At 66.8% G+C, this 112,594-nt stretch carries 101 protein-coding genes, 1 pseudogene and 1 riboswitch (1 of these 103 only partly in view); of the genes and pseudogenes, 59 read left to right on the top strand and 43 right to left on the bottom strand.

Annotated features, from left to right (window positions below; genetic code table 11):
* Positions 1-28: 28 nt before the first annotated feature.
* Entirely contained in the window at positions 29-202 is a 174-nt protein-coding gene (locus tag MARPU_RS17330) for a DUF2934 domain-containing protein (RefSeq protein ID WP_232229475.1), read from the top strand.
* Between the two features lie 75 nt (positions 203-277).
* Here MARPU_RS17330 and MARPU_RS17755 read toward each other — a convergent pair whose 3' ends face one another.
* Complete coding sequence (locus MARPU_RS17755; RefSeq protein ID WP_156929285.1) at positions 278-490, bottom strand: hypothetical protein; 213 nt, start codon at positions 488-490, stop codon at positions 278-280.
* A gap of 83 nt (positions 491-573) precedes the next feature.
* Between MARPU_RS17755 and msrA the strand changes: the two genes are divergently transcribed.
* From msrA to secF, 6 genes are all read left to right on the top strand, one after another.
* Positions 574-1,134 carry a peptide-methionine (S)-S-oxide reductase MsrA gene (gene msrA, locus MARPU_RS13525; RefSeq protein WP_005221288.1) on the top strand — a complete coding sequence of 187 codons (561 nt, stop codon included), beginning with the start codon at positions 574-576 and terminating at the stop codon, positions 1,132-1,134.
* 589 nt (positions 1,135-1,723) lie between these two features.
* Positions 1,724-2,416 carry an HAD family hydrolase gene (locus tag MARPU_RS13520; protein ID WP_005221289.1) on the top strand — a complete coding sequence of 231 codons (693 nt, stop codon included), beginning with the start codon at positions 1,724-1,726 and terminating at the stop codon, positions 2,414-2,416.
* Positions 2,417-2,435: 19 nt separating this feature from the next.
* Positions 2,436-3,539 (top strand): tRNA guanosine(34) transglycosylase Tgt, encoded by a 1,104-nt coding sequence (gene tgt, locus MARPU_RS13515; RefSeq protein ID WP_005221290.1) that lies wholly within the window; start codon positions 2,436-2,438, stop codon positions 3,537-3,539.
* Positions 3,540-3,721: 182 nt separating this feature from the next.
* Positions 3,722-4,057, top strand: coding sequence for a preprotein translocase subunit YajC (yajC, locus tag MARPU_RS13510; RefSeq protein WP_005221291.1), 336 nt, complete (start codon positions 3,722-3,724; stop codon positions 4,055-4,057).
* 159 nt (positions 4,058-4,216) lie between these two features.
* A complete protein-coding gene (gene secD / locus MARPU_RS13505; RefSeq protein WP_005221292.1) occupies positions 4,217-6,073 on the top strand; it encodes a protein translocase subunit SecD in 1,857 nt (618 codons plus the stop codon).
* 10 nt (positions 6,074-6,083) lie between these two features.
* On the top strand, positions 6,084-7,034 hold the full coding sequence (gene secF / locus MARPU_RS13500) for a protein translocase subunit SecF (protein ID WP_005221293.1): 951 nt from the start codon (positions 6,084-6,086) through the stop codon (positions 7,032-7,034).
* 82 nt (positions 7,035-7,116) lie between these two features.
* Here secF and MARPU_RS13495 read toward each other — a convergent pair whose 3' ends face one another.
* Positions 7,117-8,244 carry an NAD(P)/FAD-dependent oxidoreductase gene (locus MARPU_RS13495; protein WP_005221296.1) on the bottom strand — a complete coding sequence of 376 codons (1,128 nt, stop codon included), beginning with the start codon at positions 8,242-8,244 and terminating at the stop codon, positions 7,117-7,119.
* A gap of 50 nt (positions 8,245-8,294) precedes the next feature.
* Positions 8,295-8,915, bottom strand: coding sequence for an arylesterase (locus MARPU_RS13490; protein ID WP_005221298.1), 621 nt, complete (start codon positions 8,913-8,915; stop codon positions 8,295-8,297).
* Between MARPU_RS13490 and MARPU_RS13485 the strand changes: the two genes are divergently transcribed.
* Both MARPU_RS13485 and MARPU_RS13480 read left to right on the top strand, forming a co-directional pair.
* Entirely contained in the window at positions 8,914-9,603 is a 690-nt protein-coding gene (locus MARPU_RS13485; RefSeq protein WP_025275355.1) for an ABC transporter ATP-binding protein, read from the top strand. The genes MARPU_RS13490 and MARPU_RS13485 overlap by 2 nt on opposite strands.
* A complete protein-coding gene (locus MARPU_RS13480; RefSeq protein ID WP_005221302.1) occupies positions 9,600-12,089 on the top strand; it encodes an ABC transporter permease in 2,490 nt (829 codons plus the stop codon). The genes MARPU_RS13485 and MARPU_RS13480 overlap by 4 nt, the downstream gene beginning before the upstream one ends.
* A gap of 37 nt (positions 12,090-12,126) precedes the next feature.
* Here MARPU_RS13480 and MARPU_RS13475 read toward each other — a convergent pair whose 3' ends face one another.
* Positions 12,127-12,324 carry an Alvin_2107 family globule sulfur oxidation protein gene (locus MARPU_RS13475; RefSeq protein WP_005221303.1) on the bottom strand — a complete coding sequence of 66 codons (198 nt, stop codon included), beginning with the start codon at positions 12,322-12,324 and terminating at the stop codon, positions 12,127-12,129.
* Between the two features lie 417 nt (positions 12,325-12,741).
* On the opposite strand from MARPU_RS13475, the gene MARPU_RS13470 reads away from it, so the two are divergent.
* The 3 genes from MARPU_RS13470 (at position 12,742) to soxZ (ending at position 15,255) form a co-directional block, all read left to right on the top strand.
* Complete coding sequence (locus MARPU_RS13470; RefSeq protein WP_005221305.1) at positions 12,742-14,220, top strand: M48 family metalloprotease; 1,479 nt, start codon at positions 12,742-12,744, stop codon at positions 14,218-14,220.
* Positions 14,221-14,417: 197 nt separating this feature from the next.
* Positions 14,418-14,891: a thiosulfate oxidation carrier protein SoxY gene (gene soxY, locus MARPU_RS13465; protein ID WP_005221306.1), complete on the top strand. Its 474-nt coding sequence runs from the start codon at positions 14,418-14,420 to the stop codon at positions 14,889-14,891.
* Between the two features lie 49 nt (positions 14,892-14,940).
* Positions 14,941-15,255, top strand: a complete 315-nt coding sequence (gene soxZ / locus MARPU_RS13460) for a thiosulfate oxidation carrier complex protein SoxZ (RefSeq protein ID WP_005221316.1) — start codon at positions 14,941-14,943, stop codon at positions 15,253-15,255.
* Between the two features lie 40 nt (positions 15,256-15,295).
* On the opposite strand, the gene MARPU_RS13455 is transcribed toward soxZ, so the two are convergent.
* Entirely contained in the window at positions 15,296-16,297 is a 1,002-nt protein-coding gene (locus MARPU_RS13455) for a lysophospholipid acyltransferase family protein (RefSeq protein WP_043762662.1), read from the bottom strand.
* Positions 16,298-16,413: 116 nt separating this feature from the next.
* Between MARPU_RS13455 and MARPU_RS13450 the strand changes: the two genes are divergently transcribed.
* Positions 16,414-16,845 carry a rhodanese-like domain-containing protein gene (locus MARPU_RS13450; protein ID WP_005221320.1) on the top strand — a complete coding sequence of 144 codons (432 nt, stop codon included), beginning with the start codon at positions 16,414-16,416 and terminating at the stop codon, positions 16,843-16,845.
* A gap of 15 nt (positions 16,846-16,860) precedes the next feature.
* On the opposite strand, the gene hscB is transcribed toward MARPU_RS13450, so the two are convergent.
* From hscB to MARPU_RS13430, 4 genes are all read right to left on the bottom strand, one after another.
* Entirely contained in the window at positions 16,861-17,400 is a 540-nt protein-coding gene (gene hscB, locus MARPU_RS13445) for a Fe-S protein assembly co-chaperone HscB (protein ID WP_005221322.1), read from the bottom strand.
* Between the two features lie 81 nt (positions 17,401-17,481).
* The gene (iscR, locus tag MARPU_RS13440) at positions 17,482-17,964 is read right to left on the bottom strand and encodes a Fe-S cluster assembly transcriptional regulator IscR (RefSeq protein ID WP_025275353.1); all 483 of its coding nucleotides are present in this window, start codon (positions 17,962-17,964) and stop codon (positions 17,482-17,484) included.
* Between the two features lie 98 nt (positions 17,965-18,062).
* On the bottom strand, positions 18,063-18,872 hold the full coding sequence (gene cysE / locus MARPU_RS13435) for a serine O-acetyltransferase (RefSeq protein WP_005221324.1): 810 nt from the start codon (positions 18,870-18,872) through the stop codon (positions 18,063-18,065).
* On the bottom strand, positions 18,857-19,669 hold the full coding sequence (locus MARPU_RS13430; protein WP_005221325.1) for an RNA methyltransferase: 813 nt from the start codon (positions 19,667-19,669) through the stop codon (positions 18,857-18,859). Before MARPU_RS13430 ends, cysE begins: the two co-directional genes overlap by 16 nt.
* Before the next feature lie 78 nt (positions 19,670-19,747).
* Between MARPU_RS13430 and MARPU_RS13425 the strand changes: the two genes are divergently transcribed.
* From MARPU_RS13425 to MARPU_RS16815, 4 genes are all read left to right on the top strand, one after another.
* Positions 19,748-20,545 carry an inositol monophosphatase family protein gene (locus MARPU_RS13425; RefSeq protein WP_005221326.1) on the top strand — a complete coding sequence of 266 codons (798 nt, stop codon included), beginning with the start codon at positions 19,748-19,750 and terminating at the stop codon, positions 20,543-20,545.
* Positions 20,546-20,744: 199 nt separating this feature from the next.
* Entirely contained in the window at positions 20,745-22,478 is a 1,734-nt protein-coding gene (locus MARPU_RS13420) for a 2-oxoacid:acceptor oxidoreductase family protein (RefSeq protein ID WP_005221331.1), read from the top strand.
* Positions 22,471-23,313 (top strand): thiamine pyrophosphate-dependent enzyme, encoded by an 843-nt coding sequence (locus MARPU_RS13415; protein ID WP_005221333.1) that lies wholly within the window; start codon positions 22,471-22,473, stop codon positions 23,311-23,313. The genes MARPU_RS13420 and MARPU_RS13415 overlap by 8 nt, the downstream gene beginning before the upstream one ends.
* Positions 23,310-23,834 carry a ferritin family protein gene (locus tag MARPU_RS16815; RefSeq protein ID WP_005221335.1) on the top strand — a complete coding sequence of 175 codons (525 nt, stop codon included), beginning with the start codon at positions 23,310-23,312 and terminating at the stop codon, positions 23,832-23,834. Before MARPU_RS13415 ends, MARPU_RS16815 begins: the two co-directional genes overlap by 4 nt.
* Before the next feature lie 3 nt (positions 23,835-23,837).
* Here MARPU_RS16815 and MARPU_RS13405 read toward each other — a convergent pair whose 3' ends face one another.
* The 4 genes from MARPU_RS13405 to MARPU_RS13390 form a co-directional block, all read right to left on the bottom strand.
* Positions 23,838-25,007 (bottom strand): DUF5610 domain-containing protein, encoded by a 1,170-nt coding sequence (locus tag MARPU_RS13405; protein ID WP_005221337.1) that lies wholly within the window; start codon positions 25,005-25,007, stop codon positions 23,838-23,840.
* 282 nt (positions 25,008-25,289) lie between these two features.
* Positions 25,290-26,915, bottom strand: a complete 1,626-nt coding sequence (locus MARPU_RS13400; protein ID WP_005221339.1) for a methyl-accepting chemotaxis protein — start codon at positions 26,913-26,915, stop codon at positions 25,290-25,292.
* Between the two features lie 367 nt (positions 26,916-27,282).
* A complete protein-coding gene (locus MARPU_RS16810; RefSeq protein ID WP_005221341.1) occupies positions 27,283-27,675 on the bottom strand; it encodes a superinfection immunity protein in 393 nt (130 codons plus the stop codon).
* Between the two features lie 74 nt (positions 27,676-27,749).
* A complete protein-coding gene (locus MARPU_RS13390; protein ID WP_005221343.1) occupies positions 27,750-28,676 on the bottom strand; it encodes an AraC family transcriptional regulator in 927 nt (308 codons plus the stop codon).
* A 152-nt stretch (positions 28,677-28,828) separates the two neighbouring features.
* On the opposite strand from MARPU_RS13390, the gene exaC reads away from it, so the two are divergent.
* On the top strand, positions 28,829-30,349 hold the full coding sequence (gene exaC / locus MARPU_RS13385) for an acetaldehyde dehydrogenase ExaC (protein WP_005221344.1): 1,521 nt from the start codon (positions 28,829-28,831) through the stop codon (positions 30,347-30,349).
* Positions 30,350-30,401: 52 nt separating this feature from the next.
* Here the strand turns inward: exaC and MARPU_RS13380 are convergent, their stop codons facing one another.
* Complete coding sequence (locus MARPU_RS13380; protein ID WP_025275351.1) at positions 30,402-30,725, bottom strand: hypothetical protein; 324 nt, start codon at positions 30,723-30,725, stop codon at positions 30,402-30,404.
* Between the two features lie 167 nt (positions 30,726-30,892).
* Positions 30,893-31,951, bottom strand: a complete 1,059-nt coding sequence (gene rsgA / locus MARPU_RS13375; protein ID WP_005221348.1) for a ribosome small subunit-dependent GTPase A — start codon at positions 31,949-31,951, stop codon at positions 30,893-30,895.
* A gap of 374 nt (positions 31,952-32,325) precedes the next feature.
* Here rsgA and MARPU_RS13370 point away from each other — a divergent pair, with 374 nt between their 5' ends.
* Positions 32,326-36,711 (top strand): hypothetical protein, encoded by a 4,386-nt coding sequence (locus MARPU_RS13370; RefSeq protein ID WP_005221349.1) that lies wholly within the window; start codon positions 32,326-32,328, stop codon positions 36,709-36,711.
* A gap of 305 nt (positions 36,712-37,016) precedes the next feature.
* On the opposite strand, the gene MARPU_RS13365 is transcribed toward MARPU_RS13370, so the two are convergent.
* The 5 genes and pseudogenes from MARPU_RS13365 to MARPU_RS13355 form a co-directional block, all read right to left on the bottom strand.
* Positions 37,017-37,742 carry a class I SAM-dependent methyltransferase gene (locus tag MARPU_RS13365; RefSeq protein ID WP_005221351.1) on the bottom strand — a complete coding sequence of 242 codons (726 nt, stop codon included), beginning with the start codon at positions 37,740-37,742 and terminating at the stop codon, positions 37,017-37,019.
* Positions 37,743-37,870: 128 nt separating this feature from the next.
* Positions 37,871-39,037, bottom strand: a complete 1,167-nt coding sequence (locus tag MARPU_RS13360; protein WP_005221352.1) for a transposase — start codon at positions 39,035-39,037, stop codon at positions 37,871-37,873.
* A gap of 113 nt (positions 39,038-39,150) precedes the next feature.
* A pseudogene (locus tag MARPU_RS18035) lies at positions 39,151-39,324 on the bottom strand (Type I secretion system protein TolC); the annotation flags it as partial.
* A gap of 190 nt (positions 39,325-39,514) precedes the next feature.
* Entirely contained in the window at positions 39,515-40,237 is a 723-nt protein-coding gene (locus MARPU_RS17320; RefSeq protein WP_005221356.1) for an HNH endonuclease, read from the bottom strand.
* A 96-nt stretch (positions 40,238-40,333) separates the two neighbouring features.
* Entirely contained in the window at positions 40,334-41,152 is an 819-nt protein-coding gene (locus MARPU_RS13355; protein ID WP_005221358.1) for an alpha/beta fold hydrolase, read from the bottom strand.
* A gap of 195 nt (positions 41,153-41,347) precedes the next feature.
* On the opposite strand from MARPU_RS13355, the gene MARPU_RS18095 reads away from it, so the two are divergent.
* Complete coding sequence (locus tag MARPU_RS18095; protein WP_005221360.1) at positions 41,348-42,751, top strand: integron integrase; 1,404 nt, start codon at positions 41,348-41,350, stop codon at positions 42,749-42,751.
* 61 nt (positions 42,752-42,812) lie between these two features.
* On the opposite strand, the gene MARPU_RS13345 is transcribed toward MARPU_RS18095, so the two are convergent.
* The 5 genes from MARPU_RS13345 to MARPU_RS13325 form a co-directional block, all read right to left on the bottom strand.
* Entirely contained in the window at positions 42,813-45,176 is a 2,364-nt protein-coding gene (locus MARPU_RS13345; RefSeq protein WP_005221362.1) for a nitric oxide reductase activation protein NorD, read from the bottom strand.
* 51 nt (positions 45,177-45,227) lie between these two features.
* The gene (locus tag MARPU_RS13340; protein ID WP_005221363.1) at positions 45,228-45,635 is read right to left on the bottom strand and encodes a four helix bundle protein; all 408 of its coding nucleotides are present in this window, start codon (positions 45,633-45,635) and stop codon (positions 45,228-45,230) included.
* 165 nt (positions 45,636-45,800) lie between these two features.
* Positions 45,801-46,607 carry a CbbQ/NirQ/NorQ/GpvN family protein gene (locus MARPU_RS13335; protein ID WP_005221365.1) on the bottom strand — a complete coding sequence of 269 codons (807 nt, stop codon included), beginning with the start codon at positions 46,605-46,607 and terminating at the stop codon, positions 45,801-45,803.
* Positions 46,608-46,698: 91 nt separating this feature from the next.
* Entirely contained in the window at positions 46,699-47,055 is a 357-nt protein-coding gene (locus MARPU_RS13330) for a ribulose bisphosphate carboxylase small subunit (protein ID WP_005221368.1), read from the bottom strand.
* A 256-nt stretch (positions 47,056-47,311) separates the two neighbouring features.
* Positions 47,312-48,730 carry a form I ribulose bisphosphate carboxylase large subunit gene (locus tag MARPU_RS13325; RefSeq protein WP_005221369.1) on the bottom strand — a complete coding sequence of 473 codons (1,419 nt, stop codon included), beginning with the start codon at positions 48,728-48,730 and terminating at the stop codon, positions 47,312-47,314.
* A gap of 203 nt (positions 48,731-48,933) precedes the next feature.
* On the opposite strand from MARPU_RS13325, the gene MARPU_RS13320 reads away from it, so the two are divergent.
* From MARPU_RS13320 to gloB, 3 genes are all read left to right on the top strand, one after another.
* Positions 48,934-49,869, top strand: a complete 936-nt coding sequence (locus MARPU_RS13320) for a LysR family transcriptional regulator (RefSeq protein ID WP_005221370.1) — start codon at positions 48,934-48,936, stop codon at positions 49,867-49,869.
* A gap of 177 nt (positions 49,870-50,046) precedes the next feature.
* Positions 50,047-51,978, top strand: a complete 1,932-nt coding sequence (dxs, locus tag MARPU_RS13315) for a 1-deoxy-D-xylulose-5-phosphate synthase (RefSeq protein WP_005221371.1) — start codon at positions 50,047-50,049, stop codon at positions 51,976-51,978.
* Positions 51,979-52,061: 83 nt separating this feature from the next.
* Positions 52,062-52,841, top strand: a complete 780-nt coding sequence (gloB, locus tag MARPU_RS13310; protein WP_005221372.1) for a hydroxyacylglutathione hydrolase — start codon at positions 52,062-52,064, stop codon at positions 52,839-52,841.
* Between the two features lie 42 nt (positions 52,842-52,883).
* Here the strand turns inward: gloB and metF are convergent, their stop codons facing one another.
* The 3 genes from metF to metK all read right to left on the bottom strand — a co-directional run bounded on the left by metF (position 52,884) and on the right by metK (position 56,616).
* Positions 52,884-53,744, bottom strand: a complete 861-nt coding sequence (metF, locus tag MARPU_RS13305) for a methylenetetrahydrofolate reductase [NAD(P)H] (protein WP_005221373.1) — start codon at positions 53,742-53,744, stop codon at positions 52,884-52,886.
* Between the two features lie 145 nt (positions 53,745-53,889).
* Positions 53,890-55,296, bottom strand: a complete 1,407-nt coding sequence (gene ahcY / locus MARPU_RS13300; RefSeq protein WP_005221374.1) for an adenosylhomocysteinase — start codon at positions 55,294-55,296, stop codon at positions 53,890-53,892.
* Positions 55,297-55,321: 25 nt separating this feature from the next.
* Positions 55,322-55,409: riboswitch (S-adenosyl-L-homocysteine riboswitch) on the bottom strand.
* 16 nt (positions 55,410-55,425) lie between these two features.
* Entirely contained in the window at positions 55,426-56,616 is a 1,191-nt protein-coding gene (gene metK, locus MARPU_RS13295) for a methionine adenosyltransferase (protein WP_005221376.1), read from the bottom strand.
* 440 nt (positions 56,617-57,056) lie between these two features.
* Between metK and MARPU_RS13290 the strand changes: the two genes are divergently transcribed.
* From MARPU_RS13290 to MARPU_RS16805, 8 genes are all read left to right on the top strand, one after another.
* Positions 57,057-57,614, top strand: a complete 558-nt coding sequence (locus MARPU_RS13290) for a thioredoxin family protein (RefSeq protein WP_005221377.1) — start codon at positions 57,057-57,059, stop codon at positions 57,612-57,614.
* Positions 57,615-57,977: 363 nt separating this feature from the next.
* Positions 57,978-59,990 carry a transketolase gene (tkt, locus tag MARPU_RS13285; RefSeq protein ID WP_005221384.1) on the top strand — a complete coding sequence of 671 codons (2,013 nt, stop codon included), beginning with the start codon at positions 57,978-57,980 and terminating at the stop codon, positions 59,988-59,990.
* 140 nt (positions 59,991-60,130) lie between these two features.
* Entirely contained in the window at positions 60,131-61,132 is a 1,002-nt protein-coding gene (gene gap, locus MARPU_RS13280) for a type I glyceraldehyde-3-phosphate dehydrogenase (protein WP_005221386.1), read from the top strand.
* Between the two features lie 159 nt (positions 61,133-61,291).
* Positions 61,292-62,473: a phosphoglycerate kinase gene (locus tag MARPU_RS13275; RefSeq protein ID WP_005221387.1), complete on the top strand. Its 1,182-nt coding sequence runs from the start codon at positions 61,292-61,294 to the stop codon at positions 62,471-62,473.
* Positions 62,474-62,542: 69 nt separating this feature from the next.
* Positions 62,543-63,985, top strand: a complete 1,443-nt coding sequence (pyk, locus tag MARPU_RS13270; RefSeq protein WP_005221388.1) for a pyruvate kinase — start codon at positions 62,543-62,545, stop codon at positions 63,983-63,985.
* 58 nt (positions 63,986-64,043) lie between these two features.
* On the top strand, positions 64,044-65,108 hold the full coding sequence (gene fba / locus MARPU_RS13265; protein WP_005221389.1) for a class II fructose-bisphosphate aldolase: 1,065 nt from the start codon (positions 64,044-64,046) through the stop codon (positions 65,106-65,108).
* A gap of 137 nt (positions 65,109-65,245) precedes the next feature.
* A complete protein-coding gene (locus tag MARPU_RS13260) occupies positions 65,246-65,707 on the top strand; it encodes a hypothetical protein (RefSeq protein ID WP_005221390.1) in 462 nt (153 codons plus the stop codon).
* Positions 65,708-65,730: 23 nt separating this feature from the next.
* Positions 65,731-66,444, top strand: coding sequence for a DUF2726 domain-containing protein (locus tag MARPU_RS16805; RefSeq protein WP_005221391.1), 714 nt, complete (start codon positions 65,731-65,733; stop codon positions 66,442-66,444).
* A 306-nt stretch (positions 66,445-66,750) separates the two neighbouring features.
* Here the strand turns inward: MARPU_RS16805 and MARPU_RS13250 are convergent, their stop codons facing one another.
* The 3 genes from MARPU_RS13250 to MARPU_RS13240 all read right to left on the bottom strand — a co-directional run bounded on the left by MARPU_RS13250 (position 66,751) and on the right by MARPU_RS13240 (position 69,213).
* Positions 66,751-67,074: a non-heme iron oxygenase ferredoxin subunit gene (locus MARPU_RS13250; protein WP_005221392.1), complete on the bottom strand. Its 324-nt coding sequence runs from the start codon at positions 67,072-67,074 to the stop codon at positions 66,751-66,753.
* On the bottom strand, positions 67,074-68,195 hold the full coding sequence (locus MARPU_RS13245; RefSeq protein ID WP_005221393.1) for an anthranilate phosphoribosyltransferase: 1,122 nt from the start codon (positions 68,193-68,195) through the stop codon (positions 67,074-67,076). The genes MARPU_RS13250 and MARPU_RS13245 overlap by 1 nt, the downstream gene beginning before the upstream one ends.
* Before the next feature lie 127 nt (positions 68,196-68,322).
* Complete coding sequence (locus MARPU_RS13240; protein WP_005221394.1) at positions 68,323-69,213, bottom strand: carbon-nitrogen hydrolase; 891 nt, start codon at positions 69,211-69,213, stop codon at positions 68,323-68,325.
* Between the two features lie 276 nt (positions 69,214-69,489).
* Between MARPU_RS13240 and MARPU_RS13235 the strand changes: the two genes are divergently transcribed.
* The 3 genes from MARPU_RS13235 to tilS all read left to right on the top strand — a co-directional run bounded on the left by MARPU_RS13235 (position 69,490) and on the right by tilS (position 73,393).
* A complete protein-coding gene (locus tag MARPU_RS13235) occupies positions 69,490-70,224 on the top strand; it encodes a metal-dependent hydrolase (RefSeq protein WP_005221396.1) in 735 nt (244 codons plus the stop codon).
* A gap of 855 nt (positions 70,225-71,079) precedes the next feature.
* A complete protein-coding gene (locus MARPU_RS13230; protein ID WP_005221398.1) occupies positions 71,080-72,036 on the top strand; it encodes an acetyl-CoA carboxylase carboxyltransferase subunit alpha in 957 nt (318 codons plus the stop codon).
* Between the two features lies 1 nt (position 72,037).
* A complete protein-coding gene (gene tilS / locus MARPU_RS13225) occupies positions 72,038-73,393 on the top strand; it encodes a tRNA lysidine(34) synthetase TilS (RefSeq protein WP_005221400.1) in 1,356 nt (451 codons plus the stop codon).
* Here tilS and trxA read toward each other — a convergent pair.
* Positions 73,387-74,250, bottom strand: a complete 864-nt coding sequence (gene trxA / locus MARPU_RS13220) for a thioredoxin (RefSeq protein WP_005221403.1) — start codon at positions 74,248-74,250, stop codon at positions 73,387-73,389. The genes tilS and trxA overlap by 7 nt on opposite strands.
* 191 nt (positions 74,251-74,441) lie before the next feature.
* Between trxA and trxC the strand changes: the two genes are divergently transcribed.
* From trxC to greA, 4 genes are all read left to right on the top strand, one after another.
* Complete coding sequence (trxC, locus tag MARPU_RS13215) at positions 74,442-74,891, top strand: thioredoxin TrxC (protein WP_005221404.1); 450 nt, start codon at positions 74,442-74,444, stop codon at positions 74,889-74,891.
* 183 nt (positions 74,892-75,074) lie between these two features.
* On the top strand, positions 75,075-76,217 hold the full coding sequence (carA, locus tag MARPU_RS13210; protein ID WP_005221406.1) for a glutamine-hydrolyzing carbamoyl-phosphate synthase small subunit: 1,143 nt from the start codon (positions 75,075-75,077) through the stop codon (positions 76,215-76,217).
* Between the two features lie 199 nt (positions 76,218-76,416).
* Positions 76,417-79,626, top strand: a complete 3,210-nt coding sequence (carB, locus tag MARPU_RS13205) for a carbamoyl-phosphate synthase large subunit (RefSeq protein WP_005221408.1) — start codon at positions 76,417-76,419, stop codon at positions 79,624-79,626.
* A gap of 123 nt (positions 79,627-79,749) precedes the next feature.
* A complete protein-coding gene (gene greA / locus MARPU_RS13200; RefSeq protein WP_005221410.1) occupies positions 79,750-80,226 on the top strand; it encodes a transcription elongation factor GreA in 477 nt (158 codons plus the stop codon).
* 19 nt (positions 80,227-80,245) lie between these two features.
* Here the strand turns inward: greA and MARPU_RS13195 are convergent, their stop codons facing one another.
* Positions 80,246-81,100 carry an SDR family oxidoreductase gene (locus MARPU_RS13195; RefSeq protein ID WP_025275349.1) on the bottom strand — a complete coding sequence of 285 codons (855 nt, stop codon included), beginning with the start codon at positions 81,098-81,100 and terminating at the stop codon, positions 80,246-80,248.
* Between the two features lie 137 nt (positions 81,101-81,237).
* Between MARPU_RS13195 and MARPU_RS13190 the strand changes: the two genes are divergently transcribed.
* The 6 genes from MARPU_RS13190 (at position 81,238) to MARPU_RS13165 (ending at position 87,434) form a co-directional block, all read left to right on the top strand.
* A complete protein-coding gene (locus tag MARPU_RS13190) occupies positions 81,238-81,474 on the top strand; it encodes an FmdB family zinc ribbon protein (protein WP_005221413.1) in 237 nt (78 codons plus the stop codon).
* Between the two features lie 295 nt (positions 81,475-81,769).
* Positions 81,770-83,548, top strand: a complete 1,779-nt coding sequence (aspS, locus tag MARPU_RS13185; RefSeq protein WP_005221415.1) for an aspartate--tRNA ligase — start codon at positions 81,770-81,772, stop codon at positions 83,546-83,548.
* Between the two features lie 195 nt (positions 83,549-83,743).
* Positions 83,744-84,190 (top strand): dihydroneopterin triphosphate diphosphatase, encoded by a 447-nt coding sequence (gene nudB, locus MARPU_RS13180; RefSeq protein WP_025275348.1) that lies wholly within the window; start codon positions 83,744-83,746, stop codon positions 84,188-84,190.
* 139 nt (positions 84,191-84,329) lie between these two features.
* Positions 84,330-84,794, top strand: coding sequence for a YbjN domain-containing protein (locus MARPU_RS13175; RefSeq protein WP_005221420.1), 465 nt, complete (start codon positions 84,330-84,332; stop codon positions 84,792-84,794).
* A gap of 33 nt (positions 84,795-84,827) precedes the next feature.
* Positions 84,828-85,571: a hypothetical protein gene (locus MARPU_RS13170; RefSeq protein ID WP_005221422.1), complete on the top strand. Its 744-nt coding sequence runs from the start codon at positions 84,828-84,830 to the stop codon at positions 85,569-85,571.
* Between the two features lie 54 nt (positions 85,572-85,625).
* Positions 85,626-87,434, top strand: coding sequence for an ABC transporter transmembrane domain-containing protein (locus MARPU_RS13165; protein ID WP_005221427.1), 1,809 nt, complete (start codon positions 85,626-85,628; stop codon positions 87,432-87,434).
* Positions 87,435-87,441: 7 nt separating this feature from the next.
* Here the strand turns inward: MARPU_RS13165 and MARPU_RS13160 are convergent, their stop codons facing one another.
* A complete protein-coding gene (locus MARPU_RS13160) occupies positions 87,442-88,704 on the bottom strand; it encodes a Coenzyme F420 hydrogenase/dehydrogenase, beta subunit C-terminal domain (protein WP_005221429.1) in 1,263 nt (420 codons plus the stop codon).
* A gap of 452 nt (positions 88,705-89,156) precedes the next feature.
* Between MARPU_RS13160 and bchI the strand changes: the two genes are divergently transcribed.
* The 6 genes from bchI to MARPU_RS13130 all read left to right on the top strand — a co-directional run bounded on the left by bchI (position 89,157) and on the right by MARPU_RS13130 (position 97,026).
* Positions 89,157-90,185 (top strand): magnesium chelatase ATPase subunit I, encoded by a 1,029-nt coding sequence (gene bchI, locus MARPU_RS13155; protein ID WP_005221430.1) that lies wholly within the window; start codon positions 89,157-89,159, stop codon positions 90,183-90,185.
* Entirely contained in the window at positions 90,182-92,002 is a 1,821-nt protein-coding gene (locus MARPU_RS13150) for a magnesium chelatase subunit D (RefSeq protein ID WP_005221431.1), read from the top strand. The genes bchI and MARPU_RS13150 overlap by 4 nt, the downstream gene beginning before the upstream one ends.
* A 147-nt stretch (positions 92,003-92,149) precedes the next feature.
* A complete protein-coding gene (bchO, locus tag MARPU_RS13145) occupies positions 92,150-93,040 on the top strand; it encodes an alpha/beta fold hydrolase BchO (protein ID WP_005221433.1) in 891 nt (296 codons plus the stop codon).
* A gap of 193 nt (positions 93,041-93,233) precedes the next feature.
* Positions 93,234-94,757, top strand: coding sequence for a phytoene desaturase (locus MARPU_RS13140; RefSeq protein ID WP_005221435.1), 1,524 nt, complete (start codon positions 93,234-93,236; stop codon positions 94,755-94,757).
* A gap of 4 nt (positions 94,758-94,761) precedes the next feature.
* Positions 94,762-95,817, top strand: a complete 1,056-nt coding sequence (locus tag MARPU_RS13135; RefSeq protein WP_232229473.1) for a phytoene/squalene synthase family protein — start codon at positions 94,762-94,764, stop codon at positions 95,815-95,817.
* 339 nt (positions 95,818-96,156) lie between these two features.
* Entirely contained in the window at positions 96,157-97,026 is an 870-nt protein-coding gene (locus tag MARPU_RS13130) for a polyprenyl synthetase family protein (RefSeq protein ID WP_025275344.1), read from the top strand.
* A 429-nt stretch (positions 97,027-97,455) separates the two neighbouring features.
* On the opposite strand, the gene MARPU_RS17750 is transcribed toward MARPU_RS13130, so the two are convergent.
* The 8 genes from MARPU_RS17750 to MARPU_RS13100 form a co-directional block, all read right to left on the bottom strand.
* Complete coding sequence (locus MARPU_RS17750; protein WP_005221440.1) at positions 97,456-97,611, bottom strand: hypothetical protein; 156 nt, start codon at positions 97,609-97,611, stop codon at positions 97,456-97,458.
* Between the two features lie 148 nt (positions 97,612-97,759).
* A complete protein-coding gene (gene pufA, locus MARPU_RS17315; RefSeq protein WP_005221442.1) occupies positions 97,760-97,894 on the bottom strand; it encodes a light-harvesting antenna LH1, alpha subunit in 135 nt (44 codons plus the stop codon).
* A gap of 83 nt (positions 97,895-97,977) precedes the next feature.
* On the bottom strand, positions 97,978-98,121 hold the full coding sequence (pufB, locus tag MARPU_RS13125; protein WP_005221444.1) for a light-harvesting antenna LH1, beta subunit: 144 nt from the start codon (positions 98,119-98,121) through the stop codon (positions 97,978-97,980).
* Between the two features lie 165 nt (positions 98,122-98,286).
* Positions 98,287-98,466, bottom strand: a complete 180-nt coding sequence (gene pufB / locus MARPU_RS13120; protein WP_407636527.1) for a light-harvesting antenna LH1, beta subunit — start codon at positions 98,464-98,466, stop codon at positions 98,287-98,289.
* 515 nt (positions 98,467-98,981) lie between these two features.
* Positions 98,982-100,100, bottom strand: coding sequence for a methyltransferase (locus MARPU_RS13115; RefSeq protein WP_005221447.1), 1,119 nt, complete (start codon positions 100,098-100,100; stop codon positions 98,982-98,984).
* Between the two features lie 577 nt (positions 100,101-100,677).
* Positions 100,678-100,917: a light-harvesting antenna LH1, alpha subunit gene (pufA, locus tag MARPU_RS13110; RefSeq protein ID WP_005221452.1), complete on the bottom strand. Its 240-nt coding sequence runs from the start codon at positions 100,915-100,917 to the stop codon at positions 100,678-100,680.
* Between the two features lie 48 nt (positions 100,918-100,965).
* Positions 100,966-101,100 (bottom strand): light-harvesting antenna LH1, beta subunit, encoded by a 135-nt coding sequence (gene pufB, locus MARPU_RS13105; protein WP_005221454.1) that lies wholly within the window; start codon positions 101,098-101,100, stop codon positions 100,966-100,968.
* Positions 101,101-101,504: 404 nt separating this feature from the next.
* A complete protein-coding gene (locus MARPU_RS13100; protein WP_269634393.1) occupies positions 101,505-103,319 on the bottom strand; it encodes an FAD-dependent oxidoreductase in 1,815 nt (604 codons plus the stop codon).
* A gap of 615 nt (positions 103,320-103,934) precedes the next feature.
* Here MARPU_RS13100 and MARPU_RS13095 point away from each other — a divergent pair.
* The 8 genes from MARPU_RS13095 to pufA (MARPU_RS13060) all read left to right on the top strand — a co-directional run bounded on the left by MARPU_RS13095 (position 103,935) and on the right by pufA (MARPU_RS13060) (position 110,368).
* Positions 103,935-104,342, top strand: a complete 408-nt coding sequence (locus tag MARPU_RS13095; RefSeq protein ID WP_005221459.1) for a hypothetical protein — start codon at positions 103,935-103,937, stop codon at positions 104,340-104,342.
* Between the two features lie 1,571 nt (positions 104,343-105,913).
* Entirely contained in the window at positions 105,914-106,102 is a 189-nt protein-coding gene (locus MARPU_RS13090) for a YgaP family membrane protein (protein ID WP_005221461.1), read from the top strand.
* An 820-nt stretch (positions 106,103-106,922) separates the two neighbouring features.
* The gene (gene pufB / locus MARPU_RS13085) at positions 106,923-107,072 is read left to right on the top strand and encodes a light-harvesting antenna LH1, beta subunit (protein ID WP_005221464.1); all 150 of its coding nucleotides are present in this window, start codon (positions 106,923-106,925) and stop codon (positions 107,070-107,072) included.
* A 32-nt stretch (positions 107,073-107,104) separates the two neighbouring features.
* A complete protein-coding gene (gene pufA / locus MARPU_RS13080) occupies positions 107,105-107,344 on the top strand; it encodes a light-harvesting antenna LH1, alpha subunit (RefSeq protein WP_005221466.1) in 240 nt (79 codons plus the stop codon).
* Between the two features lie 694 nt (positions 107,345-108,038).
* The gene (locus tag MARPU_RS13070; protein ID WP_005221468.1) at positions 108,039-109,442 is read left to right on the top strand and encodes a BCD family MFS transporter; all 1,404 of its coding nucleotides are present in this window, start codon (positions 108,039-108,041) and stop codon (positions 109,440-109,442) included.
* A gap of 115 nt (positions 109,443-109,557) precedes the next feature.
* Positions 109,558-109,752 carry a hypothetical protein gene (locus tag MARPU_RS17745; RefSeq protein ID WP_156929283.1) on the top strand — a complete coding sequence of 65 codons (195 nt, stop codon included), beginning with the start codon at positions 109,558-109,560 and terminating at the stop codon, positions 109,750-109,752.
* Positions 109,753-109,936: 184 nt separating this feature from the next.
* Positions 109,937-110,080: a light-harvesting antenna LH1, beta subunit gene (gene pufB, locus MARPU_RS13065; protein ID WP_005221470.1), complete on the top strand. Its 144-nt coding sequence runs from the start codon at positions 109,937-109,939 to the stop codon at positions 110,078-110,080.
* Positions 110,081-110,125: 45 nt separating this feature from the next.
* On the top strand, positions 110,126-110,368 hold the full coding sequence (gene pufA, locus MARPU_RS13060) for a light-harvesting antenna LH1, alpha subunit (RefSeq protein ID WP_005221471.1): 243 nt from the start codon (positions 110,126-110,128) through the stop codon (positions 110,366-110,368).
* A 256-nt stretch (positions 110,369-110,624) separates the two neighbouring features.
* Here pufA (MARPU_RS13060) and crtY read toward each other — a convergent pair whose 3' ends face one another.
* Positions 110,625-111,815, bottom strand: coding sequence for a lycopene beta-cyclase CrtY (crtY, locus tag MARPU_RS13055; RefSeq protein WP_043763738.1), 1,191 nt, complete (start codon positions 111,813-111,815; stop codon positions 110,625-110,627).
* A gap of 384 nt (positions 111,816-112,199) precedes the next feature.
* Between crtY and crtD the strand changes: the two genes are divergently transcribed.
* Positions 112,200-112,594: the start of a 1-hydroxycarotenoid 3,4-desaturase CrtD gene (crtD, locus tag MARPU_RS13050; RefSeq protein WP_005221481.1), read on the top strand. 1,126 nt of this gene lie beyond the right edge of the window; the window shows 395 of its 1,521 coding nt (coding positions 1-395); the start codon lies at positions 112,200-112,202; its stop codon lies beyond the right edge, outside the window.

Below are 112,594 nucleotides of genomic sequence, written 5' to 3'. Positions count from 1 at the left end.
AGGGGAGAGCGTGGCGCGGAGACGGCGAATGATCGCCGAGGCGGCCTACTATCTGGCCGAGCGACGCGGGTTCGCGCCGGGTGGTGCCGAGCGCGACTGGCTTGCCGCCGAGCGCATGATCGATGCGTTGCCGGCCGGTGTCGGAGTCGAGCGGTATGAGCCGCCGCACGGACTGCGGTTGCTGATCGGGCGCAAGACATAAAAAAAGCGCGGCAGTGAGCCGCGCCTTAAATCATTACCACCAAAGGAGGTTGAAGGATGCACCAAAGCCCCAGCTTTAGTACATCATAAGTTTCTTAATTAATGTTTTTCTTGTCAAGGCTGCTTTGTCGCTGTTTTGTGTCGGCCAGGTCCCCCTGACCGATGCCGGGCTGTCGAGGGCAAGAATGCGGCCATGAGGTAGTGCTGGCGCATTGATATCCATCAGTCGAGAGTCGACCGGCAGTCGGGGTGCGACGGTTGCGCGCGTGGTGGCGACGGTCTTGTCCATGCCCACGGGTGCCGCAATCTCTGGGGACGAGCGCCCGGTCCTTGCCGGGGCTCGATCACTTGGCCAGCATCGGAGGAGGCGGCATGCAAGACGAGACGGCGATCCTCGGGGGAGGATGCTTCTGGTGTCTGGAGGCGGGTTTCGAGCGGCTGCGTGGCGTGAAGGCGGTGGTCTCAGGTTATGCCGGCGGTGTGCTGGAGCGACCGAGTTACCGCGACGTCTGTCGTGGCGATACCGGTCATGCGGAGGTGGTGCAGGTGCGATTCGATCCGACGGTGATCGACTACGCGACTCTGCTCGAGGTGTTCTTCACCCTCCATGATCCGACCACGCCCGATCGTCAGGGCGCCGATGTCGGCACCCAGTACCGCTCGGTGATCTTTCATCACGACGATGCGCAGCGCACGCAGGCTGCCAAGACGATCGCCCGGCTCGATGCCGCCGGGCTCTGGCCCAACCCCATCGTCACCGAACTCGCCCCGGCGCCGACCTTCTACCCAGCCGAACCCGAGCACCAGGGCTACTTCCGCCGCCACCCCCGGCAGCCTTACTGCCAGGCGGTGATCGACCCCAAGCTCGCCAAGCTGCGTCAACGCCATCGCGCGCTGCTCGCGTCGGGCGCTGCCAGTCGCCAGGAAGTCTGAGCCGCAAAGGCCCAAAGGGCGCGAAGAAGAGAAGGGCTTCCAGCGATCAGCCGCCAGCCGCCAGCCGCCAGCCGCCAGCCGCCAGCCGCCAGCCGCCAGCCGCCAGGAAGTTTGAACCGCAAAGGCCCAAAGGGCGCAAAGAATGAGAAGGGCTTCCAGCGATCAGCGATCAGCGATCAGCCGCCAGCCGCCAGCCGCCAGCTGACAGCCTCCAGTGATGCCCCGCGTCGGCGCTGCGGTCTTGCCTATCCAAACTCCTTTGCGTGCTTCGCGCCTTCGCAGTTCGAATGAGCTTCCAGCGATCAGCCTCCAGTGATGGTCCACGTCGGCGTTGGAGTCTTGCCTATCCAAACCCCTTTGCGTGCTTCGCGCCTTCGCAGTTCGAATGAGCTTCCAGCGATCAGCCTCCAGTGATGCCCCGCGTCGGCGCTGCGGTCTTGCCTATCCAAACTCCTTTGCGTGCTTCGCGCCTTTGCGGTTCAATCTTGGCCGCTGGCCGCTGGCCGCTGGCCGCTGGCCGCTGGCCGTCGCGTCTGGAGCGCGCTGCCGATTACGGGCACAATGGGGCTTTAGGATCGCCGGTCACCGCATGTCCGTCCCGCCGCTGCGTCTCATCACCCTGGATCTCGACGACACCCTCTGGCCCTGCAAGCCGGTGATCGAGGGGGCCGAGCGCGCGCTCCACGACTGGTTGCACGCGGTGGCGCCACGGCTGGCCGAGGCCCACGACATCGCCGCGCTGCGCCGTCATCGCCAGCGGCTCGCCGAGCGCCTGCCGCATCGTGCCCATGATCTCGGCGAGATCCGGGTACGTTCGTTGCGTCTGCTGCTCGCCCGTCACGGCTATCGGGTGGGGCTGGCCGAGGTCGGGCTGCGGCTGTTTCTCGATCATCGCAATCGGGTCACGCCCTATCCCGACGTGATCCCGGCGCTGCACCTACTCGGACGGCGCTATCGGTTGATCTCGCTGACCAACGGCAACGCCGAGGTGCAGGCCACCCCGCTGAACGGGCTGTTCGCGCACTCGCTCAATGCCGTCGACGTCGGCGCGGCCAAGCCCGCCCCGGCGCTCTTCGAGCGTGCCCTGGCGCTCGCCGGTTGTCGCCCCGAGGAGGCGCTGCACCTCGGCGACGACCCGGTGCGCGATGTCGCCGCAGCACGTGCCTGTGGGTTGCGCACGGCCTGGATCGACCGCGATGCGCGCCCCTGGCCCGAAGACCTGGCGCCGCCGGGCTGGCGCGCGATCGACCTGGCCGAGGTGGTGGGCCGGCTCGTCCCCTGACAATCCCGAGGAGAACCTGATGGAATTCGAACTGCTCGCCCGTGACGGGCTGGCGCGGCGTGCCCGGTTGCACTTTCCCCGTGGCACGGTCGAGACCCCGGCGTTCATGCCGGTGGGCACCTATGGCACGGTCAAGGCGATGAGCCCGGAGGAGCTGCGCGAACTCGGCGCCGAGATCGTACTCGGCAACACCTTCCACCTGATGCTGCGCCCGGGCACCGAGGTGATCCGCCGTCATGGCGATCTGCACGACTTCATGCACTGGGAGCGGCCCATCCTCACCGACTCGGGTGGCTTCCAGGTGTTCAGCCTCGGCGAGCTGCGCAAGATCACCGAGGAGGGGGTGCACTTCCGCTCCCCGGTCGACGGCAGCCGGGTGTTCATGAGTCCCGAGGTGTCGATGCAGGTGCAGCGTGAACTCGGCTCGGACATCGTGATGATCTTCGACGAGTGCACCCCGTATCCGGCCGACGAGGCCCAGGCGCGCGCCTCGATGGAGCTGTCGCTACGTTGGGCGGCGCGCTCGCGCGAGGCCCACGGCGACAACCCCGCGGCGCTGTTCGGTATCGTTCAGGGTGGCATGCACGAGGGGCCGCGCGCCGACTCGCTCGAGGGCCTGATGCGCATCGGCTTCGACGGCTACGCCATCGGCGGGCTGTCGGTCGGCGAGCCCGAGGCCGACCGGCTGCGGGTGCTCGATTTCCTCTCCGACAAGCTGCCGACTGACCATCCGCGCTATCTGATGGGGGTCGGGACCCCGGAGGACATCGTCGCCGCGGTCTGTCGCGGGGTCGACATGTTCGACTGCGTGATGCCGACACGCCATGCACGCAACGGCTATCTGTTCACCCGTCACGGCACCATCAAGATCCGCAATGCCGTACATCGCACCGACGAGCGCCCGCTCGACCCGGCGTGTGACTGCTACACCTGCCGCCACTACAGCCGCGCCTATCTGCACCATCTCGATCGCTGCAAGGAGATCCTCGGCTCGCGTCTGGCCACCATCCACAACCTGCATTACTACCAGGAGTTGATGGCGGGGCTGCGCGCGGCCATCGCCGACGGTCGGCTGGTCGAGTTCGTCGCCGAGTTCAAGGCGCTGCGCGCCCAGACGGATTGATGCTGTGCGTCGTCGCCGCGCGCACGCCTCGCCGGCGCGATCGGTGGCGACGCTGTATCTTGGCCGGCGCTGTGCGATAATCGCGCGCTGGAATTTCCGCGATCGCGCGGTCCAGGCCGCGTCGGTCCGTTTCCACATCCACTGGATCGGGTGAGATCGATCCAATCGCCGAAGGAACCGATATGAGCTTCTTTATCTCCGACGCCCTCGCCCAGGGTGAAGCAGCGGTCGCCACCGGCGGCGACTCCTTCATGGCCCTGCTGCCGCTGGTGCTGTTCGCCGTCGTCTTCTACTTCCTGCTGATCCGCCCTCAGGCGAAGCGGCAGAAGGAACACACCAAGATGGTCGAGGCCCTGGCCAAGGGCGATGAGGTGGTCACGCTCGGCGGTATCGCCGGGCGCATCGCCGATCTCGGCGACAACTTCATCCTGGTCGAGATCGCCGATGGCGTTCAGATCAAGGTGCGTCGCCAGGCCGTCGAATCGGTGATGCCCAAGGGCACGCTGAAGGATCTCTAAGATCGTGCGGACGCCCGAGGCCGGTATCGGCCTCGGGCGTCGTCGTGTGCGACCCATCTCGCGGATCTCGCCCCCAGCCCTGGATCGGCGTGCGATCCGCGTCCCCGTTTTTCCGTTGCGCGCAGTGGCATCCCCAATGCCTTTGCACTTGGACATGCAATGAACCGATACCCCCTGTGGAAGAATCTACTGATCCTGGGCGTGGTCCTGCTCGGCCTGCTGTTGGCGATGCCGAACCTGTTCTCTCAGGACCCTTCGATCGAGATCACCGCCGCGCGTGGCGCCGAGGTGACCGAGGCGAGCATCGACGAGGTGCGCGCCGTGCTCGACAACGCCGGGGTTCCCTACAAGGACGTCGAGCTGACCGAGGACGGTCGGCTGTTGGCGCGCTTTGCCCTCTCCGGTGAACAGCTGGCCGGTCAGGAGACGATCGAGCGTACCCTCGCCGAGCGCTATCGCACCGCGCTGACCCTCTCGGCCGATCTGCCGGGCTGGATGCGCGCGCTCGGGCTCAACCCGATGTCGCTCGGACTCGACCTGCGTGGCGGTATCCACGTGGTCATCGACGTCGACATGGAGAGCGCGCTCGATCAGGCGCTGGAGCGCTATGTCGGCGATATCCGCGCCCAGTTGCGCGAGCACAAGGTGCGTTACCTGACCGTGCTGCGCGACGGTGGCGAGATCCTCGTCAAGTTTAAGGACGAGGAGGCGCGCGCCGCGGCCGACAAGCTGCTCGGGCGTGAATTCCGCGCCCTCGCGCTCGCCAGCGCCGAGCAGGGCGGCACCTATCTGATCCGCGCCGAGCTGCAGCCGGCCGAGCAGGAGCAGATCAAGGACTTCGCCCTCAAGCAGAACATCACCACCCTGCGCAACCGCGTCAACGCCCTCGGCGTGGCCGAGCCGAGCATCGCCCGTCAGGGCGAGCGGCGCATCGTCGTGCAGCTGCCCGGCGCTCAAGATCCCGGCCGGCTCAAGGAGATCCTCGGCGCCACCGCGACCCTCGAGTACCGCTTGGTCGACACCGAGCACAGCGTCGCCGATGCCGTCTCCGGGCGGGTGCCGGTGGGCAGCCGGCTCTATCGCGATCGCGATGGCGTGCCGATCCTGCTCAAGCGCCGGGTGATCGTCACCGGTGACCAGATCACCGACGCCTCGGCAGGCTTCGACGGTCAGAGCGGCTCCCCGGCGGTGTTCGTCAACCTCGATGGCCAGGGCGCGCGGCGGATGCGCGATGTGACCACCGAGAACGTCGGCAAGCCGATGGCGGTGGTGTTCATCGAAAACCGCACCACCACCGAGATGGTCGACGGCGAGCCGGTCAAGCGCACCCACAAGGTCGAGGAGGTGATCAGCGTTGCCACCATCCGCGAGCCCTTCGGGCGCCGCTTCCAGACCACCGGGCTCGACAGCAGCGAGGAGGCGCACAACACCGCACTGCTGCTGCGCTCGGGCGCGCTGGCCGCGCCGATCCAGATCGTCGAGGAGCGCACCATCGGTCCCAGCCTGGGTCAGGACAACATCGATCAGGGCTTCCGCTCGGTGATGATCGGTCTCGGTCTGGTAGTGCTGTTCATGGCGCTCTACTACCGGGTGTTCGGTCTGGTCGCCGACCTGGTGCTGGTGGTCAACCTGGTGATGATCGTGGCGGTGCTCTCGCTGCTGCAGGCGACCCTGACCCTGCCGGGCATCGCCGGCATCGTGCTCACCGTGGGCATGGCGGTGGACGCCAACGTGCTGATCTTCGAGCGCATCCGCGAGGAGATCCGCAACGGCAGCACGCCGCAGGCGAGCATCCGCGCCGGCTACGACAAGGCGCTCTCGACCATCGTCGATGCCAATGTCACCACCCTGATCGCCGCCGTGGTGCTGTTCAGCTTCGGTACCGGCCCGGTCAAGGGCTTCGCCGTGACCCTGTTCATCGGTATCGTCACCTCGATGTTCACGGCCATCCTCGGCTCGCGCGCCATGATCAACCAGATCTATGGCCGTCGTAACGTCAAGAAACTGGCCATCTGAGGAGATCGGCATGCGCAACAAGGCTATGGCCAAGACCCTGAACATCGACTTCATGGGCATGCGGCGTGCAGCCGCGATCGTCTCCGGCGCGGTATTGGTGATCGCGCTGCTGTCGATGCTGCTGCGCGGCTTCGACTTCGGGCTGGACTTCACCGGCGGTACCGTGATCGAGGTCGGTTACGAGACCCCGACCGAACTCGCCGAGGTCACCGGCGCGCTCGAGGCCGGCGGTTTCGTCGGCGCCACGGTGCAGCACTTCGGCTCGCGTCAGGACGTGCTGATCCGACTCGCGCCGGGGAGCGATGACGAGGGGGCGAGCGCCCAACTCAGCGATCGCGTCTTCCAGGCGTTGAGTGCCGCCGCCGCAGGTGAGGTGGATCTGCGACGGGTGGAGTTCGTCGGACCTCAGGTCGGCGAGGAGCTGCGCGAGCAGGGTGGACTGGCGGTGCTGTTCTCGCTGATCGGCATCCTCATCTATGTCGCGCTGCGTTTCGAGTGGCGCTTCGCCGTCGGCTCGGTGGTGGCGCTGGTGCACGATGTGATCGTCGTCATCGGCATCTTCTCGCTGTTCCAGATCAGCTTCGACCTGACGGTGCTGGCGGCGGTGCTGGCGGTGATCGGCTACTCGCTCAACGACACCATCGTGGTCTTCGACCGAGTGCGCGAGAACTTCCGCAAGATGCGCAAGGGCACGGTGACTGAGATCATCAACGCCTCGATCGGTCAGACGCTCTCGCGCACCGTGGTCACCTCCTGCACTACGCTGCTGGTGCTGGTCGCGCTCTACATGCTCGGTGGCGAGGTAATCAGCGGCTTCTCGCTGGCGCTGATCATCGGCGTGGTGGTCGGCACCTACTCCTCGATCTATGTCGCCACCGCCGCGGTGGTGTGGATGGGGCTGAGCAAGACCGACCTGCTGCCGCCCGAGAAGGAGGGCGCCGGGGCCGAGGTGCGGCCCTGAACGCGCCGGGGCCGGCATGTGCCGGCCCCGTGTTTCCCTCGGTTGATCCCTTCCGGCGCCGTTCCCCCGGCGCCCGTCGCGCTCAACGGAAGCGGCGCAGATAGTTCCACTCGAAGAAGCGCTTGAGCCAGTGGAAGACCCGCAGGCTCGGCAGCACCAGGTTGAAGCGCTCGTTGCGTGCCACCAGCATGCCGTCGCGATTGGCATCGACGATGCAGAGCAGCTCGACGCGGAAGGTCTCCTCCGGTGTCTGGCCGGCGAACTCGGCGAGCAGGTTGCGCGCCGCGGTGCGCGCCTGCAGGTCAGCCATGTGCGCCTGCTTGGGCATCCACTCAGGTCCCGGGAAGCTGCCCGAGTCGCCGGCGACATAGACCCGGTCGTAACCCGGCACGCGGCAGGTGCGCTCGGCCTCGATCAGCCCGCCGGGCGAGCGCGGCAGTTCGGTGTTGTCGAACCAGGTGTTGCCGGTCATCCCCGGCATGAACAGGATCAGGTCGGCGGCGAAGTCGCCGCCCTCGGTGCTCACCCCCTGCTCGGAGAAGCCCTTGAGCTTGTGACCGAGATGGGTGCGGATGTCACGGCGGCGCATCTCCGCGACCAGTCCCTCGACCGCCTTGGGGCCGAGCCGGTTGCCGGGACGCGGTGCCGGGGTGAAGAACACCAGCTCGAAGCGTTCGCGCCGACCCTCCTGGCGCAGCTGGTTGTCGAGTCCGAAGAGGAACTCGAACATCGGCCCGCCGCGCATCGCGCTCGGCTCCTTGGGGTTGCCGGCGAAGCCCAGGGCGATGGTGCCGCCGTCCATGGCGCGGATGCGCTCGCGGATGCGCTCGGCCGCAGCGATGCCCTCGCAGGGCGTGATGGCATGCTCGATGCCGGGCAGCTTCTTGAGGAAGCGCCCGCCGCTGGCGATGATCAGCCCGTCGTTGTTGATCGGTGCCTGAGTGGTCTCCAGGGTGCGCCCGCAGTGGCTCAGGCCGGTGGCCTCAGCGGCGACGTGGCGTACCCGCATGCGCTGCAGGAAGCGGGTCAGGTCGATGCGCAGGTCCTCGCCTTGGCGCAGTCCCGGCGGCACCCAGATCAGGCCGGGCAGATACACGAACTCGGCCTCGGGGCTGACCAGGGTGATCTCGACATCGGGGTTCGACTTGCGCAACTGCTGGGTGGCGGTCAGGGCGGCGAAGCCCGACCCGACGATGGTGACGCGATGCATGGCGCTCTCCTGGTCTTGAAAGGGTGATGAATGGCGCTGGCCCTTCGGGATCAGTGTCGCGGCGGGACGAGCAGCGGGTGTAACGTCGGCCAGAGGTTGTCGAGGATGCGCGCCTGGGCGGCGGCCGTGGGGTGCAGTCCGTCGGCCTGCATCAGCGCGCGATTCTCGGCGATGCCGCGCAGCATCTCCGCCACCAGCGGGATCGCATGTGCGGCGGCGGCCTCGCGGAACACCGCTTGAAAGCGATCGGTGTAGACCGCACCGTAGTTCGGCGGCAGTCGCACACCGAGCAACAGTACGCGGCTGCCGCTCGCCTGCGTCTGGGTGATGAGCGCGTCGAGATTGGCGCGCAGTCGCTCCAGGCTCAACCCACGCAACCCGTCATTGGCGCCGAGTTCGATGATCACCACCGCCGGGCGGTGACGTTCGAGCAGCGCTGGCAACCGCGTCAGGCCGCCCGCCGTCGTCTCCCCGGACACGCTCGCGTTGACCGTACGATAGGCCAGCGCCTCCTGCTCGAGACGTTGTTCGAGCAGCCGCACCCAGCTCCGCTCGCGGTCGATGCCATAACCGGCGCTCAGGCTGTCGCCGAGCACCAGCAGGGTCGGCGTGGCGGCCAGGGTGAGGGGGGCACACAGCGACAGAGCAGCAATCAGGAGTAGACGGATCATGTCAGTGCAACGGAGTCAGACCGTATCCAAGGCGGTGGGACTGGATAAACATGTTACCGGCCCCGCTGGTGGCTTGACCATCCTCGAGGGGCTGGAGCTTGAGGTCGACGCCGGCGAGGCGCTGGCCATCCTCGGCGCCTCGGGGTCGGGCAAGTCGACCCTGCTCGGACTGCTCGCCGGGCTCGACCGCGCCAGCAGCGGCGAGGTCTGGCTGTGCGGCGAGCCGCTCGGCGCGCTCGACGAGGACGGACGCGCCGAGCTGCGCAGCGGCCGGGTCGGCTTCGTGTTCCAGAATTTCCAGCTGCTGCCGACGCTCACCGCGCGCGAGAACGTGCTGCTGCCGCTGGAGCTGACCGATACCCCGGATGCCGCCGCGCGCGCCGACGAGGCGTTGGCGCGGGTCGGGCTGGGCGCGCGCGCCGGTCACTATCCGCGCCAGCTCTCCGGCGGCGAGCAGCAGCGGGTGGCGATCGCCCGCGCCTATGCGCCGCGCCCGGCGGTGCTGTTCGCCGACGAGCCGACTGGCAATCTCGACCAGGCCACCGGCGAGCAGATCATCGAGCTGCTGTTCGAGCTGCGCGCCGAGGCCGGCGCCGCGCTGGTGCTGGTCACCCACGACCCGGGGCTGGCCGCGCGCTGCGATCGCCGCCTGGCGATGCGCGAGGGCCGCCTGGAGGCCCTGGCATGAAGGCCTGGCGGATCGGACTGCGGCTGCTGCGCCAGGACTGGCGCAGCGGCGAACTCTACCTGCTCACTGCCGCGCTGGTGCTGACGGTGGCGGCGGTGACCGCCGTCGGCTTCTTCGCCAGTCGCATCGAGGCGGGCATGGCGCGTCAGGGCGGCGAGCTGTTGGCCGCCGACCTGGTGCTCGAGGGCAGTGATGCGCCACCCGCCGCCTGGTGCGATCGCGCCGAGTCGCAGGGATTGGTCAGTGCCGCGACCGTCGAGTTCCGCTCGGTGGTGCTGGGGTCCGACGGGCCGCAGCTGGTGCAGGCCAAGGCGGTCGAGTCGGGTTATCCGTTGCGTGGCCAGTTGCGGGTGCGTGAGGGTTTTGCCGCCGCCGAGCAGTCGCGCGAGCAGGGACCGCCGGCCGGCGAGCTATGGGTCGAGTCGCGCCTGCTGCGTCTGCTCGAGCTGCAGGTCGGCGACTCTCTCGCGCTCGGCGAGACGGACCTGCGCATCGGCGCCATCCTCGCCTATGAGCCGGATGCCGGCGGTCGGCTGTTCAATCTCGCCCCGCGGGTGCTGCTCAACGCCGCCGACCTGCCCGCCACCGGGCTGCTCGGCCCGGCTAGTCGCGCCACTCATCGATTGTTGCTCGCCGGACCCGAGGCCGCGGTCGCCGACTATGCCGCCTGGGCCGGATCGCGGGCCGAGGCCGACGGGCTCGAGCTGCTCACCGCGAGCACGGCGCGGCCCGAGTTCGCCAATGCCGTCGAGCGTGCCTCGCGCTTCCTCCACCTCGCCAGCCTCAGTACCCTGCTGGTGGCCGGGGCGGCGATCGCCCTGGCCAGTCACCGGTTGGTCGGACGCCAGATCGACGCGGTGGCGGTGATGCGCTGTCTCGGCGCGCGCCGACACCTGCTGATGCGGGTGTTCGTGTTGCGGTTGGTGCTGTTCGGGCTGGCCGCGAGCCTGCTCGGCGGTGCGCTCGGCTGGGTCGCTCAGGCGGGGCTGCTGGCGGTGTTCAGTGATTGGTTCGGCACTGCGCTGCCGGCCGCCTCCTGGTCGCCGCTACTGGTGGGCCTGGGCACCGGGTTGGTGACCCTGCTCGGCTTCGCGCTGCCGCCGCTGCTGCAGCTCGCCCAGGTCTCGCCGCTGCGTGCGCTGCGCCGCGATCTCGGCGCGCCGCGCGGCTCGGTGGCGCTGGCCGTGGTGCTGGCGGCGCTGGCGCTGTCGGCGCTGGTGCTGTGGCAGGCCGGTGAGTTCGCGCTCGCCTGGAAGCTGCTTGCCGGGCTGGCCGCGGCGCTGGTCTGTCTGGTGGTCGCAGTGCTCGCGCTGGTGCGGCTGGCGGCGTTGCTCGCCGGGCGCAGCCGCGGGCTGTGGCGGCTCGGGCTGGCGGCGCTGACCCGCCGTCCCGGCGGTGCGGTGTTGCAGATCACCGGGTTCGGGGTCGGCATCCTTGCGCTGCTGTTGCTCGCGGTGGTGCGGGTCGATCTGTTGCAGGGCTGGCGCGAGAGCCTGCCGCCGGGGGCGCCGAATCAGTTCGCGATCAACATCCAGCCGCAGCAGGTCGAGCCGATACGGGCGCTGCTCGCCGCGCAGGGGATCGAGGACGTCGCCTTCGACCCGATGATCCGAGGGCGGCTGGTGCGGATCAACGATCGCGCGGTGGTGCCCTCGGATTATGCCGAGCCGCGCGCCGAGCAGCTCGCCGCGCGCGAGTTCAATCTCAGCCACGGCACCCGCCTGGGCGCGGACAATCGTATCGTCGCCGGTGCCTGGTGGCAGGATGCCGCCGCACCGCCGCAGTTCTCGGTCGAGCGTGATCTGGCCGAGACCCTGGGCATTTCGCTCGGCGACGAGATCGCCTTCATGGTCGCGGGCCGCGAGGTCGCGGCCCCGGTGACCAGTCTGCGCGAGGTGCAGTGGGACAGCTTCAACGTCAACTTCTTCGTCATCGCCTCGCCGGCGCTGCTCGGTGACGAGCCGGCAAGCCATATCACCAGCTTCCACGTCCCGGCGAGCGACGAGTCGCTGCTCGTCGAGCTGGTGCGCCGCTTCCCCAACCTCACCCTGCTCGATGTCGACGCGCTGCTCCAGCAGGTGCGTCAGGTGGTCGATCGCGGGGTGCTGGCGGTGGAGTACGTGTTCCTTTTCACCCTCGCCGCGGGGCTGCTGGTGATGTATGCGGGGATCCAGGCGAGCCTGGAGGACCGTCGCGTCGAGCACGCCATCCTGCGCACCCTCGGGGTGGGGCGGGCGCGGCTGCTCGGTGCGCTGGCGGTGGAGTTCGTCGTCGCCGGTCTGCTCGCCGGTCTGCTCGCCTCGGTGTTCGCCGAGGGGATCGGCTGGCTGCTCGCCGAACAGCTCTTCGGTATCGCGTTCGTCTTCAACCCCTGGTTGTGGACGATCGGGGTGCTGGGTTCGGGGCTGTTGATCGGCGTGGCCGGGGTGATGGCGACCTATCCGCTGCTGGTACGCCCGCCGCTGCACACCCTGCGCCATCACTAGAGATGGGTCCGGGGCGCGCTGGCGCCCCGGACCGGGGTCACTCCCTGACCCAGTTGGCGAAGTTCTCGGCGTTCTTCTCCTCGCCGTCGTCGTAGCCTGCGGCATAGGCTTCGGTCAGACGCTGTTCCTCGCGCTTGGGGTTCTGCAGGAAGCCGCACTGCCAGCCCTGGATGTATTCGTCATCGACGCCGAGCTGTTCCATCTTGGTGACCGCGTCGTAGTAGAACTGATTCATGTCCGAGTCTCTCCGCGCTAGTTCGTGATGGCGCCCGGCCGGGACGCTCGCCCGGCCGGGTCTCGATGCCGGCCGCCGGTGATGTCCGCGCGGCCTCGTCCTCTCCATAGAGACGTTGATCCCCGTCGCTGCGGGGCTTGTTGCGTGGCCCGGGGAGACCGGCTGGCGCCGTGTCCTCGCCCGTCACCATCCCGGCCAGCGGCTGGCGCACATGGTGCACGCAGCGTCGGCGCGCGATGGGTGGTTAAGAATACAGCGGTTTTCTAATAGTTGACAACGCGGTTGGGTTTGTCGGGGCAATGAGGATTCTCAATCGTCGTCGGACGTCGACATGTGGGGCGATGTCGGCGAGGATGGGACGCGAACCCTCGCCATCTCCTTCTGGTCTGATTCGTCGGTTATGTGATGAAGCGATCCATGTGTCGACTGCCACGCCTCCGCCGTCTGCTCGCCTCGGCGCTGCTCCCGGCCCTGCTCGGTGCGGCACCGCTGCACGCTCAGCACTTCGAGCTGCCCGATCTCTCCAGCTCGGCCGACGCGGTGATGACCCAGGGCGCGGAGACGCGTCTCGGCAAGGCCTTCATGCAGCAGGTGCGCGAGCGCCTGCCGGTGCTCGATGATCCGTTGCTGGCGAGCTATATCGAGTCGCTCGGGCGCTCGCTGGTGCTCGCCGACCCGGATGCCGAGGGACGGCGTTTCACCTTCTTTCTGATCGACGAGCCGGTGGTCAACGCCTTCGCCGGTCCCGGCGGTTATATCGGCGTCTATGCCGGGCTGGTGCTCGCCGCCCAGACCGAGAGCGAGCTGGCGGCGGTGATCGCGCACGAGATCGCGCACGTCACCCAGCGTCACCTGATGCGCGGGGTCGAGGATCAGAGCCGCCTCAGCGTGCCGGCGACGGCGCTGCTGGTGGCCGCGGCCATCCTCGGCGCCCAGGTCTCGAGCGATGCCGGGATGGCGGCGATCGTCGGTATCCAGGCCGCGGCGATCCAGCACCAGATCAACTTCACCCGCGAGAACGAGAAGGAGGCCGATCGCATCGGCATCTCCACCCTGGTGCGCGCCGGGCACGATCCCTACGCCATGGCCGGATTCTTCGAGCGGCTCTCGCGTGCCGGGCAGATCCATGACAGCGCCGCGCCCGAGTTCCTCCGTACCCACCCGGTGACCAGCAACCGCATCGCCGAGGCGTTGCAGCGCGCCGAGTATTTCGGCGCCCGCCAGCGTCCCGACAGTCTGCGCTTCCATCTGACCCGCGCGCGGCTGCGCGAGCGCGCCTATGACCGCGCCGAGCAGGCGGTGGCGCACTTCGGCGCGACCCTGCGCGAGGGACGCTACCGTGACGCGCTGGCCGAGCGTTACGGCTATGCGCTGGCACTGCTGCGCGCGCGCGACTACGGCAGCGCCGAGCGTGAACTCGCCCGGCTGCTCGCGGCCCAGCCCAGTCAACCCGAGTTCGTGGTGCTCGAGGCCGAGCTGGCGCAACGGCGCGGGCGTCCGGGCGAGGCGCTGAAGAGACTCACCCAGTCGCTGTCGCTCTCGCCGAACGACTGGGTGCTCGGCACGGTGCGGGCACGGTTGCTGCTCGAGCAGGGCCGCGCGCGCCGGGCGCTCGATGCGCTCGAGGACCTGGCGCGGCTGCGTCCCGACGACGTCATGCTCTACGACCTGCTTGAGCAGGCGGCGCTCAAGTCCGGCAACCGCGCCGCGACCCATCGTTATCGCGCCGAGCGGCTCTATCTGCTCGGCGACCTGGAGCCGGCGATTCGCCAGCTTGAGATCGCCCTGCGGCAACGCGATATCCCTTATCACGATGCCGCCCAGATCCAGGCGCGGCTCGATGCGTTGCGCGAGGAGGAGCGCGACCGGCGCGAGCGCGACGACCCGCTGGGCTGAGTGTCGCGCCCGCTCCTCCCGATACCCGCTGTCCCGCGCGCCGTTCGCTCGGGGCGCCGGGGTGGCGACGCACGACAACAACAACGCCCGAGGGAGTCGGGCACCCAGGTTCCGCGCGCCGCTGTCGTGAACACCGGCGGCAGTCCTCCTCCAGCGGATCCGCAGACCACCCACCCATGCTCGATAGGAGAGAGTTGATGATCGATGCAAAACGCAGAATCCTGCTCAAGGGCTCGCTGAGCGCAACCTCGATCGGGATCGCGGTGAGCGCCGGGCTGCTGTCGCCCCGGCTGGTGCTCGCCGACTGGAACGAGGCGGCCTTCAAGGCCAAGGAGATGCCCGAGGCGCTCGCGGCGCTGGTCGGCAGCGAGCGCGCCGAGCGCGACGAGCGTATCCGCATCAAGGCCCCGGACATCGCCGAGCAAGGCCGAGTGGTGCCGGTGACGGTCGAGGCCGACATCGAAGGCGTGACCTCGATCGCGATCTTCGCCGAGAAGAATCAGACTCCGCTGATCGCTTCCTTTGAACTCGCTCCCAACGCCATGCCCTTCGTCTCCACCCGGATCAAGATGGCCGAGACCGCCGATGTCACCGCCGTGGTCAAGGTCGGCGATCAGGTCTTCAGCAACAGCAAGAGCGTGAAGGTGACCATCGGTGGTTGCGGCGGGTGACAGGACGCCATCGCCGCGAGCTCAACGGATAATCTGAGGTAGAGAGCCAATGTCTGACATCAAGATCCGCGCTAAGACCAAGAACGACGTGACCACGGTCAAGTGTCTGATGAGTCACCCGATGGAAACCGGGCTGCGCAAGGACAGCAAGACCGGCGAGCCGATCCCGGCGCACTTCATCCAGGAGGTGGTGTGCAAGGCCAAGGGGGAGGTGGTGATGACCGCCTCGTGGAGCGGCGGGGTGTCGAAGAACCCCTATCTGTCGTTCAAGTTCGCCGGGGGTGTCGAGGGTGACCCGATCGAGATCACTTGGACCGACAACCAGGGGCAGACGCAGAGCGCCTCCACCACCATCTCGTCCTGATCTCGCGCGGCCGGCGGCCTGCCGCCGGCCGCAGCTCCGCTCAGTTCGGCGGCGCGGCCTCGGCGAGCGCCGCGTGCCGCGCGCGCAGCCGCTCCACCTGCTCCAGCGCCTCGGCGTCGGAGAGCCCGCCGCTGTAGATCTTCGGCCAACCCTCGGGGCGGCGTCTGAGTCGCTTGTAGGGCCAGATGTACTGGTTCGGGCAGGTGCGCACGCACTGCTCGATGCCTTGGTTGAGCGCGCGCGCAGCGACCTCGTCGTCGGCGCTGTCGATGCCCTCGGGGGCGCGGATGCAGTGGATGCGGAAGCCGCTCTGGTCGTCGAGCCGCTCGGCGAACATGAAGATCACCGGCGCCCCGGTGCGCCGCGCCAGACGGTTGACCAACAGCATGGTGAAGGCGGGGATGCCGAACAGCGGCGCGAACACCGCCCCCTTGTCGGCCTTGGGCTCCTGGTCGGGCAGGACGCCGACATAGTCGCCGCGCTCGAGCGCCTGCACCAGTACGCGGATGCCCTTGCCGGTGATCGGTGCCAGGGTCGCGCCGCTGCGCCCGCGGGCGCGCCGGATCAGGTCGTCGAGATACTTCTGCGGCTTGTAGAAGATCGCCGTCGGCCCCTGCTCGGCGAGATAGAGTCCGGCCAGCTCCCAGGCGCCGATGTGCGGCGAGAGCACGATCAGCCCCTGGCCGTCGCGCCGCTCGAGCAGCTCCGCCCCGCGCACCTCGCGGACCAGCGAGAGGGTCTGCTCGACGGGGCGCAGCCACAGATGGGCGATTTCGCAATAGGTCTTGGCGACCTCGCGCAGGGTGTCGTCGCGCAGTGCGAGCAGTTGCTCGCGGTCGCGCTCGGGGAAGTTGAGCGCGAGGTTGATCAGGGCGTTGCGGCGCTGACGGTTGGGCCAGCGCGCAACCAGCCAGCCGAGGCCGTTGCCGAGACGGTGGGCGAAGGCCAGCGGCAGACGCGCCATCAGTCGCATCAGTGCCCGTGCCAGCGCGTCCTTGACGCGTACGTCCAGCGGGGGTCGTGGATCTCGATGTGTCGCCAATACTGTCTCCCGATGCTTGCGCTGGGCGGTGATGCCCGAGGGCGCTAGGATAGCCGGACGCGCCTCCGCGCGCGGCACAATAACAAGATCGATCCCACCACCAACGAGGAATTCCCATGCACGACGCTGCCCCGCAGAGTCTGACGCCGCAGCAGGCGCAGACGATGCTCGAGTCCCACCCCCAGGCGATCCTGGTCGATATCCGCTCGTCGATGGAGTATCTGTTCGTCGGTCACCCCAAGGGCGCGGTGCACGTGCCCTGGATCGACGAGCCGGAGTGGACCGTCAACCCGGACTTCGAGACCGAGATCCGCAAGCTCCTGCTCGGTGGTGCGAGTTGCGACTCCGACACCGAGCAGTGCCCGCCGGTGATCCTCATCTGCCGCAGCGGCAAGCGCTCGCACGAGGCGGGCAAGGCGCTGCTCCAGGCCGGACTCAAGCGTGTCTATCACGTCGGCGAGGGGTTCGAGGGCGAACTCGACGAGCACCATCACCGCAGCAGTCTCGGCGGCTGGCGCTTCCACGGTCTTCCCTGGGAGCAGTGCTGAACCCGCGCGCCGGACTCAGCGCCGGTGCTGGAGTGCGTCGCGGCGCTGTTCGGCGTCGCGCCGGCACAGCGCGATGAACTCGAGCTGGTGCACCAGATCGTGCGCCAGTTCGAGATTGTCCGTGGAGGGGTCCTCGAACAGGATCCGCAGCTCCTTGGCCAGTACCGCGCTCTGCTCGGCCAGATCGGTGAGTACGCTGGAGACGGCGAGCGCGGTGCGGGTGCGGTTGCTCACCTCCTGGAGCTGCTCGCGCAGCTCGAGCTGCTCGACCAGCAGACCGGCATTGCCCCCCCCACGCCCCAGTTCGCGTCCGTACAGGCGCAATAGGTAGCGCGCGCGCGCCAGTGGATCGAGCAGCGTGCGGTAGGCCTCGTCGAGCTGCGTCGGCGAGGCGGCGGCGAGGGCGGTGTCGGCGCGGGCCTGGGCGCTCAGCGCACGATAGCGCTCCGCCAGGCGGTTGGTGTCGACCGTGAAGCTCGTCGGCAACCCGAAGAGTTCGAAGTGGTTCTTGGCTGCGTCCAACTCGGCGAAGACAGTTGGGTGGATCTTGGGCATCCCGCCGAGCGGATTTCATCCGGACGGCTCACGCTGATCCTAGGCCCTTGGAGCGCGTGCTGGCAAGGCGTTTGCGCGCGCTCAGGTGTTGGCGGCGACGCGCGAGACGTCGAGCTTGACGTCGACGGTGGCGCAGGAGGTCGGTGGGTGCGGGTGAGTGGCCTCGCGCTTGTCGACGAGTTGCTGCAGGGTGATGGCGTTGAGATAGTCGAAGATGTGGTCGCTGAGGTCGTTCCACAGGTCGTGGGTCAGGCAGGGACCATTGTTCTGACAGTTGTGGGCGCCACCGCAACGGGTGGTGTCGACGTTCTCGTCGACCGCTGCGATCACCTCGGCAACGCGGATCTCAGCGGCGGTGCGGGCGAGGTTGTAGCCGCCACCCGGACCGCGCACGCTGGTCACCAGCGCGCGCTTGCGCAGCTTGGCGAAGAGCTGTTCCAGGTAGGACAGCGAGATGCCCTGGCGCTGGGCGATGTCGGCCAACGCGATCGGTCCCCGGCCCTGGTGGATGGCCAGGTCGAGCATCGCGGTGACCGCGTAGCGGCCTTTGGTAGTCAGTCTCACGTTGCACCCAAGGGAAAATACATCGAACAAGTGTAGGGTTATACTACGTTACCCGACCGTTACGATCAATTAATCCGCACCACGCCAGGGCGATGTGTTCAGCGCTGGTGCACATCCTCGGGGCGGCGCTGCCCCGAGTCCGCGTCCTCCTCGCCGTCGGTGGCCGGAGGGATGCTCATCGCGTCGAGATCACACTCGTGCTCGAAGTGACGCATGATGCCCTGGCCCTCGAGTGCCTGTGACATCAACTCCATGCGGCTGTCCATCTGGTGGATGTGATCGAGCATGCGATTGATGGCGTTGGCCACCGGATCGGGGACGTCGCGGGTGGCGCCGTAGGCGTCGAAGCCGATGCGTCGGGCGGTATCGGCGCGACGTCTGCTCGCCGCGTCGCGCGCCGGCTCGATGACCCGTCCCGGCACCCCGACTGCGGTCGCCCCGGCCGGCACCGACTTCACCACCACGGCGTTGGAGCCGATGCGCGCGCCATCGCCGATGTCGATCGGGCCGAGCACCTTGGCCCCGGCGCCGACCACCACGTCGCGTCCCAGGGTGGGATGACGCTTGCCCTTCTCCCAGGTGGTACCGCCGAGCGTCACCCCGTGATAGAGGGTGCAGTCGTCACCGATTACCGCCGTCTCGCCGATCACCACGCCCATGCCGTGGTCGATGAAGAAGCGCCGGCCGATCACCGCACCGGGGTGGATCTCGATCCCGGTGAACAGACGCGCGATGTTCGAGAGCAGGCGCGCGGCCCACTTGAATTCGCGTCGCCACAGCGCGTGGGCGATGCGATGGACCATCACCGCGTGGATGCCGGGATAGGTGGTGAGCACCTCGAAGGTGTTGCGCGCCGCCGGGTCGCGGTCGAAGACGCAGGCGATATCCTCTCTCAGTCGTCTGAACATGTGGAGTCCTTGGCGGTGGGGGTGGCGGGTTCCTTGGGCGCCGGGTCGTCGCGCCCGAGGCGCTTGCGCCCCTGGGCGGCGCTGAGGATGCCGCGCAGGATGTTGATCTCGGTGCGGTCGGGGCGGGCGCGGTTGAACAGCCGGCGTAGACGGATCTGCAGGGTGCGCGACTGCTCGATGTCGCCGAAGCCGACCGCGCGCATGGTCGCGGCGAGATGGCCGTGGAGGCCCTCGAGGTCGGCGGCGTCGGCCAGGTCGGGGCGCTCGTCGACGTGCTCGCTGAGGCTGCCGGCGAGGGCGTGGCGCCGCAGCTCGTAGGCGAGCACCTGGACCGCGGCGGCGAGGTTGAGCGAGCTGAACTCGGGATTGGTGGGGATGTGCACCAGATAGTGGCAACGCGAGAGCTCGGCGTTGGTCAGCCCCGAACTCTCGCGCCCGAACAGCATCGCCACCTCGCCGTGGTCGGCCTCGGCGAGCAGTCGGCCGGCGGCCTCGGCGGGGTCGAGCACCGGCCATTCGATGCTGCGCAGCCGGGCGCTGGCGCCGATCACCAGACGACAGCCCTCGAGCGCGCTGTCGAGGTCGTCGTGGATGCCGGCGCGCTCGATCAGGTCGTCGGCGCCGGCGGCGCGGGCCAGGGTCTCGGCGTCCGGGCGCTGACGCGGCGCGACCAGCTCCAGACGCGACAGGCCCATGGTCTTGAGCGCACGCGCCGCGGCGCCGATGTTGCCGGGGTGGCTGGTCTCGATCAGCACGGCGCGGATGCGCCCGAAGTTTTCTTCGCTGGTTTGGGTCATGGATGAGGCGTTCTCTCAAGACGCTGATAGGGTTCTCAATCTATGATACGCGGACCACATCCGTTATCTTTCATCCTTATGCATCCAAGCCTCAACATCGCCATCCGTGCCGCGCGCAGCGCCGGCAAGATCCTCCTGCGTTATCTCGACCACGTCGACCACCTCAAGGCCGAGGCCAAGGGGCGCAACGATTTCGTCAGCGACGTCGACCGTCTCGCCGAGGCGACCATCATCAAGGAGCTGCAGGCGCGCTTCCCGGGTCACTCGATCCTCGCCGAGGAGAGCGGTCTCCACGGCAAGGGCGACTATCAGTGGATCATCGATCCGCTCGACGGCACCACCAACTATCTCCACGGCTTCCCGCAGTTCTCGGTGTCGATCGCACTCAAGCACAAGGGTCAGCTCGAGTGCGGCGTGGTCTACGATCCGCTGCGCGAGGAGATGTTCACCGCCGCACGCGGCGAGGGCGCCCAGCTCAACGATCGCAAGATTCGGGTCGCCAAGCGCCCCTCGCTCAACGGCGCGCTGATCGGCACCGGCTTCCCGTTCCGCGACCAGCGCCACATCGATGCCTACATGGGCATGTTCAAGGCCATGACCCTGGCCACCGCCGGGCTGCGTCGTCCGGGTTCGGCGGCGCTCGACCTCGCCTATGTCGCCGCCGGGCGCACCGACGGCTTCTGGGAACTCGGCCTGTCCGAGTGGGACTGCGCCGCCGGCGCCCTGCTGGTGCAGGAGGCGGGCGGTACGGTCACCGACCTCGGCGGTGGCAATCGCTTCCTCGAGACCGGCAACCTGGTCGCCGGCAACGTCAAGGTCCACAAGGCGATCCTCGAGACCGTCGCGCCCTTCCGCTCCGAGCAGCTCCAGGCCTGATCCTGGCCGGCCCGCACGGCGGGTCCGGTCGGCCCTCCATCGAAACGCCCCTCGACTGTGCCAGATCAACCGGGACGCTTGGCGTCGCGGCTATGATCGGTGCACGGGGGTGTAACGTGGTGTCCCCGAAACCGCTTCGCACCCCATCCTCGCGCCGCCGATCCGAGCGCGGCGCACCGGCTTGGGAGGAGTGCCCGCGATGCCGTGCAATCGCGACCCCGTCGCCCCCGAGGGCATGCTGGCGATCACCGGCGCAGGTGGTCACGGCGCCCTCACCACCGCCCAGATCCTGCTCGCCGCGCTCGGTCGCGCCGGTGTCCACGGGTTGCTGACGCGCGCCGCCGGTCCGCAGATCCGCGGCGGCGAGTCGGCCGCCACCATCCGTTTCGCCTCGCGCCCGGTCGCCTGCATGGCCGATCGGCTCGACCTGCTGCTCGGGCTCGACTGGGCCAATGTCGAGCGCTTCGTCGACGAACTGCCGATCGTTGCCGACACCCTCATCCTCCAGGACGCTGCCAGCGCGCCGCCACCGCCCTGTCTGACCGAGTGTGGCGCACGGGTGCGGGCGCTGCCGCTCGCCGCGCGCGCCGCCGAGATCCCCGGGGGACGCGCCAACATGGTCGCCCTGGGCGCGATCGGTGGCTGGCTGGGGTTGTCTCACGCGGTGCTGAGCGCGGCCAGCGCGCGGGTGCTGGCGAGCAAAGACGCCGCCACCCGCGCGGCGGCCATCGCCTGTCTGGAGGCCGGGCTGGGGCTGGTGGAGCAGGGTGGGTGTGCGCCCGTTGGCGGCGCTGCCGGGCTGTGGAACCTCAGCGGTAACGAGGCCGCCGGTCTCGGCGCGCTGCGCGCCGGGGTGCGCTTCGTCGCCGCCTACCCGATCACCCCCGCGACCGAGCTGCTCGAATGGCTGGCGCCGCGTCTGCCGCAGCGGGGCGGGCAATTGCTCCAGGCCGAGGACGAACTGGCGGCGGTGAACATGGTCATCGGCGCGGCCTTCGGCGGGGTGGCGGCGCTGACCGCCACCTCCGGCCCCGGGCTGAGCCTGATGGTCGAGGGGCTGGGGCTGGCGGTGGCCAGCGAGACCCCGCTGGTGGTGGTCGACGTGCAGCGCGGCGGTCCCTCGACCGGGATCCCCACCAAGACCGAGCAGTCCGACCTCGGCCTCGCGCTCTACGGGCTCCACGGCGACGCCCCGCACCTGGTGCTCGCGCCCCTCGGCATCGCCGATTGCTGCTTCACCCTGGCGTGGGCGGTGGGGCTGGCCGAGCACCTGCAGACGGTGGCCATCGTGCTCTCCGACCAGGCGCTCGGCCAGTCGCGCGCCATCGTCGATCCGCCGCCACGGGCCCCGCTGCTGCCGCCCCGACTGGTGCCCGACGGGCCCCTCGATGCGCCCTTCCTGCGTTATGCGCCGAGCGTCGACGGACGCTCGCCGATGCCCGCGCCCGGCCAGTCGGGGTGTCGCTATGTCGCCGAGGGACTGGAGCACGACGCCTCGGGGACGCCGTCGAGCCTGGCCGCCGATCATCGCCTGCAGCTCGACAAGCGCGCGCGCAAGCTCGACGGTCTCGATCCGGGGCCCGACTGGGCCGAGATCTGGGGCCGGGGTGAGCGCTGTCTCGTCACCTGGGGCAGCAGCGCCGGGGCGGTGTTCGAGGCCGCCGCACGGCTCACCGCGGCGGGGCGTCCGACCCGGGCGATCGCGCTGCGGCTGATCGCCCCGCTGGCGCGCGCGGCGCTGCGCGAGGCGCTCGATGGCGCGCCGTGCGTACTGGTGGTCGAACTCAATCAGGACGGCCAGCTGTTCGCCCATCTCCATGCCCAGCGGGTGTTGCCACCACAGGCGCGCGCGCTGGCCCGGCCCGGTCCCCTGGCGTGGCGACCGGGCGAGATCGTCGCCGCGGTGCTGGATGCGGAGGAGACCGATGACTGAGTCGCAATCACCGACCACCTCGACCCTGCGTGCCCGTGACTACAAGTCCGGGGTGACACCGGTGTGGTGTCCGGGCTGCGGACATCACGGCGTGCTCGCGGCGCTGACCCGGGCGCTGGCCCATCTCGAGCTGCCGTGCGAGCGTCTGGCGCTGATCTCCGGCATCGGTTGCTCCTCGCGGCTGCCGGCCTATGTCGCCGCCTACGGTTTTCACGGCGTGCACGGGCGCGCCCTGGCGCTCGCCGGCGGTCTCAAGGCGGTGCGCCCCGAACTCACCGTGCTGGTGCTCGGGGGTGACGGCGACGGCTTCTCGATCGGCGGTAATCACTTCCTGCACGCCTGTCGGCGCAACCAGGATCTCACCTATGTGGTAATGGACAACGAGGTCTACGGCATGACCAAGGGACAGGCCTCGCCGACCACCGCACCCGACTGGCAGCAGGCCAAGCTCACCCCGCACGGCACCGGGGTGCCGCGCTTCCTGCCTACCGCGATCGCCCTGGCCGCCGGCGCCGGATTCATCGCCCGGGGCTTCTCCGGCGATCCAGCAGGATTGAGCCGGTTGCTGGTCGAGGCGATCGAGTATCCCGGATTCGCCCTGGTGCACGTACTCACCCCCTGTCCCACCTTCAGGCCCGAGCACCGCGACTGGAAAGGCCGGGTGCATGCCGATGACACGGGGCCGAGCACCGATCCGGTGGCAGCTGCGCGCCGGATCCAGGCCGATGACGGCAAGACCCTGGGGCTGCTGTTTCGCCGCGTCCTCACGCCCTGGCGGGCCGAGCAGGCTCCCGCGTGCACGCTCGAGGAGATCGAGTCGGGGTTGCTGGCATGAGCGCGGGGCCGGAGCCGGCGAATTCACTCGCGGCGCTGCTCGCCCACGCGCTCGAACTCGAACACGCCAGCCACGAGCGCTATACCGAACTCGCCGCCGGGATGGCGCTGCATCACAACCAGCCGGCGGCTGCTGCGTTCCGCCGTCTGGCCGAGTTCGCCGGTCGAGAAGTGGCGCGGGTGGAGGCTCGTACGCAGGGCGTGGGGCTGCCGTGTCTCGCCCCTTGGGAATTCGACTGGAGTGTTGGTGGCACCGAGCTGGTGCTCGGTGGTGATCTCGAGCAGGTCGATTACCTGATGGATGTCGCTCGAGTGCTGGAGCTGGGGATCAGGGACGCGGCGCGGCAGCGTGACTTCTACGCCGCGCAAGCCGCGCGCGCTACGACGCCGGCGGTGCGTGATCTCGCCGCCGAATTGACCGCCGCGAGCCACGCGCGGTGCGAACGGATCACGCAATGGCGTGTAGCGTGCGCGACCGGTGAGTCGGTCGACGATTGGGATCCACCCAACCTGCCCGAGTAGTCCTCAGTCATCGGCGCGAGCGCGCCCCGGTGCGATGGTATCGAGTAGCTGGGTCATCTGTGCGCGATAGTCATCCTGCTGTCGTGGTTCGGCGGTGATGAAGCGACTGTCCTGCTCCACCAAGCCCCGCATCAGATCGGCGCCAGCGGAGGGGACGTCCTCGATAACGTTGTTGAGGAGCGGCTGCGAGAAGGTCTCCCGCATCTGGCTCAGCATGTCATCGAGTTTGCGGCTGATGTCTTGACCGCGCCCCATGTCACCGAGCTGCTGGGTCTCCTGGTAACGCTGTACCTGTGTGACTGAGTAGCTCGCGCTCGAGCGCATGTTGAGGTCCATGTGCGAGAGCTGGCTGGAGTCGAACGAGAGACTGCCGGCCTGGGCGAAGGCGGCTTGCACGTCGCCTTGGAAGAAGGTGTTGGCCAGCTCGCTGGTGTCCTGCACCAGGTTACGGATGGCATCGAGTTCCTCGGCGTCGAGATCACCCTTGACGCTGAAACCGTAGTTCGTCTCGCTACTGGTGCGAGAGATATTGAAGTATTTGATCTGATCGGTTTCTCCGTCGCTCGCGACCATCGCAGACTGGCTGTGGTCGAATTGATGATTGAAGTCGATGCGCACGGTGTCGCCGTCGCGGGTGTTGATCTCGAGCGAGAGCGATTCCGCATACTGGAAGCGTTCGTTTGCACCAACCACCGCAACGAAGTCCGTCGGTTTGCTTGCGTTGCTCGGAGCCAGGCTATCGAGCGCGGCGAAGGTCAGTTGCTCGGTCTCGTCGAGCTGTTCGGCGACCTTACCCTGGAGCATGTCGAGGTTGGAGAGGATCTCGCGCGCCTCCTCGAAGCCCTTGCGTGCGCCCTCGACGGCCTGCTGATAGAGCTGTTCGACCTCGGCCTCGGAGCGGCCACGGGCGCGGGCGCTCTCCAGCCCGGTGGCCACCGCGTCGGCGATGCGGTTGGCGACCTTCTCCGGGGTGAAGTCCTTGGCGTCGAGCTTGCCCACGGCATCGGCGTCCATGCCGGGGATGTGCGCGGCGAGTCGCTCGAGCACCTGCTGCTGCGAGCCGGTTTCGGCGTTACCCCTGGGCGTCGTTGCCGACGAGCCGGAGGCGCCGCTACCCGAGCGCAGGGTCGTGAGCGATTGGAGCTGCGAGACGGATGAGTGGAGCGAGATCATCTCTGGGCCTCCGGGGCGAGTCTGTTCCATCCCTGAGTAACGGCCGCGGCAAGAGGTTCTTGAATCCGGATACCAGGATTTTGAACCGCCAAGACACCAAGGACGCAAAGGGGAATAAGTCGCCAGCCGCCAGCGATCAGCCGCCAGTGGGTGCGGACCCGCGCCGTCTGTGGCCTCACGCCGACATCACACATCATTCACTTCGCGTGCTTCGCGGCTTTGCGGTTCAATCCGTGCGGCTGGCGGCTGGCGGCTGGCGGCTGGCGGCTGGCGGCTGGCGGCTCAGATATGGAAACGCCCGAGCAGGGTCTGGAGTTCGAGGGCGAGCGCGGCCAGGGCCTCGCTGGCATGGGCGATCTGGCCCGAGGTGGTGGCGGCGTGCGCGGTGCCGTCGTTGATGTTGGAGACGCTGCGGTTGACCTCCTCGGCGACCGCGGACTGCTCCTCGGCGGCGCTGGCGATCTGGGCATTCATGTCGGTGATGGTGCCGATCGACTGGGTGATGGTCTGGAAGGACTCGGCGGCGTGCGTGGTCTGGGCGACACCCTCGCCGGCCTTGGCGCGCCCGCGCTCCATCGCCTCGACCGCGCCGAGCGCGCCGCCCTGCAGCCGCTCGATCATCTCCTGCACCTCGGTGGTCGAGGCCTGGGTGCGACTGGCGAGGTTGCGCACCTCGTCGGCGACCACCGCGAAGCCGCGCCCGTGCTCACCGGCGCGTGCCGCCTCGATCGCGGCGTTGAGTGCGAGCAGATTGGTCTGGTCGGCGATGGCGCGGATCACGTCGAGCACCTTGCCGATCTCCTCGCTGTCGGCGGCGAGGCGCGAGATCGCCTCGGCCGCGCGCTCGACCTCGAGGGCCAGCGCATCGATGGTGGTGTTGGCCTCGCCGACCACGGCGCTGCCGGCCTCGGCCTCGTCGTCGGTGTTCTGAGCCGCTTGCGCGGCCTCGGCGGCGTTGCGTGCGACCTCGGCCACGGTCGAGGCCATCTCGTGCATCGCGGTGGCGACCTGCTCGACCTCGTGCTGTTGCCGGGCGACGTGCTCGCGGCTCTCGGTGCTGGTCCCGGAGAGCTGTTCGGCGGCACTCGAGAGCTGGCTGGCGGCACCGGCGACCTGGCTGACCAGCGAGTGGATGCGCGCGATGAAGGCATTGAAGGCGTGCGAGAGATCGGCGATCTCGTCGTTGCCATGGACCTCGAGACGCTGGGTCAGGTCGCCCTCGCCCTCGGCGATGTCACGCAGTCGCGCGGTGGTGGCGCGCACCGGTCGGACCACCAGGCGGGTGAGCAGCACCCCGAGCAGGGCCGCCAGTACCAGTGCGATGCTGGCCGCGCCGAGCATGCTCCAGCGTGCCAGTTGGCTGGTCTCGGTGGAGATGGCGATGCTCTCCTGCTGCTGAGCCTGGAGCGATTCCTCGAGCACCCCGAACAGATGACGCAGGGTCTGCAGATAGGCCAGGGTCTCGTTGCGATAGATGCGCAGCGCCTGGTCGTGATCGCCGCGCTGTAGTGCGCTGTTGATCCGCTTGGCCGACTCGTGGACGGCGCGATGCGGGACCGCGATGGTGTCGAAGGCGGCGCGGAACGCTTCGGGGTAGCGCGCATAGCTCGGGTCGTCGCGCAGGCTGTCGTACCACTTGCCGAAGTCACATCGGTGCGAGTCGAGTTCGCCGGTGAAGGGCTGGTCGAGCAGCAGGCTGAGTCCGAGGTCGTTGACCCAGACCAGATGGTCGATCTCCTTGACCAACTGGAAGTTGGACTGCTCGAAGCTCTTGATCAGCGCCTGCTGAACCTTGTCGGTGCGTTGTAGTCCGCTCCAGCCGATCAGCGCGATCAGCAGCATGAAGGCGAGTATGACGGTGAGGGCCAGGCCGATCTTGCGGCCGAGGCTGAGATGGATGCGGGACATGTTGGCTCGGTTGTTCTTGGCTGTGCGTGTCGACCGGGGTGGTCCAGGTCGTTGTCTTGCCGAGCGGCGATGCGGGCGGGGTCGGACGTGATAGCTGGGGACGCCTGGATGGGCGCGGGTCACGTCAAGACCGGGCGTGATCCGTGTGCTCGGGCGACTGGATCCTCGGGCGAGCAATCCTTGCTTCGCGAACTCCTTCAGACCATGCGCCCGGGGCGATTGTCACATGATTGTAACTCGGTCGTCATCGGGTGTCCGGGTTTCAGGTCACGGAATCCCGGCGACTTTTGCTCGCCGGGTGTCCGTGCTGCTCGCCCAGGTCGGGGCGATTGCGGGGTGGTCCGAGCCGATCGAGGACGGGTGGGTGTCAGGCCTGGGGTTCGGCGCGGCCCTGCGGGACGGGTTCGCCATCGCCGAGCAGTGCCCAGAGCAGCAACCCGACCCAGCCGACGAGGGTCCAGCCGAAGAGCACATTGATGACGGTGATGCGCAGGCGTTTGGTCAGTCCGCGGTCATAGGCGATCAGCCCGGGCAGCACATAGAGGGTGATGAAGACGGCCGAGAGGAAGAGACCGCTGACGTCGATGGGGTAGAGCGCGTTGATGACGACCAGCAGTGCCAGCCAGCCGAGCAGCAACGCAGTGACGCTGAGACGCAGCCCGAGCGTCTGGGCGAGCCGGATCGGTGCGGACGAGGCGATGTGGTCGATGGTGTCGCGCCAGTCGGCGCGGGTTTCCGAGGTTGGGTGTTCCTTGGCCATGCTCGATGTCTCCGAAGTGCGACAAGGGTGCAGCATAGTCCAGAACCCGGGCGAGTCGGAAGCGACCCAGCCAGTCAGTCGGGCGGGGGCGGGGCGGCGTGCGCCCGGTAGCGGCTGGGGGCGATCCCGTAGCGGGCCTGGAAGCGGCGCGAGAAGTGGCTCGGGCTCTGGAAGCCGACCTCGTAGGCGACGCGGGTGACGGCCATCCCCTGGGCGAGCAGTGCTGCGGCGCGGTGCAGTCGGCGCTCGAGCAGATAGGCGTTGGGGGGGCAGCCGAGCAGGGCGGCGAAGCGGGCATAGAATCGGGTGCGCGACATGCAGCTCAGCCGGCACAGCCGGTCGATGTCGAGCGGCTGGGCGAGATGATGTTCGATGTGGTCGAGCACTGCGCTGAAGGGGTCGTGATCGGGCTCGGCGGCGGCGCAGGCGAGCAGGAACTCACGCCCCTGCTGGCGCAGCAGCCGACCCAGCAGCTCGTCGACGCCGTGATCGAGCACCAGATCGTTGTCGGTGTCGGCCTGGAGGAAGCTCCCGGCGATGCGTTCGAGCAGGCCCTGGGTGGCCTCCGAGTGATGGCCGTGCCAGCTGTGCCGGTGCACCGTCTGCCAGCTCCCGCGCGGCAGCGGCGCGTGGCGATCGAGCCGGTCGCACAGCCGGCGCAGTCGCTCGCGCTCGACGGCGATGGTCAGGCAGCGCGTCGGTCGTTGCAGCGTCGCCTCGGGGAAGTCGATCAGTACCTGCTCGCCGGGGGCGAGCACATAAGACTGGTGCGGCAGGAAGTCGTGCGCCGGGTGTGGACCGTGCATCCGCTTGCGGCCCTGGGTCATCGCGCAGTAGAGCAGCTCATCGGCGCGCAGCGGCACGTCGCGGGCCGGGGCGAAGGTGTCGTAGATCGACAGCTCGGCCGCGTGACGCGCGAACAGCATGCGGTTCTCGATCAGGTCCACCGGCGGTTGCGATGGCAAGGCGGTGTTCAACGACATCGGTACGCTTGGCGGCATGCTGTTCCCTCCGTGGTCCCGGGCCTGGACTGTCAGGCCAATCTTGGGGACTGCGGGGCAAGTATTCGACGGGTATGCCCCGTTAACGTCCTGTTGCCGCCTCGCCGACGCGGGTCGGCTCAAGCGATGCAGACAACAGGAGGATCTGAGCCATGATCTATGCCAACCCTGGTGATCCCGGCGCCGTGGTGCGCTTCGCCGAGCGCTATGAGAACTTCATCGGTGGCGAGTGGGTCGCCCCGGTCAATGGCCGTTACCTGGACAACGTCAGCCCGGTCAACGGCCAGGTGTTCTGTCAGGTGGCCCGCTCCGATGCTGCCGACATTGCCCTGGCGCTCGACGCCGCCCACGCCGCCGCACCGGCCTGGGGGCGGACCTCGGTCACCGAGCGTTCCAACCTGCTGCTCAAGGTCGCCGATCGGATCGAGGCCAACCTGGAGATGCTGGCGGTGGCCGAGAGCTGGGACAACGGCAAGGCGGTGCGCGAGACCCTGGCCGCCGACATCCCGCTGGCCGCCGACCATTTCCGCTACTTCGCCGGCTGTATCCGTGCCCAGGAAGGCTCGATGGCCGAGATCGACGAGCACACCGTCGCCTATCACGTCCACGAGCCGCTGGGCGTGGTCGGGCAGATCATCCCCTGGAACTTCCCGCTGCTGATGGCCGCCTGGAAGCTCGCCCCGGCGCTGGCCGCGGGCAACTGCTCGGTGCTCAAGCCCGCCGAGCAGACCCCGGCCTCGATCATGCTCTTCATGGAGCTGATCGCCGACCTGCTGCCGCCCGGCGTGATCAACGTCGTCAACGGCCTCGGCGAGGAGGCCGGGCAGGCGCTGGCCACCAGCGAGCGCATCGCCAAGATCGCCTTCACCGGCTCGACTCCGGTCGGCCAGCACATCCTGCGCTGTGCCGCCGACAAGCTCATCCCCTCGACCGTCGAACTCGGCGGCAAGTCGCCCAACATCTATTTCAGCGACATCCTCCGTCACGAGGACGACTATCTCGACAAGTGCGTCGAGGGGCTGGTGCTGGCCTTCTTCAACCAGGGCGAGGTCTGCACCTGTCCGTCGCGGGCGCTGATCCAGGAGGACATCTACGAGGACTTCATCGGCCGGGTGATCGAGCGCGCGGCGCGTATCAAGCGCGGCAACCCGCTCGACACCGACACCCAGGTCGGCGCCCAGGCCTCGCAGGAGCAGTTCGAGCGCATCATGTCCTATCTTGATATCGGTCGCGAGGAGGGCGCCGAGGTGTTGATCGGCGGCGGTGCCGAGTGCCTCGAGGGCTGTCTGAGCACCGGCTACTACGTGCAGCCGACCCTGCTCAAGGGACGCAACGACATGAAGGTCTTCCAGGAGGAGATCTTCGGCCCGGTGGTCGGCGTGACCACCTTCCGCGACGAGGCCGAGGCCATCGCTATCGCCAACGACACCGAGTTCGGGCTCGGCGCCGGGGTCTGGACCCGCGACACCAACCGCGCCTACCGTGCCAGTCGCGCGATCCAGGCCGGACGCGTCTGGGTCAACTGCTACCACGCCTATCCCGCGCACTCGGCCTTCGGCGGCTACAAAAAGTCGGGCATCGGGCGCGAGACCCACAAGAAGGCGCTCGACCACTACCAGCAGACCAAGAACATGCTGGTGAGCTACAGCACCAGCCCGCTGGGCTTTTTCTGAGTGTGCGAGGTCGCCCCGGGGTGGGGGTGCCCCGGGGCGGTCCGTCGGACGATTAATTGAACATCTGGCAGGAGATGCTGCATGAGGTCCTGGTGAGGACGGTGCCCGGTGGGCAGGGCATGCGCTGCGGGACGTCCTCGGGTACGCAGACCGTCGTCTGGTGCGGCTCGAAGCTGCCGACCGAGGTCGTCCAGCCGGGCGGGCACTGATAGCGGATCTCGAGCGGCGGGTGGGCGACGTGCAGGTCGTCTGGGTCCGGTCGTTGCGGGGGACGGACGTCCGTCGGGTCGGGTCTGTCGATCTGCACCATGGGTTCGGCCTGGATGGCCGGTGGTAGTCCGACGAGCAGGATCAAGGAGAGGCCGAGTGCGGTCACGGTAGGTCTCATGCGCGAATACCTCGCTGGTCCAGTGATCGAGACGATGTCCTTGCGCGCGCTCCTGGCGCCGATCTGCAGTGATGCGAGCGGTGAGGCGAGCGCCTCACCGATCGAGCCGTGCCACCGGACCGCGTGCCGATTGAGCCGAATCCTGTCGCCTCGGGTCAGCGTCTCAGCTGTTTCTTCGCCGATTTGAGGTATTTGCCGAAGTCGCGGTCCTTCTTGCGCCGCTCGGCATGGGAGCGCTGGTGGAAGGCGGATTCCTCCCGGAGCTTTAGATAGCTGTCGAGCTGTGCCCGACCGATTGCCCCGACCTCCACCGCCTGCAGGATAGCGCATCCGGGCTCGTCGGTATGGGTGCAGTCGCGGTAGCGGCAGTGCTGCGCGAGCGCGGTGATCTCGCCATAGCTGGCGTCGAGACCGTCCTCGGCGCCGATGACGCCGAACTCGCGCATCCCGGGGTTGTCGATGACCAGCGCGCCGCCGGCGAGCCGCATCAGCTCGCGCCGTACCGTGGTGTGACGTCCCTCGCCGGTGCCACTGACGCCGCCGGTCTCCTGGCGTGCCTGATCGGTCAGCAGGTTGATCAGGGTGCTCTTGCCGACGCCGGACGAGCCGACGAAGCAATAGGTCCTGCCCGGGGTGAGCAGCAGTTCGAGCGTCTCCAGCCCCTCCCGGGTCACGCTGCTCAGCGTCAGCACCGGTGCGTTGATGCCGGCGTCACGGATCTCCGCGATCTGGGCCTCAAGCACCTCTGGTGCGACCAGATCGGTCTTGGTCAGCAGGATGTAGGGCTCGGCGCCGCCATCGGTCACCATCACCAGATAACGCTCCAGGCGCCTCAGATTGAAGTCGAAGTGGCAGGACTGGACGATCACCGCGCAGTCGAGGTTCGCCGCGATCATCTGCGGCTCACTGCTGTTCCCGGCGACCTTGCGGCGCAGCGCGGTGCGCCGCGCGAGCAGGGCATGGACGATGCCGAAGTCGTCGTCCGGGCCGCCCTCCACGCACACCCAGTCACCGACGCAGGGCTGTGCGTCGGGGTGTGGGTGGCGATGGAGATAGCGACCGGCGAGCCTGGCGCGGAACGGGCCGGTCTCGTCGAGCAGCAACAGCTGGTCGCGATCGACCGCGGCGACGCGGGCGAGCCGCGTGTCTGGGGCGGGGTCGAGCTTGTCCTCGAACCAGTCGGTCCAGCCCAGGGAGGTCAGTTCGGCGTGCATGGTGGTCGTGTCGTCCGGTGATGGGTGGGTCCGTGGGGCGCAGCCGAGGCGCTGTCGCGATCGTCTCCGGGGAGGCGCCATCAGCCGTGCCGTCGCACCGATTCTAGCGGTTCCGCGAGACGGCATCCTTGCGGGCATGCCGGTCGGGGTCGCCTTCGTGCCGAGCCGCCGCGAGATCGGTGCGAGACCAGGGCGCCTGCGTGGGGCGGCCCGAGGCGTTCGCTCGGGCTCGACGAACGGCTGTATGATGCGAGGCGTCGCAGACGAGGAGCGCCAGCCCGGTGATTGTCCCCTTGACGCGCATGTGCCGCGCGGCCCGACTGCGACCCTCCAGCGCACCCAATCCATCATCGACGCCACAGGGAGGGGACGCGATGTCTCGCTCAGCACACCCGAAGCGCAGCGCCCGCGAGCACACCGGCGTGCCTCTCGGCATCCCGGCCTTGGCGCCCGTGGCTGGGCTCTTCGTCGCCCTCGCCGTGCTGCTCCTGCCGGCGACGACGCTCGCCCAATCGGCGTCAGAGGTTGTGTCTCCGGGCCAGGAGGCGGCATCGGGCGCGATGATCGAGGCGCAGCCAATCGACCGCGTGGAGGACTGGCGGCTCACCGGCGTTCCTGCCGAGCTGCAGGCATGGGTCCCGTGGGCGCTGCGAGACCAGGCCGCCGCGCTCGGCTGCACCCCCGCGCTGGCCGCCGGCGCCACCCTCGATCCCGTGTGTGCCTGGCCGGGGCCGCTCGTCCTGTCGATCGGGCGCGAGGCGATGAGCTTCCGACAACCCTGGACCTTGCTCGAGCGGGGCTGGCTGCCGCTCCCCGGTCAACGCGGGGCCTGGCCGACCGAGGTGACGCTCGACGGCGCGCCCGCGACCGTGGTCGATCGGGACGGGAAGCCGTTCCTGTTCCTGGATGGCCCCCGCGCATCCGCCCGCGTCGAGGGCGAGATCGCGTGGCTTCGGCGTCCGACGCAGCTGTCCATCCCCCGGCAGGTCGGGGTGGTGCTGGCGGCCGACGGCACGCCGCTCAGGCTCGACGACAACGGCGATCTCTGGCTTCAGCGGCCTCGCGAGGCGACGCCGGCGGCGCCCCAGGACTCGCTGTCGATCAAGGTCTTCCGGCGCTTCACCGATGGCAACCCGATGGTCGTCGTCACCCGGCTGGTGATCTCCGTGACCGGGCGCGAGCGATCCCTGACGTTCGCGGACTTCCTGCCCGAGGGCTTCGTCCCCCATCAGGTCGAGAGCGCGCTCCCGGTGGGCATCGATCAGGCGGGGCGGCTCGAGATCCAGGTCGGGCAGGGCGCGCACTCGGTCGACGTCCTGGCGCACGCCACCGGCGACATCCTCAGCATCCCGGTCCCCGATGTCACCGGCGAGGGCTGGCCCGGCAGGGAGCTGTGGTCGTTCCAGGTGGTGCCGGAGCTTCGTTCTCTCGGCTTCACCGGGCTGGATCAGATCGACCCCAGCCAGACCGAGATCCCCGAGTCGTGGCGCGGCGATCGCGCCTTCCTGGCCGAGGCCGGCAAGGCCGGATCACTCGATGTGCAGTTGCTCGCCGATATCGGCTCGGGCGTCGGGCGTGTGGACCTGCGCCGCGAGGCGTGGCTCGACTTCTCCGGTCGCGGGCTGACGTTCCGCGACAGCATCACCGGCGAGCTGTTCGCACCGGGCCGCTTCTCGTCGCCCCTGGACATCGGCCGTCTCGAGCTGAACGGCACACCGTGGGTGCTCTCGGAGATCGCCGCGGACGACGCGGCGGTGTCGCTGGACGGGATCGAGGTACCGGCGGGGCGACTCGCGCTCACCGCGGAGGGGCGTCTGGAGCCCGATCCCGAGCAGTCCGGCACCTTCCCCCTGCGGCTCGCGAGCAATGGCTGGGTGGCCGAGAGCGCGGTGTTCGACTCGGTCAACACCACCATCAACCTGCCGGCGGGGTGGCTGGCCGTCGCCGCCTTCGGCACCGACAACCTCCCGCGGACCTGGCTCACCAAGTGGAACCTGCTCGATCTGTTCCTGCTCATCCTGGTCGCCGCGCTCTTCGTCAAGGCCCTGGGCCTCTGGGCCGGCGTGCTGTGGGTGATCGTCGGGGCGCTGACCTGGCAGTTGCCCTTCGGCGGCGGGTCGCTGTGGATCGCCGTCATCCTCCTCGGCATCCTGACGCGGGCGTGCTACCAGCGCGACATCCCGCGTCTCGGCAACCTCGTCGGCGGGATCGCCACGGCGCTGTTCGTCGCGCTCGCCGTGTTCGTCGCCTCCTACACGGTCTATGCGGTCAAGACGTCGCTGTTTCCGCAGCTTGATCGCAACTTCGCCAACCGCTACGACGCGGCGTTGTCCAGCCCGAACCGCGCGATGGGGCTCGCCGAGCCCGAGATGGCGATGCCCTCATCCGCGCCCATGCGGGGCAAGGCCGCCGCGCCTTCTGACTATCTGGGCCTCGATCAGGACGGTGGTCGCCTGCAGGTGATCGTCGATGCCGAGGCCAAGATCGGTACCGGGCCGGGACTGCCCACCTGGCGCGGCAACCAGACCACCCTTGCCTGGCAGGTGCCGAACGTCCCGGATGCCTTCGAGTCCGCCTCGCTCTATCTGCTCACGCCGATGATGTTCGGCGCCGCGAAGCTGATCGGCGCGGGCGGTCTCATCGTGTTGCTGGTGGCATTGGCCTTCCGCGGCTACCGGACCTATCGCGACCGGCCCGTGGCATCGGACGAGGAGGCGATGACGCTCGATGTCGGCGCCGCCCGGTCCTCGTCGCCCACCGTTGCGCTGATCGCCGTGGCGGTGCTGTCGAGCCCCGCGCTCTTCGTCAGCGACGAGGCGCTCGCCCAGTCCGTCGGCTATCCGTCGGACACGTTGATCGAAGAGCTGCGTTCGCACCTGCTCCGCTCCCCCGAGTGCGCGCCCAACTGTGCGTCCTCGGGCGACATGCGGGTGGTGATCTCCCGCGCCGAGGACCAGCAGGGGTGGACGCTGCGGCTGCTCCTGGACGTCTCCGCCCTGCACGAGACCGCCTATCCGCTCCCGGCGCGGCGCTCCGAGTGGCAGCCACGGGCGGTCCTGCTCGACGGCGAGACGACACCGGTGCGCGCGGATGGCGCATCGCGGATCAGGTACGTCCGCGTGCCCGCCGGGCGACACAGCCTCGAGCTGTCCGGCGCCATCCCGCCCGGCGGTCTGACCCTGACGCTCAACGCCCCGCCGCAGCAAATCCGGGTCGAGGCCCCGGACGTCTGGCGCGTCGATGGCGTCTCCGCGCTCGGGCTGTCCAACGGCAGTCTCAGCATCGCGCCCCGGCAGCGCGCTGAGGCCGGGGACGCGAGCGCGCCCGATACCGCGGGACTCGAACCCTTCACCCGGGTGCTCAGGACCATCTCCTTCGGCTCCAAGTGGACGGTCTCGACGCGGGTGCAGCGCCTGTCGAGCAGCAGCGACAGCGCCGTCGTGCTGGTGCCCCTGCTCGAGGGCGAGCGTGTCGTCTCCTCGGGTCTGTCCGTTCGCGATGGACGCATCGAGATCCCGTTCCGCGCCGGCCAGACCGAGCGTCGCTGGACCAGCGAGCTGGAATTCGCCGATCGCATTCGTCTGGAGAGCCCGGGCGGGGGCGCATTCAGCGAGACCTGGGCGATCGCGGAGTCCCCCTTGTGGCGCGTCGAGGCGGTCGAGGATGAGGGCGTCGCGGCGCTCCAGCAGGGGGCGCTGCGGACCTGGAGACCCTGGCCGGGACAGCGCATCGAACTCAACGTGACCCGGCCCAAGCCGGTGCCGGCCGCAACCATGACGGTGCGCGCCTCGACCCTGACCGTCATGCCGCGGGCCAAGGGCTCCCGCTACACACTGGAGGTCAGCATCCAGTCCAGTCAGGGGGATGTGCTGCCGATCAGGCTGGCCGCCGGGTCGCGCTTCGAGGCGCTCGAGGTGGATGGCTCCAGACGGCACGTCCGAGAGACCGCGCTGGAGGATGGCCGGGTGGAGCTTCAGGTCCCGATCGATCCCGGTCTCCATCGGGTTCTGGTGAGCTGGGACGCCGAGGCGGCGATCGCGACACGCTACCGGGTCGCACCGGTCGAGCTTGGCGTAACCGCTGCGACGAACCTCAGCGTCAAGGTGATGCCCGCCGAGGATCGATGGGTGGTCTGGACCGCCGGCCCCTCCATGGGGCCTGCCGTGACCTTCTGGGCGCTGCTGATCGCCGTTGTCGTCGCGGCCCTGGTGTTCGGGGCGATTCGCGGGATCCCGCTCAAGCGTCTCGATTGGTTCGTGCTCCTCGTCGGACTGACGCAATCGCTCCTTGCCGCGGTGGTCGTGGTGGTCTGGGTGCTCGCCTTCCATGCGCGCACGTGGTTGTCACCGAAGGCCTCGGCGTGGCGACACAACCTCGTGCAACTGGTGCTGGCGCTGCTGACCGTCGCGGCCTTCGCCACGCTGCTCGACTCGATCCCGTCAAGCCTGCTCGGCCAGCCCGAGATGCACATCGCCGGCAACGGATCGAGCGCCGATGCGCTGCAGTGGTATCAGGACCGGGTCGAAGGTGAGGCATGGGTGGCACTGCCGCAGCCCGAGATGATCTCCGCCTGGGTGATCGTCTACCGGGCGCTGATGCTGCTGTGGGCGCTGCTGGTCGTGCGTCTGGTCGTTCGACTGGCAAGCTGGGCCTGGACGCGCTTCGTCGCCCCCGTGGCGTTCAAGCCGATCGGGGAAGGGGCACGGCGGGGGAAGCCGAAGGCATCGCGCGCAGGGGCAGGTGTCCGCCGTGGTGCGTGAGAGGGACTGAGCTAGCGCGTCACGGTCAGCGGGCGTCATCAGCCGTATCGCGGCACCGATGCTATCGGTCCCGCGATACGGAGTATTGGCCGGGGACGGGGGAGGGCGATGCAGTCGCCGCCGGATCATCTGTCACCGCGTCGGACCCTTTGAGCGGGAAATCCGCGTGCTCGCCGAAGCGCTCGGGGCGATGCCGAGTCGGGTGAAGAAGTCGGACAGCCTTGCCGGGGTCACGCTGCGCTTTCATGAGGCGTCGATGACAAACAGGTGTTCTTTGTCGATGCGGAATTGTTCGATGTTTTGTTTCACTTGGTTGCTATTACGGTAACGAATCCTTTGTCAACGGTGGAGTCTATGTTGCTGAAGCCGATGCTTGAGAGCTGTTCATCTATCCACTGTTTCGACCGCCTAAGCTTTCTGTAATAACTCTTGTTGAGTGTCCATTGCTCGCCCTCTCTCATGTGGACGAGATCGTAAACCTTGACCGTGTCTCGTTCGTGCTCAAGGAAACAAGTGAAGATGATGTTTTTATCGCTCCTCACCAAGATGAATCGGTCGAGTTCGGAAAGCTCAGGTGACAGGTCGCGAAATGTGACTACGAACTTTCCACCTTCCTCCAACGACGAGATGACCTTCCTGAAAAGGGTTCTTGCTCTGTCTTCGGATTCGAGGTGAATGAGTGTGTCTGTCATGCAAACGATGAGTTCGGCGTTGCCGCCGGTGTGTTTGTCAAAGTCGACAATGTCTTCCTGGATGACGCTAATCGGTAGTTCTCCAGAGTGACGCCTCAATTCGTCCAGTAGTTTTCTGTCGGTATCGATGGCGGTTACGGAGAATCCTGCTCGGGCTAGTGGGATGGACTGGAAGCCACAGCCTGCCCCGAGGTCAATCGCCACGCCGGAGCGAGTTGGGGTTATTTTACGTGTTTCGAAGAAGTCCATGTTCTTCTGGATGCCGGCCGTGAATCCGCCACACATCCAAGCGTAGACGTCCGAGAGGACATTGTCGTAGTGCTCTTTGACTGTCGGCATAGGTTTTTTCTCTTTGTGTGCCTCTTTCACCTTAATGATTAAGTGGACGTTAATTGGGTAGATTGCCTGGGATTATCTCGCCAGGAGAAACCCAGGCGGATATCCAAAAAACTCAAAAGAGACGAGGATTATGCCGCGGTAGCTGAGGGATTGGCCGTTGCTGGCGTGGAGAAGAGGGCTTTGGCGTGTCGCACGCCCCGTAGATAACGACACTCGCGCTGCGCGGCGAGTGCCGTCAGTCGCTGCGGTGCGCCGATCGCTGCGCCGAAGCCCTTGAGCAGAAAACCGGCATGCTCGACGAAGCGCTCGGGGGCGATGCCGAGTCGGGAGAGGATCTCGGGCAGCTCCGCCGGGATCGATCCGCGCTTGCGTGGATGCAGGGCGCGGCCGAGTGAATCGACCAGGGGCAGGTAGTCGTCGAGAGTGAAAGGAACGACGGCGGGGACCTCGGCGGGATTGCCGAAAGGCATCAGTGGGGCTGGAGGCAGGCGGTCGAGCGCGGCCTCCCGGCGGTTGTCGCTGCAGGCGTTCGGTGAGGTGTCGGTGTGGTCGGTGGTCGTGTGTGCTGCTGGCGAGGCGTCGATGGTCTCAGGCGTTGAGCGTTGTACGTTAGTGGGCCGCCCCTCCGTCATGCCTTCATCGCTCGTCCGCAAGGCAGCGATCCGCGCCGCGATCCCAGTATGCGCACTCTCCTCCGGCGTCTCCGCAATCCCCGCCCGAATCGGGTTGAGATCGACATAGGCCATCACCGCCAACAGCGCCGTCTCGTCGAGGATCGCCTGTGAACGGAAGCGTCCCTCCCAGAATCGCCCCCGAACTCCGTCCTCCCGATTCGCCATCCGCGCGATCGACTCGTTCAGCACCCGCATGAACCACGAGAGATCCGCTAGCCGCGCCCGGTAGGTCGCGATCAATTCCGCGACCCCATCCAGCTCCGCCTCGGTCATCTCCGTCCGCGTCGCCGGTGACAGGAACCGCTCCACTACTACAGGCCCCCGGAACAGACACCGCCAGCGCCGCAACACCTCGGTATCCGACCACCCCGCAGCCCGATCGGCATCCACCCGCACCACCAGATGCACGTGATTGCTCATCACCGCATAGGCCGCGACATCGATCGCGAACACCCCCGCGAGCTGGCGCAACCGCAACTCCACCCAGCCGCGACGATGCTCGAAGCTCCGCCCCGTCAGCCGATCGAAGCCGCAGAGATAGGCGCGTCGCACGCACCGCGTGACGACGTGATACCAGGGCGTATCGGACAAGGAGACGAGCGAGGCGCGGGGACGAGTCATGGGGCATCTCCGCTGGGGGTGTTGGGAGAAGCGTAGGAGAGCGCCTTGGGAGCGTCAACGGTAAGTGGGTGTCCTTATACGGTAAGTAAGTGGGTGTCCTTTACTCTCCATCCGAACACCCCCGCGAGCTGACGCAACCGCAACTCCACCCACCCGCGCCGATGCTCGAAGCTCCGCCCCGTCAACCGATCGAAGCCGCAGAGATAGGCCCGGCGCACGCAACGCGTGACGACGTGATACCAAGGCGTATCGGACAAGGAGACGAGCGCGGCGCGGGGACGAGTCATGGTGCATCTCCTCCGCTGGAGGTTTTGGGGGAAGCGTAGGAGAGGGCCTTGGGAGCGTCAACGGTAAGTGGGTGTCTTTTGGTACTCTCTCTGTAAGCCTAACGCTCAAATAAACGGCTAAAAATGCTTGGCTATACTTGTGAGCGCAGCGAACTAAGCCAAGCGTTTTTAGTCCGATTTAATTTTCTTGTTATGTGTTTTTATAAACCGCCGTTCGATGATAACTTAGATAAGTCTCATGCTCTTTTTGAATATTGATAGCCATATTTTCATCAATTCCGGCAACCTTGTAGTCAGTAAAATAAGGGGAAATTAGAATTTTTCCGGAGGAATCAAAACTGATAAGCCCAGAGTCAAACGCTTTATCAATATTTGCTAATAGTAAGAAGCCATTAAATTTATCAAGGCGTTGATCGTCAGTGGATGACTTCCAAGGTCTGATATGGCTTGCGATGAGAAGCTCGCTAGTTGTACACCCCGTGACAGCACACCCACCCCACATTATAAGAAGATCTTTTCTAAAAGAACCTTGCCCGACTCTGGCTTTGATGAGAGCCTCTTTTTCTGTCTCACTTTTTGTTGAATCAGAGATAATCTCTGAAATGTCTAACTCTAAATCGGTAGGTTCTGACTTTTTACTTTGATAAATAATGTCAATTTGATTGGCCAAGCTTTGAGCATTGGATGTAGGAAACTCATTACTTGTCGCATAAACACTGTGACCTCTGTTGATGGCTTTGTCAAAATCAAAACCATTGATAGTTCTGCCACTCACAATATCACCAATATGAAATACGTGCTCGAAGGACTCATCATCAAAGTCTCTAACCACCTTAACAGCATTCACTAATTTAAAAAATGTGTAAACAGGATCGTTCTTCTTGTTCTTTCTTTTATATGTATGTGACTTCATGTTTCTCCTTGACACATAACGCTGAGCGCACCGGTGGCCTTTACAGAGCAGAGCGGCGTAAAGGCCATCCGCGTGACGCGCCTGGTTATGTAGTTTTTAGGCCTGAGCAAAATCCAAAATTTCCTTCACCAACTCATCAGGCCTCTCCTCAATGACGAGGTGGCCTGCATCATCTATCACACGCAGAACCGATCCCGGGATCATGCCATGGAGCTCTTCTCCACGCTCCAGCGGTATCCAGCTATCCTCCCGCCCCCACAAAATCAAGGTGTGTGTAGTAATCGTAGGGTAAAGAGGCTGGACCTCGTCGGTATATTTGGAGTCTGCTTGAGCCATCTGACGATAGAAAGCAGTCTTACCTTGCTCGCCAGCCCACGACGAAACGATTCCCTCTAGTGTTGCCTCATCAAGTGGCTTAAAAGCAGCCGTTTGCACATAGGACCGGACCACAGCTTCGTGAATATAGTCGGGCAGCCCTGAAAAAGCGGCTTCATAACTGTTCACATGGCGGAAAAACGGCGAGCCCCAAGGAGAGACCGCAACCGGATCAATCAGAATGATTTTCTTAAAAGACCGCTTATTGAGAAGGTGAACTCTGAGGGCAGTTGCGCCGCCAAAGTCATGACCGACAATAATCGGGTCATCCAGTTCCCAATGGGCAAGCAAGCCATCCAAAACCTTATTTTGCACACCCAACGACACATCGCCTTCCGTCACACACGACTGGCCATAGCCCAGAAAGTCAAAGAAGTAGACCGTGTACTCTTCGGACAGCTTCCGAATCAAATGTCGCAGATTGAATGATGACCAAGGGGTGCCATGCACCAGGACCATTGGTGGACCTTCACCCAGCCGCCCAAAACGAACTTTTCTCCCATCGTAGTCATATGACTCTGAAAGCTCCCAACTGCTCATTAGTCGAACTCCTTTTCTACATAACAGTTGATTAGACGGAATCAGTAATTATTGCGCTATACAGATTCTCTAATTTCTGAACTAGACAGAATCTGCATAGCGTGTCTATGATTCGTGTACGCACCCTCGCTATCCTCAAAATTTCGCGATGTAGCCGTCCCAACCAACTACGCATACACGAGCTGAGCCTAGGCCATGGACAACAACCCGTCAACCTATAAGGAAAAGGTGCGGTCGTTTTGGCGCCGGTACGTGCAAAAGGTCGAAAAATCAGGGATTAAACCTCCATTCGACCGTTGGATAGTGCGGCGTGCGGAGCAGTACATCGCGGCTTTTCCGGATCGGAAGCTGGCGGAGCAGTGCCCTGCCGACGTCGAGCGCTATCTGACGGAGGTGGGTCAGAGGACCGAGATGAAGGACTGGCAGTTTCGCCAGATTGTCGATGCTATACGGATTTTGTTCGAGCTCGCGGGCGTGGAATGGCTGGAGCAGGTGGACTGGGAGCAGTGGCGGGCATCGGCCCGACGGCTGGAGCCGAGCCATCCGACGGTGGCTCGGGATTATGAAGCGGGTCCGGCGAGTCCGGACGTGGATTCATCGGATGACTCGAATCATTCCTTCGCCGAGATCCGCAAGACGCATTCGGCCCTGCTGGATCGTGTCGTCAAGACCATTCGGGTCCGTGGAATGACGATCCGCACCGAGCAGACCTATGTCCATTGGATGATGCGCTATATCGCCTTCAGCGGAAATCGGGATCCGACCGATCTGGACGCCTCGCATATCGGGCGTTTTCTGGAATATCTGGCTGTCGATCGGCGCGTGGCCGCGAGCACCCAGAATCTGGCGCTCAATGCCCTGGTCTTTCTCTATCGCGAGGTTTTGGGGAGGGAGGATCTGGATGTCGGTGGTTTCGCCCGCGCCAAGCGTCCTCGGCGTCTGCCCACGGTGCTCACGCATGCCGAGGTCACGGCGCTTCTCGACCAGCTCGAGGGGGTTCACCAATTGATGGGATCGCTCCTCTATGGCACGGGGATGCGGCTGATGGAATGCGTCCGGCTGCGCGTGCAGGACGTCGATTTCGGATACGGCCAGATCCTGATCCGCAATGCCAAGGGGGGCAAGGATCGGGTGGCTCCATTGCCGGAGCGCGCTCAGGATGAGCTGAGGGATCAATTGGCGCGCGTGAAGGTACTGCATGACAACGACCTGGCGGAGGGTTACGGCGAGGTCTATCTCCCGGATGCCTTGGCACGCAAGTATCCGAACGCCGCCAAGGATTGGCAGTGGCAATACGTCTTCCCAAGCGGACGGCTCTCTCAGGATCCGCGCAGCGGGTCCGCGCGACGTCATCATCTGCACGAGTCGGCCCTCCAGAAAGCCGTGAATCGCGCGGCGCAAGCGGCCGGCATCACGAAGCGGGTCGGGCCCCATACGCTTCGACATAGCTTCGCAACCCATGTGCTCCAGGCGGGATATGACATCCGCACGGTTCAGGAATTGCTGGGGCATGCGGACGTGTCGACCACCATGATCTATACGCATGTGCTGAATCGCGGCGGGAAGGGGGTGCGGAGTCCGCTGGATGCCTTGGTGTGAGCGAGCGGTGATTTCCTTTCGGCGCAATAGGCTGTCGCTATTGCGCCCTACGGGTGTCCCCTCACCCCGTCAACACCCCAAACACCCCAGGCAACCGCTCCGGCAACCGTTCCACCTGATCGACGATCGAGTACCCGTTCTCGCCGAAGATCCGCGCGACATAGCGGTCGGCCTCGGGGTCGAGGGTGAGGCAGTGGGTGTGGATGCCGCGGGTGCGCAGGTCCTCGACCGCCTTCTTGGCGTCGTGGCGGAGGTATTGCGGGTCGCGCTCGTCGATGTCGGCGGGCTCGCCGTCGGTGATGAGCAGCACCAGGCGCTTCTGCGCCGGTTGCTGTTCGAGGTGATGGCCGGCGTGGCGCAGCGCCGCGCCCATGCGGGTGGAGAGCCCGCCGCGCATCCCAGCCATGCGTGACTTGGCCGCGTCGCCATAGTCCTGGTCGAAGTCCTTGAAGCGGTAGTAGCGGACGTCGTGACGACCGTCGGAGGCGAAGCCGTGGACGGCGAAGGCGTCGCCGATGGCGTCGATCGCCCAGGCGAGCAGGCCGGTGGCCTCGCGGGTGAGGTCGAGGATGCTGGGGGCCTCGTCGTAGCCGGGCTCGCCCTCGTTGACGCCGACCTTCTCGTTGGTCGACTCGGAGAGGTCCATCAGCACGACGATGGCGAGATCGCGGACGTGGCGGGTGATGCGGATGTTGATGCGCGGGTCGGGCATGACGCCGCGGCGGATGTCGACCATGGCGCGCACCGCGGCTTCGAGGTCGAGCTCCTCGCCCTCCTCGTAGCCGCGCCGACGCACCACGCCCTGGGGCTGGAGGGCGTCGATGAGGTGGCGGATGCGCGAGGCGATGGGGCGATGGCGGGTGAGGATCTCGTCCATCAGCGCCGGGTCGCCGCGCTCCTGGCGGCGCTCGATCACGCTCGTCCAGTCGGGGCGGTAGAGCTGGACGTGGTAGTCCCACTCGGGATAGTGGAAGGGCTCGGAGATCGGCTCGCGGCCCTCCAGCTCGTTGATGGTGCAGTCCTCCTGGTCGAGCCAGAAGGGGGTGGCGAGGTTCCACACCTCCTGGGCGTCGTCGCCGGCAAGCTCGCAGTCGAGTTCGTTGACCATCTCCATCACGCTGACCTGACGGCGCACCTGTCGCGCGCGCTCGGGCAGGTAGTCGAGCCCCTGGGTGATGAACAGGTTCTCGTCGAAGGCCCAGCAGTAGCGGTTGTCGTCGCGATAGGGCAGGGGCATGTCCTCGAGCACGCGCAGGCTCGGCAGCGCCACCAGTTCGAGCGCGCGGTCGTGGAAGGCGAGCCCGGCCTCGCGGCTGATGGCGTTGTCGGTGCCGCGGGTGGCGCAGTGCTGATGGAAGCGCGCGGCGCTCTCGGCGATCGCCGGTTCCGGGTCCTGGTACTCGGGTTCGAGCAGGGCACGCGCCAGCCGGGTGAGCAGCGATTGCATCGGGTGGGCGTTGGCCGCGAGGGTGACGGCGTGGGCGTGGATGGCGCCCCAGAGCTTGCGCAGGCCGGGGAACTCGGCGACCGCCAGGGCCTCGACGCGGGCGTCCTCGAACAGGGTGACGACGAAGCGCTGCGCCGGGCTCAGGCCGGCGCCGTCGAGCGGCGCGGTGGTGTAGACCAGGTGGGCGGCGCAGTGGGCGGCGGCGGCGCGGTAGAGGTCGACGCCGGGGATGCCCTGCCAGTCGTCGAAGGCATCGGGGAGATGGATCTGGAAGTCCTCGATGAAGGGGCGCAGCCCCTCGCGCGACTCGTAGTCGCCCGAGGTCGGACGCATGAAGAAGGCGCGCGCCCAGAGCGCGCGCAGGTAGAAGTTGAGACGGCGCTGGTTGTCGACGAACAGGGTGCCGCGCCGCTCCTGCTGGAGCACCGCGCGCGAGGCCTCGCTGGCCAGGCCGAAGTAGGCGAGCTGGCCGTCGAGGTCGCGGGCGTGGGCCTGGGCGCCCCACAGCGCCCAGCGGCGCAGCCCGCCGAGGGTGAGCTTGGCGAACAGCTCGTCGCTGTGTTCGAGCATCGGGCGCAGGCCGCGCGGGGCCTTGCCGGCGAGTTGGTGGAGCAGGCCGAGATAGCCGCGCATCAGCTCGGCGTCGCCGAGCCGGGTGGCGGCCAGCCCGAGCGAGCCGAGCAGCAGGGTGAGCACGGTGCCGGAGGTGTGCGAGGCGAGCTTCATCAGCGCGCCGACGATGTCGGGGATGATGTCCTCGCCGAGTTCGCGGGCGACCCCGGGCATCTCCTGCACATAGGTCATCACCAGATCGTCGCCCTTGTTGAGCGTGCACATCGCGCGGATGCCGGTGACATAGTGCTCCAGCCCGCGCGGCGAGAGCAGGCGCGCGGCCTCGTGATGGCTCGCCTCGAGCGCCTGGGCGTGCTCGGCGCCGGACTTGAGGCAGGAGAGTGCGTCTTGGATATCGCTGGTCATGCAAAGCCTCCAGATATCAGCCACCAGCCTCCAGTGGACGGTGCCGCGTGCTCATCGAGCATCCTCGTCCGGTGGCGTTGACCGTGGGCTAGGGGGATGTGGGGTCGGTGGGGCGAGCGAGGAGAGTAGCCCGACGAGCATCCGCCGGATCTCCGCGCACTCGCGCATGCGCTCATCGGCGTGTGCTGCCGGCAGGTAGTGGAGATCGCGCGCCAACAGACACTGGTATTCGAGTTCGTTGACCGATCCTGCCGCGATACGCACGAAGCGGGCGAAGTCGGCATCGCTGCCGCGCCCACAGCCCTCGGCGAGGTTCGATGGTGCCGAGGACGCCGCGCGGCGCATCTGCGGAACCAGCCCGAAGCGTTCGCTCGACGGGAAGCCCTGGGTGGTCTCGTAGATGGCGAGCGTCAGCGTGTGGGCCTTGTGCCAGACGGACAGCTTGCGATAGTCGCGCATGATGCTTTACCAGCTACCAGCTACCAGCTACCAGCTACCAGCTACCAGCTACCAGCCTTCAGCTATCAGCCGCCAGCGGTCTGTCGTCGACTGTCGGCGGTTGGTATCCGCCTCACTGGTGGCTGGCGGCTGTCCGCTGGTGGCTGACCGCTGACCGCTGGCCGCTTAGAAATAGGTATCCACCGCCGCGTCGAGGGTGTCGCGCATGTCGGGGTCGTCGGTGAGGGGGCGGACCAGGGCCATCTGGGCGGCGGCGCGGGGTTCGATGCCCTTGGCCATGAGCTGGGCGGCGTAGACCAGCAGGCGGGTGGACATGCCCTCGTCGAGGCCGTGGCCCTTGAGATTGCGGCTGCGCTGGGCGACCTGCACCAGCCTGTCGGCCTGGTCGCGCTCGATGCCGCCCTCGTGGGCGACGATCTCGGCCTCGATCGCGGCGCCGGGATAGCTGAAGTCGAGCGCGCCGAAGCGCTGCTTGGTCGACTGCTTGAGGTCCTTCATCAAGCTCTGGTAGCCAGGGTTGTAGGAGATGACGATCTGGAAGTCGGGGTGGGCCTCGACCAGCTCGCCCTTCTTCTCCAGCGGCAGGCAGCGACGGTGGTCGGTGAGCGGGTGGATCACCACGGTGGTGTCCTGGCGTGCCTCGACCACCTCGTCGAGATAGCAGATGGCGCCGATGCGCGCGGCGACGGTGAGCGGGCCGTCCTGCCAGCGGGTGCCGTCGGCGTCGAGCAGGAAGCGCCCGACCAGGTCCGAGGCGGTCATGTCCTCGTTGCAGGCGACGGTGATCAGCGGGCGTTCGAGCCGCCAGGCCATGTACTCGACGAAGCGCGACTTGCCGCAGCCGGTCGGCCCCTTGAGCATCACCGGCATGCGCGCGGCGTAGGCGGCCTCGTAGAGGCGTACCTCGTCCTCGACCGTGCGGTAGTAGGGCTCCTCTCGGATCAGGTATTGGTCGCGATGGGTCTCGCTCATGGGGGCAGTCCTTGAACGCTGGGCGGGCGGGGGACGGACGCGACCGGCGCCGGTCGCGTCCGTGACGTCACAAGCGATGGCGGGGCCGTGGTCAGACCGGGGTGCCGCGATAGATGACCATGGCCGCGCCCTGCGACTGGGCGTAGTTGTCGTAGCCGATCAGGCGCACGTGGTTGTCGGGATGGGCCTGGTGACAGGCCTCGGCCTCGGCGAGGATGGTGTCGACGTCGGTCTCGCCGAACATCGGCAGCTTCCACATGTACCAGTAGTGGTCGAAGGCGTTCTCCGGCTCGGTGTGCTCGATCGCCGGATTCCAACCCTTGGAGACGATGAACTCGACCTGTTGGCGGATGCCCTCGGGGCTCATCGCCGGCAGGTAGGAGAAGGTCTCGAACTTGCGGCTGCTCGCGTCCTCGAGGCTCGATTGGTAGTCCTGCATTTCGCTCATGGTGACACTCTCTATGGTTGGAACCGCACAGGCGCCGAGGGCGCGACGAGTGATCTTGTGGTTCGGGTCGCCGCCGCCATCGCTGGCGGCACCGCCCGTGGGACTTGGTGCCCCTTATGGTTATGCGTGCGCCTCGCGGCGCCGCGCTGCTCCCCGGCGTTGCCGGGCCCGTCCGCGGACGGGGTCCTCCTCGTCTCTACGATCGGCGAGCCTGCGGTCGGTCGGCTCGGATGATTCGGGTTGGTCGGGGCCGGGGTCACTTGTGGGCGACGTCGAGCTTGTCGACGGTGTCGAACTCGAACTTGATCTCCTTCCAGGTCTCCATCGCGGCCTTCAGCTCGGGGCTGTGGGCGGCTGCGGCGCTGAGCACCTCCTTGCCCTCCTTCTCGATCGCGCGACCCTGGTTGCGGGCCTCGACGCAGGCCTCGAGCGCGACCCGGTTGGCCGCCGCGCCGGCGGCGTTGCCCCAGGGGTGGCCGAGGGTGCCGCCACCGAACTGGAACACCGCGTCGTCACCGAAGATGGCGAGCAGCGCCGGCATGTGCCAGACGTGGATGCCGCCGGAGGCGACGGCGAAGACGCCCGGCATCGACCCCCAGTCCTGATCGAAGAAGATGCCGCGCGAGCGGTCCTCCTCGATGTAGGACTCGCGCAGCAGATCGATCCAGCCGAGGGTGGCGGCGCGGTCGCCTTCGAGCTTGCCGACCACGGTGCCGGTGTGCAGGTGATCGCCACCGGACAGACGCAACAGCTTGGCGAGCACGCGGAAGTGGATGCCGTGGTGCGGGTGGCGGTCGATCACCGCGTGCATCGCGCGGTGGATGTGCAGCAGCACGCCGTTGTCGCGACACCACTGCGCCAGTCCGGTGTTGGCGCACCAGCCGCCGGTGATGTAGTCGTGCATGATGATCGGGGCGCCGATCTCCTTGGCGTACTCGGCGCGCTTGAACATCTCGTCCGGGGTCGGGGCGGTGACGTTGAGATAGTGCCCCTTGCGCTCGCCGGTCTCGCGTTCGGCCTTGTCGATCGCCTCCATGACGAAGTCGAAGCGTTGACGCCAGCGCATGAACGGCTGCGAGTTGACGTTCTCGTCGTCCTTGGTGAAGTCGAGACCGCCGCGCAGGCACTCGTAGACGGCGCGCCCGTAGTTCTTCGCCGAGAGTCCGAGCTTGGGCTTGATGGTGCAGCCGAGCAGCGGTCGACCGTACTTGTTCATGACGTCGCGCTCGACCTGGATGCCGTGCGGCGGGCCGTTGCAGGTCATGACATAGGCGATGGGGAAGCGTACGTCTTCGAGACGCAGGGTGCGCACGGCCTTGAAGCCGAACACGTTACCCACCAGCGAGGTGAAGACGTTGACCACCGAGCCTTCTTCGAACAGGTCGATGGGGTAGGCGATGAAGGCGTAGAAGCGCTCGTCGTCGCCGGGCACGTCCTCGATGGCGTAGGCGCGGCCCTTGTAATGGTCGAGGTCGGTGAGCAGGTCGGTCCACACCGTGGTCCAGGTGCCGGTGGAGGACTCGGCGGCGACCGCCGCCGCGGCCTCCTCGCGTGCCACCCCGGGCTGCGGGGTGATCTTGAAGCACGCCAGGAGGTCGGTGTCCTTCGGCGTATAGTCGGGCATCCAGTAGGTTTCGCGGTATTCTTTGACGCCCGCGTTATAGGTCTTGGCCATGCTCGGTCCTCCACATAGGGCTCGGTATGTTGCTGCGTGCCGGTATTCTTGGGCCGGACCCGGTCGGTGTGGCCGGGGGCGCAACCTGGGGATCGATTATATGGAACAACCCTATAATTACTACTAAATATTGCTTATGTTTAATATAAGCCATAGATTATGATAGATGGGTCAATTGCCCGCCGTCCCTGGGGGCCTGCACGATGAATGTGTCATTGCGTCAGCTACGCGTCTTCGAGGCGGTGGCCCGTCACCTCAGCTACACCCGCGCGGCCGAGGCGTTGCACCTGAGCCAGCCGGCGGTGTCGATGCAGGTCCGCCAACTCGAGGACGCGGCCGGCCTGGCGCTGTTCGAGCGGTTGGGCAAGCGGATCGAGTTGACCGAGGCCGGGCGCGAGTTATTCCATTACAGTCGCGCGATCAATCGCTCGCTGCAGGAGATGGAAGAGGTCCTGGAGTCGCTCAAGGGCGTCAATCGTGGTCGTCTGCACCTGGCCGCCGCCAGTACCGTCAACTATTTCGCGCCCCGGCTGCTCGCCGCCTTTCAACAGCGCTATCCCGGGATCGCGCTGGAACTCGAGATCACCAATCGCGAGTCATTGATCCAATTGCTCCAGGCCAATGCCGTCGACTTGGTGCTGATGGGCCAGCCGCCGGATCGGGTCGAGGTCGAGGCCGACCCCTTCATGGACAATCCGCTGGTGGTGATCGCGCCCCCCGAGCACCCGCTCGCCGGGGTGAGCGCCATCCCGCTGGCGCGTCTCGCCGAGGAGCCTTTCGTGATGCGTGAGCCGGGCTCCGGGACGCGGCAGGCGATGGAGCGCGTGTTCAGCGAGCACGGCATGACCATCCGCCAGGGGCTGCAGATGACCCGCAACGAGGCGGTCAAGCAGGCGGTGCGCTCCGGGCTGGGGTTGAGCGTGGTGTCGTTGCACACCCTCGAACTCGAACTCGAGACCGGTCGCCTGGTGATCCTCGACGTCGCCGGCTTCCCGCAACGGCGTCAGTGGTATCTGGTCTATCGCCGAGGTCGGCGTCTGTCGCCCGCCGCGCGCGCCTTCCACGACTTCGTCTCCACCGAGGCGATCGCCGTCGCCGGTCGGGTGCTGCGCTCCCCCGGGGTATTGGTCACCGATTGAGGGTGCGCCGATCGAGGCGTGCAAGCCTGGCGGGGTTGGTGGGGCGACTAAAACACCTTTTCCTGATCTTGGTCGGTGTTCGGCGCGGATCTCGGTGTGTGATTGCGTTTGCGTTGGTCAGCGCCGAATCGATTCGTCTAAACTAGTCCGCCTGCCAAAAAACAGACCTGTCAGACCATGCCCGACCGCACTCCGAGTGATTCCGGCGCCGCCGTGTTGCGGCATCCGCTTCTTGCCTCGATCGACAGCCCGTCCGACCTGCGGGCGTTACCCGAGAGCCAGTTACCCGAGGTCGCGCACGAGTTGCGCAGCCTTCTCGTCGACACGGTGTCGCGTACCGGCGGCCATCTCGCCGCTGGGCTGGGGGTCGTCGAGCTGACACTGGGTCTGCATTACGTGTTCGACACTCCAGAGGATCGCGTGGTGTGGGACGTCGGCCATCAGGCCTACCCGCACAAGATCCTCACCGGCCGGCGCGATCGCATGCACAGCCTGCGTCAAAAAGGCGGCCTGTCCGGTTTCCCCAAGCGTGGCGAGAGCGCGTACGACACCTTCGGCGTCGGCCACTCCAGCACCTCGATCAGTGCCGCGCTGGGCATGGCGATCGCCGCCAAGCAGCGCGGCGAGCGCCGCAATGTCATCGCGGTGATCGGTGACGGTGCGCTGGGCGCGGGCATGGCCTTCGAGGCGCTCAATCACGCAGGCTCCATGGACATCGACCTGACGGTGATCCTCAACGACAACGAGATGTCGATCTCACCGCCGGTCGGCGCCATCAGCAACCATCTGGCGCGACTGCTCTCGGGCAAGCTCTACACCAGCATGCGCGAGGGTAGCAAGAGCGCGCTGCGCGGCATGCCGCAGCTGCGCGAGCTGGTCGGGCGTTGGGAAGAGCACATGAAGGGCATGGTGATGCCGAGCACCCTGTTCGAGGAGCTTGGTTTCAACTACATCGGCCCGATCGACGGTCACGACCTCGAGTCGGTGCTCAAGACCCTGCGCAACGTCAAGGGCATGCCGGGGCAGCGTCTGCTGCACGTGGTCACCCACAAGGGGCACGGTTACGAGCCCGCCGAGGGGCAGCCGGTGACCTTCCACGGCGTCACCCCCTTCGATCGTCAGACCGGCGAGTTCCGCAAGTCCAAGGCCAAGGGTCCGACCTATACCAAGGTGTTCGGCTCCTGGCTGTGCGACACCGCTGCGCGCGACCCGCGCCTGGTGGCGATCACCCCGGCGATGTGCGAGGGCTCGGGGATGGGCGAGTTCGCCAAGCGTTTCCCGCAGCGTTTCCACGACGTCGGCATCGCCGAGCAGCATGCGGTGACGCTCGCCGCGGGCATGGCCTGCGAGGGCGTCAAGCCGGTGGTGGCGATCTATTCGAGCTTCCTCCAGCGCGCTTTCGACCAGCTCGTCCACGACGTCTGTCTGCAGCAGCTCGACGTCACCCTGGCGGTCGATCGTGGTGGTCTGGTGGGGGCCGACGGCGCCACCCACGCCGGCTGTTTCGATCTCAGCTTCTCGCGCCCGCTGCCCGATCTGGTGATCATGGCCCCGGCCGACGAGAACGAGTGTCGGCAGATGCTCAAGACCGGCTATGAGTTCAACGGGCCGGCGATGGTGCGCTATCCGCGTGGCGTCGGCCCCGGCGTCGCCGTCGATCCCGCTGCCCCGGCGCTGCCGATCGGGCGCGGTCTGCGGGTGCGCGAGGGCCAGCGGGTGGCGATGCTCGCCTTCGGCACCATGGTCGCGCCGGCGCTGGAAGTCGCCGAGGAGCTGGATGCGACGGTCGCCAACATGCGCTTCGTCAAGCCGCTCGATCGCGAACTGATCCTCGCGCTGGCGCGCGAGCATGCGCTGCTGGTCACCCTGGAGGAGAACACCCTCGCCGGTGGCGCCGGCAGCGCGATCACCGAACTGCTCAACGCCGAGGGCGTGGTGGTGCCGGTGCTCCAGCTCGGACTGCCCGATCGCAACGTCGACCACGCCACCCAGGCCGAGCAGCTCGCCGAGTGCGGGCTTGATGTCGCGGGTATCCGCGACTCGGTGAGCCGGGCGCTCGCCGCGCTCGAGACCAAGGCCCCACGCCGCGAGCAGACGCTCGCCGGCTAGCCGCCGCCGTGCCGGGCGCCACGCGCCCGGCCACCACCCCCCTCCCATCGCCGTCCCCGCCGTTGCCCGAGGAGCCGTCGATCATGCTCGAACCCATCGCCATCCCCGCCTTCGAGGACAACTACATCTGGCTGCTGCGCGCCCCCGGCGGCACCGGCGTGACCCTGGTCGATCCGGGCGAGGCCGCGCCGGTGCTGGCCTATCTCAGCGAGCACGGGCTGCATCTCGAGGCGGTGCTGCTCACCCATCATCACGGTGACCACATCGGTGGCGTCGAGACGCTGTGCGCCGCCTTTCCCGAGGTGGTCGTTTACGCCCCGGAGGACGCGCGCATCGCGCTGGCGCATCAGCGGGTGGGGGAGGGGGATGCCATCGAGCCCGTCGGGCTCGGCGTGACCTTCCGCGTGCTGGAGGTGCCGGGGCATACCGCGACCCATGTCGCCTATCTCGGCGAGGGACGGCTGTTCTGCGGCGATACCCTGTTCGCCGCCGGCTGTGGCCGGGTGTTCGACGGCACCGCCGAGCAGCTGGCGCGCTCGCTGGCGCGGATCGCGCGGCTGGCGCCGGAGACGCTGTGTTATTGCGCCCACGAGTACACCGAGGCCAACCTCGGCTTCGCTCAATGGGTCGAGCCGCAGCACGCGGCGCTCGAGGCGCGCATCGTCGAGGTGCGCGCGGCGCGTGCGGCGGGCCGGGCGACGGTGCCGAGCACGCTCGCCGAGGAACTGGCGACCAATCCCTTCCTGCGGGTCGCGGTGCCCGAGGTGCGCGCGGCCGCCGAGCGCTTCGCCGGCGAGGCGCTGGAGGAGTCGGCGGCGGTGTTCGCCGCGCTGCGACGCTGGAAGGACGAGCGCTACGATTGAGGGGCGCCGGCGCGTCCGGGGCGCGCGCCGGCGTTGGCTGGCTCAGTCGCCGCTGGGCAGCCCCAGCTCTTGCCACAGACGCAGCGTCGGACCGGACTGGTTCATGGTGTAGAAGTGCAGTCCGGGGGCGCCGCCCTCGATCAGGCGCCGGCACAGCTGTAGCACCACCTCGTGACCGAACTCGCGGGTGCTGGCGAGATCATCGCCGAAGCCCTCGAGCCGACGGCGGATCCAGCGCGGGATCTCGGCGCCGCAGGCATCGGAGAAGCGGGCGAGCTGGCTGTGGTTGGTGATCGGCATGATGCCGGGCACGATGGGGATGTCGATGCCCACTGCCTGGCAGCGCTCGATGAAGGCGAAATAGGCGTCGGCGTTGTAGAAGTACTGGGTGATGGCGGCGTCGGCGCCGGCCTCGACCTTGCGCTTGAAATTGGCCAGGTCGCGGTCCGGGGTGCCGGACTGGGGGTGGTACTCGGGATAGGCCGCGACCTCGATGCGGAAGTGATCGCCGGTGCGCGCGCGGATGAACTCGACGAGTTCGTTGGCATAGCGGAAGTCACCGCCGATGCCGCCGCCCATGCCCGAGGGCAGGTCGCCGCGCAGCGCCACCAGGCGGTCGATGCCCTGTTCGCGGTAGTGCCCCAGCAGCTCTTCGACCTCGGCCCGGGGAGAGCCGATGCAGGCGAGATGGGGGGCGGTGTCGATGCCCTGGCTGCGCAGCCAGGAGACGGTCTCGAAGGTGCCCTTGCGGGTCGAGCCGCCAGCGCCGTAGGTGACCGAGAAATACCGCGGTGAGACGGTGTTGAGGGTGGCGATCTCGCTTTTGAGCCGCTCCATGCGCTCGGCGGTCTTGGGCGGGAAGAGTTCGAGGCTGTAGGTCGGGGTGGGATCTTGTGGCGACATGTTCTGGCACTCCGGCCACCGCCGCGCGAGGGCGCGGGCGCGCGGTGCGCGACGGTCGCGTGATGAGTTGAGGTGAGGAACCGTGGCGGCCGCGACGGCCGTAGCCAAGAGGCCACGACTGCCGCGTCCGGGACGCGCGAGCCGCTTAGTAGCGGTAGTGCTCGGGCTTGTACGGTCCGTTCACATCGACGCCGATGTAGGCCGCCTGATCCTCGGTGAGGGTGGTCAGGTGCGCGCCGATCTTGTCCAGGTGCAGTCGCGCGACCTCCTCGTCGAGGTGCTTGGGCAGGATGTAGACGCCGATCGGGTACGCGTCTTCCTTGGTGAAGAGTTCGATCTGCGCCAGCACCTGGTTGGTGAAGCTGTTGGACATCACGAAGCTCGGGTGGCCGGTGGCGCAGCCGAGGTTCACCAGTCGACCCTGGGCGAGCATGATGATGCGCTTGCCGTCGGGGAAGATGATGTGATCGACCTGCGGCTTGATCTCCTCCCACTGGTACTGGCTGACGCTGGCGATGTCGATCTCGTTGTCGAAGTGACCGATGTTGCAGACGATCGCCTGATCCTTCATCGCCGCCATGTGGTCGTGGCCGATGATGTCCTTGTTGCCGGTGGTGGTGACGAAGATGTCGGCGATCGGCGCCGCCTCTTCCATGGTCACCACGCGGAAGCCTTCCATCGCCGCCTGCAGGGCGCAGATCGGGTCGATCTCCGAGACCCACACGGTGGCGCCGAGTCCGCGCAGCGACTGCGCGCAGCCCTTGCCGACGTCGCCATAGCCGCAGACCATGGAGATCTTGCCGGCGATCATCACGTCGGTGGCGCGCTTGATGCCGTCGACGAGCGATTCGCGACAACCGTAGAGGTTGTCGAACTTGGATTTGGTCACCGAGTCGTTGACATTGATCGCGGGGAACAGCAGCGAACCGTTCTTGGCCATCTCGTAGAGACGGTGGACACCGGTGGTGGTCTCCTCGGTGACGCCCTTGATGCCCTCGGCGATCTTGTGCCAGTGCTGGCCGTCACGCTCGAAGGTGCGCCCGAGCACGCCGAGCACCGCGGTCCACTCCTCGTTGTCCTCGGCGCAGGGCGCGGGGACCGCGCCGGCCTTCTCGTACTCGACGCCCTTGTGCACCAGCAGGGTGGCGTCGCCGCCGTCGTCGAGGATCATGTTCGGGCCCTGGCCGTCGGGCCAGTTGAGCACCTGCTCGGTGCACCACCAGTACTCCTCCAGGGTCTCGCCCTTCCAGGCATAGACCGGCACGCCGGCAGCGGCGATCGCGGCGGCGGCGTGATCCTGGGTGGAGAAGATGTTGCACGAGCACCAGCGCACCTCGGCGCCGAGCGCGACCAGGGTCTCGATCAGCACGGCGGTCTGGATGGTCATGTGCAGGCTGCCGGTGATGCGGGCGCCGGCGAGGGGCTTGGAGGGACCGTACTTCTCGCGCAGGGCCATCAGGCCCGGCATCTCGGTCTCGGCGATGGCGATCTCGCGACGACCGAAGTCGGCGAGGGTGATGTCAGCGACCTTGTAATCGGTGAACTCACTCATGGTTGATCAACTCTTCTTGATGAATCGTGAGTGAGCGCCGTTCGAACTGTATGCCCCGTCCCCGAGCCTGGCCCGGACCTCGATGGTCCCGGGTTGCAGCGCTCCTCGGTGGCGGGGGGCTGGGTGGGCTTAGAGCCCGGCGGCGGCGCGCAGCGCCTCGGCCTTGTCGGTCCGCTCCCAGGTGAAACCGGCCTCGGGACGACCGAAGTGACCGTAGGCGGCGGTATCGCGATACTTGATCAGCTCGTGGTTGGTCAGGTCAAGCATGTTGATGATGCCATAGGGGCGCAGGTCGAAGTGCTCGCGCACCAGCTCGACGATGCGCTCCTCGCTCACATGCGCGGTGCCGAAGGTCTCGATCGAGACCGAGGTCGGCTCGGCGACGCCGATGGCGTAGGAGACCTGGATCTCGCACTTGTCGGCGAGTCCGGCGGCGACGATGTTCTTGGCGACATAGCGACCGGCGTAGGCGGCCGAGCGATCGACCTTGGACGGGTCCTTGCCGGAGAAGGCGCCACCGCCGTGACGGGCCATGCCGCCGTAGGTGTCGACGATGATCTTGCGCCCGGTCAGGCCGCAGTCGCCGACTGGGCCGCCGATGACGAACTTGCCGGTGGGGTTGATGTGGTACTTGGTCTCGGCGTTGAGCCAACCGGTAGCGCCGAGCACGGGCTTGATCACCTCCTCCATCACCGCTTCCTGCAGCACGCGCTCGCTGACCTCTTCGCCGTGCTGGGTGGAGAGCACCACGGCGTCGACGCCGACCGGCTTGCCGTCGCGGTAGCGCATGGTGATCTGCGACTTGGCGTCGGGACGCAGCCAGGGCAGGGTGCCGTTCTTGCGTACCTCGGCCTGACGCTTCACCAGGCGGTGGGCGTAGTCGATCGGCGCCGGCATCAGCATGTCGGTCTCGTTGGTGGCATAGCCGAACATCAGGCCCTGGTCACCGGCGCCCTGGGCCTCCTCGCTCTCGCGATCGACACCCTGGTTGATGTCCTTGGACTGCTCGCCGAGGGCGATCATCACGCCGCAGGTGTTGCCGTCGAAGCCGACCTCGGAGTTGTCGTAGCCGATGTCCTTGACCACCTCACGCACCACGCGCTCGTAATCGATCTTGAGGTCGGCGTCGGTCACAGTGATCTCGCCGGCGAGCATCACGAAGCCGGTCTTGACCAGGGTCTCGCAGGCCACGCGCGCCTTGGCGTGGTTGGGGTCGCGGCGATAGATCTCGTCGAGGACGGCGTCCGAGATCTGGTCTGCCATCTTGTCCGGATGTCCTTCGGAGACCGATTCCGAGGTGAAGATGTAGTCCTTGCTCATACGAGTCGAGCCCTATTCATGGCGCCAGGGTGGCGCGTTGATGAAGCCGCCCATGATAGCGGCTCGCGTGACGTTCGCGAAGCCCGCGCCGCGGCGTCATGATGCGGCGATCGGTGGCGATCGGGGCGAGATTTGGAATCCCCTTCCGTTCCGGTAACATGCGAGGCGCGGACGGGTCGCCGACATCCTTCCCGGTCGCCGGCGCGTGGCTGCTGGGGATGCGTTCGGGGGGGCGGATGTGGCATGTTGCCCGGGGGCTGGGAGCAGACTCCGGCCTGCTGGTGGCCGCCGCCACCGCCCTGTTGCGTCCGCTCCAGTGGCCCCTTCTCCCGGGTCCGCGCTCGTCGGCGTCGTGCTCGCGAGGACGCGAATGTCCCCTTCGGTCGCGCCCGTCAGGGTGGCGGCCCCGCACCATCGAACCGCCAACTCGGAGGACCGTCATGGTTTCACTCGAGACCCCCGTGTGTGACTTCGGCCAACCGGCCCCGGACTTCGCCCTGCCGGGCGTCGACGGCCGCACCTGGACGCGCGATGCCTGCAGCGGCGAGCGCGGACTGCTGGTGATGTTCATCTGCAACCACTGCCCTTACGTCCAGTCGGTGCGTGACCGTATCGTGCGCGATACCGCCGAACTGGCCACGCTCGGTATCGGCAGCGTGGCGATCATGTCCAACGACGTCGCCGACTACCCCGAGGACTCGTTCGACAACATGCGCGAGATCGCCGAGCGTTTCGCCTTCCCCTTCCCCTATCTCTACGACGCCGACCAGGCGGTGGCCAAGGCCTATGGTGCGGTCTGCACCCCCGACTTCTTCGGCTACAACGCCGCGCTCGAGCTGCAGTATCGCGGTCGGCTCGATGCCAGTCGCAAGCAGGCCGCCCCCGCCGACGTGCGCCGCGACCTGTTCGAGGCGATGCGCGAGGTCGCGCTGAGCGGGCGCGGCCCGGCCGAGCAGATCCCGAGCATGGGCTGCTCGATCAAGTGGATGGAGGGCTGAGCGCGGCCCAGCCCGCGCCGGTGCGCCCGGCGCGGTGGTAAACTGATGTGGTATTTCCAGCGTCAATCCTGAATATTATGAAATGTTAAAATAGTTTTTGGCGGTATAAGTTTGTTTTGATGTCCGACCCTAGACCTTTGGTTCACAATCAAGGGCCCTGTGTGGAACTCTCCGGCCAACTCGCGCGTTCTCGCCCCGGGTCGGAGGATGGGAACTTCCCTGCTCGATGCGGCCGCCAGCCCCGCACGCCACATTCATCGCATTCGCGGGCCGTTTCCGGGTGAGCCTCAGTCCGTCGTGATGCCTCGGCGCTCCGGTCCGCACAATCAGTATCTTCGTCATCGTCAACTTCAGGAGGGGCTCATGTCCTCACGCAGAGAACTCGCCAACGCCGTCCGGGCACTTGCCATGGATGCGGTGCAGAAGGCCAAGTCCGGGCACCCGGGCGCGCCGATGGGCATGGCCGACATCGCCGAGGTGTTGTGGAACGACTTCATGAGTCACAATCCGGCCAACCCCCAGTGGCCGGATCGTGATCGCTTCGTGCTCTCCAACGGGCACGGCTCGATGCTGCTGTATTCTCTGCTCCATCTCACCGGCTACGACCTCGGTATCGAGGACCTCAAGCAGTTCCGCCAGCTCCACTCCAAGACCCCGGGTCACCCCGAGTACGGCTATGCCCCCGGTGTCGAGACCACCACCGGGCCGCTCGGTCAGGGCATCACCAATGCCGTCGGCATGGCGATCGCGGAGAAGGCGCTCGCCGCCCAGTTCAACCGCCCCGGTCACGACATCGTCGACCATCACACCTACGCCTTCCTCGGCGACGGTTGCTTGATGGAAGGCATCTCGCACGAGGCCTGCTCGCTCGCCGGCGCGCTCGGTTTGGGCAAGCTGATCGCCGTCTATGACGACAACAACATTTCCATCGACGGCGAGGTGCGCGGCGAGGGTGACACCCCCGGCTGGTTCCTCGACGACACCCCCAAGCGCTTCGAGGCCTATGGCTGGCACGTCATCGCCAAGGTCGACGGTCACGACCCCGACGCGATCCAGGTTGCGCTCGAAGAGGCGCGTGCGGTCACCGATCGGCCGACGCTGATCTGTTGCCAGACCATCATCGGCTACGGCTCGCCCAACAAGCAGGGTACTGAGTCCTGTCACGGCGCCGCGCTCGGCGAGGAGGAGATCGCGCTCACCCGCGAGGCGCTAGGCTGGAACCACGCACCGTTCGAGATCCCCAAGGAGGTCTACGCCGGCTGGAGCGCACGCGAGCGCGGCGCCGCCGCCGAGGGCGCGTGGCGCGAGCGCTTCGCCGCCTACGCCAAGGCCTATCCCGCCGCGGCCGCCGAGTTCGAGCGACGCATGGCCGGTGAGCTGCCGGAGGACTGGGCCGCGCAGGCCGATGCCTTCATCGCCGGGGTCGCCGCCAAGGGCGAGAGCATCGCCTCGCGCAAGGCCTCGCAGAATGCGCTCAACGGTTTCGGTCCGCTACTGCCGGAGCTGCTCGGCGGCTCGGCCGATCTGGCCGGTTCCAACCTGTCGCTGTGGCAGGGCTGCAAGGGCATCGGCAAGGACGACGCGGCGGGGAACTACGTCTACTACGGCGTGCGCGAGTTCGGCATGTCGGCGATCATGAACGGTATCGCCCTGCACGGCGGCTTCGTGCCCTATGGCGCGACCTTCCTGATGTTCTCCGAGTACGCCCGCAACGCGCTGCGCATGGCGGCGCTGATGAAGGTGCCCTCGATCTTCGTCTACACCCACGACTCCATCGGTCTCGGCGAGGACGGTCCCACTCACCAGCCGGTCGAGCAGATCCCGACCCTGCGCATGATCCCCAACATGAACGTGTGGCGGCCCTGCGACGCGGTCGAGTCGGCGGTCGCCTGGCGTCAGGCGATCGAGCGGCGCGACGGCCCCAGTTCGCTGATCTTTTCGCGTCAGGCGCTGCCGCACGTCGAGCGTGACGCCGAGCAGCTGGCGGCGATCGCGCGCGGCGGCTACGTGGTGCGCGATTGCGCCGGCACTCCCGAGGTGATCATCATCGCCACCGGCTCCGAGGTCGCACTCGCCCTCGGTGCCGCCGAGGCGCTCGAAGGGCGCGCGGTGCGCGTGGTGTCGATGCCCTCGACTGACGCCTTCGACGCCCAGGACGCGGCCTATCGCGAGTCGGTGCTGCCGCGCGCGGTCGAGGCGCGGGTGGCCGTCGAGGCGGCCGTCGGCGACGGTTGGTGGAAGTACGTCGGTTCGCGCGGCGCGGTGCTCGGCATCGATCGCTTCGGCGAATCGGCCCCGGCCGGCGCGCTGTTCAAGGAATTCGGTTTCACCGTCGACAACCTGGTCGCGGTCGTCGAGGGGGTGCTGCAGGGTTGATGGGTCCGGTCGCCGGGGCTCCCCATCTCCGGTGGCCGAACGCTCAATGACCGACAACCGCGCGGGCCGTGGCGATGCGGCGTCGCGCACGCCCTCGCGGTTCGACATATTTCGCTCAACAAGTTAAGGAGCTTGAACGCATGACAATCAAAGTCGGTATCAACGGGTTCGGTCGTATCGGTCGGATGACCTTCCGGGCGATCTCCAAGCACTTCCCGGACATCGAAGTGGTGGCGATCAACGACCTGCTCGACCCCGAGTACCTGGCCTACATGCTCAAGTACGACTCGGTGCACGGTCGCTTCCCCGGCGAGGTCGCGGTCGACGGCTCGACCATGATCGTCGACGGCAAGCGCATCCGTCTCACCGCCGAGCGCGACCCGGCCAACCTCAAGTGGAACGAGGCCGGGGTCGAGCTGGTGATCGAGAGCACCGGCTTCTTCCTCACCGCCGAGGCCTGCCAGAAACACCTCGACGCCGGCGCCCGCAAGGTGGTGCAGAGCGCGCCCTCGAAGGACGCCACGCCGATGTTCGTGTTCGGCGTCAACCACCAGGAGTACGCCGGTCAGACGATCGTCTCGGCCGCTTCCTGCACCACCAACTGTCTGGCGCCCGTGGCCAAGGTGCTCAACGACAACTGGGGCGTGAAGCGTGGCCTGATGACCACGGTGCACGCCGCCACCGCCAGCCAGAAGACCGTCGACGGTCCGTCGATGAAGGACTGGCGCGGTGGTCGCGGTATCCTCGAGAACATCATCCCGTCCTCGACCGGCGCGGCCAAGGCCGTCGGCAAGGTGCTGCCGGCGCTCAACGGCAAGCTCACCGGCATGTCCTTCCGCGTGCCGACCTCGGACGTCTCGGTGGTCGACCTCACCGTCGAGCTTGAGGCGCCGGCCGACTACGACGCCATCTGCGCGGCGATGCGCAAGGCCGCCGAGGGTGAGATGGCCGGTGTGCTCGCCTACACCGAGGACAAGGTGGTCTCGACCGATTTCCGCGGCTTCAATGCCCCCTCGATCTTCGATGCCACCGCCGGCATCGCCCTCGATCCGACCTTCATCAAGGTCGTCTCCTGGTACGACAACGAGTTCGGCTACACCTGCAACATGCTGCGGCTGGTCGAGTACGTGGCCAACAACTGAGGCCGCGCACGGTGCCGCGAGGCGCCGTCGTCCCGGTGACCGCCGTCTGGCGGTCGCCGCCGCGCCGTCGACCGCTCCGGTCGGCGGCCCCGCCGAGGGCGATCAGGCAAGCCCGGGCTTGCGCCTGATCTCCTTCCTCATCCATCCAGAGGGTTTTTCATGTCCTTCATCAAGCTCACCGACCTCGATCTCGCCGGCAAGCGGGTGCTGATCCGCTCTGACCTCAACGTGCCGGTCAAGGATGGCCTGGTCAGCTCGGATGCGCGCATCCGCGCCTCGCTGGCGACCTACGAGCACTGTCTGCGCGCCGGCGCGCGAGTGCTGGTGATGTCGCACCTGGGCCGTCCCCAGGAGGGCGAGTTCTCCGCCGAGAACTCACTCGCCCCGGTCGCCGCCGATCTCGGCGCCAAGCTCGGGCGCGAGGTGCGGCTGGTGCGTGACTATCTCGACACCCCGCCGGAGGTCGCCGAGGGCGAGCTGGTGCTGCTCGAGAACGTGCGTTTCAACGCCGGCGAGAAGAAGGACGACGAGACGCTGGCGCGGCGCTACGCGGCGCTGTGCGACGTCTTCGTGATGGACGCCTTCGGCACCGCCCACCGCGCCCAGGCCTCGACCCATGGCGTCGGACACTTCGCCCCCCAGGCCTGCGCCGGGTTGCTGCTCAGCGCCGAACTCGAGGCGCTGCGTCAGGCGCTGGCCGAGCCGGCGCGCCCGATGGTCGCCATCGTCGGCGGCTCCAAGGTCTCGACCAAGCTCACCGTGCTCGAATCGCTTGCCGAGAAGGTCGACCAGCTGGTGGTCGGCGGCGGCATCGCCAACACCTTCCTCGCCGCCGCCGGGCTGCCGGTCGGCCAATCGCTGCACGAGGCCGATCTGGTGCCCACCGCCAAGGCGTTGATGGAGACCATGGCCGCGCGCGGCGCCGGCATCCCGATCGCCACCGACGTGGTCTGCGGCAAGCGCTTCGACGAGCAGGAGCGGGCGGTGATCAAGGCCGCTGCCGAGGTCACCGAGGACGACATGATCTTCGACATCGGCCCGGACTCGGCACACGCCCTGGCCGAGGTCATCCAGGGGGCCGGCACCATCGTCTGGAACGGCCCGGTCGGGGTGTTTGAGTTCGACCAGTTCGGCGCGGGCACCCGGGTGGTCGCCGAGGCGATCGCCGCGGCCCCCGGCTTCAGCCTCGCCGGCGGTGGTGACACCATCGCCGCGATCCAGAAGTACGGCATCGAGGACCGTGTTTCCTACATCTCCACCGCCGGTGGCGCTTTCCTCGAGTATCTAGAGGGTAAGACCCTGCCCGCGGTGGCCATGCTCGAGGCCCGGGCCAAGGACTGATCGACCCGATGGTCGATCCTGGCCGCGCCATCCGGCGCGGCCCCATTTGCACGCGGGAGGCAGTGACACATGCCCAGACGTACCAAGATCGTTGCAACCCTGGGGCCGGCAACCGACGCGCCCGAGGTCATGGACGGGCTCATCCGCGCGGGTCTCGATCTGGCCCGCCTCAACCTCTCCCACGACAGCCACGCGCGCCATCGCGAGCGTGTCGAGCGGCTGCGCGAGCGCGCCCGCGCCGGCGCTGCCGAGGTGGCGGTGCTGTTCGACCTGCAGGGACCGAAGATCCGTATCGGGCGCTTCGCCGACGGGTCGATCGTGCTCGAGCGCGGCGCGCCCTTCGCCATCGATGCCGGGTGTCCGCTCGATGCCGGTGACGCGACCCGGGTCGGCACCACCTATCCGGCGCTCGCCGAGGACGTGCGCGCCGGCGACACCCTGCTGCTCGACGACGGCGCCATCGAGCTGTGGGTCGAGTCGGTCGAGGGCGGGCGGATGGCCTGCCGGGTGGTGATCGGCGGCAAGCTCTCCAACAACAAGGGGATCAACCGCAAGGGCGGGGGGCTCTCGGCCCCGGCGCTGACCGACAAGGATCTGGCCGACATCCGCTTCGCCGCCGAACTCGACGCCGACTACCTGGCCGTCTCCTTCGTGCGCAGCGCCGAGGACGTACGCCAGGCACGCGCCCACTTCCAGGCCGCCGGCGGTCGCGGTGGGGTGGTGGCCAAGATCGAGCGCGCCGAGGCGCTCGACGGTATCGACGAGATCATCAACGCCGCCGACGCCATCATGGTCGCGCGCGGCGATCTCGGGGTGGAGATCGGCGATGCCGAGCTGCCGGCGGTGCAGAAGCACCTCATCAGCCGCGCCCGCGAACTCAACAGCGTGGTGATCACCGCCACCCAGATGATGCAGTCGATGATCGAGAACCCGATCCCGACCCGCGCCGAGGTCTTCGACGTCGCCAATGCGGTGCTCGACGGTACCGACGCGGTGATGCTCTCGGCCGAGAGTTCGATCGGCAGCAACCCGGTGAAGGTGGTCGAGGCGCTCGATCGCATCTGTCGCGAGGCCGAGAAGAGCGCCACCCGCTCCGGGCATCGGCTCGATTCGGTGTTCGGGCGTGTCGACGAGGCCATCGCCATGGCGGCGATGTACACCGCCAACCACCTCGGAGTGAAGGCGATCGCCGCGCTCACCGAGACCGGCTCGACGGTGAAGTGGATGTCGCGCATCAGCTCCGGTATCCCCATCCACGCCATGACCCGCTTCGACTCGACCCGGCGCAAGGTCTGTCTGTTCCGTGGCGTCTATCCGGTCGCCTTCGATGTCGCCAGTACCGACATCCACGAGGTCAACCGCGAGGTGATCGAGGAGCTGCTGCGACGCGGCACCGTGCGCGACGGCGACTTGGTGATCATCACCAAGGGCGATCGCAGCGGGGTCGAGGGCCAGACCAACATCATGAAGATCATGAGGGTCGGAGAGCATCGAACTGCGAGCGAAGATTGACCCACGGGCGTATCCTGAACATCGATTCCACCCCTGTCACTGACACGAGGAGAACATCATGGCCCTGATTTCCATGCGCCAGCTGCTGGATCACGCCGCCGAGCGCGGCTACGGCGTGCCCGCCTTCAACGTCAACAATCTCGAACAGATGCGCGCCATCATGGAGGCGGCTGACGAGACCGACTCGCCGGTGATCGTCCAGGCCTCGGCCGGTGCGCGCAAGTACGCCGGTGCGCCCTTCCTGCGTCACCTGATCCTCGCCGCGATCGAGGAGTGGCCGCATATCCCGGTGTGCATGCACCAGGACCACGGCACCTCGCCGGCGGTCTGCCAGCGCTCTATCCAGCTCGGCTTCTCCTCGGTGATGATGGACGGTTCGCTGGGCGAGGACGGCAAGACCCCGACCAGCTACGACTACAACGTCGACGTCACCCGTCGGGTGGTCGAGATCGCCCACGCCTGCGGCGTCTCGGTCGAGGGCGAGCTGGGTTGTCTGGGCTCGCTCGAGACCGGCACCGCGGGCGAGGAGGACGGCATCGGCGCCGAGGGCACGCTCGACCACAGCCAGCTGCTGACCGACCCCGAGGAGGCCGCCGACTTCGTTGCCAAGACCAAGGTCGACGCCCTGGCGATCGCCATCGGCACTTCCCACGGCGCCTACAAGTTCACCCGGCCGCCGACCGGCGACATCCTCGCCATCAGCCGCATCAAGGAGATCCACCAACGCATCCCCAACACCCATCTGGTGATGCACGGCTCCTCCTCGGTGCCGCAGGAATGGCTGGCGATCATCAACGAGTTCGGCGGCGACATGGGCGAGACCTATGGCGTGCCGGTCGAGGAGATCGTCGAGGGCATCAAGCACGGGGTGCGCAAGGTCAACATCGACACCGACCTGCGCATGGCCTCGACCGGTGCCATCCGCAAGCACCTCGCCGAGAATCGCGCCAACTTCGATCCGCGCAAGTACTACATTGCCGCCACCAAGGCGATGAAGGACATCTGCCGGACCCGCTACGAGGCCTTCGGCACCGCCGGTAACGCCAGCAAGATCACTGCGCTCTCGCTGGAGCGGATGACTGCCTGCTACGACAGCGGTGAACTCGACCCACGCATCAACTGATCGGTGCGCGCGAGGCCGGTGGGCGTCTGCTCATCGGCCATTCGACCGGGGCCCGGCAACGGACCCCGGTCGCCTTGGGGTAGAATCTCCGCCAGCGACCATCCGGTCGGACCTGGATCTCGTGGAGTTGCTTCCCCATGCTTGGTTTCATTCGTAACGCAATCATCCTCTCGGCCATCGCCCTGGCGCTGCTGATGCTGACCCTCTCCTGGGCCCCGTACGGACTCAAGCCGCGGCTCTGGCAGCTCAACGAACTGCTCGCACAGGATCAGGCGGTCGCCGAGTATCCCTACGATTTCCGCGTCCTGACCTTCCTCAACGGGGTCGCCACGGTGACCAGTCCGCGCGCCTCGACGGTCGAGGAATCACGCTATCTCGGCTGGATCGACCCGACGCTGGGCAATGGCGACGCGTCGGCCCAGGCGCAGTCGCTGCGCACCGCGCGCGAGCGCCTGAGCTATACCGAGCTGTACGTGCTCCAGCTGCTGCTGTCGCAGTCCGACGTCGACTCGGTGGTGTGGGCGCTCGATCGCGCCTGGTTCAATCGGCACGGGGTGAAGTTGCCGCCCCAGGCAGAGCCCGGCCTGCCGCGCGGCTGACCACATTCCTGACCGGAGGGAGCATGGCTCATTTCTACCTGCTGCTCGGACTCACCGCGCTGGTGCTGCTCGCCCTCGCGATCAGCCTGTGGCGCGCGCTGTCGCCGCGTAACCGCCGTCCCTACGTGATCGCCGGGCCGCTGCTCACGTCCACCCAGCGTGAGTTCGCTCACGCTCTGGAGCAATGTCTCGACGATCGCTACCGACTCTATGCGCGGGTGCCGGTGGCCGAGGTGCTGGCGGTGGCGCGGCGCACCCCGAAGCGTTGGCGCGAACGCGCCGAGTTGCGGATCGGTGAGCGTGTCCTCGACTTCCTGGTCTGCGATGCGGCGACCAGCAAGCCCTGCTGCGCCCTGGCGCTCTCGCCGACGGGTTGGCTGCGCCGTCGCGAGCCGCCGCGCGACCAGCTCGATGCCATGTGTGCCGCCGCCGGTTTGCCGCTGCTGCGCTTTCTCGAGCGCGAGCACTACGCCCCGGGCGATCTCGCGCCACGGCTGCGCGCAGTGCTCGGCGTGACCGGCCGCGCTGCGCTGCGCACCCGTGCCGAGACGTCAGAGCCCGTCCAGTCCCAGCCCCAGGTGATGGTGCCGACCCTCGGTGGCCGTCGCGCTGAGCCGGTGCTCGGCGAGGTCGGCCCGACCGACGTCACCGACGGGCCGCGTTTCCGCATCGACGACGACGTCGAGATCGGCGCCGACCGCCGCGAACCGGCACTGACCCCGCCTCGGGCGGAGTGAGGCGCGTCGGGTCAGCGGTCGGCTTCCAGCGACCAGCGACCAGCGACCAGCGACCAGGGGATTGAACCGCCAAGCCGCAAAGAGCGCGAAGAGGTTCAAGTTGCCAGCGGCCAGCGGCCAGCCGCCAGCGAGAGGGCAGACTTGTATCGTCCCTTCAAGGTTGACTGCAAACCGACACTGGAGGCTGTTTGCTGAAGGCTGGTCGCTTTCTTCGCGCCCTTCGCGGCTTTGCGGTTCAATCCTGGCGGCTGGCGGCTGGCGGCTGGCGGCTGGCGGCTGGCGGCTGGCGGCTGGCGGCTGGCGTCCTCACTCGCCCGCCCGCGTCGGGTCGATCAGGATCTGGTCGTTGATGACCTCGACGTGGAAGGTGCGGATCGGGGTCTCGGCGGGCGCTTCGAGCGGCTGGCCGGTGCGCAGGCAGAAGCGGCTGCCGTGCAGCGAGCACTTGATGCGCGCGCCGTCGAGATAGCCGTAGGAGAGCGGATAGTCCTCGTGGCTGCAGTTGTCCTCGACGGCATAGAGCCGCCCCTCGACCCGAGCGAGGATGCAGTCGATCCCCGCCACCCGAATCCGGATGAAACCTCCCTCGGGGACCTCGTCGCGGCCTGCCACTGCGCTCGGCCCGGCCATCAGTACACCCGCCGTGCGGCACGGCCGCTGTCGAGTACCGCGCGGGCACGGATCGCCCCCGCCTCCAGGGTGGGCACCCGTCCCAGATGCCAGAGCACCAGCGCTGCGCCCAGCACCAGGGCGTCATAGGCGGGGCCGTGTCCGCCCTCGAGCGCGGCTAGGCCGGCGCGTGCTGCCGCTGCGGCGGTGGCCGGCAAATCGACGGCGATGGCGATGTCGTCGCCGGCGCGGCTGGTCTGCGGCAGGGTCTCTGGCAGTGGTGGGGCGCGTAGCGTCTGCTCGATGCCCAGGCTGGTGGGGTCGACCTCGAAGGACTGCTCCTCGCTCATGCGCTCATAGTTGAAACACAGCCCACGCTGGCGCAGCGAGGGAATGACGCCACCCTCGACGCCGCGCACCAGCAGCGCCGACTCGAACCCGGCATGGCGCGCGAGCAGGGCATAGATGCGCGGATAGGGCTTGTGCACATAGCCGGTCATCAGGTGAGTGTGGCGGCGTCCGTGAACCGGTCGCGCCAGTACCTCGACGGTGGTCAGGGCCTGACGTTTGACGATGGTCTCGCGCAGTCCGAGCAGGTTGTGCAGCGACGCGCAGTAGGCGCGCTGATCGACATAACCCCAGCCGAGTTCGGGATCGGAGAGGCGGGCGGCGACCTCGACCGGACTGAGGTCGACCGCGACCCCGGCGGCCTCGAGTACATGTCTGTGGGTGACGCCGAACTTGGGGCCGACGGCGTGCGCGCCATGGCTGATCGCCGCGACCCCGCACTCGGCGAGCAGCGGCATCAGGAAGGGCGAGACCGGCAGCGAGCGGTTGTAGCCGTCGTAGGGGTCGGCGATGTCGACCACCTCGTCGACCTCGGCGACGGCGTGTCCGGTGGCCTCCTGGATGGCCTCGAGGATGCCGCGCAGCTCGTCGTCGGTCTCGCGCTTCATCCGCAGCGCGATGAGAAAGATGGCCGCCTGCACCGGGTCGGCGGTGGCGTCGAGAATGGTGCGCATCGCCTGTCGGGCCTCGGCCAGGGAGATGTCCTTGGAGAGATCGGGGCCGGTGGCGACGCGCTGGATGATCGAGCGCATCAGCGCGCGATTCTCGGTGCTGGGGCTGGTGTCAGTGGGCATGGGCTGTCCTCCGCTGGCGCGATGACTGCGGGGCGGCCACGCCGCCCGGGCGCATCCTGCTCGCGGTCGCGTGGCGACCGCACAGCCATCCCTGAGGGCGGAGGGCGGTGATCTCAACCGCGCGGGGTCAGTCGCGGTAGCGGCGCTCGAGCGCGTCGTAGGCGTCGATCCGCCGATCGCGCAGGAAGGGCCAGATGCGGCGCACGGTCTCGCTGCGGGCGCGATCGATGGTGACGATCAGGGTCTCGGTGCGATCGGCCCCGGCGCGCGCGAGCAGCTCGCCCTGGGGACCGCAGACGAAGGAGTTGCCCCAGAAGTGCGCTCCGGCGCCACCCGCCGCCGGATCGGGCTCGAAGCCGATGCGGTTGCAGGCGGCCAGCGGCAGGCCGTTGGCCACCGCGTGACCACGCTGTACCGTCATCCAGGCGTCGAGCTGGCGCGCCTGCTCCTCGGCCTCGTCACGCGGGTCCCAGCCGATGGCGGTGGGGTAGAGCAGCAGCTCGGCCCCGGCGAGCGCCATCAGCCGCGCCGCCTCCGGGTACCACTGGTCCCAGCACACCAGCACCCCGAGCCGACCGACACTGGTGTCGATCGGGGTGAAACCGAGATCGCCGGGGGTGAAGTAGAACTTCTCGTAGTAGCCCGGGTCGTCGGGGATGTGCATCTTGCGATAGCGCCCGGCGAGGCGCCCGTCGCTGTCGAGTACCACGGCGGTGTTGTGATAGAGCCCGGGGGCGCGGCGCTCGAACAGCGAGCCGACGATCACCACCCCGAGTTCGGCGGCGAGTGTGCCGAGGTACGCGGTGCTGGGGCCAGGGATGGGCTCGGCGAGATCGAACAGCGCAGGGTCTTCCTGCTGACAGAAATAGGGTCCGTTGTGCAGTTCCTGGAGCAGCACCAACTGCGCGCCCTCGGCGGCAGCCGCGCGACAGGCCGTGGCGCAGGCGTCGAGATTGGCCTCGAGGCCGCCCTGATCGGCCTGCTGGACGAGCGCGATGGTCAGTGGGGATGCGGTCATGGACGAAACCTCTGCGAAGCGACGGCGGACGAGGCGCGGATTATCCGCCACGGCGGGGTTCGTCGCCAGCTTCCAGGCGCCAGGTGCCAGCTATCAGCCACCAGCCTCCAGTGGACGTGCTTGCTGAGCGCTGTCGCTTGAGACAAGCGCACTGGAGGCTGGGTGCTGGCGGCCGGGTGCTTTCCCTGGCGGCTGGCGGCTGGCGGCTGGCGCGGTTAGAGTGCCCCGGATCCGTGGGCGCCGCTGGCGTCGCTCTGCGCAGTGCTTCGTTTCCGCATGGCCAACTTCCACACCCATATCAATGTCGGCATCTTCGTCAGTGGCGCCAGCGTGCTCGGTCTGCATGCCGCCGGGCTGGTCGAGCAGGGACAGACCCTGCCGCTGTTCGCGCTCGGGGTCGGCGCCAGTCTGTTGCCCGATGTCGACTCCGACACCTCGCGCCCGGTGCGCGCCTTCTTCACCGTGCTCGGGGCCGGACTGGCCTTCGCCATGACCCTGCCGCTGGTGGGGCAGCTGTTGCTGTTCGAGCTGGCGCTGGTATGGATCGGGGTGTTCCTCTGCGTTCGCTACGGCTTCTTCGAGCTGTTCACCCGCTTCACCGTGCACCGCGGGATCTGGCATTCCTGGCTCGCCGCCGGGGTGTGGGCGCTGGCGACGGTCAATGCCGCCCACTGGTTGTTCGAGCAGCCGGCGCGGGCGGCCTGGGTGGCCGGGCTGATGGTGGCGATCGGCTATCTCACCCATCTCCTGCTCGACGAGCTGTTCAGCGTCGATCTGCTCAACAGCCGGATCAAGCGCTCCTTCGGCACCGCGCTCAAGCCGCTGAGCCTGAACGACCCGCTGAGCAGCCTGACCCTGCTCGCGCTGGCCGTCTGGCTGGCCTGGATCGCGCCGGACCCGGGTGACTGGCCGGCCTTCGATCGGACCGTCTCCGGCATCCAGGCGTTGTGGCTGGGGCTCGGCGATGAACTTGGCGGCTGGCAGCGGGCGCTGGCGCGGCTGTTCGAGTAGGGGTTATCAGTCGTCAGCGACCAGTTGCCCGCCGCCAGTCGCCAGTTGCCAGTCGTCAGCCATCAGTCGCCAGTCGTCAGCCACCAGTTGCCAGCCGTCAGTCGTTAGCCATCAGCCGTCAGCCATCAGCCACCAGTTGCCAGCCGCCAGCCGCCAGTTGCCAGTTGCCAGTTGCCAGTCGTCAGCCATCAGTCGCCAGCCATCAGTTGCCAGCCGTCAGTCGTCAGCCGTCAGCCGTCAGCCGTCAGCTGCCAGCCACCGGTCGCTATCGGGGCGCAGGCGTTGGTCTCTCACGACGCCCTGAAGGCACCGCTACTGGCGGCTGAGAGCGGGTGGCTGGTGACCGATTATTGGCACCGGAATCGTCTCGTCCGACGGCGCGCTTTTGCGGCTTTTTCCCGTCGGGGTGGCTGATTCTCGGGGGTTGGGACGGGTTTTTCTGCTGGTTTGCTGTAAACGCCTGGTGCTGTTCGAATTTGGCGGCATTTACCTGCCTGATCGCGGATCTTGGTCGAAATCCTGAGGTCATGTCGGTTAAGTACGCGAAATCACCTTCGAGACGTCGCATGGCCCGGTGCTCGGCTGTCCGGTGCGGTCGTGCAGAGCCTGGTGCATGATGCTGTACTCACTGCGATCGCTGCGCTAGATTGGCAGGTTGCTGTGTGGCCGCGGGCATGCGCCCGTGCCGGGGTCGAGCCGGGTGGATGGGGCGACGAGGTCGGTCCCGCAACGCCCGAGCCGGGGTGTCGTTGCGATGGCCCCTCGGTGCTCGATCGCTGCCTGATGACGGGGCGCCGTATGCGGAGTCATCCGTGGGCGATCCACGCGTAACTCTCAAGACGATGTAGTGGGGCTATGGATCTCAATTTCCTCGATTTCGAACAACCCATCGCAGAGCTCGAGGCGAAGATCGAAGAACTTCGCCTGGTCGGCCACGACAACGAACTCAATATCCAGGAGGAGATCGAGCGTCTCCAGACCAAGTGTGTGGCGCTCACCGAGTCGATCTTCTCCTCGCTGACGCCGTGGCAGATCTCGCAGCTTTCGCGTCATCCGCAGCGTCCCTATCTGCTCGATTATGTGCGCCGGATCTTCGATGAGTTCCACGAGCTGCACGGCGATCGCGCCTTCGCCGACGATTCGGCCATCGTCGGAGGGTTGGCGCGGCTCGACGGGCGGCCGGTGATGGTGATCGGTCACCAGAAGGGGCGCGATACCAAGGAGAAGATCCAGCGCAACTTCGGCATGCCGCGTCCCGAGGGTTACCGCAAGGCGCTGCGCCTGATGGAGATGGCCGAGCGCTTCTCGATACCGGTGCTGACCTTCATCGACACCCCCGGCGCCTATCCTGGCGTCGGTGCCGAGGAGCGTGGTCAGAGCGAGGCGATCGCGCGCAACCTGCGCGAGATGTCGCGGCTGCGTACCCCGGTCCTCAGCACCGTGATCGGCGAGGGCGGTTCGGGCGGGGCGCTGGCGATCGGCGTCGGCGACTGGCTGGGGATGCTGCAGTTCAGCACCTACTCGGTGATCTCGCCCGAGGGTTGCGCCTCGATCCTGTGGAAGAGCGCCGACAAGGCCCAGCTCGCCGCCGAGGCGATGGCGATCACCTCCGACAAGCTGCTCGAGCAGGGGCTGATCGACGAGATCATCAAGGAGCCCTCGGGTGGTGCGCATCGCGACCCCGACGCCAACGCCGCCGCGCTCAAGGCGGTGCTGGTGAAGCGGCTCGACGAACTCGCCGCGGTCGACCTCGACACCCTGGTGGCCAAGCGCCATCAGCGCCTGATGGGCTTCGGTCGCTTCAAGGAGTGAGGTGGACGCGCTCGACCCCGAGCGCCTCGCCGTCGACCTGGCCGCGCTCGGTGGCCGGGGGCGTTGCTGGATCGCCTACAGCGGTGGACTCGACTCCACCGTGCTGCTGCACGCGCTGACCCGGGCGCCACTGGCGCGCCCGCTCGGCGCCATCCACATCGATCACGGCCTGCAGCCAGTGGCGCGGGACTGGCGTCGGCACTGTCGTGAGCGCTGTCGCGTGCTCGGGGTGCGTTTCGTCGCCCGCGCCCTGGCGCTCTCGCCGCCCCCTGGCGAGAGCCTCGAGGCCCATGCCCGCGCGGCGCGCTATCGCGCCTTCGCCGCGCTGCTCGACGACGACGAGCTGCTGCTGACCGCCCATCATCTCGACGACCAGGCCGAGACCCTGCTGCTCGCACTGCTGCGAGGCAGCGGGGTGCACGGGCTGGCGGCGATGCCGGGATGCGCGCTGCTCGGTCGGGGGCGCTTGGTGCGCCCGCTGCTCGGGGTGTCGCGCGCGCAGCTGCTCGATTACGCCCGGCGTCATCGGCTCGACTGGATCGAGGATCCGAGCAACGACGCCCTCCATCACGATCGCAACCTGCTGCGCCACCAGGTGCTGCCGCTGCTGCGCGGCCGCTGGCCGGCGGCGGCGTCCACCATCGCGCGCAGCGCGGCGCACTGTGCCGAGGCGGCGACGCTGATCGATCGCCAGGCTGGGTGCGATCTCGCCGCCGTCGCCGGCGCCGTGCCCGGCAGCCTCTCGGTGGCCGGTCTGTCCGGGCTGGAGCCCCCGGCGCGGCGGGCGGTGGCGCGGCTGTGGCTGCGGCGTCAGGGCTTTGCGGTGCCGGGGCGGGCGCGGCTCGAACGGGTCGTCGGCGAGCTGTTGACGGCGCGCGTCGATGCCGCGCCGCAGGTGGCCTGGGCCGGCTGCGAGGTGCGCCGCTATCGCGACGACCTCTATGCGCTGCAACCGCTGCCGAGGCCGCCGGATGCGGCTCTACGCTGGGTGTCGGGGCGCGAGTTGGTGCTGCCGCATGGACTGGGCGAGTTACAGGTGAGCGGCGCCGAGATGGCGCTGGAGGTGCGCTTCGGTGTCGGTGGGCGGTGTCGCCCGCGCCCGGGCGGGCCGCTGCGCTCGCTCAAGAAGATCTTTCAGGAGGCCGGGGTGCCGCCCTGGCTGCGCCCGCTGGTGCCGTTGCTGTTCGTCGCCGGGACCGATCGACTGGTCGCGGTCGCCGGGGTCTGCGGCTGTCACCCGGAGCAGGCCGGGGCGCCGGGCTGGCTGCGCTGGTCGGGGCACCCCTGGGGCGCGCTCGGGGTGTTTCGCGAGGTCTGCGAGATCGGGCGCGCCGCCGGGGGGGAGGGCGCTCAGTAGAGCGCGGTCATCATCTTGGCGCGATAGCGCGCGACCAGGTCGCCGTCGCCGCCGAGCAGGTCGAACACCGCGAGCATGCCCTTGCGCCCGGCGTCCTCGCCATAGCCGCGATCGCGCTTCATCAGCTCGAGCAGCAGTTCCAGCGCGGTGGCGTGATCGCCCTGGCTCACCGCACGGGCAGCGAGTTGATAGCGGGCCTCGCTGTCGGTGGCATCGGCCTCGAGACGGGCGCGCAGCGTCGCCTCGTCAGCGGCGTCGACGAGCGCGGCGGCGAAGCGCAGCCGGCCACGCAGGGCATTGACCTCGGGGTCGTTGGCCAGCTCGATCGGCAGCCGATCGATCGCCGCCTCGGCCTCGGTGACCTCGCCGCGCGCGGCGCGCAGCTCGACCTCGAGCAGGGCGATGCGGTTGTTCTCCGGGTCCTCGGCGCGGGCCTGTTCGAGCTGTGCGGCGGCCTGCTCGAGTGCGCCCTCGGCGATACTGGTGCGGGCCTGCTCGAGCAGCCCGCTCGAGGCGCGGGGGATGTGGCGATCGAGGAACTCGCGGATCTCTCCCTCGGGCAGCGCGCCCATGAACTCGTCGACCGGCTGGCCGTCCTTGTAGAGCCGTACCGTGGGCAGGCTGCGCACGCCGAACTGTGCGGCCAGCGTCTGCTCCTCCTCGGTGTTGACCTTGGCGAGCAGGAAGCGCCCGGCGTAGCGCTCGGCCAGCCCGGTGAGCAGCGGCATCAGCATGCGACAGGGGGCGCACCAGTCGGCCCAGAAGTCGACCAGCACCGGGCGCTCGTAGGAGCCCTCGATGACGACCGACTGGAAGTTCTCGGCGGTGACGGTCACGACATGGGGTGAATCTGTCATGGGGGATGACTCCTGATGGTGTGGATATTGGCGAGGCCGGTGACGATAGCCACCGGTCGATGACGATTCAAGACGGTCGCGATACGGCTGGGGCCGTGGTCGGAACGGTCACGACCGTCGACAATGACCAGGATACGCGGCGTGCGGACTCTCCCGTCCCGCCCGCATCCATCGAGAGGGAGAGTGAGGAGATGTCCGATCCAATCCATGTGGTCTGTCCCGCCTGCGACGCGGTCAACCGACTGGCGCCGGCGCGCCTCGGCGCGGGCGGACGTTGCGGGCGCTGTCATGCGCCGCTGTTCGGTGGCGAGCCGGTGGCGCTCGACGAGGCGCGCTTCGCCCGTCACCTGGCGCGCAGCGATCTGCCGCTGCTGGTCGATTTCTGGGCGCCCTGGTGCGGTCCCTGCCAGATGATGGCGCCGGCCTTCGCCGCTGCCGCGCGCACCCTCGAGCCCGAGCTGCGGCTGATCAAGGTCGACACCGAGCAGGCCCAGGGGCTGGCCGCGCGGCTCGGTATCCGCAGCATCCCGACCCTGGCGCTGTTTCGCGGCGGGGTCGAGCGTGCCCGTCAGGCCGGTGCCATGGATGCTGCGGGGATCACCGCCTGGGCGCGCCATCAACTGCGCGATGGCGTGAGCTGAAGCAGATGATCGGGTTGGCATTTCGCCGCCCGTGCCGACCGGCGCGCGTGGACAGTGCGCCGACGGTTCTTTAGAATTCAGGCCGGTCAGGGCGCTGCCATTGACCTACCCTGTGTGTCCAACGCCGTCACCCGACGTCCCGTCGCGGTCGTTGCGCATCCTCGCCCGGATTCGGAGATACCCTTGAGAAAACCCGCAGTTCTGGTTCTGGAAGACGGTTCGGTCTTCCGCGGAACATCGATTGGCGCCGATGGCTCGAGCGTCGGTGAGGTGGTGTTCAACACCGCCATGACCGGCTATCAGGAGATCCTCACCGATCCCTCCTATCTGCGCCAGCTCGTGACCCTGACATACCCCCACATCGGCAACGTGGGCGCCAACCCGGAGGACGAGGAGTCCGCCGGCATCCAGGCCGCCGGCCTGATCATCCGCCACTTGCCCCAGCGCGCCAGCAATTTCCGCCAGCGCGAGCGTCTCGACGACTATCTGCGTCGTCAGGGCGTGGTCGGCATCGCCGACATCGACACCCGTCGCCTGACCCGCATCCTGCGCGAGAAGGGCGCGCAGAACGGCTGTCTACAGGCCGGCGACGCCATCGACGAGGCCGCGGCCCTGGCCGCCGCCCGTGACTTCCCCGGGCTCAAGGGCATGGACCTCGCCCAGCAGGCCACCACCGCCGAGCCCTATGCCTGGACCCAGGGCGAGTGGGCGCTCGAGGGCGGGCTGCCCGCGCCGCTCGACCCTGCCGACGAGGCGCTGCCGTTCAAGGTCGTCGCCTACGACTTCGGCGTCAAGCGCAACATCCTGCGCATGCTGGCCTCGCGCGGCTGCAGCGTCACCGTAGTCCCGGCCCGCACCCCCGCCGCCGAGGTGCTGGCGATGAACCCCGACGGGGTGTTCCTCTCCAACGGTCCCGGCGACCCCGAGCCCTGTGACTACGCCATCGCCGCGATCCGCGAGCTGCTCGAGCACCAGGTGCCGCTGTTCGGCATCTGTCTTGGCCACCAGTTGCTCGCGCTCGCCTCCGGCGCTCGCACGCTGAAGATGAAGTTCGGCCACCACGGCGCCAACCACCCGGTGCAGGATCTCGCCACCGGCGCGGTGATGATCAGCAGCCAGAACCACGGCTTCGCCGTCGACGAGGAGACCCTCCCCGAGACGCTGCAGCCGACGCATCGCTCGCTGTTCGACGGCTCGCTGCAGGGTATTCGTCGCTGCGACTGCCCGGCCTTCAGCTTCCAGGGGCACCCCGAGGCCAGTCCCGGCCCCTGTGACGTGGCGCCGCTGTTCGATCAGTTCATCGAGTCCATGCGCGCGCGCGGCTAGACGGGCGGCGTCGCGCGCGTTCCCTCATGTGACGCGCGCGCGGGCTCGACGGATCCGCCAGCGACGGCGGAGTCCGGGGTCGACCGGGTGTTGCGGAGCGGTGCGGGCGCGGATCCCTCGCGGTCCGTCGCCAACGGCATTCGTCTTCCAGCATTTGCGTTCACGTACATCCATTCTCGGATCTCAAGAAACTAACAGAATGCCAAAGCGTACTGACATCCACAGCATCCTGATCATTGGCTCTGGCCCCATCGTCATCGGCCAGGCCTGCGAGTTCGACTACTCCGGCGCCCAGGCCTGCAAGGCGCTGCGGGAGGAGGGGTATCGGGTCATTCTGGTGAACTCGAACCCGGCCACCATCATGACCGACCCCGAGATGGCCGACGCCACCTATATCGAGCCGGTCACCTGGCGCGCGGTGGCGGCGATCATCGAGCGTGAGCGCCCGGATGCGCTGTTGCCGACCATGGGTGGCCAGACCGCGCTCAACTGCGCACTCGACCTGGTGCGCGAGGGCGTGCTCGAGGAGTACGGCGTCGAGCTGATCGGCGCCTCGCGCGAGGCCATCGACAAGGCCGAGGACCGCGACCTGTTCCGTCAGGCGATGCGCAAGATCGGCCTCGACATGCCGCGCTCGGCGATCGCCCACAGCCTCGAGGAGGCCAATCAGGTCCAGGCCTCGATCGGCTTCCCGGCGATTATCCGTCCGTCCTTCACCATGGGCGGCAGCGGTGGCGGCATCGCCTACAACCAGGAGGAGTTCGAGGAGATCTGTCGCCGCGGGCTGGACCTCTCGCCGACCCGCGAGCTGCTGATCGAGGAATCGGTGCTCGGCTGGAAGGAGTACGAGATGGAGGTGGTCCGCGACCGCGCGGACAACTGCATCATCATCTGCTCGATCGAGAACCTCGACCCGATGGGTGTGCACACCGGCGACTCGATCACCGTCGCCCCGGCGCAGACGCTCACCGACAAGGAATACCAGATCATGCGCGACGCCTCGCTGGCGGTGCTGCGCGAGATCGGTGTCGACACCGGTGGCTCCAACGTCCAGTTCGCGATCAACCCCGAGAACGGGCGGATGATCGTCATCGAGATGAATCCGCGCGTCTCGCGCTCCTCGGCGCTGGCCTCCAAGGCCACCGGCTTCCCGATCGCCAAGGTCGCGGCCAAGCTCGCCGTCGGTTATACCCTCGATGAGCTGCGCAACGACATCACCGGCGGCGCCACCCCGGCCTCGTTCGAGCCGACCATCGACTACGTGGTCACCAAGATCCCGCGCTTCGCCTTCGAGAAGTTCGCCCAGGCCGATGCCCGTCTGACCACCCAGATGAAGTCGGTCGGCGAGGTGATGGCGATCGGTCGCACCTTCCAGGAATCGCTGCAGAAGGCGCTGCGCGGGCTCGAGATCGACAAGTACGGGCTCGAGGAGATCGTCGATCCCGCCGACCCCGAGGCCATGGCCAAGCTGCGCCAGGAGCTGCGCCAGGCCGGTATCGATCGGCTGTTCTACGTCGCCGATGCCTTCCGCATGGGGCTCTCGCTCGAGGATATCCACGAGCTGAGCAAGATCGAGCCCTGGTTCCTCGCCGAGATCGAGGACCTGATCGCCAGCGAGCGCGCGCTGGTCGCCGCCGGGCTCGACGGGCTCGATGTCGAGCGGCTGCGTCAGCTCAAGCGTCAGGGCTTCTCCGATCGTCGCATCGCACGGCTGCTCGAGACCACCGAGGACGCCATCCGCGCCCGCCGTCACGCCCTCGGCGTGCGCCCGGTGTTCAAGCGCGTCGACACCTGCGCGGCCGAGTTCGCCGCCACCACCGCCTATCTTTACTCCACCTACGAGGAGGAGTGCGAGTCCGAACCGAGCGATCGCGAGAAGATCATGGTCCTCGGCGGCGGCCCCAACCGGATCGGTCAGGGCATCGAGTTCGACTACTGCTGCGTCCACGCCGCCTTCGCCATGCGCGAGGATGGCTACGAGACCATCATGGTCAACTGCAACCCGGAGACGGTCTCGACCGACTACGACACCTCCGACCGGCTCTACTTCGAGCCGCTCACCCTCGAGGATGTACTCGAGGTGGTCGAGTGCGAGCGCCCGCGCGGCGTGATCGTGCAGTACGGCGGCCAGACCCCGCTCAAGCTCGCCCGCGCGCTCGAGGCCGCCGGGGTGCCGATCATCGGCACCACCCCGGACAGCATCGACCTGGCCGAGGACCGCGAGCGCTTCCAGCACATGATCCAGGACCTGGGGCTGCTGCAGCCGCCGAACGCGACCGCGCGCAGCGAGGCCGAGGCGGTGGCGCTGGCCGCCGACATCGGCTACCCGCTGGTGGTGCGTCCGTCCTACGTGCTCGGCGGCCGGGCGATGGAGATCGTCTACGAGGAGGCCGATCTCGAGCGCTACATGCGCGAGGCGGTGCGTGTCTCCAACGAGTCGCCGGTGCTGCTCGATCGCTTCCTCGATGATGCCATCGAGGTCGACGTCGACGCTATCAGCGACGGCCAGGACGTGCTCATCGGCGGCATCATGGAGCACATCGAGCAGGCCGGCGTGCACTCGGGCGATTCGGCCTGCTCGCTGCCGCCCTACACCCTGCCGGCCTCGATCCAGGACCGGATGCGCGAGCAGATGGCGAAGATGGCGCGCGCGCTCAACGTCGTCGGCCTGATGAACGCCCAGTTCGCGGTCAAGGGCGAGGAGATCTACATCCTCGAGGTCAATCCGCGCGCCTCGCGCACCGTGCCCTTCGTCTCCAAGTCGATCGGTGTGCCGCTGGCCAAGGTCGCCGCGCGCTGCATGGCCGGTCGCTCGCTGGCCGAGCAGGGCTACGAGCGCGAGAGCCGTCCCAAGCACTATTTCGTCAAGGAGGCGGTGTTCCCCTTCGTCAAGTTCCCCGGCGTCGACACCGTGCTGGGTCCAGAGATGAAGTCCACCGGCGAGGTGATGGGCGTCGGCGACACCTTCGGCGAGGCCTATGCCAAGGCCCAGGAGGGCGCCGGTTCGCTGCTGCCCGGCCGTGGCGGCAAGGCGCTGCTGAGTGTGCGTGATGCCGACAAGTCGCGATTGATGCGTGTCGCCCGCGATCTGATCGAGTTCGGCTTCAGCCTCTATGCCACCCACGGCACCGCTGCGGCGGTGCGCGAGGCGGGGCTCGAGTGCGTCGGGGTGAACAAGGTCGCCGAGGGGCGCCCGCACCTGGTCGACATGATCAAGAACAACGAGGTCAGCCTGATCGTCAACACTACCGAGGGTGCCCAGGCGATCGCCGATTCCGCCGAGATCCGCCGCGCCGCGCTGCAGCACAAGGTGTGCTACACCACCACCATCGCCGGCGCCGAGGCGACCTGTCTGGCGCTCAAGCAGCTGGACATCTGTACCGTCAATCGGTTACAAGATCTCCATTGATCCAGACCGAACGGGCGCCCCGCACGGGGTGCCCGTGGTTTCTTTTTGTCTTTTTGGGGTCCGCAACGGGCCCGAACGATCGCGCGCTACGGCACGCGGTCCATCCATACGAGGGAATCACCCATGACCCAGGTACCTCTGACCGCGAGAGGCGCTGAGAAATTGCGTGAAGAATTGGACCAGCTCAAGCGTGTCGAACGGCCGCGCGTGATCGAGGCGATCGCCGAGGCGCGCGAGCACGGCGATCTCAAGGAGAACGCCGAGTATCACGCCGCGCGTGAACAGCAGGGCTTCATCGAGGGTCGCATCAAAGACATCGAGTCGAAGCTCTCCAACGCGCAGATCATCGATGTCACCACGCTGCCGCGTACCGGTCGGGTGGTGTTCGGCGCGACCGTGCACGTGCTCGAGCTGGATAAGGATCAGGAACTCAAGTACCGCATCGTCGGCGAGGACGAGGCCGACCTCAAGCTGGGGATGATCTCGGTCTCCTCGCCGATCGCGCGCAGCCTGATCGGCAAAAGCGAGGGTGACATCGCCTCGGTCGATGCCCCCGGCGGGGTGCGTGAGTTCGAGATCCTCGAGGTCGAATACATCTGAACTCGCGCGGCGGTGCCGCTCAGCCGGCGCCGCCGCGCGAGACCCGTGCCAGCAGCCAGTCGAGCGCGCGGGTCGACAGGATCCGTCTCAGTCCGCCGAGCACATGGGTCGGCAGGGTGACATAATATCTCGGGCGGGGTCGCGGGCTCTCGACGGCGTGGACCAGTGCGCGCAGCACCGCCTCGGGTGGCAGGGTGAAGGGTTGCGCCTTGCCCGGCTTGGTCAGGCGCTGCTCGGCACGGACATAGGCGTCGCGATGGACGCTGTGCTCGACGTCGATGTGGTCGCGAAAGGCGCGGTGGGCGTTGTCGCGGAAGCGGCTGGTGATCGGTCCCGGCTCGATCAGCGAGACCTCGATGCCGCTGCCGCGCAGCTCCAGGCGCAGGGTGTCGGTCAGACCCTCGAGCGCATACTTGCTGGCGACATAGGCGCCGCGGAAGGGCAGTGGGATGAGCCCGAGGATGGAGCTGTTGTGGACAATGCGGCCCTCTCCCTGACGGCGCATCACCGGGATCACCCGGCAGGTCAACTCGTGCCAGCCGAGCAGGTTGGTCTCGAGCTGCGCACGCAGCGTCGCGCGACTGAGGTCCTCGACCGCGCCGGGCTGCCCGTAGGCGCCGTTGTTGAACAGCGCATCGAGCCTGCCGCCAGTGAGCGTGAGCGCCTGCTCGAGCCCTGCGGCGATGCTCGCCGAGTCGTCGAGATCGATCCGCACCGCTTCCAGACCGCTGGCGGTCAGCCGCTCGACGTCGGCCTCGGCGCGTGCCGAGGCGATCACCCGCCAGCCGCGGCGCGCCAGCCCCTCGGCGCAGTGCGCGCCGATGCCGCTGGAGCAACCGGTGATGAGAATCGAGGGCTGACGGGTCGAGGGCATGGTGTCCTGGCTCAAACCTGGTTTCGAGGGGCTGTCATTGAAGGCCAATTCCATGCTGGCCCGCAACCCCTCATGGTATCGGCGCACGGCCGGTGGGCCGCGACCGCCGTTGTTTATCCGATGACGAGGTATGATCAATGCCGATCTATGAATATCGCTGCGAGGCGTGCGGACACGAGATGGAGGCGATGCAGAAGATCAGCGATGCGCCGCTGACCGACTGTCCCGCCTGCGGCAAGTCCGAACTCAAGAAGCAGATCTCCGCGGCCGGCTTCCGTCTCAAGGGCGGCGGCTGGTACGAGACCGACTTCAAGCAGGGCAAGAAGAAGAACCTGCATGAGGGCTCGAGCAGCGGTTCCGACAAGGCCGCCTGACCCGGCTCGCGGGGACCGTGCTTGCGTGCGCGGTCGCCGCTTCAGTATCTTCTCGCCCCCGCGAGGGGGAGTGGTACGAAGCGGCGCCCGCCGTCGGCGATGCGCCGTGAGGCCGGTTCCTCCTGTTCGAGCCGCAAGCCGCGCTGGCGCGCCCAGCGCGGTTTTTTGGTTTCTCATGTCCCGGACGCCGACGCCGTCCGGGGTCGGGGCATTCGGCCCCAGGCGAGCGACTGCGCGATGACGCGGCGCCGCGAACGATCAACGACGACTTTCAGGACAATGGGGCGATAGAACGATGCGCACGCACTACTGTGGGGACTTGAACGGCAGCCATGACGGCCAGGAGGTCGTGCTCTGCGGCTGGGTGCATCGGCGCCGCGACCACGGCGGGGTGATCTTCGTCGATCTGCGCGACCGCGACGGCCTGGTGCAGGTGGTGTTCGACCCCGATCGCGCCGAGATCTTCGCCCGCGCCGAGCAGGTCCGCAGCGAGTTCGTGCTGCGCGTCAAGGGCCGGGTGCGGCCGCGTCCCGAGGGCACCGTCAACCCCGATCTGCCCACCGGCGAGATCGAGGTGCTGGGCCTGGAGCTGGAGATCCTCAACGCTGCGGCCACGCCGCCGATCCAGCTCGAGAGCCATGTCGCCGACGCCTCCGAGGAGGTGCGCCTGCGCTATCGCTATCTCGACCTGCGTCGCCCCGAGATGCAGGCGCGGCTGCGCACCCGCAGCCAGGTCAGCCGGGTGATGCGCCGCTTCCTCGACGAGCACGGCTTCCTCGATATCGAGACCCCGATCCTCACCAAGTCGACCCCCGAGGGCGCGCGCGACTATCTGGTGCCCAGTCGCACCCACCCCGGTGAGTTCTTCGCCCTGCCGCAGTCGCCGCAGCTGTTCAAGCAGCTGCTGATGATGTCGGGGATGGATCGCTACTATCAGGTCGCGCGCTGCTTCCGCGACGAGGACTTGCGCGCCGATCGTCAGCCCGAGTTCACCCAGCTCGACATCGAGGCCTCCTTCGTCGACGAGGAGACGCTGATGGGGCTGATGGAGTCGATGATCCGCACCCTCTTCGAGGAGGTCAACGGCGAGACCCTGCCCAACCCCTTCCCGCGCATGACCTATGCCGAAGCGATGCGTCGCTACGGCTCCGACCGCCCCGACCTGCGCGTGGCGCTGGAGCTGATCGACGTCGCCGACCTGATGGATGGCGTCGATTTCAAGGTCTTCGCCGGTCCCGCCCAGGACCCCGAGGGTCGCGTGGCGGCGCTGCGCCTGCCCGGCGGCGGCTCGCTCACGCGCAAGGAGATCGACGGCTACACCCAGTTCGTCGGTATCTACGGCGCCAAGGGGCTGGCCTACATCAAGGTCAACGAGTGGTCGAGCAAGGGGCGCGAGGGGCTGCAGTCGCCGATCCTCAAGTTCCTCCCCGACGCCACCGTCGAGGGCATCATGGCGCGTACCGGCGCCGAGGACGGCGACCTGATCTTCTTCGGCGCCGACAAGGCGCGGGTGGTCAACGAGTCGATCGGCGCGTTGCGCGTCAAGCTCGGCGAGGACCGCGGGCTGATGGCCGAGGGTTGGCACCCGCTGTGGGTGGTCGACTTCCCGATGTTCGAGCACGATCCCAACGCCGATCGCTGGGTGGCCCTGCACCATCCCTTCACCGCGCCCAAGGAAGAGCAGCTCGACAGCCTCTCCAGTGATCCGGGCAGCTGTCTGTCGCGTGCCTACGACATGGTGCTCAACGGTACCGAGGTCGGCGGTGGGTCGATCCGTATCCACCGCGAGGCGGTGCAGCGCCAGGTCTTCGAGCTGCTCAAGATCAGCGACGAGCAGGCCGAGGAGCGCTTCGGCTTCCTCCTCCAGGCGCTCAAGTTCGGCTGCCCGCCGCACGGTGGCATCGCCTTCGGTCTCGACCGCCTGGTGATGCTGATGACTGGCGCGCAGTCGATCCGCGACGTCATGGCCTTCCCCAAGACCCAGACCGCGGCCTGTCTGCTCACCGACGCCCCTTCGGCGGTCGACGAGGCGCAGCTCAAGGAGCTGGCGCTGCGGTTGCGCCAGCGCGGCTGAGCCCGTCGCTCCCGCCCGCACGCCCGTCGCGGGCGTCGGCAACACGCGCCACCGTGAGGTGGCGTGTGCTCATTTCTCCCTCAGGCCGCCGGTCGTGACGCCGAGGCCGAACCAAGACAGGTAACGTTGATGGCCAAGTGTGTGGATCCCGGGATCCTGCGTCAGCTCAGGGTGAGCGAGGCGGAGGCAGAGGCAATGAGCCGGCTGCCGCGCAAGCGCCCGCAGTCGGTGCTGGTGGTCATCTGTACCCGCGGGGGCGAGTTCCTGATGTTGCGCCGGGCGCGTCCGCTGGCCTTCTGGCAGTCGGTCACCGGCAGCCTCGATGCCGGCGAGAGCCCGCGTCAGGCCGCCGCGCGCGAGGTCTACGAGGAGACCGGGCTGCGTGCCGGCGGGCGCTTGATCGACCTGCACCAGTCGGCGCTGTTCCCGATCGTGCGCGCCTGGCGCAAGCGGTATGCGCCCAATGTCTGCTTCAATCGCGAGTACTGGTTCGCGCTGGTGCTCGAGACCCGACGCCTGGTGCGGCTCAATCCGCGCGAGCATCTCGAGTACCGCTGGGTGCCGGCGAGCGCCGCCGCGCGGCTCACCGCCTCCTGGACCAATCGCGACGCCATCCGTGCTCTGGTCGGGACGTTGGGCTGATCGCCGCGCCCTGTCGATCGCGGCTTATACTTGAGCCGTGCGCGGGATGTCCGGCGCACCCCTGGCCGTGATGCCGGGGTTCATCGTTGGGGGCGGGGTCAGATGTCCGCTCTCGATCGGCCTGATGCGAGGAGGGGGAATGATGCGTATTCGTGGACTGCTGACCGCTGGCCTGGTGGCGGCGCTGTGGTGTGGGGGCGCGCTGGCGCGTGATCTGGTGAGCGCGGCCGATCCCGAGGCGGTGCTGACGGTGGCCAAGGGCTTCGGCAGCGCCGAGTTGCAGACCGACAGTGTCGGCGACCCGCGTATCCGTGGGCGGATGTTCGGGGTCATCTATCTGGTGACCTTCTATGGCTGTGATGACGGCAAGGACTGCAAGGACATCCTGTTCTATGCCGGCTGGGAACAGCCTGGTCTGACCCTCGAGGACGTCAATCGCTGGAATCGCGACAAGCGCTTCGGCAAGGCCTATATCGACGACGAGGGCGATGCGGTGCTGGAGTTCGCCGTCAACCTCAACTACGGCGTCACCCCGCGCAACCTCGAGGACACCTTCGACTGGTGGGGTGTGGTGCTGCGCGAGTTCCGCGAGGAGATGCTCTAGCGAGCGCGCGTGCGTCGTCACCGCTGATCCGTCATGCAATGCCCCAAGTGTCGTGCCGAGCAGTCCGATCATGCCGACATCTGCACGGCCTGCGGGCTGGTCTTCGCCAAGTACTACAAGCATCACCCGCCATCCGGCGAGGCCCCGTCGCCGCCTGCGCGCCGGGGTGTGCGACGGCGGCCGCCGGGGCGCGTGGCCGAGCTGCTGTTCGGCGCGCCCCCGGCCGGCGGCGCACCGGTGCTGGCCCTTCGTGTCCTGCTCTGGTGTGTGCTGCTGGTCTGGGGGCTGCGGCTGATGGCCGCGCCGGTGTCGAGCAATGCCGCCGGCGAGTCGCTGCTGCATCTGGTCAATCTGCCCTTCCACGAGGCCGGGCACGTCATCTTCGCTCCGCTCGGCGACTTCATCGGCTCGCTCGGCGGCACCCTGGGGCAGCTGCTGATGCCGCTGATCTGTCTGCTGGTGCTGCTGCTGCGTACTCGTGACCCCTTCGGTGCGAGCGTCTGTCTGTGGTGGTTCGGGGAGAATTTTCTCGATATCGCGCCCTATGTCGCCGATGCCCGCGCCGGGGTGTTGCCGCTGCTCGGCGGCAACACCGGACAGACCGCGCCCTATGGATTTCACGACTGGGAATACCTATTAACCGAGACCGGGCTGTTGCATCTCGATCGTGCGCTCGCTCAGGCCAGTCATCTGCTCGGCGCCCTGCTGATGCTCGCCGCGCTGGTCTGGGCGGCGCTGTTGCTGCTGCGCCAGTGGCGCGCGCTCGAACACGGCTGAGTCCCGGCCCTCGGTCGTTCTCCTTTCGTTGTCCGCTTTGCTGTAAGGAATCCCATGTCTCGATCATCCTCCGTCGCGCCCGATCGTCCGGGCACCCGCGATCTGCGTGCCTTGGCGCGTCTGCTGCGTTTCACCCTGCCTTATCGCTGGCGCCTGCTCGCCGCGCTCGCCGCGTTGCTGTTCGCCGCCGGGTCGGTGCTGGCCTTCGGTCAGGTGATCCGGGTGGTGGTCGATCGCGGGCTGTCGAGCGGTTCGGCGGTGGCGCTCGATCGCTCGTTGCTGCTGTTCCTCGCCGTGGTGGTGCTCACCGCCGGGGCGATGATGGCGCGCAGTTATCTGCTCAACTGGATCGGCGAGCGGGTGGTCGCCGACATCCGGCGCGCGGTCTTCGATCGGGTGCTGGGACTCGATGTCGGCTTCTTCGAGACCACCCGCACCGGCGAGGTGATCTCGCGACTGACCAGTGATACCGCGCTGCTGCAGGTGGTGGTCGGCTCGACCCTGGCGATGGCGCTGCGCACCTCGTTGATGATGCTCGGTGGCATCGCCATGCTGGCGGTGACCAGTCCGGGGCTGACCGGACTGGTATTGCTCGGGGTGCCGCTGGTGATCGGCCCGGCCTGGCTGTTGGGGCATCGGGTGCGCCGTCTCTCGCGCGCCAGTCAGGACCGGGTGGCCGATGTCGCCGCCTATGTCGACGAGGTGATCCACGGCATCCGCACCGTGCAGGCCTGTGGTCACGAACCGATCGATCGGCGTCGTTATGGCGAGCAGGTGGAGTCGGCCTTCGAGGTGGCGCGTCGGCGCTCGCTGACCAGCGCGCTGCTCTCCGGTATCGCCACTCTGCTGACCTTCGGCGCGATCGGCGTGGTGTTGTGGATCGGTGGCCATCAGGTGCTCGACGGCACTCTCAGTGGCGGTGAACTCTCGGCCTTCCTGTTCTACGCCATCCTGGTGGCCGGTTCGGTCGGCTCGCTCAGCGAGCTGGCCGGGCAGTTGCTGCGCGGCGCCGGGGCCAGCGAGCGGTTGATGGAGCTGCTCGAGGCGCGTCCGGCGATCGCCGCGCCGAACGATCCGGTGACGCTGCCTCGGCCGACGCGTGGCGAGGTCCGTTTCGACGACGTGCGCTTCTGCTATCCGTCGCGTCCAGACACCGCGGCGCTGGAGGCGCTGTCGGTGGTGGTGCGCCCGGGCGAACGGGTGGCCCTGGTGGGACACTCGGGGGCGGGCAAGTCGACCCTGTTCCAGCTGCTGCTGCGCTTCTACGATCCTGCCGCCGGGGCCGTGCGCTTCGATGGCGTGGATCTGCGCGCGCTCGATCCGCGCGAGCTGCGCGGGCGGATCGCGCTGGTGCCGCAGGATCCGGTGATCTTCGCCGCCAGCGCCTGGGAGAACATCCGCTACGGCATGGAGTCGGCGACCGACGCCGAGGTGCGGCGCGCCGCAGAGGCGGCGCATGCGGCCGAGTTCCTCGATCGTCTGCCGCAGGGCTTCGACACCGATCTCGGCGAGCGCGGAGTACAGCTCTCCGGCGGCGAGCGTCAGCGGATCGCCATCGCCCGTACCATCCTGCGCGACCCGGCGCTGCTGCTGCTCGACGAGGCGACCAGCGCGCTCGATGCCGAGAGCGAGCGTCTGGTGCAGGATGCACTCGAGGAGTTGATGCGCGGGCGCACCAGCATCGTCATCGCCCACCGGTTGGCGACGGTGCGCAACGTCGACCGCATCCTGGTGGTCGACGGTGGGCGGATCGTCGCCGCCGGGCGCCATGAGACGCTGATCGCCGAGGGTGGGCTCTATGCGCGACTGGCCGCGCTGCAGTTCCAGGAGCCGACGCCGGCGCGCGCGGCGCCGGTCGTCTGAGCCGGGGTCAGTCGCGCGGGGCCAGGTCGCGGTCGAACAGTTCGCGATAGTGCTCGGCGTAGGGGGCGAGGGCGCGATAGACGAAACCCGGCACCACCCGCGATTCCTGACGCTCGAACTTGCTGCGCACGTGGTTGAGGTTGCGCAGCAGCTTCATCTCGATCACCGCGCGGGCGAACTCCAGCCCGCGGGGGCCACGGTTGCGCTGCAGCCAGACCACCAGCTTACGGATGAGCAGCGGCGGACGCCCGGTGCCGGGCGGGTGGTTGAGCCGCTCCATGAAGCGCGGCATGCCGCGGGTGCGGTCGCCGCCTTCGGTGAGGGTGCCGAACTCGAGGTCGGGGCGCAGCATCTCGAACATCTGCTCGCCGCGCTCGGTGCGCGCCATCACCCACTGCCAGCCCAACTCCGCGCCCATGTAGCCGATGGTCAGGTCGCTCAGCGCGTTGGGGTAGTCGAAGCAGGACAGACAGGCCGAGGGAAAGATGCCGTGGAGCTTGTCCATCGGAAAGTCGATGTAGTTGACCCGCTCGACGGTGCCGTCCTCGTGACGCAGCCAGAGGCTGAAGTCCTGCATGAACTCGTGATGGACCACGGTCGCGGGCGAGCGCGAGATCTGCTCGAGGAAGTATTCGAGATCGGGGTAGGAGACGTTGTCGCTGCAGGGGATGCCGATCACGTACAGCGCCTCGAGCCCGAGTTCGGCCTCGATCGCGCGCAGCGCGTGCACCTGACAACCGGTGCCGATGAAGGCCAGGCGCTTGATGCCCTGTTCGCGCACCAGATCGAGCAAGCCGAGATTGGGCGACAGGCTGGGCTTGTTGCCGGCGGTGGCGAGCACCTCTTCGGGGGTGCGGGCGAGGATCGGCTGGGCCTTGAAGCGGGTGCCGGGTGCGGCGGCGGTGGTGATCACCGCCTCGACCTCGCCGCGTTCGAGCAGGCGCGCGCCGAGGGTGGTGACCATGCCGCTCCACTGCGCGCCGGGGCGCGGGGCGCGCATGCGCGCGGCATAGGTGGCGCGGTAGCAGCCGAACAGCAGCTCGTCGCCGTCGCCACGGCTGCGACCGAACAGACGCTGCTCGATGGCGTCGGTCTGGTTGTTGACGAACATGCACGCCTGGGTCATCTGTGGCTTGAGTGCGCTGTCGCACAGCCCGCAGTCGCTGCACAGACGGGGGCGACCCTTGAGTCGGTCGTCGTTGCTGAGTAGCGAGATCTGACCCATGCCCTTGGACGGGCCCTCGGCGACGGGTGCGGCGGACTGATTCATCGCTGCGCCTCGTGCGGCTGGTGGCTGGCTGCGGGATGACGGATCGGCATGCTGGATCTCCTCGTGGTCGATGGGCACGCCGCGCGCGTCGGTCTGCGCCGGGCGTTGCCCGGAGTGGCTTGGAGGACGGTCGTCGGGGGACCGCCGTGGGCGGCGTGCAGTCTGCCGCAAATGGTTGCGCGCAGTCCATCGGCCCCGGTCATGGAAAGGGCAACCCCATTGCGCCATTCTCATCGGTGATTGACCCCGTCGGCTTGACCACGGTCGAGCAGGGGCGCTAGGGTCGCGAACTTGATCGAATAAGGCTTGGGGCGGGCTGCGCGCCGCGCGACCGGCTCCATGGTTCATCGGGACAACGTCCAGCAAGCGCCTGCGTGCGCGACGGTCTTGGGCGTGTCCGCTCCATCAGGCCGTTTGCGCCGAACAGACTAAGCAACAAGGTTTGCAGCGTTATGCCCATCCCGTTCCCGTTTTCCGCCGTTGTCGCCCAGGAGGAGATGAAACGCTCCTTATTGATCGCTGCCATCGATCCCTCGATCGGCGGTGTACTGGTATTCGGTGACCGCGGCACCGGCAAGTCCACCGCGATCCGTGGCCTGGCCGCCCTGCTGCCGAAGATGCGCGCCGTCGATTGCACCTATCAGTGCGATCCCGAGGCCAGCGATGACGCCCTGTGTGAGGATTGCCGCGCCAAGCGTGCCGCGGGCCGGACGCTGAAGAGTCGTCAGGTGCCGGTGCCGGTGGTCGATCTGCCGCTCGGCGCCACCGAGGACCGCGTGATCGGCGCCCTCGACCTTGAGCGCGCCCTGACCAAGGGCGAGAAGGCCTTCGAGCCGGGTCTGCTGGCGCGTGCCCATCGCGGCTTCCTCTACATCGACGAGGTCAACCTGCTCGAGGACCATCTGGTCGACTCGCTGCTCGACGTTGCCGCCTCGGGGCAGAACCTGGTCGAGCGCGAGGGCCTGAGCGTCCGCCACCCGGCGCGCTTCGTGCTCGTCGGCTCCGGTAACCCCGAGGAGGGCGAGCTGCGCCCGCAGCTGCAGGACCGCTTCGGTCTCTCCGTCGAGGTCAAGACCCCGCAGGACCTGCCCACCCGGATGAAGGTGGTGCGACTGCGCGATGCCTTCGAGCGCGACCCCAATGCCTTCGTCGAGAAGTGGAAGCGCCAGGACGGCAAGGTGCGTCGCCAGATCCAGAAGGCGCGCGAGCTGCTGCCCAACGTCGAGGTGCCGGATGCGACCCTCGAGCGCGCCGGCGAGCTGTGCATGAAGCTCGGCACCGACGGGCTGCGCGGCGAGCTTACCCTGATCCGCGCCGCGCGTGGTCTGGCTGCGCTGCAGGGCGATACCGAGGTCCTCGACAGCCACCTCAAGGAGGTCGCCACCTCGGCGCTGCGTCACCGTCTGCGTCGTGACCCGCTCGATGAGTCCGGTTCCACCAGCCGGGTCGAGCGCGCCGTGGCGGAACTGTTCGGGGAATGAACATGACCGCCGCGAATCCCGCCGCCGATCGAGGCGTCGAGGCGGGTCCGCCCCCGGCCGGGGCGGGCCTCTCCGCGTGGGATGATGCGGTACTGGCTGCGGCCCTGATGAGCGTCGATCCGGTCGGGACCGGCGGCGTCGCGCTGCGGGCCCTCGCCGGCCCGGTGCGCGAGCAGTGGCTGAGCCTGATGCGCGATCTGCAGCCGCCCGAGGCGCCGCATCGCCGCATCCCGCTGCACGTCTCCGACGGCCGCCTGCTCGGTGGCCTCGATTTGGCCGCGACCCTCAACGCCGGGCGCCCGATCGCCGAACGTGGCCTGCTGGTGGAGGCCGATGGTGGTCTGGTGGAGCTGGCGATGGCCGAGCGCATCTCGGCCCATACCGCCGCGCGACTGACCATGGCCTTCGACTCGGGCGAGGTGGTGCTCGAACGCGATGGTCTGGCGATGCGTACCCCGTCGCGCTTCGCGGTGGTGGCGCTCGACGAGGGTGTGGGCGAGGACGAGGGGCTGCTCAATGCGCTGCTCGATCGTCTCGCCTTCCACGTCGATCTCACCCACATCCGTGTCCACGAGGCGATCGCCTGCGACTACGATCCCGAGGACGTGGTACAGGCGCGTGCGCGTCTCGCCGGGCTGACCCTCGACGAGGCGCAGCTCGAGGCGCTGTGCGGTACCGCGCTGGCGCTCGGTATCCCCTCGCTGCGTGCATCGCTATTCGCCTGTCGGGTCGCCTGCGCCTCGGCGGCGCTCGAGGGCCGCGAGCAGGTGGAGGCCGAGGACCTGGCCGTCGCCGCGCGTCTGGTGCTGGCGCCGCGTGCCACCCAGCTGCCGCCGAGCGAGGAGCAGCCGCCCGAGGAGCCGCCGCCACCGCCGGAAGAGCCCGAGGAGCAGGAGCAGAACCAGTCCGAGGAGCAGCAGCAAGAGCCGCAGGAACTCGAGGACACCGTGCTCGACGCGGCCAAGGCGGCGATCCCCGCCGACCTGCTCTCGCAGCTCCAGCTCGGCACCCTGCGTCGCTCGCGCTCGCGCGCCACCGGCAAGGCCGGTGCGGTGCAGAACGCGCCGACCCGCGGTCGGCCGGCCGGGGTGCTGCGCGGCGAGTTGCGTGCCGGGCTCAAGCTCAACGTCGTCGAGACCCTGCGCGCCGCTGCGCCCTGGCAGCGGTTGCGGCGTGAGGAGCGGGCACGCCGCGGCATCGAGTCCTCGCGCATCGAGGTGCGTCAGGACGACTTCCGCATCACCCGCTTCAAGCACCGCTCCGAGACCACGACCATCTTCATGGTCGACGCCTCGGGCTCCTCGGCGCTGCACCGTCTGGCCGAGGCCAAGGGTGCGGTCGAGATGCTGCTGGCCGACTGCTATGTGCGCCGTGACCAGGTGGCCCTGATCGCCTTCCGCGGCAAGGGCGCCGAGGTGTTGCTGCCGCCGACCCGCTCGCTGGTGCGTGCCAAGCGCACCCTCGCCGGTCTGCCCGGTGGCGGCGGTACACCGCTGGCCTCGGGGATCGATCTGGGGATGATGATGGCCGACTCGATCCAGCGTCGTGGCGGCACCCCGATCCTGATCCTGATGACCGATGGTCGCGCCAACGTGGCGCGCGACGGCGCCGGTGGTCGGGCGCGCGCCTTCGACGAGGCCAAGGCCGCGGCGCGGGCGGTGCGGGCGCAGGAGATGAGCGCCATGGTGATCGACACCTCGCCACGGCCGCAGCAGCAGGGACGCGAACTCGCCGCCGAGATGGGTGCGCGTTACCTGCCGCTGCCGCACGCCGATGCCGGTGCGTTGAACCAGGCGGTTCGCGCGGCGACCGGCTGAGGTGACGACAGGCCGCAGCGACGACGCCACCCTCGGGGTGGCGTCGTCGCGTTGGGGCGTCGAGCAGGGGTTGCCTCGTCTCCGGCACCCAGCCGTGCCGGGGTGGTGTCCGTGTATGGATTGCATCCGACAGGAGGTGTTCGAACGATGAGGTTTGCCATGGCCAAGCGGCTCGACTGGGCGCGTGACGGTACGAGCTGGCCGAATCACGAGCACAGTCGTTTCGTCTCCGCCGCCGGGGTGCGCTGGCACGTCCAGGTGATGGGGCGGGGGCCGGTGTTGCTGCTGGTGCACGGTACCGGCGCGGCCACCCACTCCTGGCGTGATCTGGCCCCGCTGCTGGCGGAGCGCTTCACCCTGGTCGCGCCCGATCTGCCGGGGCACGGTTTCAGCGCGCCGCTGCCCTATGCGCGCATGTCGCTTCCCGGCATGGCCGAGGCCCTGGTCGAACTGCTCGCGTGTCTGCGGATGTCGCCGGCGCTCGTGCTGGGGCATTCGGCCGGCGCCGCGATCCTGACGCGCGCGGCACTCACCGGGGGGCTCGCGCCACGGGCGCTGATCAGTCTCAACGGTGCGTTGCTGCCCTGGCGCGGGCTGCCGGGCCACGTCTTCTCGCCGACCGCACGCCTGTTCGCCACGACACCGATGATCTCGCGCTTTCTCTCCTGGCACGCGCTCGATCGCAAGGCGGTCGAGGGCATGGTGGCGAGCACCGGGTCGGTGCTCGAGGCACGCGGGGTCGACCTCTATCGCCGTCTCGTCGGCGACACCGGGCATGTCCGCGCGACCCTGTCGATGATGGCCAATTGGGATCTGTCGCTGATCGAGCGTGGACTGTCCGAGCTGAGGCCTCCGTTGTTCCTGGTCGTCGGCGAGGGCGACCGGACCGTCTCGCCGCGCGAGGCCGAGCGAGTGCGCACGCTCGCGCCCGACGCGGAGCTGGTCGAGCTGCCGGGACTCGGCCATCTCGCGCATGAGGAACGTCCCCTGGCGGTGGGTGCCCTGGTGCTCGATATCGCCGCGCGCCAGGGGCTCTGAACGCGGTGCGCGCGAGGGCGTCGTGGGCGCCTTCTGGCTCGTCCCGCCGGGTGGTCGACAGTTGGCTGGGTTTCGCCGAGTGCGCTGATGCCTGTCAAGGTTTCCGGTGTGCCTCGGGGGTAGACGCGGCAAGCATCCTGCTATACTGTCAACTTAAAATGACACATATTTTGGTAACGTAGACTTGACACTCATGGACTCCAAGGTTTCCGTCAACACCACGAATCAGAAGAAGCCTCACGCGGTCGTCATCGGTAGTGGATTCGGCGGTCTCGCCGCATCGATCCGGCTGGCTGCGCGCGGTTATCGCGTCACCGTCCTCGAGCGTCTCGATGCCCCTGGTGGGCGTGCCTACGTACATCATCGCGATGGCTTCGCTTTCGATGCCGGTCCGACTATCGTCACCGCTCCCTTCCTGCTCGAGGAGCTGTGGTCGCTGTGCGGACGCAAGTTCTCCGACGACATCGACCTGCGCTTGATGGATCCCTTCTACCGGATCCGTTTCGATGACGGCAAGGTGTTCGACTACAGCGGCGATCCGGAGGCGGTGAAGGCGCAGATCGCGCAGTACTCGCCGGACGACGTCGAGGGTTACGACCGCTTCATGAAGTACAGCGAGGGAGTGTTCAAGGTCGGCTTCGAGGACCTCGCGCACATCCCCTTCACCTCCTGGACCGACATGGCCAAGATCGTGCCGGAGATGGCGCTCAAGCAGAGCTACCGCACCGTCTACGGCATGGTCTCGAAGTACATCAAGGACCCCTACATCCGTCAGGTGCTCTCCTTCCACCCGCTGCTCGTCGGTGGCAACCCCTTCAAGGTCACCTCGATCTATACCCTGATCTCCTTCCTGGAGCGCAAGTGGGGTGTGCACTCGGTGATGGGTGGGACCGGCGCCCTGGTGCGTGGCATGGTCGACCTGGTCGAGGGGCAGGGCAGCGAGATCCGCTACAAGGCCGAGGTCGAGCAGATCATGGTCGACTCGCGGCGTCGCGCCACCGGCGTGCGCCTGACCTCGGGTGAGGAGATCGCCGCCGACATCGTCGTCTCCAATGCCGATGCGGCCAACACCTATCGCCGTCTGCTGCCGGCGACGGTGCGCCGCCGCTGGACCGACCGCAAGGTCGAGGATTCCAAGTTCTCCGCCGGTCTGTTCGTCTGGTACTTCGGCACCAAGCGCCAGTACCCCGACGTCAAGCACCACACCATCCTGCTCGGCCCGCGTTATCGCGAGCTGATCCAGGACATCTTCGAGAACAAGCGACTGGCCGAGGACTTCAGCCTCTATCTCTACCGGCCCACGGCGACCGACCCGAGTCTCGCCCCTGAGGGCTGCGATACCTTCTACGCCCTGTCGCCCGTGCCGCACCTCGGTAGCGGCACCGACTGGGCCACGGTGGCCGAGGAGTACCGGGCGAAGATCGCCCGCTACCTCAGCGATTCCGTGTTGCCTGGACTGGAGGACCAGATCGCGACCTCGTTGGTCACGACGCCGCAGGACTTCCAGGATCGGCTCAACTCCTATCTCGGTGCCGGGTTCAGCTTCGAGCCGACCCTCACCCAGAGCGCGTGGTTCCGTCCGCACAACAAGAGCGAGGAGGTCGACGGCCTCTATCTCGTTGGTGCGGGCACTCATCCAGGGGCCGGGATCCCCGGCGTCATCTCTTCCGCCCGTGTGCTCGATACGGTGGTTCCTGATGCGACTAGCTATGTCTAACACCATGACCGAAGCGCCGGCTCGTGCCTCGGCGGCGGATCTCGCCGCCTGTCGCGAGCTTCTACGCGGGGGGTCGCGTTCCTTCTACGCGGCCTCCTTCCTGCTGCCACAACGTTTCCGCGAACCGGCGACCGCACTCTATGCGTTCTGCCGCATCGCCGACGACGCGATCGACTGCGCCCCCGACGAGCCGGGCGCGCAGGCGCGGGCGCTCGCCGAGTTGCGCGAACGCCTCGATCTGGTCTACGACGGTCGACCGTTCGACGATCCGGCCGATCGCACCCTCTCCGACGTCGTGCTGCGCTACGGCATTTCGAAGACGCTGCTCGAGGCATTGCTGGAGGGCTTCGAGTGGGACGCCGACGGGCGTCGTTTCGAGGACATCTCCGGCGTCTACGACTACTCGGCGCGTGTCGCCGGTACCGTGGGTGCGATGATGGCCACCCTGATGGGCGCCCGCTCCCCCGAGCTGGTGGCGCGTGCCTGTGATCTGGGTGTGGCGATGCAGTTGACCAACATCTGTCGTGATGTCGGTGAGGATGCGCGCAACGGGCGCATCTATCTGCCGCTGTCGTGGATGCGCGAGGCAGGCCTGGAGCCCGATGAGTGGTTGAAGGATCCGGTCTTCAACGACGCGCTCGCCTCGGTGATCAATCGCATGCTGCGGCTCGCCGATGAACTCTACGAGCGTGCCGACGCCGGGATCGGTGGGCTGTCGTTCGGCTGCCGCGCGGGGATCAACGCTGCGCGCTATCTCTATGCCGAGATCGGCCGTCAGGTCGAGCGTCAGGGGCTGGACTCGATCAGTCGACGGGCGGTGGTGCCGGTGCCGCGCAAGCTGGGCCTGGCCGCGCCCATCGTCGGGCGTACCCTGACCAAGACGCCGGCGGTCGATGCGCCGCCGCTGGAGGAGACACGCTATCTGGTCGAGGCGGTGGTCAACCATCCCGCGGCGGAGCAGGGCGAGCCGAAGAAGCAACGCCATACCTTCGACAGTGGTGTCGGGCGAGTGCTGGAGCTGCTGGAGCTGGTCGACGAGCGTCAGCGCGCGATGAGCTGAACGGCGGGGTCGGAGGGCGCGGGTCCGTCTGCGTCAGCGACGGCAGGTGTTCGTGTGCTGTACGAGATGGATTGTGTCGTGTCGTTACCGAGGTGCGCCGAGAGGCGTCTTCCGGAGATGACTGGATAGACGGGAGCGTGATGCGCGCCCGTCGCGAGCGCGTGACTGTCGGCACCGTGGATGATCGTTCTGCGATGGCCCGCATGAATCCTATAGACGGATTCGAGCGCTGGTAGTTCCGTGCCGCGTTGACGCTCCTCAAGTGATTGATTATCGTAACCGGCGCTTTCACGCGCCATACACTCATTCAATAACGAAGCGGCTACTGGGGGTTCACCGATGGGTGTCGCAACAAGAATTGAGCAGGCCTTGACCAAGGCCATAGACACGGTGGCTGTCCCGAGTTGTCCGCCGCGACTGGTCGAGGCGGTGCGTCACGCCGTCTTTCCCGCTGGCGCGCGCGTGCGACCACGCCTGTGTCTGGCGGTCGCCGCCGCCTGTGGTCATGGCGACGACAAGGCGGCTGACGCCGTTGCCGCTTCGATCGAGCTGTTGCATTGCGCCTCGTTGGTGCACGACGACCTGCCTTGTTTCGATGACTCGCCGATGCGTCGCGGTGTCCCCTCGGTGCATCGTGCCTTCGGTGAGCCCCTGGCGGTGCTGGCCGGTGATGCGCTGATCATTCTCGCCTTCGAGAACCTGGCGCGCGAGTTGACCGCTACGCCCGAGCGTCTGGGGCCGCTGTTGCTGACCGTGGGCGCCTCGGTGGGGATGCCGCACGGGATCACCGCCGGTCAGGCCTGGGAGTGCGAGCCGCACGTCTCGGTCGAGGACTATCATCGTGCCAAGACCGGTTCGCTGTTCGCCGCGGCGACCGCGGCTGGTGCCCAGGTCGCGGGTCAGGACGCCGAGCTGTGGCGTGTGGTCGGCGACCGGATCGGTGAGGCCTACCAGGTTGCCGACGATCTGCGCGATGTCGCCGCGAGCGCCCAGGAGGTTGGCAAGCCGGTCGGCCGTGACGCCGTCCTCAACCGTCCCAGTGCGGCTGGCGAGCTGGGTGTCGACGGTGCCGTCGACCGTCTCCGTCAGCTGGTCAAGGGTGCAGTCGACGCCATTCCACCGTGCCCAGGCTCGGATCAGCTGGCCGAAGTGCTGATGGCCGAGGCGCGCAACATCATGCCGAAGGGGCTGGCGCAACGCGCTGCTTGATCCCCGTTACCCGGACGGCGTCCGACGCCCCTGTTGCTGTAGCCGCGGCAACAGGGGCGTTGTCGTTTCTGGGCGGCGCGTCATCGTGCTGCTGGATTTCGAGAGCGCCGTGAGCGGGTCGGGTCGATCGCGGTGATCACCCGGCCAGACGGGCCTGCGGGATGGTGTCTGTGAAGGGGGTGGTGCGCCCATGCCTCGATTGTTCATCGCTGGCTGCGGCTCACGGTCTCTGCTCCGAGTGTCTCGGGTGTCGACTGTCGTGCGGGGGAGGAGAGGGCGTGTGATCGCCGTGTCGTGCGCCGAGGATCCTGCTGCGCGATGTGGGCTGGCTAGCTCGAATGGTCGTGGCGGCGAGCGATGCGCTATCGGTGTCGATGCGAGGGAGAGAGTTCTCGCACGGAGGATTCGGTGCCCATGCGAAGAGTCGCTTCAGGCGGTGTGGGCGAGATTCGAGAGGAGTTCGTTGAGTTCGGGGAGGATGTGCTGACCGAAGCCGACGAGGGTACTCGGCAACGAGAGCAGCGGCAGGAACAGGAAGGCGACGGAGGTTGGGGGCGTAGGTGCGCGCTTCGGGTGCTCGTACATGGTCTGGTACCGGTCTTCAACTAATCGAGGATCGAACCCGGGTCGTGCCTCATGGTACGAGTCGGCGGCGAGCCGAACTCGTACCACTTCTTCGGCACCCTGAACGTTTCCCTGGAAAGGGTAACAGGGGCGATTGTCTCAGCCGCGATCAGGCGCCGGTGAGCCAATTGAATTCTGCGGTGCTCAGCAACACGAAGTGAATGAAGAGCGCGAGCAGGAACAGGCCGCCGAGCAGCGATGCCAGAATCAGCGGAGGATTGAACATCATCCAGACTTTGTGCATGGGGTGCCTCCAGTGCAGTCAGCGGACGTTGGCGTAGTAGCGCCTAGTCCGGTTTGGGATGGAAGTTGAAAGTGAGGAGGCCTTTAGAGCCAGGGACGCCAGAACCAAGCCAGCAGATGCGCGAATGCGGCGACGCCGATGAAGGCGGACATGCCTTGCATGAAGAAGCCGTTAAACTCTTGTGCTTCTTCGTCAGTCAGGCCGGCTAGCTGTTTCTCGTTAGCCATGGAAATCTCCAACTTATTTAATCGATCGCGTAAGAAATTATCCGATTCGACGCCTCAAGGCGAAAGGCCGCATCAGGCGCACGCGGGGCTTATGCGTGTTTTATCGCTGCCGAAACAGCGAACCGCGAGTACACGCGGATAAGCATGTACTCGCGGTCGTTGGCATTACAGCCAGGGGCGCCAGAACCATGCCAGCAGGTGTGCGAAGGCGGCGACGCCGATGAAGCCGGACATGCCCTGCATGAAAAAGCCGTGGAACTCTTGTGCTTCTTCGTCGGTCAGTCCGGTAACGCTCTTTTCGTTAGCCATTAGGTATTGCCTCTGTTTGACGTTGTCGAGACTCACGCACCGATCGGGATGCCGGATCGGTACTCATTGGGTGAGTACTCACCCGATACTTGCCAGCCTAACAAGCCCCTCGGCCTGCTTTCTGGTCAATGTGACAGTGACGGTGTCACGTCAAAGTATATCCGTTCGCTCGTCGTCGGATGGTGCTCGCCGATGGCCGCTCCGCCTTGAGGGTGGGCGACACCAGGATCACTCGACTGGATACGCGGAAGACGACATGCGACACCCTGGGCAGTGCAGCCGTTCCATGGACTCGAGATGTGAACGTTTGCGGTGCCAAGAAGGCCTACTGTCGATTGTCGATCTTCGGGCGATTGAGTTCTCTCCGATGACGTTTGGGGCGCTGCTCTCCTGTCTTGGTGGAGCAGGGTGCGAGCTGCCCGCAATCGCAGTGTCAGTCTAGCTTAACTAAGGCGAATGTCAATTTAAATTTACAGTTCTCCAGGCCCCTCTTTTCAGCCTCTCCAGCCGCCTGCTGGCAAGGCTGGAGAGGAGGCGCGATGCCTCTCGGATCAGACCGCGCGAGCGACGAGCAGGCGGGTCTGGATCGGGCGACGGGTGCGAACCAGGCGAGCCTCGCCGAAGCCGGCCTCTTCGACCATCTGTTTGAGCATCCGTGGAGGGCGGGTCCGGCCACTACCCATGGCGAGCAGATAGAGGCCGAAGTAGGCGTCACCGACTGGCTCGGCGCCCGGGGCCTCCGACATCGGCTCGATGATCAGCAGAGTACCGCCGGGCTCCAGCGCGGAGCGCGCGGCGCGCAGAATCTCCATCGCGCCGTCGTGGTTGTGATCGAGGATCACCCGTACCAGGGTGACGACATCGGCTCCCTTGGGCAGCTCCCCCTTCTTGACGTTGCAGCCGTGGGCGGTGGCGCGATCGCCGATGCCCTGCTCGGCGAAGTTCTTGGTGGCGCGCTCGGCTACGGCGGGCAGGTCGACCAGCTTGAGCTGGAGGTGTGGCCAACGCTCCGCGACCTTGGAGACGAAGCGCCCCTCGCCGCCGCCGATATCCATCAGGCACTTGTGGTCCTTGAGCGAATAGGCGTCAAGGGCGTCCTCGGCGACGAAACCGATGGAGGTCGACATCAGGGTGGTGTACTCGGCGATCCGCTCCTCGCCGTCGGCCGCCGGATCGAGCGAGCCGGCGTAGGACCAGTAGTGACCGGTCTCGGTCTCCTCGAGTTCGCCGCGGAACAGGGCCAGCGGATCGTCGATGTCGTGATAGAGCATGTGGTGGTGGCGCACCATGGCCGCGATTCCGGGGTTGCCCGGCATGGCGATACCCAGTTTGCCGAGCCCGTAACGCTCCGGCCCGCGTCGCTCCAGCAAGTCGATGGCGACCGCGGCACGCAGTAGTCGGTCGGCGGCCTCGACATCCATCTTCATGTGGTCGGCCAGTTCGGCGGCAGACTGCGGTCCGTCGGCGAGCTTGTCGAACAGGTCGAGTTTGACGCAGGCGTAGAGGATCTGGGAGTAGATGAAGCCGGCGGTGATGTCGAACAGCCCGCGCGCGCGTCGCGCTGCCTCGCGACGAGTGAACCAGGAGTCCGCCGCCCAACGCTGGAACGCGGGTTGTGCGAGTTTGCGATCACGCCAGATGCGTAGGCGATCGATGAGTGAGTACTGCACGATGATTTCACCTTCGGTTGTTGCGATCGGATCCGGTCCGTGACGGACGCGCTCGGCGGGCTGCGTCGGCCGTGTCCGTGGCCCGGTCACGATCGGTTTGCTGGGGGGTAGCTGCGAACACGAACGCCCGATTCGAAATCATCGACCTGCGTCGTGGGTGGGCGAGGTGGCGGCGGGGGTCACGACGAGCCCGCCGTCGGTGTTCGGCTGCTCGCCCGAGGTTGTGACGAGGCGTTGCGTGGCATGTCCGTAATGGTCCAACTGGGCAATCGTCGAGATCGGTTCTGCAGCCGCGTAAATATACCATTCGGGCCTTCATCGAGGTGACGGCCGGTGATGAAAAATTGGCGGCGATCAGTGAACAGTGAGGTTTTGCGAGGGTATTGCCGGGCGTTACTCAATCATTGCGTTGAGCGATCAGGCAATGTGCATGCGGAGCATCCGGTGAATGTCCGGATGATGCTACCGACAGGAGGAATTGAATGTTACCGAGAGGGGAGGTCGTGCGGGGAGGGAGTTAGCTACGGCCCCAATCCGCTGCGCGGGTAGGAGCCGTAGTCGGACACGTGCGCTGCTCTTACTTGAACTCGGGAGCAGGAGCAACGACAGCCGCAGGCTGTGCAACGCGCACGGAATCCTTGAAGCCGTAGCCCGGCAGCGATAGGGCGTAGCTGTGGATCATCCACATCTGCACGAAGAGGATGCCGAAGAAGGGCACCATCCAGGTGGCCGGGTTGATCACGGTCCAGATCTTCCAGTCATCCTCAGGATGGTTCAGCTTGGCGTTGGGATCGCCCATCATGACAGGAACTTGCATGGAGTATCTCCTAGTATTAGTTGGCAGGCTTTAGTGAATAACTAAAGCTTAGAACCAGGGCTGGTAAACCCAGGTCACAACGTGGACCGCCGAAGCGATCATGACCCAGCTCCACACACCGTGCTTCCAGTGCTCGTGGAATTCCTTCGCTTGCGCGTCGGTCAGACCAGACAGGTTGGCCATGGTAGTTTCTCCAATTCGAAGATGGTTTAGCCTTTTCGGCTGGAAAGGCCCGGGAAGGGTGTCCAGTTCTCCAGTGACGATTGGCGTTCTGGATGATGATGGAAGCCGGTCCTCGATGCCTTGAGTGTTAGTTTAAACTGACACGATCCTGTGTCAATCATTATTTACACATCATTTTCTAGGAATCATGCCGATTCCCTGATGCGGGGGGGCGTGGCGGCCTCTGGCGTCTCCACCCTGCGCTTGTCACGCATGTGCTCCCGGCTACTCCTTTTATATATAGGGCGCTGTGCGTGCGCCCTGAGGCGTGTGCGTTGCCGTGATGGTGTGGTGCGGTTGGGTGGTGGCAGGGTCGGGGCCGGCAATCGGAGTTGCCGGCCTGTGTGGGGGAGAGTGAGGCGAGATCAGCCGATCGTCAGGGGGCCGACCAGATCGACCGCCGGGATCGGGTTCTCACGCAGACCTTCAGCCGCCAGGATGCGGTTGGCGGCTATCCGTCCAGTCATGGTGGCGGCCTCCATCAGGTTGGCGGGCACCTCGAGGCGGAGGAAGTCGCCGGCGAGGAACAGGTTGTCGATCGGCGTGTCGACGCCCGGTCGACCCGCGTGGTCGCCGGGTGCCCAGCGCGGGAAGTTCTGCTGCATGGTGTAGATGTCGTAGACGATGCCGGCGCCGGCGATCTCGGGAATCAGCTCGCCGAGCTCTTCGAGCATGATTCGCTTGATCTCCTCCTCGTCGATCACGTTCTCTGGCTCGACGGCATAAGCGTGGATCTCGATGACCGAACCCTGGTGCTGCTCGGCCCAGCGCTCGTACTCGGGCTGGAGCTGCGAGTAGATGGCGATCGAGTCGGTGTAGCGATAGCCGCTGACGGTGTAGAAGGGGACGTCGAGCGGATTGATCGCGCGGTCGAACCAGACGCGCCAGACGATGTAGGGGTCGGCAACGCCGAGTCGCTCGACGCTTTCGGTGAAGGCGGTGCTGGAGATGTCTGAGCGCTCGACGATGCGCTTCAGGCCGGGGACGTCGCAGGCGAGCACCACGTAGTCGGCCTCGATCTCGGTGCCGGTGATCTGTGAGCTGACCTTGACCGTATCGCCCTCGGCGGTGGCATCCATGGTGACCAGTGGGATGTTGGTCGGACCGGTGGTGGGGACGCCGTCGCTGTCGTAGCGCGCGCCATGGCAGGGGCAGGCGAAACCGCCAGTCTCCTCGTCGAGTCCGACCGGGCAGCCCATGTGGGTGCAGCGTCCGGAAACGGCATGGAGTTCACCCTGCTCGTCGCGCTTGACGTAGTAGAGGTCGGAGCCACTGGTCCAGAAGGGAGTCCATTCCCGACCGACCTTGTCGGCCTCGACCTGGTGGGTGAGGGCCTGGATCTCACCCGGGCGCTTGAGCTTGATGTTGGTGATGCGCCCCTCGTGCTCGCTGATGCTCTGCACCTCGACACCGGCCATGACCTTGCCGCCCAGGGCGATGATGCGCTCGGTGAGCGGCGTGACGATGGCGGTCATGGAGTCGTCGATGGTCTGGGAGTAACCCATGCCGTCGGGGTTGCCGATGAAGAAGAAGTGGAAGAACTTGATCCCCTCGGCGGTCGAGTATTGGTGGAACTGGTTGAACGAGGTGTGAGCGAAGGGCTCGATGATGGTGTCGACCATCGGCTCGTTGACGCGCTTGCAGAAGGTCTCGAAATCGACCTCGTCGAGCTGCTCGAAGGTGCGCTGCGGGTGATAGCGCATCAGCTCGTAGAGCTTGCCGCGCGGATCGTTGAAGTCGAGGATCGAGACCGACTTGGCCTGCTGCACCACTTCCAGCATGTTGAACGGGAAGAAGGTTGTGGTGTTGGTGAAGCTCTCGGTCTCCTTGTCCTTGAACAGGATCGGGTAATCCTTGACCGGCTTGAAGTTGTCGCTCAGCCCCAGCTCGTCGATCAGCCCGTTGAGGTTGTAGTACTGGTTGAAGAAACCGTGAAAGCCGTGCTCGGTGGTCATGGTCTCGCCGTTGACCTCCACCTCCCAGCCGGTCAGGCGTCCACCCAGGTTCGCCGAACGCTCGACCAGGGTGACGTCGAAGCCGCGTTTGAGCAGCTCGTGGGATGCGTTCATGCCCGCCAGGCCGCCGCCGACCACGACCACGCGCTTCAGGGTTGCGGGTTTGTCGGGCAGGGTGTCGTTGTTGGGGGAGGCGAAGGGAAGAGTGGAGCGATGCGGCTGGATCGCGAACAGGCCCAGCGTGCCCGCCGTGCCACCGAGTGCTGCGAGTCCGACTGTCGTGAGAAAACGGCGGCGCTTCATATCGGCTATGACCTCTACGTCTGACGTATGTTCAGAGCCCGTGCGCCGACACCCGGCCAGCTCCGCGGGCTCGTTCGATGATTGGCGGCGACCACGAGCCGTCGCCGCTGATGAATGAAGTAGTCTATATCGATACGGCTCGTTGGCGAGTTGACGGCAATCAATGAAAATGGAAGATTATCAGGTATGATGAAAAGTTATTTTCGTTTTACGTTAAGTCTTCCGTCGAAGATTCTTCGGCCGAATTGAATCAACGTCGCGAATTGGTTTCGCGATACGTATCGAAACCTTTGGTTTCAATGTGTGTTCGAGCAATGATGTTCTCGGGGCGGTCTCGCGTTCGGTTTACTGGCTATCTTGCGCGTCATTGCTCTTTTCTGCGATCGACGTTGCTTTTCGCTGCCAGTGCCGATCTGGTCGATTTCTCTCTGACCTGGATCATGTGCAGCGTGACGAAACCGTGGAAAGATCTCCCGCTTGTGCGAGCGCGAGTTTTTGCTGCTCCACAGGATGGTTGCTTGGGTTCAGGAGTAATTGATGAAATTCTCAGCAAGAAAGACGTGGCCGGAGAAGTCCCAGAACTGGGACTACGTCGGTGAGGCGGAAAGCATCGACGACTTCGCGTTGATGTACGCGAGCGACAAGGGGCTGGCGGTGGACACCGAGTTCGTCGTCATCGAGAAGGCGGGGGCGGATTCCGACATCCAGTTCTTCAAGGTGGCGCGTGTCGAGCCTTATGCCGTCAGTGCCGCCACGCCGCGCGTGGACGGGGGCGAGGGCGCTTCTGCGAGCGCTGAGGGCGGCCAGTTCAAGGAGCAGAGCATCGGCGAAGTCTGGCATGCCATGTTCGGTAACGTGCTGTTTTTCGGTAAAGTCGGCGGAACCGCCTTCCTGTTCTTCCTCGCGATTATCTTCGCTGCCCGCTGGTGGTTCGACGCCTGGTGAGTGGCGCTCGACTCTGTGTGCCGATGCCCGATCGGCTCCGCTGCTGATCCGTTCGCCCCGGTGCGTGCGGATCGCGTCGAGTGCTGCTTGTCGGCAGTCCCTGGATCCTGGTGTGCGTGTGAGGCCATGCCGGGATCTGGCGCCTTCCTCCTTCTCTCTCCCTCTGCCTGGCCGACTTGTGAGGTCTTGGGTGGCATGGTAACGCCGCCGTTTCAGCACGGCGATCCATCGTCGCGACAATCCCCTGCCTCTTTTTTGTTTGCGCGCGCGCTCGGGTGTATGTGTGACGTGACTCCGAATCCCTGAGGAACGGTGATCGGCTGCATTGCTTTTCTGTCACTTCTGGATGGCATGATGCAGTTGCGTCGAAAACAAGAGCGATGATTCCCTGGCATGGCGAACGTCGCAATCGCTGATTGAGTCTTGCGATGATGAGTGAGGTGATTACACATTCATGACGAATGTGTTGATGTCGCTCACTCATGCCGTGAGCATGCTGTGGCAATGCAGATGATAACGCCATGGATCATGGCGCCGTAAAAGCGTGTGGCCTGCTGTGTCGACGGTTCGTCGATCGTGTTTGGATGTTTAGGATCTTTGCGATCAGGAGTCGTAATCTCGCTTCATGACGGCTTGAGCGAGCTGCGGCCTATCAATGATGCTGTGTGATGGTTTGGCGAGTTCTTCGCGTTCCTGGCGATGGATGCTGGCTCGTCGGTGTACGGCTGTCACGTCAGACAGTGAGCGCGCCAGTTTGAATGGCCGGTCCGGCTGAAGCGTCGAGTCGGGCATCGAGGTCGCCAGGGTCGTTCGGCACCGGCGGATGTGCGGCGATCCAACACCCTGGTGAAGGTCTCGCCGTCACGCCAGTCGTGCCGCTTCCGGTAGATCGTTGATCGAGGGGCGAGGCGCTCGAGCGGGTTTGCACTATGCTGTGCATGAAGGACTGCTCGCAGGCTTCGCACTACGGATGCGGCATTCTTGGCTTCGTCCAGGATGCCGTCGCCCAGGCGTGGTGCGCGACGGCTTCGTCTCCCGCCTCTTCATCGCCGGACGTCTCTGGGGTGTGGGCGTGTAGTCTTGGTGTTCCGGCGCGCCGTGTTGGGTGGCTGTTGCGTTCCGCCAGGCATCACGCTTCATCCCCTTGGTTTACGCTCGGTCGGCCGAGCCTGCACGTTGCCGTTGCCGGTGGATCCGAAGGTGCGCAGTGGGTAGCGGATGCGGGCGGCGAGCCGCTGGTGTGCCGGGTCCTGATCGGCTTTTTTCTCAGGATGCGCTCTCGGCTGTATTCCTTTTTGAAACCAGGCTGTTGCGGTTTTCGATCACGACTTCCAAGGGCATTCTTCGCGGCCCTCGGCCAGGAAGGTGGCGATGTCATCGATCTTGTGCGTGCTCTTTCAGTCAAACCACAAATGATTTAAGGTTGAATCGCTGGAGAGCGACGTGTGGCTCGTTCGCATGCCATTGCGATGAGTCAGTGCGCCACGCTCCAATAAGGGCTTTGATTCATCCGTCGAGTCGAGCATGAGCTTGGCGTCGATCAACATCACTTAGACGTAGGAGATTTGGCAATGAACATGCCTCAGAACATTGGCGACACCGATCGCAACATTCGTTTCGCCGCTGGTGCCGTCATCGCGCTGTGGGGGCTGATGACCCTCAACCTGCTCGGCCTGGTCGGGCTCGTCCTCATCGCCACCGCTTATTTCCGCAGCTGCCCGGCCTATGTGCCGATGAACATCGATACCACGCAGAAGTAATCCGTTCTGCCGGACCTGGCCAGGACCGCCGCTCGACGGCAACCTGCGCCAGCGACGACGCACGCCATCAGAGAAGCTCCGGGTCGCTGCGCTGGGGGGCGCTCTTCCAAGCCTTGCGGCCGCGTTCTTCCCGCAAGGCTTGCAGTCGACGTGTGTCGCCGCGCTCGCCATTCCCTTGGGCGTCACCGCCGTGTCCATGCTCACCGCCAGCTTCCGCTCCACTGCAGCGTATCCAGCTGTGCGCCGCCCGCTCCACTTGGTGCAATCCTGCGCGTCGATGCCTCGACTTCAGGGGCTGATCGCTTTCCTCCCCGTACGCCGGCGCGCGCTCCGCTTCCGGCGCTCTCTTCTCTCCTGGGGGGTGTCATGCTCACTCTCTCTTGAAACGACACCCCTGGGGCGGGGAGGGGTGTCTCTCGATCGGAGAGGTCGCGTTAGTTTATGTTTTTGAAAACCAAGCTGTTGCGCGCCTCGGCTGCAACACGAAATGTTGTGCGGCTGTCGTCGACCGAGAGAGTGTGCTCGGGGACTGGATTTGCTAACCCTATGATCTAACGAGGTTTGGGTTGGGAGGCGCACCGGGGCTTTGATTTTAAGTTTTTGTTTTTGATGGTTTTTAATGGCTTCTGGTTCTGTTGTAAATATTGATTGACACTCTCGCGTGTCAGGATAAACTAACACTTGCGGCTTACGCGGGCCGGCATCGGGAAGTGTCGTCGCGCACGGCACGACGACACGTCTCATGTTGTCAGCGAGCCCATACCGATCGCTTCGGTTGATCGCTGGGGCGATTAAAACTTCTAACTTGGAGATACCTCTAATGGCCGATCCCAAAGCAGCCAACCTGTCGGGCCTGACCGATGCTCAGGCTAAGGAATTCCACGAGCACTGGAAGCACGGTGTGTGGAGCTGGGTCATGATCGCTTCGGCGGTCCACGTTGTGACCTGGATCTACCAGCCCTGGTTCTAAGTTCTTTCCCATCCTCATAGAAGGAGAATCCCATGCAAGTTCCCGTTCTGCTGGCTGACAAAGACGTCAAGCTCAACCACCCTGAGGATGACTGGAAGATCTGGACCGTGATCAACCCGGCCACCTGGATGGTGCCTTTCTTCGGCATCCTCTTCGTGCAGATGTGGATGATCCACAGCTACGCCCTATCGCTGCCGGGCTACGGCTTCAAGGATTCCGTGCGCGTTGCACAGCCTGCGGCTGTCGTTGCGCCTGCCCCTGAGTTCAAGTAAGAACTCTCGGGTCCGGTTCTCGAACCGGAATCGTGTCACCAGGTGGGTCGAGCTGTCGCGCACGCTACCGTTCGATTCCGCCTGGTGCCGACGGAGTAAGAGTTCTCCGTCCTCGATCCTCTTCGGGTCCCTCGTGACGCCGTTTTTCGCTCTCACTCTCCCCTTGCCTCGATCGATCTGCTGTTGACTCCGTCCCCCTCGACGTTGTCGCGCTCCCCGTCCTCCTCGCTCGTCTGTCGTCTCTTCCGTGTTCGCCTGTGCTCGTCCGCTGTCCAGGACGCGCGTGATCGGGTGCTCGAATATCCTGTTATTGCTGTTCCGCCAATGACTTGGCTGTGCAAGTGCGAGGCGGTTGTGTAGACTGCCGATGGCTTCCGCGACCGATGTTCGGCGACTGCCATCCGTGCCCGGATGTCGCCCGAGGCCGGATGATGCGTGACCCCGTCGACGCCGGCTGGACGGTCGTGCGTGGTATCACCGCCTCGGCCTCGCATCGCCCCTCCTCGCGGTGGCCGCCGCATGTCGAGCGGTGCGCGGGCGGTGTGATCACCTGTTGTTCGTGTCCACGTGGCATCATGCGCCGGCGTCGCGCCCGTGCCGCCGCAGGCGTGGTGGGTGATGGGGTGGCGTGACTCCCCGGCGCGCGTCGGTTCGGGTGTCGCGGCCGAAAAGTGTTTTGGAGCATTCGGAGAAAATGAGAAGACTACTGAATTTCCTTGTAACCCTGCCGTTCGCCGACGCGGGCACCGCGCAGCTGCCCCTGTCTCGGTTGTTGCGGCTGTCGTTGTTCCAGGTGTCCGTCGGCATGGCGATGGTGCTGCTCTACGGCACGCTCAACCGGGTGATGGTCGTCGAGCTTGGGGTCTCGGCCTGGCTGGTGTCGCTGATGGTGGCGCTGCCGCTGGTGTTCGCGCCTTTCCGCGCGCTGATCGGGCATCGCTCCGACTACCATCACTCGGCCTTCGGTTGGCGGCGTGTGCCTTATATCGCCATCGGTAGCATGCTGCAGTACGGCGGGTTCGCGATCATGCCGTACTCGATCCTCATTCTCTCCGATCCGGCCAACCCGTTGATGATCGTTGGGCAGCTGTTCGCTGCCGCCTCCTTCCTGCTCGTCGGTGCCGGTCTGCACACGGTACAGACCGCCGGGCTCGCGTTGGCGACCGATCTCGCGCCGGAGGAGAAGCGTCCGCGGGTGGTGGCGTTGCTCTATGCCATGTTGCTGCTCGGGATGGTGGCCAGTGCGCTGCTGTTCGGCCATCTGCTCGAGGATTTCTCGCACCAGCGTTTGGTCGAGGTGGTGCACGCGGTGGCTCTGGCGACCATCGTGATGAACCTGATCGCGCTGTGGCGTCAGGAGTCGATCGATCTCAAGCGCGCGGTGGCAAACATCCCACGACCGCCGTTCGCCGAGACCTGGCGGGCCTTCCTCAAGGGCGGGCTGGCCAGTCGTCTGCTGATCGCCCTGGGACTGGGGACCGCCGGTTTCAGCATGCAGGAGATCCTGCTCGAGCCCTATGGCGCGCAGGTGCTGGGGTTGACCGTATCGCAGACGACCACGCTCACCGCGATCCTCGCCGGCGGTACCTTTGCCGCCTTCGCGCTGTCGGCCTATCTGCTGAGTCGCGGTGGTGATTCCTATCGCCTTGCGGGTTCGGGTGCGCTGATCGGCGTGTTCGCCTTCTTGTTGGTGATCGTCTCTGCCACTGCCGAGTCGCCAATGCTGTTCCGCTTCGGAACCGCCTTGATCGGCTTCGGGGCCGGGCTGCTCGGTGTCGGCACCCTGACCGCGGCGATGGGGCTGGCCCAGCGTGGTAACGCCGGTCTGGCGCTGGGGGCCTGGGGCGCGGTCCAGGCGACCACGCAGGGTCTGGCGATCGCGCTGGGTGGCGCGTTGCGCGACGGCATCACCAGCATGGCGGAGGCGGGTATCCTGGGGGCCGAGTTCACCGATCCGTCGCTGGCCTATCGAGTGGTCTACGGTCTCGAGGTGGTGCTGCTGGTCGCCGCGCTGCTGGTGTTGATCCCGTTGCTGTTGCGTGCGCGTCGTGAAGCTTCGCGTGCTCCGGCGCAGTTCGGGCTTGATCAGATGCCGTGACTCCGGTGTCCACGCGTTGCGGGCATACCCGATGGGTAGCCGCCTGAATCGCGTGGAGCGAACGGCTGTACAGAGGGGCGTTCGGGCGCCCCTTTTTCGTGCCCGTCTCGTGCCGATGTCGTCATTCGCTTGGAGCGCAACCAATGTTGCGTACGCGCTCGATGAAGCCGATTCGCGATGGAAGGGGCTACTGATCCGCATCGATATGCATATGGCTCGGTTCTTGAATGGTGCGATAGACGAAGGCCTGCTGCTGGACGCCACCGAACGGGGGGTGTTCATCGTTGAGTTCACTGCTGCGGTGGGCTGATGAACGACCGCTGTATTTTTATGTAAATCTTGCTTGACAGCGTTCGATGTCAGATTAAACTAACACTCGCACGCGGCGATGCTGAGGCAAGCCTGAAATCCTCATAAGCTTCGACGCCACGGCGATGCTGCGTCACGTGAAAGATGTCTTCATCTACAGCTAACCTCTTGAGAGGGATTAGACAATGGCGGAATCGAAGAATCTGTCCGGCCTGAGCGACGAGCAGGCCAAGGAATTCCACGAGCACTGGAAGCATGGTGTGTGGAGCTGGGTCATGATCGCTTCGGCGGTCCACGTCGTGACCTGGATCTACCAGCCCTGGTTCTAAGGCGTTAGCGTTTCAGCTTCCCGTACTCGTTAAGGAGATATTCCTATGAAAGTGCCTGTCATGATGGCTGATGAGAGCATTGCCACCATCAATCATCCCGAGGATGACTGGAAGATCTGGACCGTGATCAATCCGGCCACCTGGATGGTGCCTTTCTTCGGCATCCTCTTCGTACAGATGTGGTTGATCCACAGCTATGCGCTTTCGCTGCCGGGCTACGGCTTCAAGGATTCCGTGCGTGTCGCGCAGCCGGCGGCCGTCGTCGCTCCGGCTCCCGAGTTCAAGTAAGACCTCCAGGTCTGCTTGAGCGCGAGTTCCGCGCTATGAGCACGAAAAGGGTCAGATCATTACGGTCTGGCCCTTTTTGCATGCTGTCCTCCTGACGCCCATCCCCTCACTCCCTGTTTCACCCCTTCCGCCTGATTGCTGCCTCCTTTGGAGGCGCATGTCCATGTCGTGCGAATGCTGCTCGTGTGCGTCGCTGGTCGCGGTCGTCGGACCCCCGTTGCCCGTTCGCGTGCGGACGGGCGACGGGGGCGCCGGATCAGACCGAGATCGACTGGCTGTCGGGGCGTTCGGCGTGACGTAAGCGCCGCTTCGGTGTCCAGGGTGCGCCCACCCACATGATGTTCCACATGTCGACCGGGTTGATCTCCATCGCGAAGAAGCGGTGGATGGCGCGATCGGAGACCAGATAGAAGCGCTCCATCAACTTGTTGCGCCATGCTCCGTGGAACATGCCGAACATCATCAGATTGAGGAAGGCGAGGAAGCGCGATTGGGTGCGCATGGTGCGGGTCAGGCGCTTCCAGCCGGCATCGCTGAACACGGTCTCCGGCGCCACCGAGGCGAGGTAGTCGGCGAGACGGGCGGCTGCTGCCAGCGAGTACCCGGTGCCGGGGTTGAACCAGCCACCGGCATAACCGGCGTTGATCGGTCCGCTGTCGCTCGGCGCGAAGGTGCTGCGCGATGGCATCGGCAGGACCCCGACCTCGGTGCGGATGACCTGTGCGATCTCGAGGCCGAAGCGTTTCGCTTCTTCCAGGGTGTCTTCGCTCAGCGCCTGCTCGTCGATGTCCGGGCTGTTGGAGAAGTAGGTGTCCTCGATCAGCACGCGCTCGGCGGTGAAGGGGAGGATGTACTGGAAGCGGAAGCCGTCGTGCTGGCGACAGCGTGTGTCCATCAGGATCGGCGCGTTCATCGGTGCCGGACGCGCGAGTTGGCACTCCAGTCCGACGAACTTCTGGTAGCCACCGCCGCGCTGCCGGGGGGCGTGCTCCGGGCCGCGGGCATCGACCACCACCTGGGCGGTTAAGCGGCGTCCGTCGGCGAGTTCGATGCCGTGCGCCTCGACGCGGCTGACCTCGGCGCCGGTGTGGATCTGGATGTTCGGGTTGTCCGCCGCGGCTTCCTGCACCAGCCGCTCGAGGTGTTCCGAGCCGAGCGAGCTGTACTGCCCCTCGACCCAGCGCGACGACTTGTCGAAGTAGAGCTGGTAGCCGGGCCAGTGGTGCTCGGCGAGCCGGCTCGCCCAGTCCTGGCTGCTCGGTGGCAGGTCCATGGCCTGGAACGACCAAGTATGGTTGCCGCCGAGGCGTTGGTCACGCTCGAACAGCATGACGCGGGTCTGGGGGCGCCGCTCGGCCAGGGCCAATAGGATCAGGGCGTTCTGCAAGCCGCCTCCGACCAGGATGTAGTCGGCGTCGAAGTGCTGCGCGTTGGGGGCCTCTTGCATGGAGGTGTCCTCGATCAACCGTTGGTGTTGGGGCGCGGGGCGGATGTTGCGCGTGATCCCGCTCCGTGCAAAAGCGCCATGCTGCGCGTTCGCCGCGTCCGGGTCCATGTCGCGGATCAATCCATCCGGGCCTCCCTTTTGATATGTTGACCGTCCACGACGCTTGGTCGTGGTGGTGGTCGCGCGCTGCCTTGATCTGTCGCGCCTCCTGTCCACCCTGGCTGGTTTGTGCTCTCCGACGAGTGTCGTGTAAAATTTACAGATTAAAGTGTCTAGTTAACTAGACAGTTTGTGGTTGGCCTGTTTACACCCGGCGTAGGCTCGGTGCATCGACCGACTCATTCCTTTCATTGTCAAACGAAGCAGAACTGGTAAGGCAGGTCCATGCACACTAAGCGCATCCTCGTGATCGGAGCTGGTATGGGCGGTCTGACCGCCGCTCTGAAGCTGGCGGTCAACGGTCTCGACGTGGCCGTCATCGAGCGTGGTGATCGTCCCGGCGGCAAGCTGCGCGAGCAGCAGGCCAACGGGCAGAGTTTCTACACCGGGCCGACGGTACTGACCATGCCCTGGGTGTTCGAGGACATCTTCGCCGAGGCGGGTGCCGATCTCCACGAACGAGTCAAGCTCCACAAGGCCGATATCCTTGCGCGTCATGCCTGGAGCGAGGACGAACGGCTCGACCTGTTCTCCGACCATGAGCGCACCGCACAGGCGATCGCCGAGTTCGCCGGTGGCACCGAGGCCGACGCCTTCCGACGGTTCGCGCGTGACTCCGA

Source organism: Marichromatium purpuratum 984 (assembly GCF_000224005.2).
In the GTDB taxonomy this organism is placed as follows: Bacteria; Pseudomonadota; Gammaproteobacteria; order Chromatiales; family Chromatiaceae; genus Marichromatium; species Marichromatium purpuratum.
Note: the sequence above shows the minus strand (reverse complement) of the source record. Positions and strands in the feature narration are given on the sequence as shown.

What these genes read in the sequence shown, in the direction of transcription:
- MARPU_RS17330 (WP_232229475.1), top strand. Translation starts at nt 29, where the DNA reads ATGATCGCCGAGGCGGCCTACTATCTGGCCGAGCGACGCGGGTTCGCG.
- MARPU_RS17755 (WP_156929285.1), bottom strand. Translation starts at nt 490, where the DNA reads ATGGACAAGACCGTCGCCACCACGCGCGCAACCGTCGCACCCCGACTG.
- msrA (WP_005221288.1), top strand. Translation starts at nt 574, where the DNA reads ATGCAAGACGAGACGGCGATCCTCGGGGGAGGATGCTTCTGGTGTCTG.
- MARPU_RS13520 (WP_005221289.1), top strand. Translation starts at nt 1,724, where the DNA reads ATGTCCGTCCCGCCGCTGCGTCTCATCACCCTGGATCTCGACGACACC.
- tgt (WP_005221290.1), top strand. Translation starts at nt 2,436, where the DNA reads ATGGAATTCGAACTGCTCGCCCGTGACGGGCTGGCGCGGCGTGCCCGG.
- yajC (WP_005221291.1), top strand. Translation starts at nt 3,722, where the DNA reads ATGAGCTTCTTTATCTCCGACGCCCTCGCCCAGGGTGAAGCAGCGGTC.
- secD (WP_005221292.1), top strand. Translation starts at nt 4,217, where the DNA reads ATGAACCGATACCCCCTGTGGAAGAATCTACTGATCCTGGGCGTGGTC.
- secF (WP_005221293.1), top strand. Translation starts at nt 6,084, where the DNA reads ATGCGCAACAAGGCTATGGCCAAGACCCTGAACATCGACTTCATGGGC.
- MARPU_RS13495 (WP_005221296.1), bottom strand. Translation starts at nt 8,244, where the DNA reads ATGCATCGCGTCACCATCGTCGGGTCGGGCTTCGCCGCCCTGACCGCC.
- MARPU_RS13485 (WP_025275355.1), top strand. Translation starts at nt 8,914, where the DNA reads ATGTCAGTGCAACGGAGTCAGACCGTATCCAAGGCGGTGGGACTGGAT.
- MARPU_RS13490 (WP_005221298.1), bottom strand. Translation starts at nt 8,915, where the DNA reads ATGATCCGTCTACTCCTGATTGCTGCTCTGTCGCTGTGTGCCCCCCTC.
- MARPU_RS13480 (WP_005221302.1), top strand. Translation starts at nt 9,600, where the DNA reads ATGAAGGCCTGGCGGATCGGACTGCGGCTGCTGCGCCAGGACTGGCGC.
- MARPU_RS13475 (WP_005221303.1), bottom strand. Translation starts at nt 12,324, where the DNA reads ATGAATCAGTTCTACTACGACGCGGTCACCAAGATGGAACAGCTCGGC.
- MARPU_RS13470 (WP_005221305.1), top strand. Translation starts at nt 12,742, where the DNA reads ATGTGTCGACTGCCACGCCTCCGCCGTCTGCTCGCCTCGGCGCTGCTC.
- soxY (WP_005221306.1), top strand. Translation starts at nt 14,418, where the DNA reads ATGATCGATGCAAAACGCAGAATCCTGCTCAAGGGCTCGCTGAGCGCA.
- soxZ (WP_005221316.1), top strand. Translation starts at nt 14,941, where the DNA reads ATGTCTGACATCAAGATCCGCGCTAAGACCAAGAACGACGTGACCACG.
- MARPU_RS13450 (WP_005221320.1), top strand. Translation starts at nt 16,414, where the DNA reads ATGCACGACGCTGCCCCGCAGAGTCTGACGCCGCAGCAGGCGCAGACG.
- hscB (WP_005221322.1), bottom strand. Translation starts at nt 17,400, where the DNA reads ATGCCCAAGATCCACCCAACTGTCTTCGCCGAGTTGGACGCAGCCAAG.
- cysE (WP_005221324.1), bottom strand. Translation starts at nt 18,872, where the DNA reads ATGTTCAGACGACTGAGAGAGGATATCGCCTGCGTCTTCGACCGCGAC.
- MARPU_RS13430 (WP_005221325.1), bottom strand. Translation starts at nt 19,669, where the DNA reads ATGACCCAAACCAGCGAAGAAAACTTCGGGCGCATCCGCGCCGTGCTG.
- MARPU_RS13425 (WP_005221326.1), top strand. Translation starts at nt 19,748, where the DNA reads ATGCATCCAAGCCTCAACATCGCCATCCGTGCCGCGCGCAGCGCCGGC.
- MARPU_RS13420 (WP_005221331.1), top strand. Translation starts at nt 20,745, where the DNA reads ATGCCGTGCAATCGCGACCCCGTCGCCCCCGAGGGCATGCTGGCGATC.
- MARPU_RS13415 (WP_005221333.1), top strand. Translation starts at nt 22,471, where the DNA reads ATGACTGAGTCGCAATCACCGACCACCTCGACCCTGCGTGCCCGTGAC.
- MARPU_RS16815 (WP_005221335.1), top strand. Translation starts at nt 23,310, where the DNA reads ATGAGCGCGGGGCCGGAGCCGGCGAATTCACTCGCGGCGCTGCTCGCC.
- MARPU_RS13405 (WP_005221337.1), bottom strand. Translation starts at nt 25,007, where the DNA reads ATGATCTCGCTCCACTCATCCGTCTCGCAGCTCCAATCGCTCACGACC.
- MARPU_RS13400 (WP_005221339.1), bottom strand. Translation starts at nt 26,915, where the DNA reads ATGTCCCGCATCCATCTCAGCCTCGGCCGCAAGATCGGCCTGGCCCTC.
- MARPU_RS16810 (WP_005221341.1), bottom strand. Translation starts at nt 27,675, where the DNA reads ATGGCCAAGGAACACCCAACCTCGGAAACCCGCGCCGACTGGCGCGAC.
- MARPU_RS13390 (WP_005221343.1), bottom strand. Translation starts at nt 28,676, where the DNA reads ATGCCGCCAAGCGTACCGATGTCGTTGAACACCGCCTTGCCATCGCAA.
- exaC (WP_005221344.1), top strand. Translation starts at nt 28,829, where the DNA reads ATGATCTATGCCAACCCTGGTGATCCCGGCGCCGTGGTGCGCTTCGCC.
- rsgA (WP_005221348.1), bottom strand. Translation starts at nt 31,951, where the DNA reads ATGCACGCCGAACTGACCTCCCTGGGCTGGACCGACTGGTTCGAGGAC.
- MARPU_RS13370 (WP_005221349.1), top strand. Translation starts at nt 32,326, where the DNA reads ATGTCTCGCTCAGCACACCCGAAGCGCAGCGCCCGCGAGCACACCGGC.
- MARPU_RS13365 (WP_005221351.1), bottom strand. Translation starts at nt 37,742, where the DNA reads ATGCCGACAGTCAAAGAGCACTACGACAATGTCCTCTCGGACGTCTAC.
- MARPU_RS13360 (WP_005221352.1), bottom strand. Translation starts at nt 39,037, where the DNA reads ATGACTCGTCCCCGCGCCTCGCTCGTCTCCTTGTCCGATACGCCCTGG.
- MARPU_RS17320 (WP_005221356.1), bottom strand. Translation starts at nt 40,237, where the DNA reads ATGAAGTCACATACATATAAAAGAAAGAACAAGAAGAACGATCCTGTT.
- MARPU_RS13355 (WP_005221358.1), bottom strand. Translation starts at nt 41,152, where the DNA reads ATGAGCAGTTGGGAGCTTTCAGAGTCATATGACTACGATGGGAGAAAA.
- MARPU_RS18095 (WP_005221360.1), top strand. Translation starts at nt 41,348, where the DNA reads ATGGACAACAACCCGTCAACCTATAAGGAAAAGGTGCGGTCGTTTTGG.
- MARPU_RS13345 (WP_005221362.1), bottom strand. Translation starts at nt 45,176, where the DNA reads ATGACCAGCGATATCCAAGACGCACTCTCCTGCCTCAAGTCCGGCGCC.
- MARPU_RS13340 (WP_005221363.1), bottom strand. Translation starts at nt 45,635, where the DNA reads ATGCGCGACTATCGCAAGCTGTCCGTCTGGCACAAGGCCCACACGCTG.
- MARPU_RS13335 (WP_005221365.1), bottom strand. Translation starts at nt 46,607, where the DNA reads ATGAGCGAGACCCATCGCGACCAATACCTGATCCGAGAGGAGCCCTAC.
- MARPU_RS13330 (WP_005221368.1), bottom strand. Translation starts at nt 47,055, where the DNA reads ATGAGCGAAATGCAGGACTACCAATCGAGCCTCGAGGACGCGAGCAGC.
- MARPU_RS13325 (WP_005221369.1), bottom strand. Translation starts at nt 48,730, where the DNA reads ATGGCCAAGACCTATAACGCGGGCGTCAAAGAATACCGCGAAACCTAC.
- MARPU_RS13320 (WP_005221370.1), top strand. Translation starts at nt 48,934, where the DNA reads ATGAATGTGTCATTGCGTCAGCTACGCGTCTTCGAGGCGGTGGCCCGT.
- dxs (WP_005221371.1), top strand. Translation starts at nt 50,047, where the DNA reads ATGCCCGACCGCACTCCGAGTGATTCCGGCGCCGCCGTGTTGCGGCAT.
- gloB (WP_005221372.1), top strand. Translation starts at nt 52,062, where the DNA reads ATGCTCGAACCCATCGCCATCCCCGCCTTCGAGGACAACTACATCTGG.
- metF (WP_005221373.1), bottom strand. Translation starts at nt 53,744, where the DNA reads ATGTCGCCACAAGATCCCACCCCGACCTACAGCCTCGAACTCTTCCCG.
- ahcY (WP_005221374.1), bottom strand. Translation starts at nt 55,296, where the DNA reads ATGAGTGAGTTCACCGATTACAAGGTCGCTGACATCACCCTCGCCGAC.
- metK (WP_005221376.1), bottom strand. Translation starts at nt 56,616, where the DNA reads ATGAGCAAGGACTACATCTTCACCTCGGAATCGGTCTCCGAAGGACAT.
- MARPU_RS13290 (WP_005221377.1), top strand. Translation starts at nt 57,057, where the DNA reads ATGGTTTCACTCGAGACCCCCGTGTGTGACTTCGGCCAACCGGCCCCG.
- tkt (WP_005221384.1), top strand. Translation starts at nt 57,978, where the DNA reads ATGTCCTCACGCAGAGAACTCGCCAACGCCGTCCGGGCACTTGCCATG.
- gap (WP_005221386.1), top strand. Translation starts at nt 60,131, where the DNA reads ATGACAATCAAAGTCGGTATCAACGGGTTCGGTCGTATCGGTCGGATG.
- MARPU_RS13275 (WP_005221387.1), top strand. Translation starts at nt 61,292, where the DNA reads ATGTCCTTCATCAAGCTCACCGACCTCGATCTCGCCGGCAAGCGGGTG.
- pyk (WP_005221388.1), top strand. Translation starts at nt 62,543, where the DNA reads ATGCCCAGACGTACCAAGATCGTTGCAACCCTGGGGCCGGCAACCGAC.
- fba (WP_005221389.1), top strand. Translation starts at nt 64,044, where the DNA reads ATGGCCCTGATTTCCATGCGCCAGCTGCTGGATCACGCCGCCGAGCGC.
- MARPU_RS13260 (WP_005221390.1), top strand. Translation starts at nt 65,246, where the DNA reads ATGCTTGGTTTCATTCGTAACGCAATCATCCTCTCGGCCATCGCCCTG.
- MARPU_RS16805 (WP_005221391.1), top strand. Translation starts at nt 65,731, where the DNA reads ATGGCTCATTTCTACCTGCTGCTCGGACTCACCGCGCTGGTGCTGCTC.
- MARPU_RS13250 (WP_005221392.1), bottom strand. Translation starts at nt 67,074, where the DNA reads ATGGCCGGGCCGAGCGCAGTGGCAGGCCGCGACGAGGTCCCCGAGGGA.
- MARPU_RS13245 (WP_005221393.1), bottom strand. Translation starts at nt 68,195, where the DNA reads ATGCCCACTGACACCAGCCCCAGCACCGAGAATCGCGCGCTGATGCGC.
- MARPU_RS13240 (WP_005221394.1), bottom strand. Translation starts at nt 69,213, where the DNA reads ATGACCGCATCCCCACTGACCATCGCGCTCGTCCAGCAGGCCGATCAG.
- MARPU_RS13235 (WP_005221396.1), top strand. Translation starts at nt 69,490, where the DNA reads ATGGCCAACTTCCACACCCATATCAATGTCGGCATCTTCGTCAGTGGC.
- MARPU_RS13230 (WP_005221398.1), top strand. Translation starts at nt 71,080, where the DNA reads ATGGATCTCAATTTCCTCGATTTCGAACAACCCATCGCAGAGCTCGAG.
- trxA (WP_005221403.1), bottom strand. Translation starts at nt 74,250, where the DNA reads ATGACAGATTCACCCCATGTCGTGACCGTCACCGCCGAGAACTTCCAG.
- trxC (WP_005221404.1), top strand. Translation starts at nt 74,442, where the DNA reads ATGTCCGATCCAATCCATGTGGTCTGTCCCGCCTGCGACGCGGTCAAC.
- carB (WP_005221408.1), top strand. Translation starts at nt 76,417, where the DNA reads ATGCCAAAGCGTACTGACATCCACAGCATCCTGATCATTGGCTCTGGC.
- greA (WP_005221410.1), top strand. Translation starts at nt 79,750, where the DNA reads ATGACCCAGGTACCTCTGACCGCGAGAGGCGCTGAGAAATTGCGTGAA.
- MARPU_RS13195 (WP_025275349.1), bottom strand. Translation starts at nt 81,100, where the DNA reads ATGCCCTCGACCCGTCAGCCCTCGATTCTCATCACCGGTTGCTCCAGC.
- MARPU_RS13190 (WP_005221413.1), top strand. Translation starts at nt 81,238, where the DNA reads ATGCCGATCTATGAATATCGCTGCGAGGCGTGCGGACACGAGATGGAG.
- aspS (WP_005221415.1), top strand. Translation starts at nt 81,770, where the DNA reads ATGCGCACGCACTACTGTGGGGACTTGAACGGCAGCCATGACGGCCAG.
- nudB (WP_025275348.1), top strand. Translation starts at nt 83,744, where the DNA reads ATGAGCCGGCTGCCGCGCAAGCGCCCGCAGTCGGTGCTGGTGGTCATC.
- MARPU_RS13175 (WP_005221420.1), top strand. Translation starts at nt 84,330, where the DNA reads ATGATGCGTATTCGTGGACTGCTGACCGCTGGCCTGGTGGCGGCGCTG.
- MARPU_RS13170 (WP_005221422.1), top strand. Translation starts at nt 84,828, where the DNA reads ATGCAATGCCCCAAGTGTCGTGCCGAGCAGTCCGATCATGCCGACATC.
- MARPU_RS13165 (WP_005221427.1), top strand. Translation starts at nt 85,626, where the DNA reads ATGTCTCGATCATCCTCCGTCGCGCCCGATCGTCCGGGCACCCGCGAT.
- MARPU_RS13160 (WP_005221429.1), bottom strand. Translation starts at nt 88,704, where the DNA reads ATGAATCAGTCCGCCGCACCCGTCGCCGAGGGCCCGTCCAAGGGCATG.
- bchI (WP_005221430.1), top strand. Translation starts at nt 89,157, where the DNA reads ATGCCCATCCCGTTCCCGTTTTCCGCCGTTGTCGCCCAGGAGGAGATG.
- MARPU_RS13150 (WP_005221431.1), top strand. Translation starts at nt 90,182, where the DNA reads ATGAACATGACCGCCGCGAATCCCGCCGCCGATCGAGGCGTCGAGGCG.
- bchO (WP_005221433.1), top strand. Translation starts at nt 92,150, where the DNA reads ATGAGGTTTGCCATGGCCAAGCGGCTCGACTGGGCGCGTGACGGTACG.
- MARPU_RS13140 (WP_005221435.1), top strand. Translation starts at nt 93,234, where the DNA reads ATGGACTCCAAGGTTTCCGTCAACACCACGAATCAGAAGAAGCCTCAC.
- MARPU_RS13135 (WP_232229473.1), top strand. Translation starts at nt 94,762, where the DNA reads ATGACCGAAGCGCCGGCTCGTGCCTCGGCGGCGGATCTCGCCGCCTGT.
- MARPU_RS13130 (WP_025275344.1), top strand. Translation starts at nt 96,157, where the DNA reads ATGGGTGTCGCAACAAGAATTGAGCAGGCCTTGACCAAGGCCATAGAC.
- MARPU_RS17750 (WP_005221440.1), bottom strand. Translation starts at nt 97,611, where the DNA reads ATGTACGAGCACCCGAAGCGCGCACCTACGCCCCCAACCTCCGTCGCC.
- pufA (WP_005221442.1), bottom strand. Translation starts at nt 97,894, where the DNA reads ATGCACAAAGTCTGGATGATGTTCAATCCTCCGCTGATTCTGGCATCG.
- pufB (WP_005221444.1), bottom strand. Translation starts at nt 98,121, where the DNA reads ATGGCTAACGAGAAACAGCTAGCCGGCCTGACTGACGAAGAAGCACAA.
- pufA (WP_005221452.1), bottom strand. Translation starts at nt 100,917, where the DNA reads ATGCAAGTTCCTGTCATGATGGGCGATCCCAACGCCAAGCTGAACCAT.
- pufB (WP_005221454.1), bottom strand. Translation starts at nt 101,100, where the DNA reads ATGGCCAACCTGTCTGGTCTGACCGACGCGCAAGCGAAGGAATTCCAC.
- MARPU_RS13095 (WP_005221459.1), top strand. Translation starts at nt 103,935, where the DNA reads ATGAAATTCTCAGCAAGAAAGACGTGGCCGGAGAAGTCCCAGAACTGG.
- MARPU_RS13090 (WP_005221461.1), top strand. Translation starts at nt 105,914, where the DNA reads ATGAACATGCCTCAGAACATTGGCGACACCGATCGCAACATTCGTTTC.
- pufB (WP_005221464.1), top strand. Translation starts at nt 106,923, where the DNA reads ATGGCCGATCCCAAAGCAGCCAACCTGTCGGGCCTGACCGATGCTCAG.
- pufA (WP_005221466.1), top strand. Translation starts at nt 107,105, where the DNA reads ATGCAAGTTCCCGTTCTGCTGGCTGACAAAGACGTCAAGCTCAACCAC.
- MARPU_RS13070 (WP_005221468.1), top strand. Translation starts at nt 108,039, where the DNA reads ATGAGAAGACTACTGAATTTCCTTGTAACCCTGCCGTTCGCCGACGCG.
- MARPU_RS17745 (WP_156929283.1), top strand. Translation starts at nt 109,558, where the DNA reads ATGTCGTCATTCGCTTGGAGCGCAACCAATGTTGCGTACGCGCTCGAT.
- pufB (WP_005221470.1), top strand. Translation starts at nt 109,937, where the DNA reads ATGGCGGAATCGAAGAATCTGTCCGGCCTGAGCGACGAGCAGGCCAAG.
- pufA (WP_005221471.1), top strand. Translation starts at nt 110,126, where the DNA reads ATGAAAGTGCCTGTCATGATGGCTGATGAGAGCATTGCCACCATCAAT.
- crtY (WP_043763738.1), bottom strand. Translation starts at nt 111,815, where the DNA reads ATGCAAGAGGCCCCCAACGCGCAGCACTTCGACGCCGACTACATCCTG.